The sequence below is a fragment of the Streptomyces sp. NPDC014734 genome, from assembly GCF_043083325.1.
GTDB lineage: Bacteria > Actinomycetota > Actinomycetes > Streptomycetales > Streptomycetaceae > Streptomyces.
Window position 1 is genome coordinate 57,672 of sequence record NZ_JBIBYN010000020.1, and the last position, 112,801, is coordinate 170,472.

Genomic DNA, 112,801 nt, shown 5'->3' on the forward strand with positions numbered 1-112,801 from the left:
GCCCGCCGGGGGCCAGCACGCGGTTCAGGAGCGCGAGATAGCTGACACGGCGGTGCGGCGGAAGGTGGTGGAAGCAGCCGGAGTCGTGGATCAGGTCGTACGGTCCGGCCAGTTCGTCCTCCGCGAGGGCGAACGCGTCGCCGCTGTGGAAGCGGACGTCGGCCCCGGCCCCGTGGGCCCGTTCCCGTGCCCAGGCGATGGCCTTCGGGGACAGGTCCACCGCGTCGACCTCGAAGCCCAGGGAGGCCAGATGGAGGGTGTTGCGGCCCGGACCGCAGCCCAGGTCCAGGGCGCGGCCCGGCGCGATCAGGCCGCGGGCCGCGTACGAGACGAGGTTCTCGTCGGGCTTGGCCACGAAGAACGGGACGGTCCGTGCCCGGTCCGTGTAGAAACCGTCCCACCAGGAGGCGGCGTCGGCCGTCCACCGGTCGGCCTCCGGCGAGACCAGGTCGTCGAGAAGCCTGAGGACGTCGTCCGTCGTGCGCATGTTCCGGTCCATGTGGATCCGATCCCTTCCCCGCCGCGGGATGTCGTGTCGCCCCGTTCCGGACGCCGTTGCCGACAGGGGAAATCGTAGGTTCGTGCGGCGCCCGAGCCCAGTTCCGGAGGTGTGGACGAAGGCCCCCCGGAGGCGTCTGGCGGGCGGGGCGAGCAGGGTGGCAACTCCCTTCCGGACGCCCTCTCCCCGGGCATTGCCGCACTGGTGGGAGGGCATGCGGAGGGATTTCTCGGTTCCGCCGCGGGGTGTTTTTCTCGTCCCCCGCCCGCACCGCTGCGCTGCCGGGCCGGGAACGTGTGCGCCGGGACGGGCCGCACGGTGGAGCCCGGTCGGGCCCCGCCCCGGTGAATATGCGAATTGACCTCCGGCGTGACGCAGAGTGTCGTTAGAGTCACCCTCGTGAAGGCTCGTCGTGCGGATGACGCACACGCCGGAGCAGTGCGGGCGTCCGTGCGGACGAGCCGGTCGTGGCCGGAAGTCGACGCCGTGGCGGCAACGGTTCGCCGGGCGACCGGATGCGACCGGCGTGGAGCCGCCCGCGCGTGCCCCACTGCGTGGCGGAGACCCCACCGGCGGGGCCGAGCATGGAGAGTGGGGGCGCAGCGGTACGGACCGATGAAGGAGAACCGATGGTGGGTGTCGTGGCGAACCAGCGGAACGGGGCGGCAGGGCAGGCGACGGAGGGTCAGGGCGCGCGGGACCGACTCCTGCGCGTCGGACGCCAGTTGTTCGCCGCGTACGGGTACGCGCACACGAGTATCGAGGACCTGTGCGAGCACGCGAGGGTGCCCGTCCATGTCTTCCAGCAGGAGTTCGTCTCGCGGGAGGTGCTCCTGATGGCGATCTACGACGAGGTCGCGACCGAGGGACTGCGTGCCGCCGAGAACGCCCTGATGGCCGAGGGGATGGAGGACTGCACGACCGGGGTCCGGGTCCGGCTCCTCTTCGAGGCCTATGTGAAGGCGGTCACGGAGGACCCGTGCGCGGCCCGGGTCGCGTTCGTCGAGGTCCTCGGAGTGAGCCGAGAGGTGGACAACCACCTCGCCACCTGGCGGGCGATGTGGATCGACCACCTGACGGGCGAGGCCGAGCGTGCCGTACGCCGCGGCGAGGCGGTGCCCCGGGACCACAACGTGACCGTCACGGTGCTGACCCACGCCGTGGACGAGCTCATGGCCCACCACGGCCGCCGCCCCCGGCAGGTCGATGCCGAGTGGCTGACCGACGAACTGACCCGGCTCTCGCTGGCGATGATCCTTTCGTCCTGACCCGGCCGGGTCGGCCGGGCGGACGGGAGCCGCCCGGCGGCCGGGCCGGCGGGCAGGGCGAATAATGGGGAGATGGCGGCAGACGGAGAGCACCGGGAGAGCGAAGAGGCCCGGGACAGCGAGAAGCTCCGGGAGAGCGCTGAGCCCCGGAAGGGCCAGGAGGCCCGGGAGAGCGAAGAGGCCCGGAACGGCGAAGAGGCCCGGGAGGGCGTTGAGCCCCGGGAACGCGGGGCGCGGCCGAAGCGCGGGAGCCGGCCCGGGGGGCACCGCGCGCACGGCGCGCGGGCCGGTCACGCGGCGGACGCGGAGGACGACATCTCGGCGGTCCTGACGGGCGTCGGCGCCCGGTTGCGCGCCCTGCGCCAGGAGCGCGGCACGACCCTGGCCCAGATCGCCGAGACCACCGGGATCTCCCTCAGCACCCTGTCACGCCTGGAGTCGGGCGGTCGCAGACCCACTCTCGAACTGCTGCTGCCGCTGGCCAAGGTCTACGGGGTACAGCTCGACGAACTCGTCGGCGCGCCCGCCACCGGCGACCCGCGCGTTCATTTCCGTCCCTTCACCCGGGACGGCATGACCTTCGTGCCGCTGACCCGGCATCTCGGCGGGCTGCACGCGTACAAGCAGATCCTTCCCGGCAACCGGGGCGCGACGGGGCCACTGGAACAGCGGGTGCACGAGGGATACGAATGGGTGTACGTGCTGGCGGGGCGGCTGCGACTGGTGCTGGGCGAGCATGATCTGGTGCTCGCGGCGGGTGAGGCCGCCGAGTTCGACACGCGGACCCCGCACGCCTGGGCGGGTGCCGGGCCGGAACCCGTCGAGTTCCTCAGCCTGTTCGGGAAGCAGGGCGAGCGGATGCACGTACGGGCCCGTCCGTCGGGCCGCAAGGAGCCGTGACGGGGGATCCCGGCGGCGGGGGAGTGCCCGGAGCGGCGCCGGCCGTCACGGGCGGGGGCCGTAGGGGCCGCCCAGCCCCCACGCCTGGTGCATCGCGTCGGCGAACGCGGCAGCCAGCTTGTGCTCGCCGCCGGGACCGGGATGCGTGCCGTCGTACGTGTCGTGGTGGATGTCGTATCCGGTGGGCCGGGACGCCAGCAGGAGCGGCGACGACGGGGCGTCGAGATCGGCGACGGCCTTGGCCAGGAGTTCGTTGAAGCGCTCGCACTCGGCGGCGAACGGGGCGTCCGACTCGGCCCGCACGTTCGGGATCACGGGCAGGAACACCATCCTCAGGCGCGGGTTCGCCCCGCGGGCGGCGGCGATGAACGCCCGCGCGTTGCGGGCGGTCTGTCCGCTGTCGGTGTAGAACCCGAGGTCGATCAGGCCGAGCGAGACGAGCAGGACGTCCGTGCGGTGCCCGGTGACGGTGTCGGCGATCACCGGGGCCATGTGCAACCACCCCTCGCCCCAGCCGGCCAGGTGGGCGCGGGCCCCGGCGGGGAAGTCCGGTGCGCCGTACGCCTGGCTGACGGCGGCGTCCGCCCCGGGGTCGTACAGCGTGCTGCGCGGGCCGACGATCTCGAACGGGGAGCCGAGGGCCGCGGTGAGGTGCTGCCACATCCGGTAGCGCCAGGTGAAGTCGCCGGCGCGGCCGATCGTCATGGAGTCGCCGACAAACGTGAAACGCATGGGTGCCATCATCGCGGATCACCGCCGATCGCCCCTCCGGCCGTGACGTGACGATGGACACTTGTGGCATGCGTTCGTACCTGACTGTGTCCGCGGCCGCCGCACTGCTCCTCCTCGCCGGGGCGGTCCCCGCCGCGGCGGACGGGGGCGGGGCCGACCGGAGCTTCACGATCGAGGACCCCCGGATCACCGAGTCCAGCGGTCTCGCCGCCAGCCACGCCCACCCCGGCATCTACTGGACGCACAACGACAGCGACGACGGACCGTACGTCTACGCCGTCGACTCCCGGACCGGGAAGACCGTCGCCACGATCACCATGACCGGGGTGGGGCGCCCGCGCGACGTGGAGGCGATCTCGCTCGGCCCCGACGGCAACCTGTACGTGGGGGACATCGGGGACAACCTGAACGGCAGCTGGGACCACGTCTGGATCTACCGGTTCCCGGAGCCGAAGGAACTGAGGGACGCGACGGTCCGGGCCACCCAGTTCGACGTGAAGTACGCGGACGGCCCGCGCAACGCCGAGGCACTGATGGTCCACCCCGTCACCGGGCGCGTCTACATCGCGTCGAAGAACGAGGACGGCGGCGGACTGTACGAGGGCCCGGCCCGGCTCACCACCGGCTCCACCAACGTGTTCCGACGCGTCGGCGAGGTGCCGTGGGTGACGGACGGGGCGTTCTCGCCGGACGGCAGGGAACTGGTGCTGCGCTCGTACTTCAGCGCCCGCGGCTACGCATTCGAGAACGGCGGGCTCGGCGCCGACCACGCCGTCAGGGCACCGCTCCAGCGGCAGGCCGAGTCGGTCACGTACACGGCGGACGGCTCGGCGCTGATGTTCGGCTCGGAGGGGAAGCGGAGCGAGGTGGTGCGGGTGGACATCGGCACGGACACCGGCGGGAAGCAGCCGTCCCGGGGCGGGAGTGCCTCGGAGTCGTCCGGCGGGGACGGCATCGGCGCGAAGGGCGCGAGCGCGACGGGTGTGCTGGTGCTCGTGGGCATCGGCCTCCTGGTGCTCGTGGGACGGCGGAAGAAGGGCTGAGCGCCCATCGGCCCACGCACCGTCATGCGTCCGAGCAGCCGGGGCAGCCGGGGTGTCGGGGGGCGGGCCGTCGGGCGCGGATAGTGTCGGGTGCCATGACGAACCACGATCCCCGGCCCTTCACCACCCTCCGGCTCGACGCGCTGCCGCTGCGGGTCGCGCACGCCGACGAGATGGCGGTCGTGCTCGACGACCCGGCCCTGTACACGTACACCGGCGGCGCCCCGGAGGCCGCCGACGCGCTCCGGGCCCGCTACGCGCGCCAGACCGCCGGTTCCCCGGATCCCGGGGTCCGGTGGTGGAACTGGGTGCTGCGCGTGCGGGACGAGGACCGCCTCGCCGGATACGTCCAGGCGACGGTGGACGTCCGGGAAGCGGAGGCGGAGATCGCCTGGGTCGTCGGAACCCGGTGGCAGGGACGCGGGTACGCGAAGGAGGCGGCGTCGGGGCTGGTGAACCATCTGACCGGAGCGGGAACGGGAACGGGGCCGATGCGTACGGTCGTCGCCCACATCCACCCGGACCACGTCGCTTCCGGCGCGGTGGCCGCGACGGCCGGACTGGTACCCACGGAGGTGTGGTGCGACGGCGAACGGCGCTGGGAGCGGGGACAGGAGCGGTGCCGGGAAGCGCGCCGAGAGCCTGTCGGGTGACCTTCGCCCGGTCAGAGGCCACCCGACAGGCTCTGAGGCGTCGTTGTCAGTGGCGGGTGTGAGGATGGCGTCCGCCGGTGGAGTTCGCCGGTGGACACCCGTCTTCGCGTGGAGAGACATCATGGGCACCTGGGACATCGGTCACTTCGACAACGACACCGCCGCGGACTTCTCGGGGCGCCTGGACGACACCCCCGAGGGCGAGCGGGAAACCGTGATCCGCACTGTTCTGGAACTCGCGCTCGCGGAGGGCTTCCTGGACAGCGACGAGGCGGCGGAAGCGGTGGCGGCTGCGGCACTCGTCGCTTCCCAGTGCCCCGGCGGGGAGGCTGTCACCACGGCCTACGGCCCCGACAAGTCGCTGCCCGTGCTGGCGGCGGAGCTGCGCCCGCTCGCGGTGAAGGCCCTCGACGCGGTGCTCGGCGACGACTCCGAGCTGCGCGAGCTGTGGGAGGACAACGAGGAATGGACGTCGGGCATAGCCCGGCTCCGGGCGGTGCTGGTGGCGGCCGGCTGACCGGGAAGGCCCGGGGCGGGCGTTCGGGTCCCGGGCCGGCCGGCGGATCAGTGCCGGGGGCGTCCGGCCCGGACGAGTTCGGCGACGTCCAGGGTCACGGGGGTGCCGATCGACTCGGGCAGCGTGACGGACTGCCCGGGGGCATAGACCTGGTGGCTGTCGTACCCGCCGCCCATGGGCTCGGTCAGGACGTGCAGCCGGCCGTGCTTGCGGTCGACGATCACGTATACCGGGATCTTGGCCTCGGCATAGGCGGCGACCTTGTTGCGCAGGTCGTTGTTGTAGTTGCCGGAGGTGACCTCCAGCACGAGCCGGAAGACGGCGGGGTCGTAGCAGTTGTTCTCGATCAGGTGCTCGTCACGATCGGCATCGACGATCGCGAGGTCGGGGATGGCGTAGTCCTCGGGACCGCCGGGCAGCCACAGACCGATTCCCTGGATGACCTCCGATTCACCGTCGTTCGGGCCGGTGGTGAGGAAGGGCCGCATGATTTTGGTCAGCACCCGGCCGTGCGGGCCGTCCGGGGTTGGGGCCACGGTGATGACGCCTCCGATGATCTCGACACGGTAGCCCGGGTGCTGCTCCATGAGGCTGTTGGCCGTTTCGAGGAGCGATTCCGGCTCACCGCCACAGGGGTGCTCGACTGCTGCTGCAGACATTGCGGGCCTCCTGAAGGGGTGTGGTCGAGAACATCATCGTAGGACGATCCTGGTGTTCGCGGTGGTAAACACGTTGATCACCCGACCGGGTGAACGGGGAAGGGCTCCGCGCACGGTGGTGTGCGGAGCCCTTCGCGGAACACGGCCGGAGACGGCCGGGCCGGATGCGTAACCGGCCCGGTTCCGGACCGTTTCCGTTACAGCTTCTCGATGACGTAGTCGATGCAGGCGGTGAGCGCCTGGACGTCCGCCGGGTCGATCGCCGGGAACATCGCCACGCGAAGCTGGTTGCGGCCCAGCTTGCGGTACGGCTCGGTGTCGACGATCCCGTTGGCGCGCAGCGCCTTGGCGACGGCGGAGGCGTCGATCTCGTCGGCGAAGTCGATCGTGCCGATGACCTGCGAGCGCTTCGCCGGGTCGGTGACGAACGGGGTCGCGTACTTGGAATCCTCGGCCCAGCCGTACAGGTTCCGTGCCGAGGTGGCGGTGCGGCGGACCGAGAAGTCCAGGCCGCCCTGCGTGTTCAGCCAGTTCAGCTGCTCGTTCAGCAGGAACAGCGTGGCCAGGGCCGGGGTGTTGTACGTCTGGTTCTTGAGGGAGTTGTCGATCGCCGTGGGGAGCGAGAAGAACTCGGGGATGTGACGGCCGGAGGCGTGGACGCGCGCGGCGCGCTCCAGGGCTGCCGGGGAGAAGACACCGATCCACAGGCCGCCGTCGGAGGCGAAGGACTTCTGCGGGGCGAAGTAGTAGACGTCCGACTCGGTGATGTCGACCGGCAGGCCGCCCGCGCCGGAGGTGGCGTCCACCAGGACCAGGGAGCCCTCGTCGGCCCCGGTGACCCGCTCGATCGGCGCGGCGACACCGGTCGAGGTCTCGTTGTGGGTGAACGCGTACACGTCCACGCCCTCCTCGGCCCGCGGCTCCGGGTGGGTGCCCGGATCGGAGGAGATCACGGACGGGTCGGCCAGCCACGGGGCGAGCTTGGCGGCCTTCGCGAACTTCGAGGAGAACTCGCCGAAGGTCAGGTGCTGGGACTTCGTCTCGATGAGCCCGTACGTCGCGATGTCCCAGAAGGCGGTGGAGCCGCCGTTGCCGAGGATCACCTCGTAACCCTCGGGGAGCGAGAAGAGGTCGCGCACGCCCTGACGGACCGCGCCGACCAGGTTCTTGACCGGGGCCTGCCGGTGGGACGTGCCGAGCAGGGACGTGCCGGTGGCGGCCAGGGCGTCGAGCGCCTCCGTCCGCACCTTCGAAGGACCGGCGCCGAAGCGTCCGTCGGCGGGCTTGATGTCAGCGGGAATCTGGATATCGGCCACGAACCGGAGCGTAGTGCCTCGGGGACGGCGCCGAGGGGCGTGTCCGTCGGATGAGACACCCGCTCCGGTGCGTGGACGTGGTGCGCGCGGCGTGGTGGGAGTGGTGCGCGCGGCGTGGTGGGAGTGGTGCGCGCGGCGTGGTGCGGGCGGCTCAGCCCAGGCGTACCGGCAGGTCGTGCAGGTCGTTCTGGGTGACGATCGGCTTGTTCCGCAGCTCGGACGCCGGGACGGCGAGCTCCAGGTCCGGGAACCGCTCGTACAGCGCGGGCAGTGCCACTCCGGCCTCCAGCCGGGAGAGCGCCGCGCCGGGGCAGACGTGCGGGCCGTGGCCGAACGCGATGTGGCGGTTGGGGGAGCGGGTCACGTCGAACTCGCCGGCGCCCGGTCCGTGCTGCGTCTCGTCGCGGCCGAGCGCGCCGAAGGAGACGATCAGGGCCTCGCCCTCGGGCAGCACCTTGTCGCCGACCTCGACGTCCTCGGTGGCGAACCGGATCAGGACGTGGGACGTGGGCGTGTTCCAGCGCAGCGTCTCCTCGATCGCGTTCTCCCACGGCACCTCGCCGCTCAGCACCCGCTTGCGCTGCTCGGGGTGGGTCTGGAGCGCGACGACGGCGTTGACGATCAGGCTGATCGTGGTCTCGTGACCGGCCGCGATGATCAGCTGGAGGGTGTTGACGATCTCCTCGTCGGTGAGGCGGTCGCCGTCCTCGGAGGCCGCGATCAGGGCACTGGTGAGGTCGTCGCCCGGGTTGGTCCGCTTGCCCTCGACGATCTTCGTGAAGTGTGCGCTGAGGTCAGCCATCATCTGCGGAACCTCCTCCGGCGGGGTCTGCGTCGAGAAGAACTTCTCGAAGAGCTCCTTCAGCCGGGGGTGGTCGGCCCTGTCGACGCCCATCAGCTCGCTGATCACGTTCATCGGCAGCGGGTAGGCGAACTCCGCCTTCAGGTCGACCGGTTCGTCCTTCGGCAGCGCGGCCAGCCGGTCCAGGCTCGCGGTCGTCAGCGCCTCGATGCCGTCCCGCAGCCGTTCGACCCGCTTCACGGTCAGCGCCTGCGCGACCAGGGTACGCAGCCTGCGGTGGTCCGCGCCGTCGACGGTGAGCATGGAACGGCCCGGGTTGGCGAGGCCGATCAGCGGCCAGTCCATCGGTATCTCGCCGCGCCGCCAGGCGTTCCAGACATCGATGTCCTTCACGATCCGGCTGTCGGTGAGCAGTTGCCGCGCCTCGGCGTGGTGGGTGACCGCGTAGCAGTGCACCCCGCCCGGCAGTTCCACCTCGGCGAGCGGCCCGGCCGCCCGCAGCCGGGCGCTCTCGCCGTCGAGGTCGGTGACGAAGGGGTCGAGCGCGATCCGGGTCATCTCTGGCCTCCGAGGGCGGATGCGAGGGCGGTGGTGGTGGCGGAGCCGATGGCGGGGGTGGGGGTGAACGTCACCGGCAGGTCGGTCAGGCCGCGCAGCCACGGGGACGGGCGGCGGGTGAGCCGTTCGGCGGGGACGGCGAGGTCGATGTCCGGGAGGCGGTCCAGCAGGACCTCGATGCCGGTGCGGGCGATGACCTCGGCGGTCTCCTGGGCCGGGAACGGGCAGCGGTGCTCGCCGTGGCCGAAGGAGAGGAAGGCGTTGTTGCCGCCGGTCAGGGCGGAACCGTCGGTGCGGATCTGCGGGTCGTAGTTGGCGGCGGCGATGCCCAGCAGCAGCATGTCGCCCGCCTCGATGTGCCGCCCGCCCAGGCGGGTGTCGCGCGAGGCCCAGCGGCCCGCGACGTTCTGGGTCGGGGTGTCCTCCCAGAGCACCTCGTTCATCGCCTCGGCGACGCTGTGCCGACCGCCCGAGAGGGAGGCGGCGAACCGGTCGTCGGTGAGCATCAGCCGCAGCGAGTTGCCGATCCAGTCGGCGGTCGGCTGGTGCCCGGCGGCCATCATGACCATGAGGTCCTGGGCTATCTCCTCGTCGGTGAAGCCGCCGGGGTCGGCGAGCATCCGCGTCGCGACGTCGTCGCCGGGCACGGCGTGCTTGTCGACGAGCAGCTGGACCATGGAGGAGGCGAGGTGCTGCTGTCCGGCCAGCGCCCGTTCCCGGCCGTCGATCATGTCGTTGATCGAGCCGACGAGCGCGGCGGCGACGGAGTCGCCGAAGCCGTAGATCCTCGCCAGGACGAGCGCGGGGAGCAGCATCGCGTAGTCGGCGATGATGTCGGTGCGGCCGGTCGGGCAGAACCGGTCGATGAGGCCGTCGGCGAATTCCTCCGCGTACCGCTTCAGGGCGAACGGGTCGACGCCCTCCAGCGCGTTGCCGATCATCGCGGCACGCTCGGTGTGCCGGGGGCCGACGGTGTAGAGGATCGACGGCTGCTTGCGGCCGATCATCGGCAGCAGCGGCCAGTCGTCGGGGATGTTCTCCCACTGGTTCCACAGGTCGGAGTCGCGGCTGAACAGCACCGGGTCGGCGGTGACCTGGTGCAGTTCGCGGTAGCCGAGGATCAGCCAGGCGGGGATGTCGCCGTCGAGGACGATCGGCGCCACGGCCCCGTGGTCGCGGCGCATCTCCCGGTACAGGTGGGTCGGCTCGGTCTGGAACCGGGGGCCGGAGAGCGGCACGCGGCCCTGGGACACGGGGCAGCCGGCGGACGGCGCCGGGGGCTGGGTCACGGCGTGGGCTCCGGGGTCTTCGCCGGCGTCGTTGCCGGAGGGGCGGACGGGTCGGCGGCGTCGAGCCTGCGCCGCGACAGGGTGTGCAGGTACTCGACCAGCGTGATCAGCACGTACTTGCTGGACGAACGGTCCCGGGCGTCGCACTCCACGAGGGGCACGTCGTCCGAGAGGTCGAGCGCCTCGCGTATCTGCTGCTCGGTGTGGAGCGGGCCGCCGAAGTCGTTGCACGCCACGATGAACGGCGTGCCGTGGTGCTCCAGGCGGTCGATCGCGTACCAGGAGTCGGAGAGCCGACGGGTGTCGACGAGGACGACGGCGCCGAGCGTGCCCGAGAACAGCCGGTCCCACAGGAACCAGAAACGTTCCTGGCCGGGGGCGCCGAAGAGGTACAGCACCGAGCGTTCGTCGAGCGAGATCCGGCCGAAGTCGAAGGCGACGGTCGTGGACGTCTTCGACTGCACACCGTCGAGGTGGTCGACGGTTTCGCCGGCCTGGGTCATGGTCTCTTCGGTGTTCAGCGGACGGATCTCGCTGACGGACCGGACCATGGTGGTCTTGCCCACGCCGAAGCCGCCGACGACGACGATCTTCAGTCCGTTGTCGGCCGTGGCCCGCAGGGCGGCACGGTCAGAGATTGCGGAGTCCAACGAGCACCTGTTCCAGGATGTCGGGGGCCGGAAGGCGGTCCGCGACCCGCGCGGTGCGCGGGTGGCGGGCGCTGATCCGGCCGGTGGCCAGCAGATCGGACAGCAGGATGCGGACGATGCTGACGGGCAGGCCCAGGCCCGCGGAGATCTCCACGACCGCGGTGGGCAGGGTGCACATCCGCAGGATCGTGGCGTGTTCCGACTGCATGCCGGGGGTCGGTTCGCACTCGGAGACCACCAGGGTCACGAGGTCGAACGCGTCCGAGTCGGACCGGCTGCGACCCCCGGTGAGGGTGTACAGCCGGTCCGGGGCGTCGTCCCTGCCGGGGCGGGGGCGGTTCATACGTTCGCGGTCGCGTCGACGGCGGTGGTCCCGGCGCCCTCGTGCGAGCGCGGCGGTGCCACGAGGTGCTCGCCGAGCTGCTCGACGAGTTCACTCATGTTGTGTCCGATGAGGCCGACGTCCGCCTCGTCGGAGGCGACGACGGCGAGGTGGGCACCCGCGCCCGCCTCGACGATGAACAGCACGCCGCCGTAGAACTCGGCCATCGCGGACCGCACGCCGCCGGAGCCGTCGCCGAACTCGATGGACGCGCCGTGCGACAGGCTCTGGATACCGGCCGAGATGGCGGCCAGCTGGTCGGCCTGGTCGACGGAGAGCTCGGGGGTACGGCACAGCTTGAGGCCGTCCCTGGACAGGACAAGGGCGTGGCGGGTGCCGGGGGTGCGCTCCAGGAGCCCCTCCAGCAGCCAGTTGAGCTTCTCGTCGGTGGTCGCGGTCATCGGGTGTTGCCTTCTTCCGGGTGCGGGGGATTGGGCCGGACAGCCTGGCGGAAGCTGCTGAAGCGGGCTGCCTGTTCCTTGGGGTCGGTGGCACGGGGCCGGGTGCTGTCGTCGTCGCCGTGGGCCTGGTGACGGGCCTCGGCGGCGGCGAGGGTGCGCCCGCGGGGGCGCTTGGGGAGTCCGCTCTCGCCGAACCGGGGGAGGTTGCCGGTGGTCTCGGACGTGGTGGAGTCCGCGGACGCGGACGCTTCCGGGAGGCCGGGGGCGGCCGGGGGCTGCGGACGGTGGGTGTCGCCCGGGACGGCCGGGGTGGCCGTGCCGTGCGCGGGCTCCGGTTCGGGAGCCGGTACGGAATCTGTCGTGGACATGGCTTCCGGGATCCGCACGGGCAACGGCTCCGGCGCCGGGGCGGGCGTCGGGGACGAGGCGGCGGGGGCGGGCGTCGGGGACGAGGCGGGTGCCGGGGCCGCGACCGGGGTCCGGGCGAGGATCTCCTGCGGAAGCATCATCAGCGCACCCGTGCCGCCGCGCGCGGACGGCCGGAACGACACGGTCAGGCTGTGCTTGCGGGCCAGTCGGCCGACGACGGCGAGGCCGAGCCGGGTGCCGGAGAGCCCCGTCAGGTCGTGGTCGGTGGCCGAGACGGCGCGCTCGGCACGGCGGAGCTGGACGTCGCTCATCACCAGGCCGCTGTCCTCGACGGTCAGGACGATGCCGGCCGGCACCTCCTCGACGTACACGTGGACCTCCGCCGTCGGCGGCGAGAAGTTCGCGGCGTTGTCGAGGAGTTCGGCGAGCGCGTGCATGACGCCCTCGGCGGCGTGGCCGGCGACCGCGACGTCGCTCGTCGAGTGCAGACGTACGCGCTGGTAGCCGCTGATCCGGCCCATCGCGCCGCGCAGGATCGACTCCATGACGATCGGCTTGGCCCAGCGCCGTCCGGAGCGGGCGCCGGTGAGTACGGCGATGGAGTCGGCGAGGCGGCCTGCCTGGGCGGTGCGGTGGTCCAGGTGGAGCAGGTCGCCGAGCACGTCCTCGGCGGAGTGCCGGTGTTCCATCTCGCGCAGGTCGGCGAGCATGCTGGTGGCGAGGGCCTGCATCCGGCCCGCGGCGTTGGCGCAGGCGGCGACCGCGGCGGAACGCTCGGTCTCGCTGCGGGCCGCGCGGGCCGCGAGCCGCTCGACGTCGCCGTTCAGCCGTTGCGTCTCGGCGGCGGCCCGCTCGGCGATCCGGGCGGTCTCGGCCTCGGCGGTGGCCCTGAGCCGGGCCGTTTCGGCGGTGAAGCGCTGGCCCTCGGCGGCGGAGGCGGACACCAGCCGGCTGATCTCGCCGGTGAACCGCTGGGTCTCCGAGGCGAGCCGGGCACGCAGCCGGTTCGCGGTGACGCGGGCATGGACGGCGGCGGCCACGGCGGCGGACAGCAGCACGGCGGCACCGCCCGCTCCCCAGGCCAGGGGGGCCCGTACCGAGTCGGGGGCAGCGGCGACCGCCCACAGGCACAGGGAACCGGTGACGGCCAGAGATATCAGCAGGGCCAGTGCGGTCGGCCGGGATGAGGCGCTCAAGTGGAGTCCTTGGGGCGGACGGGGCGATTCTGGGCAGTTCGGTAGGGCGAGGGCGAATGCGACAACTGGAGTTGATAATTCCCAGGTAAGTCTGGGTCACTATATGAGAATTGACGCTCTCTTTGGGAAGCTCCTGTGGCGTTCTCTGTTACGTATGTGACTACCTGTCCGACGTATTCCCGAGTATTTGAGGTATTCACGGGAAACGTACGGGGTCCCGGAGCGCCAGAGGCCCGATCAACGGCATGCTGGGCCGATGGCCGTACCTCACGAACCCACGGAACGCACCGAACTCGCACACGCCCTGCGTGCGGCGGTCCGCGGGGAGGTCGGCTTCGACCCTGCCGCACGGGCGTTGACGACCATGGACGCCTCCAACTACCGGCGGGTACCGCTCGGCGTCGTCGCCCCGCGCGACGCCGACGACGTGGCCGCCGCACTCGCCGTCTGCCGCGCCCACGCGGTGCCGGTGGTCCCGCGCGGCGGAGGCACGTCCATCGCCGGGCAGGCCACCGGAACCGGCGTCGTGCTCGACCTCACACGCCACCTGCGCCGGATCACCCGGCTGGACGCCGAGTCCCGCACCGCGGTCGTCCAGCCCGGCGTGGTCCTGGACGACCTGCGGGCCGCCGCGGCCCCGTACGGCCTCACCTTCGGCCCCGACCCCTCCACCCACAGCCGCTGCACGCTGGGCGGCATGATCGGCAACAACTCCTGCGGCGCGCACTCGGTCGCCTGGGGCACCACCGCCGACAACGTGCACACCCTGACCGTGGCCCGCTACGGCGGCGACACCCTCCGGGCGGGCCGGGGCCCGGACCCCCTGCTCCCCGTCGGCCCGGTCCCGCTCGCATCCCCGTCCGGCGGACTCGCCTCCCCGCCGGGCGGCCCGGCCTCCCTCGCGTCCCTGTCCGGCGGACTCGCCGAACTCGTCGGCGGCAGCCTCGCGCTGCTGCGCACCGGGTTCCCGGAACTGCCCCGCCGCATCTCCGGATACGCCCTGGACGCCCTGCTGCCCGAACGCGGCACCGACCTCGCCCGTGCCCTCTGCGGCAGCGAGGGCACCCTCGGGGTGGTGACCGAGGCGACCGTACGGCTCGTCGAGGCACCGGCGGCCCGCGCGCTCGCCGTACTCGGCTACGCCGACGAGTCCGCCGCCGCCGAGGCCGCCGCGGGCCTCCTGCCCCACCACCCGCTGACCGTGGAGGGCATGGCCGCCGACCTCGTCCGGGAGCCGGCCGGGCTGCCGCGCGGCGGCGCCTGGCTCTTCGTCGAGACCGGCGGCGCCACCCCGGCCGAGGCACGGGCGCACGCCGAACGGATTCTGCGGGCGGGCGACGCGCTGGACGGCGCGGTCGTCACCGACCCGGCCGGACAACGCGCCCTGTGGCGCATCCGCGAGGACGCCGCCGGCACCGCCACCCGGATGCCCGACGGTGCCGAGGCGTGGCCCGGCTGGGAGGACTGCGCCGTACCGCCCGCCCGGCTCGGCCCGTACCTCCGCGCCTTCCGCGCCCTGCTCGCCGAGCACGGGCTGCGCGGCACCCCCTACGGGCACTTCGGCGAGGGCTGCGTCCATGTCCGGATCGACTTCGACCTGCTGGACCCCGGCGGCGTCGCCCGCTTCCGCCGCTTCTCCACCGACCTCGCCGACCTTGTCGTCGCGCACGGCGGATCGCTGAGCGGCGAGCACGGCGACGGCCTGGCCCGCGCCGAACTGCTCCCCCGCATGTACGGGGACGAACTCGTCGCCCTCTTCGCCCGGTTCAAGGACCTCTGGGACCCCGACGGCGGCATGAACCCGGGCGTCCTCGCCCGCCCCGCCCGGCTCGACGAGCACCTCCGCTTCGACGTCCTGCCGAGACGCCCGGTGGACGTCGCATTCGGCTACCCGGACGACGGCGGCGACTTCACCGCGGCGGTGCGCCGCTGCGTGGGCGTCGCCAAGTGCCGCACCGCCCGCCCGGCCGGAACCGGCGTGATGTGCCCCTCGTTCCGGGCGACCGGCGAGGAGGCCCACTCCACCCGCGGCCGGGCCCGGCTGCTGCACGAGATGCTCGCGGGCGAGGTGATCACGGACGGCTGGCGGTCGACGGAGGTGCGCGACGCCCTCGACCTCTGCCTGTCCTGCAAGGGCTGCCGCTCCGACTGTCCGGTGGGCGTCGACATGGCCACGTACAAGGCGGAGTTCCTGCACCACCACTACCGGGGACGGCCGCGCCCGGCCGCCCACTACACGATGGGCCGGCTGCCGAGGTGGCTGCGCCGGGCCGCCCCGTTCGCGAGGGTGCTGAACGCCCTGGCCCGGGTGCGTCCCCTGGCCGCCGCGGCCAAGCGGCTCGCCGGGATCGCGCCGGAGCGTGGCATTCCGGTCCTGGCGCGCGAGACGTTCATCCGGTGGTTCACCCGGCGCGGGGAGCGGGCCGCGGAGGCCCTCGCGGACGAGCGGCCGGGCACCGTCCGGCCGGGCACCGTCAAGCCGGGCACTGCTCGGCCGGTCACGATCTGGCCGGACACCTTCACCAATCATTTCGCGCCCGAGGCGGGCCGGGCGGCGGTCCGGGTCCTGGAGTCCGCGGGCCGGACCGTGCGGCTGCCCGGCCCCGGTGTGTGCTGCGGCCTCACCTACGTGTCCACGGGACAGCTCGACCGGGCCCGTACGGTGATGCGCCGGACCCTGGGCCGGATGGGCGGCCTTCTCGGCGAACCGGTCGTCGTCCTCGAACCGAGTTGCGCCGCCACCCTCCGTACCGACCTGCCCGAACTCCTTCCCGACGACCCCAGGGCCGCCGAACTCGCCGCCTCGGTGCGGACGTTGGCGCAGTACCTGGAGGAGTGCGCGCCGGACTGGCTGCCGCCCCGACTGGACCGCCCGGCCGTCGGCCAGACGCACTGCCATCAGCACGCGGTCCTGGGCGACGCGGCCGACCGGCGGCTGCGCGAACGCGCCGGACTGACAGGTGAGTTGACCGGAGGATGCTGCGGGCTCGCCGGGAACTTCGGCTTCGAACGCGGTCACTGGGAGGTGTCGGTGGCGTGTGCGGAGGAGCAACTGCTGCCCGCGGTACGGGCCGCCGCGCCCGGTACGGCGTTCCTCGCGGACGGTTTCTCCTGCCGCACGCAGCTCGGGCAACTCGGCGGGGTGCGTGCGCGGCACCTCGCCGAGCTGCTGGCGGAGGGGCTGGAGGCGGAAGCCCCCGGAGGCGGGGCCGGGGGAACGACCGGGGACGGAGCCGGGGACGGAGTGAGTGGGGACGCGCGGGGCCCGGCCCCGGTCGGGTGAGGACCGGGGCCGGGCGGGTGCGACGCGCGACCGGATCGCCGTCGACGGGGTGCGGCGCGGTCAGCAGTTGCGGATGGACCAGACGGAGTCCCAGTTCTGGTCCCGCCTGCCGCTGAACGGCTTGAAGGACGTGATGGTGTTTCCGCTCTGCCCGTAGAAGAACGAGGTCGGGGTGCCCGTCTGGTGGTCCCAGTAGTTCCCCGCGCCTCCCCAGTAGGAGAGCGAGTACCGGGCGCAGATGGTGAGGGAGAACACCTCCCAACTGCCTGTGGTGGGGTCCCAGGCCGCGGTGCAGAGGGCCCCCGAGTGGCAGGTGAAGGCCGTGTTGGGCGGCAGGTGCTGGGACGGCGCGGACGGCGAGACGGACGGCGATGTGGCCAGGATGCCCTGCGTCGACGCGGCAGCGGCTCCCGAGGGAGCGGCCGGTGTCCGCAGAACCTGCCCGGCTGCCGCGTCCCGGTCGGGCGGAGCGGCGGCCTCGGCGGAGCCGACGGTGAAGCCGGCCGTGAGGACGAGGGCCAGGGCGCTGATGGTGCCGACGAGCGAGCGCTTGTGGCGCATGTGGTGAACCCCCCTGTTGGAACGGTCCGTACGCGAGTTCGCGTACGGCTGTGCGCTGGTGCGTGTGCGGGTGGCGAACCGGACTCCGGTGTCTTCCGCTTCTCCTGCCGTATCCGTTCGCGGGAACAGGCTGTTGTACGCGGCAGTGCGTGCGCCACACGTTGAAGCTGTTGCTTAACGGTCTCCCCAGCGATGGGCCGTGGCGGAGACCGTGGCCGTCCGGCGCCGGACGGGCGCGACCTCCTGCGAAGGGCACCGGGGAGACGAACGGAGCGACGGGGGGGAGAGCGTGCGGAGGGAATGCCGGAGAAGCGCGCTCCTCGTACGCCGCGCGCGCCGCCTTGCCCGCCCCCGTGTCCGGCCCCGATGGTGAGGAGACCGGTCATATCGCGGGGGGATCGCATGGACCACACGCACCGGATCGCACCGGGAGGGCGCGGACCACCCCCGTCGCCTCACGGCGGGCGCCGGCAGCCGCGACGGCCCGGCCCGCCGAACGGAGAGCCGGCCGAACCGACGAGTCGGCGCACCGGGCCGGCGCGTGCACGGACCGACCGACCGTGTCCGGACCGACCGGCCGCGCGTACGGACCGACCGCCCGTGTAGGGACCGGTCGGCTGTACGGGGCCCTGTCGTACGGGTGCCGTCGCGCACCCTCCGAGCGACCACACCGGAGATCGCCTTGCTGCGGGTGCACTTCACCCCCGAGGACATCGGACGCGTCCGCGTCGCCGCCGCGCCCGACCCCTTGTGGGAGATCGTCAACAGTTTCCAGGCCCTGGTCATCGGGTCCAACCCCCTGATGTTCGGCGACTGGCGCCGCCGGGCCCGGCAGCGGCTGACCCCGGCCTGCACGCTGCTGGGGCCGTTGCTGCCGTCAGTCGGCTACTTCCCGGACTTCCTCACCCCCGACCTGAACGGCACGTTCGACCTGGACCACGCCGTGGGGACCGTGCTCGACACCCCCCGCTCCCTGGTGCACGCCCATCTGTCGGAGCTCGCCGCGGCCCGGAGGCGCAGTCGGCCGCTGCCCCCGGTGGTCCGCTCACTGGCCGAGGGCTCGCCGGAGGCACTGCACCGGCTCGGCACCGCCCTGCACACCTACCACCGGAACGCCCTCGCGCCCTTCTGGCCGCGGATCCGGGCGCAACTGGAGGCGGATCTGGCGCTGCGGGTGCGGACGCTGCTCCGGGCGGGCACGGACGGACTGCTGGGAGGCTTCCGTCCGGTGCTGCGGTGGCGACCGCCGGTACTGGAGGCGGACTACCCCGTCGACCGCGAACTGCGGCTCGACGGCAGGGGCCTGCTGCTCCAGCCCTCCTTCTTCTGCGTCCGTACACCGGTCACGCTCGCCTCCGACGAGGCGGCGCCGGTGCTCGTCTACCCGATCCAGCACACACCCGGCTGGGCGCGGGAGCGGGAGTCGGGGCTGGGCTCGCTGATCGGCAGCACCCGCGCCGCGATCCTGGAGGGTGCCGTCACCGGCAGTACAACGGGTGAGCTGGCGTGCCGCCTCGGCATCTCGGCGGCGGCGGTCAGTCAGCACACCGCGATCCTGCGCGGGGCCGGGCTCGTGCTGAGCGTGCGCCGGGGCAAGTACGTCCTCCACACCACCACCTCGGCGGGACTGGCCCTGCTCGACGGCCGGACCCCGTCACCGGCGGACCGGTAGCGGCGGCCGGACGGCACCGCGCCACCTCCGGAGCCGTCCCGGCCGTCGCGCCGAAGACCTCCGCACCGCGTGGCGGCCCCCTCAGCGCGTGACGTCCCGCGCCACGATCTCCCGGGCCAGCGCGACGAGGTCGCCCAGGGCCGGATGGCCCGGCGCGTCGCGGCGGGCGAGCAGGACCGGAACGGTCGGGGCGTCGACCAGCGGACGGTAGACGACGCCCGGGTGCGGGTGCATGCCGGCGGTGGACGCGGCGGAGACCCCGGAGCCGCGCCCCGCCGCGATGGCGGTCAGCCAGTCGTCGGTGTTGGCGACGGTGACGGTCGAGGCGGGCCCGGCGTCCGGCGGCCACAGACCGATGGTGGTGGTGCCGGAGACGGTGTTGAGCACGACGGTGCCGCCCGCCAGATCGGCGAGCCGGAGCACGGCACGGGCGGCGAGCGGGCCGTCCGCCGCCACCGCCGCCACCCGGGCCTCGTCGAACAGCACCTCGGCGCGCAGCCCCGGGGACCCCACCGGCCCCCGCAACAGCGCCGCGTCGACCTCGCCCCGGGCCAGTCCGGCGGTGCGGTCGTCGATCCGCAGCAGTTCGAGCGGGACCCGGGGATGGCGTTCCTGCCAGAGACGGAGCAACGGTGTGGTGTACGGGCCGAACGCGGACCAGGCGTACCCGACCCGCAGGGGGCGGTGGCGCGTCCCGCCGGAGCCGAGGGCCTCGTCGAACGCGGCGACCGCGGCGGCGGCCCGGTCGCGGAAGGCGACGCCCTCCGGGGTGAGGACGAGATGGTGGGTGGACCGGTCGACCAGCCGGATGCCGAGGTGCCGCTCCAGGGCGGCGAGGGTGCGGGAGACCGCGGGCTGCGTGAGGCGGAGCCGGGCGGCGGCGCGGGTGACGTTGCCCTCGTCGGCGACGGCGAGGAAGGCACGCAGGTGGCGGATCTCGACGCCGCGGTTCCGGCTGCTTTCCCGGCCGCTTCCATCGCCGGGGGCACCGCTCGGTCCAGGGCTCATGCGTGCGGAGCATAACCGGTGTCCATCCGGCATTTCACGTGGCACGCGGAGGTACCTACCGTAAGAGGGAGGTACCGCACGACCCGGTGCGTCGAGCGGCGAGCAGTGGGCGACGAGCGGCGGGCGGCAGGCGTCGTCGGCGGGTGCGGGGCGGCAGGCATCGGACCCGGGCACCCGCCCGGACCGGACTCGGGAGGAACACCACAGGTGGGCGACCAGCACAGCACAGCGGCGGCGACGGAGCGGGCAGCGGCCGTCACCGTACCGGAGGCGGCGGGCGCCGTCGGGGCGGCGACCGGGACCGTCCGGACGCCGGGCCGGGCCGCGGCCCTCGCCCCGGTCGGGCTGGTGGTCGGGGGCGCGCTCTCCGTCCAGTTCGGCGCCTCGATCGCGGTCCTGCTGATGCCGCGGGCCGGCGCGCTCGGCGTCGTCTCGTTGCGCCTCGCCGTCGCCGCGCTCGTCATGGTGGTCGTCTGCCGGCCGAGGCTGTGCGGTCACTCCCGCGCCGACTGGGGCACGGTCCTCGCCTTCGGCTGTGCGATGGGCGGCATGAACACGCTCTTCTACCAGGCCGCCGACCGCATCCCGCTGGGCGCGGCCGTCACCCTGGAGGTACTGGGCCCGCTCGCGCTCTCGGTGATCGCGTCCCGCCGCCTGGTCAACGTGGTGTGGGCGGGGCTCGCCCTGGGCGGTGTCGTGCTGCTCGGCGGCGGAGGTTTCGACCGCCTCGATCCGGTGGGCGCGGCGTTCGCCCTGGGCGCGGGCGTCATGTGGGCGACGTACATCGTCTTCAGCGCCCGCACCGGCCGCCGCTTCCCGCAGGCGGACGGCCTGGCCATGGCCATGGTCGTCGCCACCGTTCTCACCCTGCCCCTCGGGATCCTGGAGTCGGGATCGAAGCTGTTCGTCCCGTCCACGCTGGGACTGGGCGCGGCGGTGGCGCTGCTGAGCTCCGTCCTCCCGTACACCCTCGAATTCATGGCGCTGCGCCGCCTGCCCGCGCCCACCTTCGCGATCCTGATGAGCCTGGAACCGGCGATCGCGGCCATGGCCGGTTTCCTCGTCCTCGGTCAGGCCCTGGCCACGACGGACGCCCTGGCCATCGCGCTGGTCATCGGGGCGAGCATGGGCGCGGTGCGGGGCCAGGTACGGCGCGGGGCGGCGCGAGCCGGGAGAGGGCGCGGCGGGAAGGCGAACGCGCGCGTCTGACCGCCGCGATCGGCGCTGAGGCGTCGAGGCCGTGGTGCCATGAGGCTGGTGCTGGTGCTGGTGCTGGTGCTGGTGCTCAGTGGTCGCGGGTCGGGCGCTCCGCGCGCTCCGTGCCTCGATCGGGCCCGTCGGCCCTCACGGCCGTACGTCCGTCAGGAAATCATGCAAGCATGCTTGCTTGTTTATTGCCGCGCTGCCATGCTCCTGGGCACACCGCCACGCCCCGAGGGGAGCGCACCGTGTCCGATGCCGCAGCCGTGATCGACGACCTGCGTGAGGAGAGCGGCGAACTCGACGAGCTGGTCCGAGGGCTGAGGGACGAGCAGTGGGCCGCTCCGACGCCCGCGCCCGGCTGGACCGTCGCCCACCAGATCGCCCATCTCATCTGGACCGACGAGGTGGCGCTGCTCGCCGCGACCGACCCCGAAGGGTTCGGGCCCGAGGTGCGGAAGGCCCTGGACGCGCCCGACACCTTCGTCGACGTGGCCGCGCGGGCGATCGTGGACGAGACCCCGCCGCAGGCGCTGCTCGCTCGGTGGCGGGCGGGGCGGGAACGGATGCAGGAAGTACTGCGGTCGGCGCCGGCCGGGACCCGCATTCCCTGGTACGGGCCGCCCATGAGTGTGCCGTCCATGGCGACCGCCCGGCTCATGGAGACCTGGGCGCACGGCCAGGACATCGCCGACGCGCTCGGGGTCACCCGGGCCCCCACCGCCCGGCTGCGGCATGTGGCCCGGATCGGGACGCGGGCCCGCGACTACGCGTACACGGTGCGCGGCCTTCCCGTTCCCGAGGAGGAGTTCCGGGTGGAGCTCCACGTCCCGGACGGCGGGTCGATCGCCTACGGGCCGCAGGACGCCGCCCAGCGGGTCACCGGGCCGCTCCTCGACTTCTGCCTGCTCGTCACCCGGCGCGCCCACCGCGACGACCTCGCCGTCCGTGCCACCGGGCCCGACGCCGACCGATGGCTCGACATCGCGCAGGCGTTCGCCGGACCCCCGGGAGCCGGACGTGCTTCCCGCGCCGAAGGGCCCGGCGCGCCCGGTGCCGGACCCGCGCCCCGGGCAGGTGGCAGGTGACCGGGACCGTACCTCCGCGTACCGGCCACGATCCGTACGGAGCCAGGTCATGACCGACCCCCTTCGGCCGGACGCCGGCCTTCTCCGGGCGGGCACCGGCCCCGTCCGGCCGGACGACGGCTCCCTCCGGGCGGGCACCGGCCCCTTTCCGACGGGCACCGAACCTCTCCGGATAGGCAACGCCTCCGGTTTCTACGGCGACCGTTTCGACGCCCTGCGCGAGATGCTCACCGGCGGCCCCCTCGATGTCCTCACCGGCGACTACCTCGCCGAACTGACCATGCTCATCCTCGGCCGCAGCCGGCTCAAGGACCCCACGCGCGGGTACGCCACCACCTTCCTGCGCCAACTGGAGGAGGGTCTCGGGCTCGCCCACGAACGCGGGGTGCGGATCGTCACCAACGCCGGGGGACTCAACCCCGCCGGACTTGCGGACGCCGTGCGGGAGCTGGCGGGGAGGACCGGGGTGCCGGTGCGGGTGGCGCATGTGGAGGGGGACGGTCTGCCGGTGCCGGACGGGTTCCTCACCGCCAACGCCTACCTCGGGGGTGCGGGCATCGCCGCCTGCCTGCGGGGCGGGGCCGATGTCGTCGTCACCGGAAGGGTCACCGACGCCGCCCTCGTCACCGGGCCCGCCGCCGCCCACTTCGGCTGGGGGCCGGACGACCACGACGCGCTCGCCGGGGCCGTCGTCGCCGGGCACGTACTGGAGTGCGGAACACAGGCCACCGGCGGCAACTACTCCTTCTTCCGCGACCATTCCATCGGCCGTCCCGGCTTCCCGGTCGCCGAGGTCCACGCCGACGGTTCGTCCGTCATCACCAAGCACGACGGCACCGGCGGCGTCGTCGACATCGGTACCGTCACCGCGCAACTGCTGTACGAGACCGGCGGGGCGCGGTACGCCGGGCCGGACGTCACCGCCCGGCTCGACACCGTACGGCTCACCCGCCAGGGCCCCGACCGGGTACGAATATCGGGGGTGCGGGGGGAGGCCCCGCCGCCCACGCTCAAGATCGGGCTCAACCGGCTCGGCGGCTGGCGCAACGAGGTCGCGTTCGTGCTCACCGGGCTCGACATCGAGGCCAAGGCGAGGCTCGTGCGGGAACAGTTCGCGGACGCGTTCGCCCGTTCCGGAACAGGACAACCCGACGAGGTGCGCTGGGAGTTGGCGCGCACCGACCGGGTGGACGCCGCCACCGAGGAGACGGCGAGCGCCCTGCTCCGGCTCGTCGTCCGCGACCAGGACCCGGAGACCGTCGGGCGGGCCGTGTCCGGGGCCGCGATCGAGCTCGCGCTTGCCAGCTACCCCGGTTTCCACGTCACCGCGCCGCCCGGCAGGGGCAGCCCGTACGGCGTGTTCGAGGCACGGTACGTACCGGCCACCGAGGTCCCGCACATCGCCGTCCTCCCCGACGGGCGGCGCGAGCACCAGCAGCCCCCGGCGCGTACGCGGGCGCTGGACTCCGTCGAGCAGCCGCCGCTTCCGGAGCCGCTGCCCGCCGGGCTCACCCGCATCGCCCCGCTCGGCCGGATCGCGGGCGCCCGCAGCGGGGACAAGGGAGGCGACGCCAACGTCGGCGTCTGGGGGCGTGACGACGACGCCTGGCGGTGGCTGGTCCATGAACTGACCGTCGAACGGTTCGAGGAACTCCTCCCGGAATGCGCCGGGTTGACCGTGGAGCGGCACGTCCTGCCGAACCTGCGCGCGCTGAACTTCGTCGTGCCCGGACTGCTCGGCGAGGGCGTGGCCGCCCAGCACCGGTTCGACCCGCAGGCCAAGGCGGTGGGGGAGTGGCTGCGATCCCGCCACCTCCCGATCCCCGTAGCGCTGCTGGCAGCCGTCCACGCACCGGAGGTGACCGCATGACCGTCCTGCCCACCGGGCTCGACACCACGGGCCCCGAATACGCCGCGAACCGCGCGGCCATGCTCGCGAAGCTCGACGAACTCGCCGGGGAGCACGCCAAGGCGCTGGCGGGCGGCGGCGAGAAGTACGTCGAACGGCACCGGCGGCGGGGCAAGCTCCTGGCCCGGGAACGGATCGAGCTGCTGATCGACCCGGACACCCCGTTCCTGGAGCTGTCGCCGCTCGCCGGGTGGGGCAGCGAGTACACGGTCGGGGCCTCGCTCGTCACCGGGATCGGGGTGGTGGAGGGGGTGGAGTGCCTGATCACCGCCAACGACCCGACCGTGCGCGGCGGCGCCTCCAACCCGTGGACGCTGAAGAAGGCGCTGCGGGCCAACGAGATCGCCTTCGCCAACCGGCTGCCCTGCGTCAGCCTCGTCGAGTCCGGCGGCGCCGACCTGCCCTCGCAGAAGGAGATCTTCATCCCGGGCGGGGCGCTGTTCCGGGACATCACCCGGCTCTCGGCGGCCGGCATCCCGACCGTGGCCGTCGTCTTCGGGAACTCGACCGCCGGAGGCGCGTACGTCCCCGGCATGTCCGACCACACCGTCATGATCAGGGAACGGTCCAAGGTGTTCCTCGGCGGACCGCCCCTGGTGAAGATGGCGACCGGCGAGGAGAGCGACGACGAATCGCTCGGCGGCGCCGAGATGCACGCCCGCACCTCCGGACTCGCCGACCACTTCGCCGTCGACGAGCACGACGCGCTGCGCCAGGCCCGCCGGATCGTCGCCCGCCTCAACCGGCACAAGGCACATCCCGACCCGGGCCCCGCCGAGCCGCCGAAGTACGACGAGGACGAGCTGATCGGCATCGTGCCCGGCGATCTGAAGGTGCCGTTCGACCCGCGCGAGGTCATCGCCCGCCTCGTCGACGGCTCCGACTTCGACGCGTTCAAACCGCTGTACGGGACCAGCCTGGTGACCGGCTGGGCCACCCTGCACGGCTACCCGGTCGGCATCCTCGCCAACGCGCAGGGCGTGCTGTTCAGCGAGGAGTCGCAGAAGGCGGCCCAGTTCATCCAGCTCGCTGACCAGCGCGACATACCGCTGCTCTTCCTGCACAACACCACCGGCTACATGGTCGGCAGGGAGTACGAACAGGGCGGCATCATCAAGCACGGCGCGATGATGATCAACGCGGTGTCGAACTCGAAGGTCCCGCACCTGTCCGTGCTGATGGGCGCCTCCTACGGGGCCGGGCACTACGGCATGTGCGGACGGGCGTACGACCCCCGGTTCCTGTTCGCGTGGCCGAGCAGCAAGTCCGCCGTCATGGGGCCGCAGCAGCTCGCCGGGGTGCTGTCCATCGTGGCCCGCGCCTCCGCCGCCGCGAAGGGACGGCCCTACGACGACGAGGCCGACGCCGCACTGCGCGCCATGGTCGAGCAGCAGATCGAGTCCGAGTCGCTGCCGATGTTCCTGTCCGGGCGGCTGTACGACGACGGGGTCATCGACCCGCGCGACACCCGGACCGTGCTCGGGATGTGCCTGTCGGCGATCCACACCGCGCCGGTCGAAGGCGCTCGTGGCGGCTTCGGAATCTTCCGGATGTGAGGCGAGGGATGAACGGGATGATCTCCACACTGCTGGTCGCCAACCGGGGCGAGATCGCCTGCCGGATCTTCCGCACCTGTCGCGCGCTGGGCATCGCCACCGTCGCCGTGTACTCCGACGCGGACGCCGACGCCCTCCACGTGCGCGAGGCCGACACCGCCGTACGGCTGCCGGGCGCGGCCCCGTCCGCCACCTACCTGCGCGGCGACCTCGTCGTGCGCGCCGCGCTCGCGGCGGGCGCCGACGCCGTGCACCCCGGGTACGGCTTCCTCTCCGAGAACGCCGGATTCGCGCGGGCCGTGCGGGACGCCGGGCTCGTCTGGGTGGGGCCGCCCGCCGAAGCCGTCGAGTCGATGGCGTCCAAGACCCGAGCCAAGGAGCTGATGGCCGCCGCCGGGGTGCCGCTGCTCGCCCCCGTCGACCCGGAGCACGCCACCGCCGCCGATCTGCCGCTGCTGCTGAAGGCGGCGGCGGGCGGCGGCGGACGCGGGATGCGCGTGGTGCGTGAACTCGACGAGCTGCCGGGCGGGTTGAAGGCGGCTGCCGCCGAGGCCGCGTCGGCCTTCGGGGACGGGGAGGTCTTCGCCGAGCCGTACGTGGAGCGCGGCCGGCACGTCGAGGTGCAGATCATGGCCGACGAGCACGGCGGGGTCTGGGCGCTCGGCACCCGGGACTGCTCGCTCCAGCGCCGCCACCAGAAGGTCATCGAGGAGGCCCCCGCGCCCGGACTCGACGACGCGCTGCGGACCCGGCTGCACGAGGCCGCCGTCGCCGCCGCCCGCGCCGTCGGCTACCGGGGCGCGGGCACCGTCGAGTTCCTCCTCGCCCCCGACGGGCGGCCGTATTTCCTGGAGATGAACACCCGCCTCCAGGTCGAACACCCGGTGACGGAAGCGGTGTTCGGGCTCGATCTCGTCGCGCTGCAACTGCGCGTGGCCGAGGGCGAACCGCTGCCCGCACCCGAACCCCCGAAGCCGCGCGGACACGCCGTCGAGGCCCGGCTCTACGCCGAGGACCCCGCCCGCGACTGGCAGCCGCAGACCGGAGCGCTGCGCGCGCTGGACGTGCCGCAGGACATACCGGGACTGCGGCTCGACACCGGATACACCGGCGGCGACACCATCGGGGTGCGTTACGACCCGATGCTCGCCAAGGTCGTCGCCCACGCCCCCACCCGCGACGGGGCCGTACGCCTCCTCGCCCACGCCCTGGAACGCGCCCGCGTCCACGGCCCGGTCACCAACCGGGACCTGCTCGTCCGCTCCCTGCGTCACCCCGACTTCCGGGCCGCCCGCCTCGACACCGGCTTCTACGACCGGCACCTGACCGCCCTCACCGCGCCCCCGGACGAGACGGAACTCCGTCTCGCCGCCCTGGCCGCCGCCCTCGCCGACGCGGCGTCCCGGCAGCAGGGCCCCGGCCACCGGCACCCGTACGGAACCGGCTCGCTGCCCGCCCGCTTCGGCGCCTGGCGCAACAACCCCTCGCAGCCCCAGGTCAAGCGCTACCGCGCCGAACCCGACGGCTCCGTGCACGAGGCCGCCTACCGCACGACCCGCACCGGCAGCCCCGTCCCCGAGACCGGCGAACGGGTCGTCGCCGTCCGCCCGGACCGCGTCACCCTCGAAATCGGCCCGGTCACCCGCCACTTCGCCGTCACCACATACCCCGGCCCCACACACCGGGACGGCCGGGAGGACCGGGATGACCGGAAGTTCCCGGAGGCCCGGAACGGCCGGGAGGACGGGGAGACCCGGGTGTACGTGGACACCGCCACCGGCTCGTACACCCTCACCGCCCTGCCCCGCTTCACCGACCCCGCCGACCGCGCCGAACCCGGCTCCCTGCTCGCCCCCATGCCCGGCACCGTCGTCCGCGTCGCCGACGGACTCGCCCCCGGCGCCCCGGTCGAGGCCGGACAGCCGCTGATCTGGCTGGAGGCGATGAAGATGGAACACCGCATCCTCGCCCCCGCCTCCGGCACCCTCACCGCCCTGCACGCCGCGCCCGGCCTCCAAGTGGAAGTCGGCACCCTGCTCGCCGTCGTGCGGGACGCGGCCCGGGGCGCGCAGACCGCGCAGGACACCGACGTACACGATGTACAGGAGGAACCGCAGCGATGAGCACCGCCCTCGGAACCGAAGAGCACCGCGCCCTGCGCGACGCCGTCGCCGCGCTCGGGAAGCGCTACGGGCGCGACTACACGACGACCGTCATACGCGAGGAATCCCACCCCCGCGAACTGTGGGCGGAGGCCGCAGAGCTCGGCTACCTCGGCGTGAACCTGCCCGAGGAGTACGGCGGCGGAGGCGGCGGCATGGCCGAACTCTCCATCGTGCTGGAGGAGTTGGGGGCGGCGGGCAGCCCGCTGCTGATGATGGTCGTCTCCCCGGCGATCTGCGGCACCGTCATCGCCCGCTTCGGCACCGAAACCCAGAAGCGGACCTGGCTGCCCGGACTCGCCGACGGCAGCCTCACCATGGCCTTCGGCATCACCGAACCCGACGCCGGATCCAACTCCCACCGCATCACCACCACCGCCCGCAGGGACGGCACCGGTGCCGACGCCGACTGGCTGCTCACCGGGCGCAAGGTCTTCGTCTCCGGCGTCGACATCGCCGACGCCACGCTCATCGTCGGCCGCACCGAGGACGCCCGGTCCGGCAGGCTCAAGCCCTGCCTCTTCATCGTCCCGCGCGACACCCCCGGTTTCGGCCGCTCGCGGATCGACATGGAGCTCCAGGCCCCGGAGAAGCAGTTCGAGCTGGTCCTCGACGACGTACGACTGCCCGCCGACGCCCTGGTGGGCGACGAGGACGCCGGACTGCTCCAGCTCTTCGCCGGGCTCAACCCCGAACGCATCATGACGGCCGCGTTCGGCATAGGCATGGGCCGCTACGCGCTCGCCCGCGCCGTCGACTACGCGAAGACGCGGCAGGTGTGGAAGGAACCCATCGGCGCCCACCAGGCCATCGCCCATCCCCTCGCCCAGGCCCACATCGAGCTCGAACTCGCCAGGCTGATGATGCAGAAGGCCGCCCGGCTCTACGACGAGGGCGACGACATCGGCGCCGGCGAGGCCGCCAACATGGCGAAGTACGCGGCGGGCGAGGCCTGTGTGAAGGCCGTCGACCAGGCCGTGCACACCCTCGGCGGCAACGGACTCACCCGCGAGTACGGCCTCGCCTCCCTGATCACGGCGGCCCGGGTCGCCCGGATCGCCCCCGTCAGCCGGGAAATGATCCTCAACTACGTGTCCCACCAGTCCCTGGGGCTCCCCAAGTCGTACTGACGCGGGCCATCCTGTCCCTCCCACCGCGCCGCGCACCCGCACCCGGGGGGCGCGGCCCGCAGCCCGCGTCCGCCGCTCCGAAGGGACCCACCGCCGTGACTCCTCCCCCCGGATGAATCCGGGGGGCTTCTCCTGTCGGTGGCTATGCCATGTCGGGAAGGACCAGCCCGGCCCTTAGTGCGACGTTCCAGGCGCCTACCCGGTCCGCGTGGTCGCGGTGATCACAAGAGGTGCACTGAAACTTTTCGCCGTCGCGGTTCTCGCCGTCCACGTGCCCGCACTTGGGGCACGTGCGGGAGGTGTTGCGGGGGTCCACCGGGATCAGAACACGAGCGGCGCTTTCAGCCTTCTGCGCGAGGACGCCCAGGAACACCCCCCAACCCGCGTCAAGAATACTGCGGTTGAGCCCGGCCTTCGAGGCAGCTCCGTTCGGCAGGAATGCGCCGGGTGCCTCGGGGGCGGGCTTCGGCTTGGGGGCGCGAACCATGTTCGCGATGCGAAGTTGCTCGTGTGCGATCCGGTCGTAGTCGCGGACCAGGGCGCACGCGACCTGGTGCGCGTGGTCGAGGCGCTGACGCCGCACCTTGCGGTGCAGCCCCGCAACCTTCTCCACCGCCCGGCGGTGCCTGGCACTCCGGTTCTCCCGCTTGCGGCGGGGGAACGCCTTGAGAGCACGCTGAGCGTTCGCGAGAGCTTCGGCGTTGCGCTTGCCGTGCCTCGGGTTCTCGACGTGAGCGCCCTCGGAGGTGGTGAGGAAGTGCGTGACGCCCATGTCGATGCCGGTCACCGCGCCCGTGGTGGGCAGCGGCTCGGCAGGGACGTTGTCGCAGGCGAGGATGACGTACCACTTCCGCCCCTCACGCTTGATGCCGACGGTCTTGACGCGGCCCTTGACAGGCCGGTGCTGGTGGACGCGGACCTGCCCGACGCCCTGGAAACGGACCCGGGTCACCGGGTCGTGCGGGGTAGAGTCCCACCGGCAGCCGTCGCCGTCCTTCGGGAAGTCGACGGTGTCGAACCAGTTCACGCCCCGGAACCTGGGGTAGCCCGGCGTCTCACCGGCCTTCGCGCGCCGGAAGAACGCCTGAAACGCCTTATCGAGGCGGCGCAAGGTGGCCTGCTGTGAGCTGAACGACCACCGACCCTGACGCTCTGGGTCGAAGGCTCGGATTTCCTTGAGCTGCGCGGACTGCTGCCCGTACTTGACCGAGGTCTTCGACACATGCCGGTAGGCGTCACGTCGTTCCTGTAACGCCCCGTTGTAGAGGGAACAGTGGTCGCGCAGCATCTCGGACAGGGCCTGCGCCTGGCGCACGGTTGGGCGAAGGAGGAACTTGTAAGCGCGTATCACGCCTGCCCCCTCCTTCTGCTTCTTCGTCCAAGGGCGTTCCTACTGGGTGTTGATGTACTTCTCCACCGTGTCCGCGCTGACCGCGCCCACCGAGGCGACGAAGAACGACGACGACCACAAGGTAGGCATCCGGGACTTGAGGTGCGGGAACTCCTCACGCAGCACGCGGGAGGTGAAACCCTTGAACTGGTTCGCGACGTAGGAGGCGGAAGCCTTCGGCTCGTGCTTGACGATCAGGTGCACGTGGTCGGGCATCACCTCAAGCGCGATGATCTCCCACCCGCGCTCGGCGGCCTTCTGCTCGATCAGCTCACGCAGCCGGACCGCGACACGGCCGCCAAGGACCCGGCGGCGGTACTTCGGGCACCACACCACGTGGAGCCCGAGGTCGTGCACGCCGCCGGAGTACCGGCGAACCTTCCGCGTCACAGTCACGTGAAAACTATACACGCCGCACACATCTAGCCGAGGTCAACAGTGCAGATCCGTGGGAACAATTGAGGTCAGAGCAGCCCTGAGAAGCGATTCCCCCCATGCGTAAACGCACGGGTCCCCTCGCTAGCTATCCGATGGGCTTCTACCAGGTGCGCGGCGTCGGGGTGTGCAGTCGCGTGAGACGTGCGGTCTCATCGTCGCGGAACGCGGCCACCTCGCGGCACCGCCGGCTCATGACGAACTCGCCGGGACTCATGCACAGGTCCATGCGCTGAATACACACTCCGACCATGGTGCCCCCTCTCGGTCCGGCCGAGGCAGGCCGCCCCGGCCGGGATATGCGGCGTCGGCCTACTCGAACCGCAGGTCGACGATGCTTTCGAGGTCGATGCCGTACAAGCTGTAGACCTTCGTGGTGTTGATCGACGTGAGGCCCTCGCGGGCGAGACCGAGGGTGGCTGCCGCTTCCCACACCTGTGCCTCGTCGTCGGCCTCGATCTCCAGATAGGGCGGGATACGCGGCCACTCGTCCACCTCCAGGCGGACCGCACCGAGCTTGTAGGAAGTGCGCCGGTTCTCCTGGTAGCCGCGCGGTGTCAGTCCGGCGAGGCGGAGCAGAGCGGCGGCCTCGGTGAAGTCATCGACAATGACCTCGGTCTCACGGGTTCCGTCGACGGCGTCGGTGCTGATCTCCTTGACGCACAAGGTGACCACGTCGCCCGTGTCGCGCAGGCGCACCCATCGTCCGGGAACCGGAGGGACGGTGTCATAGACGTACCGCCGCATGGCGCGCGTCGGAGCAGCCTCGACCCCACCGGCAGCGGAGATCCGCCGGGCGATGTCTGCGGGGTCGATGTCGAGGGCCTTCACCTCGTACTCGATGTCTGTCACAGGGTTGACTCCTTCGTGTCTTCGGCTGGTGATGGGTCCGCGTTCCACAGTGGGAGGGGCCCGGGGCATCTCCCGCTCCGGGACACCCTGTTCCCGGAACCGTGGAACGGCCGGGTGATTACCCGTTCCACGGGATTTCCGCCCACACGAATTTCCCGAGGGGGCGATCACCGCACCCCCACAGTGAAGGGCACAACGCGTCGAGGATGACCAGGCCGCGCCCGCGATTGCGTTCGGGGTCGCGCTCGGCGGACGCGCACTGGTGGCGGGGCCTGCGGCGCACCGGGTCGTGCACCTCGACGCGGGTTCTCCCGCACTCGGCGTCGAGTACGACACGGATCATGTCGCCCGGCTCGGTGCCGTACCGGTAGGCGTTGGTGACGAGTTCGCTGGTCACCAGGACGACGGAATCGACGTGCTGACCAGCGGCGTCCGGGACATGGTGGCCGATGAACGAGCGCACGAAGTCCCTTGCCTGGCGCACTGATTGAGGCTCGCTAGCCAGTAACAGCGTGGACGGGGGCCCAGCGGTGGGAGTGCTGCACGGGGCCGGAAGTACCTGCGGAAGATCGATCATGCATGTTCCTCGTGGACAAGCGCCGTTCACGACAGGCGGTGTGGGGAAGTCGGCACGGCTGCATGGCGGATTGATCGCTCACGGAGAGTGGTTTCCAGACTGCACAGCGGACGCATGTGGTGCAAGACTTCACATCGTTGTACCGCTATCAAGACGTCGAACTGATGTCTTGCGCTGCGAAGCGAGCGCCGGATTGCTTTCATTGCGAGGGGCGAAAGTCCCTCATACTGGGTTCTGCAGGAGGGGTGAAGATGGCTGAGGGTCCGACTGGCTCGACTGTTCCGCGTCGTCAACTGGGTCGAAATCTCCGGGACTTACGTAATCGGGCTCGACTGACGGTGCGCGCGGCGGCGAGCAAGCTGGAGTGGTCCGAGGCGAAGATGTGGCGCATCGAGACGGGCCAGACTGCGCTGCGGAGCCTGGACGTTCAGGCGATGTGCCTGGTGTACGGCGCGCCGCCGGACCTCACTGAGGCCCTGATGGGTCTGGCGAAGGAGACCAAGGCGCGCGGCTGGTGGCAGGCCTACGGCGACTCGATCCCGGAGGGATTCAACGTCTACGTCGGACTCGAAGAGGCTGCCGAAAACCTGGCGGTGTACGAGACCGACCTCGTTCCCGGGCAACTCCAGACCGAGGGCTACGCACGCGAAATCATCCGTACGCACATCCGAGGGATCAGTGACGCGGACCTCGATGGACGTGCGCGCCTGCGCATCGAGCGACAATCACGTCTGACCCGAGCCATGGACCCGCCGGTGTTGCGTGTCGTGCTGGGCGAGGCGGTGCTACGGCGTCCCGTCGGTGGACCCGAGGTGATGGCGCAGCAGCTTGCCCATCTGGTCTACGTCGCGGGGCTGCCGAACATCGCGATTCGTGTCGTGCCATTCGCTGCTGGTATGCACTCGGGAGTGGTCACCGGCCCGTTCGTGATCCTCCGGTTCCCGCTGACCGGTGACGGGGCTGCCACGGAGCCGCCGACCGTCTACTCGGACGGATATACCGGCGGCCTGTACCTGGACAAGGAACGGGAGGTGCAACAGTACGACGCGGCCTTCGCCGACATCTGGGAAGCATCGCTCGACGAACAGGCGTCGCGACGCCTGATTTCCGAGGTAGCTGGGAGCTATGAAAAGGATTGAGAACGCCGAGTGGTTCAAGTCGAGCCACAGTAACGGAAACGGCCAGTGTGTCGAGGTGGCGTACTTCGGTGATGCGGTCGCCGTGCGAGACAGCAAGCAGCAGACGGGGCCGGTTCTGACCTGTGCCCCCGAGGGGTGGCGAGCTTTCATCGGAAGCGTGGCCGAGGAAGCGTTGTAGGGCCTGCCCGTGTCGACGCGGGCAGAGCAACAGCTCCGCGAAATGCCAACGCGCCTCCGTACAGCCGAAGACGGCCGTGCGGGGGCGTCGCCGTGAGGGGCCGTTGTCGAGGCGCGGCGGGAAGTCGTGCGTCGAAAACATGCAGGCACGCTTGATTGTTCTGTTCTCTGCTGTCACGCTCGGTGACCCGCCCGGCAGAGCAAAGGAGCAAGCGCATGAGCCAGCTCGCCGCCCCCGTCCACGACCGGGGCATCACCACCCTCACCCTGGACTCCCCAACCAACCGCAACGCGCTCTCCGCCGCCCTCGTCGGTGAGTTGTCCGCCGCACTGGACGCGTGCGCCGCCGACGAGGCGACCCGGGCCGTCGTCCTCACCCACACCGGCAACACCTTCTGCGCGGGCGCCGACCTGACCGCGCCGCCCGAACCGACGGCCCTCGTCGCGCTGATGCGGCAGATCGTCGCCCTGCCCAAGCCCGTCGTCGCCCGGGTCGACGGGCACGTCCGGGCGGGCGGTCTCGGACTGCTGGGCGCCTGCGACATCTCCGCCGCCGGACCGGACTCCTCGTTCGCCCTCACCGAGTCCCGGCTCGGCCTCGCCCCCGCCGTCATCTCGCTGGCGCTGCTGCCCCGCACCGACCCGCGCGCCGCCGCCCGCTACTACCTCACCGGTGAACGCTTCGACGCCGCCGAGGCCACCCGCATCGGACTCGTCACGATCGCCGCGGAGAAGGGGGTCGACGAGGCACTCGCCCCCGTGCTCGACGGGTTGCGCAGGGCCTCACCGCAGGGGCTGGCCGCGTCGAAGGAGCTGGTCACGGCTAGTGTGCTGCGGAGTTTCGACACCCACGCCGAAGACCTCGTCGCCCGTTCCGCAGCGCTCTTCGCCTCCGCCGAGGCCCGGGAGGGGATGACGGCCTTCCTCGAACGACGGGACCCCGCATGGGTGCTGTGACACCGCCCACCGACCGCACGCCCAAGCAGGACCGCAGCCGTGCCACCCGTCGGCGGCTCCTCGAAGCGGCGGTCGCCTGCCTCGCCGAACACGGCTGGGCGGGCTCCACGGTCTCCGTCGTCGCCGAACGCGCCGGTGTCTCGCGCGGCGCGGCCCAGCACCACTTCCCGACCCGCGAGGACCTGTTCACCGCGGCCGTCGAGTACGTCGCCGAGGAACGTTCCGCCGCCCTGCGCGCCCTGCCCGTCCAGGGCCGCACGGACGTCGTCGCCGCCCTCGTCGACCTCTACACCGGACCACTGTTCCGGGCCGCGCTCCAGCTCTGGGTCGCCGCGTCCAACGAGGAACAGCTCCGCCCCCGGGTCACCGAACTCGAAGCCCGCGTCGGCCGGGAGACCCACCGCATCGCCGTCGAACTCCTCGCCGCCGACGAGACCCGCCCCGGCGTCCGCGAGACCGTTCAGGGCTTCCTCGACATGGCCCGCGGCCTGGGCCTGGCCAACGTCCTCACCGACGACACCGCCCGCCGCCGGAGGGTCGTGGCGCAGTGGGCGGCCCTGCTGGACGAGGCACTGGGCCAAAAGCCTGCCGGGTGAACTCCGGTCGGGAAGGGACCGCGGCCATGGTGCGCGCGGTCCCGGGGCGCCGACGTGCCCGTCAACGGGACGGGGCCAGCGCCTCGCGCCCGCCGTTGCTCATGAAGGAGACGCGCAGGACGCCGACGTCGGACGGGAAGGCGGAGTTCAGTCCGAGACGGAAGCGATGGTGGCGTTCCGCGCCGTCGGCGAGGGAGCCCCGGGCCAGCTCGGCCGTGTAGACGGTGCCGTCGGTCCTGCCGATCGGCTGCCACGCGCCGGCCCGGTACACGGACAGGCTGATGTCCCCGGTGCGCAGGCCCCCGCCCTCGGGCGTGATGGTGAGGACGTCCCGGGCAAAGACCGTCCGGCCGATGTTGTTGGTGACCATGGCATCGAAGACGCGTCTCGTTCCCCCGGTCCGCAGGGTGAACCTGGTGTCCTGCGGACCGTAGGCCACCCTCACCAGCCGGCTCGTGCCGGGGACGTCCCCGTCCGGCGGGGGAGGCGCGGACGCACCGGCGGTGGGGGAGGCCGTGTCGTCCGACCGGCCGTCGCGGTCGGCAAGGGTCGTGGTGACTCCGCCGACCAGTGCCACCACCGTCACCCCCGCCGCGAGGGCCAGGACGAGCCGCCCACGCCCCCGGCCGGCCCGGGCGGCCGGGGGAGGCTCGCCGGGCCGCAGCGAGTGGCCCGTGATCTGTTCGGCGCGGGCCGCGAGGGCGCGTACGAGCAGATCCTCCGTCCGTGTGGGGACGGAGCCGTCGTCGTGCGGATCGGACACGTTCATTCGCTTCCCTCCTCCTCCCCGCCCTGTTCCTGTGCCCTCATGAGCCGTTCCAGGGCGTCCAGGGCGCGGCTCGCCGTGGACTTCACCGCGCCCCGGGACAGACCCAGGGTCTCGGCTATCTCCGCCTCGCTCAGGTCCGACCAGTACCGCAGCACCAGCACCTCGCGCTGACGGGTGGTTAGCTGCCGCAACGCGTCGAGCACCCTGCGGTGTTCGTCGCCCAGCAGCACGTGGTCCTCGGCCGACGCGGCGTCGGCCTCGTGCGGCGGTACGTACGCGCGAGCCGTCCTGCGGCGCCGCAGCACCGAACGGGCCCTGTTCACCACCGACGTACGCAGATAGGCGAGCGCGTTGTCCACATGGTCCAGACGGTCGCCGTGCCGCCTGTAGAGCGCGATGAACGCGTCCTGCACCACGTCCTCGGCGGATTGCTGGTCGTCGACCAGAAGCACCGCCAGGCGCACCATCGGCAGACGGTGCGCCTGGTACAACCCGGTGATCGTCGGCCGGGGCGGGTCCTGCCGTCGGCCCCGGTCACCCCGCACCCCGAACAGCGGGCGCGCGGGCGTCGCCGCGCGGTCCGGCGACAACGCGAACAGCACGCGCCACCAGGGCGCCCCGGGCAACGGGAACGGCGATGCGAGCGACTGGGTCATCGTGGTGGAACCTCCGGAACCACACGGGTTGTGCCGGCGGAGCCGATCGGCAGGGGCGTCAACGGGTCCTTCTGCTCCGCTCCGGGCCGGTCGACGGAACGTGCGCGGGGGTGTCCTGCCGGGGCTCGGCAAGCCGTTCGCAGGGGTCGATGAAATAGATCAGCATCTGGTCCCGGACGTCCGGGGGACCGGACCGGACCAACGGCACCGACCTGAAACGGAGACGTTCGCCGAGCACGGTGGGGTACAGCAGCCGCCGGTACTCATACCTTTGCCGAACCTGGGAGGAGCGCCGCGTGGCCTTGTTGGACCGAGGACTGTCGAACAGTCGGAAGGACGCCGTCCCGTCGCACGGGGCCGTCCTCTTGTCCTTCGCCGGGTGCGTGGCATCGGGCCGGGGCGCCGGCGTTCCCGCGACGGCCGCCGGGGCGGCGACGGACAGCAGGACCGACGCGGCGACCACCGAGGACGCGAGGGCGGCGGACCGGAACGAGAAGCGCTTCTGCATGGTGAGGATCTCCCTGAGGTGCTCGTGCGGAACATCGCGTGGTGCGGCGGCGTCCGGTCCGGCCTCCCGGTTCCGTCGGCCGTACCGCTGCCTCCATGGGGATAGACGTGCGACCCCCGCCGAGGTTGCGGGTCGGGCCGGGAGTTCTCTCCGTGACGTGTGCGGCGGCTGCCGCCCCGGGCGCTCCCCGGCCCCGTCAGGTGTCACGGCGTGCCGCCTCGTCCACAAGTAGGGCTGGCACCAGGGAGGTTGGGGTGGCAGCCGGAGTGAGTGCGGGTCCTCGTGCCCCTAGCGTCTGGGTGTGTGAGAAACGGAAAGAGCAGAGCCGACAGACTCCCGCCTGCAATGAGCCGTGCGGCCAGGACCGCGACGGTGCTGGCCGCGGCCTCGGCCCTGCTGGCCGTCGCCGTTCCGGCCGCCGACGCGGCGGGGGCGGCGCATCGCCCGTCCCCGACCGACGGCTGCGACACGGCGCGGGGCGCACTCGCCGACCGGCTGGACACCCTCGTCACCGGGGACGGCATCCCCGGAGTGGCCGCGGAGGTCACCGGACGGGACTGCGGCCGGTGGACGGTGGCACGCGGCGTCGCCGACCTGGACACCGGCCGGCCGATGCGCGCCGCCGACCGGCTGCGGATCGGCAGCGTCACCAAGACCTTCACCGCCACCGTCGTCGTGCAACTCGCCGCCGAGGGCCGGATCGGCCTTGACGCCCCCGTCGAGCGCTACCTGCCCGGGCTGATCCGGGGCAACGGCTACGACGGTCGCCGGATCACCGTGCGGCAACTGCTCCAGCACACCAGCGGGCTCCCCGATCACGTCGAGGCCGTCGCAGCCCGCCCGGTGAACGAGTGGCGGATGCGCCACTTCGAGCCCCGGGAACTCGTCGCGACCGCACTCACCCTGCCGCACCCCGACACCGCGTGGTCCTACTCGACCACCAACTACGTCATCGCCGGACTCATCGTCGAGAAGGTCACCGGACACGGCATCGAGGCGGAGGTGGACCGCCGCGTCATCCGGCCGCTCGGCCTGCGCGACACGTACTGGCCCGGCGACCGCACCGGCATCCGGGGCGCGCACTCGCAGAGTTACTTCCCCGACCCCGCCCTGCCGGAGGGCACACCACCCGCCGACGGCACCGAGTGGAACCTCACCGTCGGCGGCGCGGGCGGCGCCCTGATCTCCACGCCCGCCGACGTGAACCGGTTCTTCAGCGGCCTGTTCGGCGGGAAGCTGGTCTCCGCGCGCTGGCTCGCCGAGATGAAACGCACGGTTCCCGCGGACCCGGAGCGGCTGTGGCCCGGTGCCCGGTACGGGCTCGGTCTGATCGCCTCCCCGCTGAAGTGCGGCGGCATGTGGTGGGGCCACGGCGGGACGGTGCCCGGCGGGCACCGCGCACTGGGCGCGATCGGTCCCCGTGGCGGCGTCTCCCTCGCCCTCACCAAGGTGCCCGACAGTCTCCGGGCCGAGGACGACTTCCTCGCCGCCGTGGACACCGCCCTCTGCCCCGCCGCCCCCACCGACCACCCCACCCGTAACGGTCGCACCACCCGCACCGCCCAGCCCAAGGAGACCGCGTGACCCCCTCGACCAGGACCGTGCGCCGCGCCTCGGCGGCCGGCCTCGCCCTCGCCGCCTGCATCACCGCCTCGCCCGCCATGGCCGCGTCCGGCACGGCCCCCATGACGGGCCCCGCACCTGCGGTGGCACCGGCGACAACCGCGGCCGGGCTGTCCGGTCAGGCCCCACGACCCGGGCCCGGCTCCGGCCCCGGGGCCGGACTCGACCGGTACTACCGCCAGCACCTGACCTGGGGCAGTTGCGTCACGGGGCCCGACGACACGACCGGCCAGGACCTGGACAAGGCCGGCGTCCAGTGCGCGGACGTCACCGTGCCGCTCGACTACGCCGACCCCGGCGGACGCACCATCACCGTCGCCATGTCCCGGCTGAGGGCCACCGACACCCGCCACCGCATCGGCGCGATCCTGCTCAACAACGGCGGGCCCGGCGGCACCGCCGTCGAATCCCCGCCGCACATCCGCGAGGCGATGAAGGGCGTCGGCGCGCGCTACGACATCGTCGGCTTCGACCCGCGCTTCGTCGGCCGCAGCACACCGCTGGACTGCGGCTGGCCCACCGGCATGTTCTTCCGCTCGGCCGGCCCCGGCAGGGCGGGCTTCGACCGCCAGGTCGCCTTCCAGAAGGGCCTCGCCGACAAGTGCCGGGCCACCAACGCGTCCGTGCTGCCGCACGTCACCACCCGCAACACCGCCCGTGACATGGACGTCATCCGGGGCACGCTCGGCGAACGGAAGATCTCCTACCTGGGCTACTCGTACGGTACCTATCTGGGCACGGTCTACAGCCAGATGTTCCCCGGCCGCTACGACCGGATGGTGCTCGACGGGGCGATCGCCCCGGACGACTACGGGCCCCTGCTGATGCGGGACTCGTTGCGCGAGAACGAGCGGGCGCTCGCCGACTGGGCCGACTGGGCCGCCGCCCGGCACGGCACCTACCACCTCGGCCGCACCCGCGCCCAGGTCCTCGCCACCGTCGACCGCGTCGCCGGGGCCGCCGCCCGCCGGCCGCTGACCGTCGGCACCGGGGCCGATACGTTCCGGCTCGACGATTCCCACATACCGCTGCTCGCCTTCATGATGCTCTCGGACGACACCGACGCGACGCGGTCGGAGTTCGGCGAGGTGGTCTCCGTGCTGTCCGAGGCCGCGAAGGGGCACTCCACCCGGCTGTCACCCGGTTTCGCCGGGGCGCTGCGGGCCGTGCTGACCGACGAGGGTTCGCAGGTGGGCAGCGTGCAGACCGCGATCCTCTGCGGGGACAGGGCCGCGCCCCGCGACCCCGAGACCTACTGGCGGGACATCGAGCGCGACCGTGCCGCCCACCCGCTGTTCGGCCCCCTCACCGACAACATCCTGCCGTGCGCCTTCTGGGACCGGCCCCGCGAGGAACCGACCCGGGTGAGCCACGACGCCCCGGCCCTGATCGTGGGCGCCACCGGCGACCCGCGCACCACCTACCGCAGCACCCTCAAGCTGCACGGCCAGCTGCCGAGCTCAAAGCTGATCACCCTTGAGGGCGCCAACCGGCACGCACTGTACGGCGAGTACGGCAACACCTGCGTCGACGACCAGGTCAACCGCTACCTGGCCACCGGCAGGCTGCCCGCGAACGACCGGACCTGCGTCAAGCGGACCGGCCGACAGGGCTGACGCGGAGGCCGGCGTGAACCGGTGCGGCGCGGCCGACACGGCCCCGTCGCACCGCCTCATGTCCGCAACCGCCCACCGCACCAACCCACCAACCCACCAACCCACCAACCCACCACACCCGGCCACCTGCCCACCGGCCACGAGAACTCACGATGCCGGGGCCGGTGCTCAGTTCCCCAGATCCGCGAGCTGCTCGTACCCCTCGATCGCGCGCGGATCGCGCGGCCCGGGCCCCACGTACCGCGCCGTCGGCCGCACCAGGCGACCCGTCCGCTTCTGCTCCAGGACGTGTGCCGACCAGCCCGCCGTGCGCGCGCAGGTGAACATCGACGTGAACATGTGCGCCGGAACCTCCGCGAAGTCCAGCACGATCGCCGCCCAGAACTCCACGTTCGTCGCCAGCACCCGGTCCGGGCGCCGCGCGTGCAACTCCGCCAGCGCTGCCTTCTCCAGCGCCTGCGCCACCTCGAAGCGCGGCGCGCCCAACTCCTCGGCGGTGCGCCGCAGCACCCGCGCCCGCGGGTCCTCCGCCCGGTAGACCCGGTGCCCGAAGCCCATCAGCCGCTCGCCCCGGTCCAGGGCCTGCTTCACGTACGCGGTGGCGTCCCCGGTCCGCTCGATCTCCTCGATCATGCCGAGGACCCGGGACGGGGCACCGCCGTGCAGCGGCCCCGACATCGCGCCCACCGCGCCGGACAGCGCGGCCGCCACGTCCGCACCGGTCGACGCGATGACCCGGGCGGTGAACGTGGAGGCGTTCATGCCGTGCTCGGCGGCCGACGTCCAGTACGCGTCGACGGCCTTGACGTGCCGGGGGTCCGGCTCGCCGCGCCAGCGGATCATGAACCGTTCGACCACGGAACCCGCCTTGTCGATCTCGCTCTGCGGGACCATCGGCAGGCCCTGCCCGCGCGCCGACTGGGCGACGTACGACAGCGCCATCACGGCGGCCCGCGCCAGGTCGTCGCGCGCCGTCTCCGCGTCGATGTCGAGCAGCGGTCGCAGCCCCCAGACGGGAGCGAGCATCGCCAGCGCGGCCTGCACGTCGACCCGGATGTCACCGGAGTGCACCGGGATCGGGAACGGCTCGGCCGGCGGCAGACCGGGGCTGAACGCCCCGTCGACCAACAGTCCCCAGACGTTTCCGAACGACACGTGACCGACCAGGTCCTCGATGTCGACACCGCGGTAGCGCAGCGATCCGCCGGCCTTGTCCGGTTCGGCGATCTCCGTCTCGAAGGCGACGACTCCCTCTAGTCCCGGTACGAAGTCGGACATGGCGGCTCCCTCGGTCGACGGCTGTGCGCGGGCCACAATGGCCTGCCTCACGATATTGGCGAGATCCCACGACTCGGGGAAGCGTGACATCCGGCACGGCTTCCCGATTCACCGATGACGGACAGATGCCCCATCTCGTGCTCCCGCATGCCCCTGCGTGCCGGGCGCGGTGGGGCGCTGCGGCAGGATGACCCCCGTGCCCACCGCAGACTCTCCTTCCGATTCCACCACCGATCCGGCCGCGATGCGCGAGCAGTACCGTTCCGAGGTCATCGCCGAGGACACGCTGGCCGCCGACCCGATGCAGCAGTTCGCCCGCTGGTTCCGGCAGGTCGCCGCGGGAGGGCTGCTGTACGAGCCCAACGCCATGGTGGTCTCCACGGCCACCCCGGAGGGCCGGCCGTCCTCGCGCACGGTGCTGCTGAAGAAGTACGACGAGCGGGGCTTCGTCTTCTTCACGAACTACGAGTCCCGCAAGGGCGGCGAACTCGCCGCCAACCCCCGCGTCTCGCTGCTCTTCCCCTGGCACCCCATGGCACGCCAGGTCATCGTCAACGGCACCGCGTCCCGCGTCGCCCGTGAGGAGACCGTGGCGTACTTCCGCACCCGCCCGCACGGCTCCCAGCTCGGCGCCTGGGCGAGTGCCCAGTCCCGTGTGATCGGGTCCCGCGCCGAGCTGACCGCACGCTACGAGGAGCTCGCCGCCCGCTACCCCGAGGGCACCCACGTGCCGGTTCCCCCGCACTGGGGCGGATTCCGCGTCGCCCCCGACACGATCGAGTTCTGGCAGGGCCATGAGAACCGGATGCACGACCGCCTGAGGTACGTGCGCGAGGGCAACGGCAACGGCGAGGGACACGGCTGGCGCGTCGAGCGCCTGTGCCCGTAGCGGTCCGGCCCCGGCACGGATCCGGTCCGGCCCCGGCGCGGACCCGGTCCGGGTCCGGGTCCGGCGCGCCCCGTACACGCCCCGTACACGCAGAAACCCGCAGGCTCTGGTCCCTCCTCACGGAGGAGCCGGCCGGACTTACCGGCGAGCCTGCGGGTCGGTGACTGCTTGGAATTGGCCGATGACCGGCCTGCACTGCAAAGAGCGCGGCAAACGGGCGTCAGCCCGCAGCCACCTCACGAGTCCGAGAAGAAATCACTTCCGGAACACCTCCTTTCTTCGCTGCCCACAGCTTAGGAACCCCGACGCCGACGGCTCAACCCATTTATTTCGCGGGCTGCGTCGGCCGTGGCGCGGGCCTTTCCCGTCACGCCCCGTGGCGGTAGAAGATGCGGTCCCGGTACTCCGTCATGACTCGCCCGTTCCACTCGTGGCCGCCGTCGACGTTGCCGGACCGCAGCATGGGCGGCTCGACCCCGCGCTCCACCAGCCGTTCCGCCGCGGCGGCCATCATCGCCTGCATCACCGCACTGGTCACCACGGTCGACGCGGGTGCGAACGGGGCCTCGATGCCCTCGACGGTCAGTTCGGCGTCGCCGATGGCGATCTTGCTGTCGAGCACGATGTCGCAGTGGTCCCGGAGGAAGCCGCCCGAGGAGTGCCGGGACCGGGTGCCCTCCGTGTATGCCACCGAGGTGACGCCGATGACCTTCAGACCGAGGGCTCGCGCGTTCATCGCCATCTCCACCGGGAGCGCGTTGCGTCCGGAGAGCGAGATGATCACGAGGAGGTCGCCCGACCGGGCGGGGCTGGAGTCGAGCACCGCGCCCGCCAGCCCGTCGACCCGCTCCAGCGCCGAACCGAGGGTCGCCGGCATGACATCGACGCCGAGCGTTCCCGGCACTGCCAGCAGGTTCATCAGGGCGAGCCCGCCCGCCCGGTAGACGACGTCCTGCGCGGGCAGCGAGGAGTGCCCCGCGCCGAAGGCGAAGAGTCTGCCGCCCGCGGCGACGGTGTCGGCGATCGCGGCACCGGCGGCCGCGATGTTGCCGGACTCCTCGTCGCGTACGCGTTCCAGCAGGCCGATCGCTGCGTCGAAGAACTGACCGGCCAGCTTGCTGTCGCTCATCGAGGAGGCCCTTTCGGCGGGAGAGATGTCCGGGCGGTGACCGTGAGGTGACCGTGCCGCGGATCACGTTGCGGTCTGGACCACTGACCTGTCAATACCGGCCCCGTCGCTTCGCCGCACGGTATTGGCCCGGCCCGGCACGGTTGTCGGCGGTATGCGTCAGAATTGGTTCAGGGCCAGCGCACGACGTTTTCTGTCACAGCACCGAGGGGCACGAATGTCCGGACTGATCGACACCACGGAGATGTATCTCCGCACCATCCTCGAACTTGAGGAGGAAGGCGTGGTGCCCATGCGCGCCCGGATCGCCGAACGGCTGGACCAGAGCGGTCCGACGGTCAGCCAGACGGTGGCGCGGATGGAGCGCGACGGCCTGGTCCAGGTGGCGGGCGACCGCCATCTGGAGCTCACCGGGGAGGGACGCCGTCTGGCGACCCGTGTCATGCGCAAGCACCGGCTCGCCGAATGCCTCCTCGTCGACGTCATCGGCCTGGAGTGGGAGCAGGTGCACGCCGAGGCGTGCCGGTGGGAGCACGTCATGAGCGAGGCGGTGGAGCGGCGGGTCCTGGAGCTGCTGCGCCACCCCACGGAGTCCCCGTACGGGAACCCGATCCCGGGTCTGGAGGAGCTGGGCGAGAAGACCGAGGCCGATCCGTTCCTCGACGAGGGCATGGTCAGCCTGTCGGAGCTCGATCCGGGCGCGGAGGGCAAGACGGTGGTCGTGCGCCGGATCGGTGAGCCGATCCAGACGGACGCCCAGCTGATGTACACACTGCGGCGGGCGGGCGTGCAGCCGGGTTCCGTGGTCAGCGTGACCCAGTCGCCCGGCGGGGTGCTGGTCGGCAGCAGCGGTGAGGCGGCGGAGCTGAACTCGGAGGTCGCCTCGCACGTGTTCGTCGGCAAGCGCTGAGACGTTCGGCTCCGTCGCCGTTTCCGCCGGTCGTCGTTTCCGCCGGTCGCCGCTTCCCCGGTTGACGGCCGGGAGGCGGCGGCCGGTCGTCGGCGGGCGCGGGCCGACGGCTCTCGCGCTGATTCCCGGTTTCGTGTTCCCGGTTACGTGTGACGCCCGGCGGCCGTCGCGCCGGGCGGTCGCCGGGGAGCGTCGGCAGGGCGCTGCCGGGCCGTGCGCCGCCACGGCGCCGAAGCGCGAAATCCGCTTCATGTTTTTCCGCTCCGAACCGCAGCGCTCGGACGGGTCACGTGCCAGGCTGTGGCGCAGGCATACCTGAGAGTGCCGGCCACTCGGCCGCGCGGTCGGGGAGGGAGCGGGCACATGTACCCGTCGCACCGGCACATCCGGTCATCCGGCGTGCCCCCGGTGCCTCGTTCCCTCGTCCGCGCCCACGATCCCTCGTCTCCTCGTCGTCGCACGTCGACACGCGTCCGATGGGAGCGCTCCCGGGGGATGCGGGGCTTCCGGGTACGGGTTTCCCGTCACGGGCCGTCGGATGGATTCCGAGCGGTTTCCGAACAGTTCTCGAACGGGGAGGGCCCCGGCACCGATGGGCGCCGGGGCCTGTCCTCCCCTGTTCCGACCCGGAGCCCCGAGCTCTCAAGGTCGGTCCCCACGGGCCCTCATCCCCGAGTGGCCCGCCTCCCGGGGAAGGTCTCCCCTTCGTCGCCGCCGCCAATCCTTCCTGCCGGTCACTCGAACGAGGGGTGTTGGATGGCGGAGCCCAGTTTTCGAATAAATGTTCGATAGTCTGACGTGGCGCGACCGCACGGTGATCGAGCGGGATCGAGCGGTGATCGAGGACCAGAAGGGGGTGCCAGAACCTATGGTGCGGCGCATCGACGTGACCGGGACCGACGGCGTACGCCTGGCGGCCTGGGAATTCGCGGACCCGCCCAAGGGCCGCGCGGAGGGCGAGCGGCCTCCCGGTGTCTTACTGCTCCACGGCCTGATGGGCCGGGCCTCGCACTGGGCCCCCACCATCCGCTGGCTCGCCGAGCGGTACCGCGCGGTCGGCCTCGACCAGCGAGGACACGGCCGCAGCGAGAAGCCCGCCGAGGGCCCGTACACCCGGGACGCCTACGTGGCCGACGTGGAGGCGGCGATCGAGCAGCTCGGCCTCGCCCCCGTGACCCTCGTCGGGCACGCGATGGGAGCGCTCACCGCCTGGCAGCTCGCGGCCAAGCGCCCCGACCTGGTCCGGGCCCTGGTCATCTGCGACATGCGGGCCTCCGCGCTCGGCGCGGCCACGCAACGGGAGTGGGAGGAGTGGTTCGCGTCCTGGCCGGTACCGTTCGCGACGCTCTCCGACGTACGGAAGTGGTTCGGCGAGGACGATCCCCGGGTGGAGCGGCCCAACCCGGCCCGCGGCGACTTCTTCGCCGAGGTGATGGCCGAACGGACCGACGGCTGGCGCCCCGTCTTCTCCCGCCGCCAGATGCTCCGGTCCCGCGCGACCTGGGTGTTCGACGCGCACTGGGAGGAGCTGGCCCAGGTGCGGTGTCCGGCCCTGGTGCTCCGCGGCATCGACGGCGTCCTGGGCCGGGCGGAGGCCCAGGAGATGGTCCGTGTCCTTCCGCGCGGCCAGTACGCGGAGGTGGCCGACGCCGGTCACCTCGTCCACTACGACCAGCCGGAGGGCTGGCGGGCCGCCGTCCAGCCGTTCCTGGAGCAGTTCGCCGAAAAGGCCCATGAGGACCGGGAGCCCGTCTCCCGGTGAACGGCCCGTGGGACCCGTTCCGCAAGGGAACGGGTCCCACGGGAGACCGAAGCACGGACGGCGCCCCTCGGCGCGGAACCGACGGCGCCCCGCGGACGGCGCTCAGAGGCTGCCGGGTGACCTCCCACCCGGCAGCCTCTCAGCCCTTGCTGACCGCCGCCAGGATCTCCGGCAGCCGGTTCGCCGTCCGGGGAGCGGCGACCCGCAGCCCGGCCCAGGCGATCAGCACCCCGTACACCGCCCCCACGGGCAGCAGCGCCCACAGCCACTCGTGCCGGTCCGTGAGGCTCAGCCAGACCGTCGTCGCGATCACGGGTGCGCTGAGCACCATCCCCGAGATCATGCCGCCGAAGATCGAGATCCAGGCGAGCCCGGCCTGTCCGGGCGCCACGTTCTTGAACGCCCCCTCCTGCGGGATCGAGTACGGGAACGTCGCCGACGCCACCGCGCCCGTCGCCAGCATCGCGCCCAGCAGGGCGAACGACACCGCCAGCCCGCCCGGCAGCGCGATCCAGTCGTCGGCCAGCGCCGCCGTCACCACCGTCGTCAGTGCCGTGAACGGCACCGTGATCAGCGCCAGCGCGAAGGCCCGCGCCCGCAGTTCGACATAGGCGTCCCGAGCGGTGGAGATGGTCTGCGCCACCATCCAGAACGCCGAGGTGTCCTGCCCGAACTGGTTGTACATCTGGACGCCGAGCATCCCGGCGGCGAAGCAGGCGAAGTAGACCGTGCCCACACCCTGCAGGGCGTTGAAGACCGGCACGATCAGCCCGACCGCCAGCGCCGTGACCCAGGCGGCCTTGGTCTTCGGATCGCGTGCGACGTACCGCAGACTGCGTTCCATCACCGTCCCGGTGCGCCCGGCGGGCAGCAGCCTGGCGAGCCCCGAGCCCTCCCGGGCCGCCTTGTCGCGGGCCGGCGCGGCGGCGGCCACGGTCGAGCCGTCCGGGGACGTCATCAGCTTCACCAGACTGCGCTGCCACAGCCACAGCAGCAGGACGAGCGCGATCAGGGACAGCAGCAACTGCACGGCCGCCTCCCCGTAGGCGCCGCGCGACGCCGAGTCCACGGACCCGATCGCCGAGGCGGGCGGCAGCCAGCGCACCACGTCCGCCACCGGTTCGAGCGCGGACATCCCGCCCGCCTGGCTCAGCCGCTGCGCACCGAAGTTGACCACCTGGAAGCCCACCGCGATCACGAGCCCGCTCAGTACCGCGAGATCGCGGCCCTTGCGCGAGGTCAGCAGCCGGGTGTTGGCGGTGGCCACGGCACGGGCCAGGGTCACGCACAACAGCAGCGTGAGCGGCGCGGCGATCACGGCGAAGACCGCACCGGCCGCCCCGTACGCCACGGCGAACACCGAACCGGCCACCAGGCACAGCGTGAACAGCGGACCGATCCCGATCAGCGACGAGACCAGCAGCGCCGTGATCAGCGGGCGCGGGCGCAACGGCAGCATCACCAGACGGCTCGGGTCGAGCGTCTCGTCACCGGCGGCGAAGAACAGCGGCATCACCGCCCAGCCGACCGCCAGCAACCCGGCCGTCAGGACGACGACGGAATCCACGTGGGCATAGCCGCGCAGCATGATCAGCGCGAGCAGCTGACCCGCGGCGAACAGCAGGGCGAAGACGATGGAGGTGATGTACGCGGCGCGTCGGCCGGCCGACTGGCGCAGCCCGTTGCGCAGCAGGGCCAGCTTGAGCTGTACGAAGACGGGAACGAGATCGGCCCGCCCGCCGGCGGCGGCCCGCGCGGGTGCGGTTCCCGCAGGGGTGTCGAGCACGCTCATCGGTCGCCGCCCAGCCAGTCCAGGGACTCGCCGGCGGTCCGGGCGCCCGCGCCGACCAGTTCGAGGAAGGCGTTCTGCAACGACGACGCGTCGCCGCGCACCTCGTCCAGGGTGCCCTGGGCCCTGATCCGGCCGGCGGCCATGACGGCCACCCAGTCGCAGAGGGACTCCACGAGTTCCATCACATGACTGGAGAAGACGACGGTCGCGCCCGAGTCGGTGTAGCGGACCAGGACTTCGCGGATGGTCTGCGCCGACACCGGGTCGACGCCCTCGAACGGCTCGTCCAGGAAGAGCACTTCGGGGTTGTGCAGCAGTGCCGCGGCCAGTCCGATCTTCTTCCGCATGCCGGTCGAGTAGTCGACGACCAGTTTGTGCTGGGAGCCCGCCAGGCCGAGTACGTCGAGGAGCTGGGTGGCCCGCTTGTCGACCTCGGCGCCCGGCAGCCCGCGCAGCCGGCCGGTGTAGGCGAGGAGTTCGCGCCCCGAGAGGCGCTCGAAGAGCCGCAGACCCTCCGGCAGCACACCGATCCTGGACTTCACCTCGACCGGGTCGCGCCACACGTCGTGGCCGCTGATCTCTATGCTTCCCCCGTCGGGGCGGAGCAGCCCGGTGACCATCGACAGCGTGGTGGTCTTGCCCGCACCGTTCGGTCCGACGAGGCCGATGAACTTGCCCGCGGGCAGCTCCAGGTCGATCCCGGCGACGGCGGTCTGCTCCCCGAACCGCTTCCACAGCCCCTGGACGCGAACGGCGGGTGGCGCCGTCGGCATTGCACCCGCCGCCGCGCCCGCCGCTTCCGAATCCCCCGGCCGGACGTTTCTGTCGGTCTCTGTCCGGTCCTGCATCTTTTTGCCTTTCGTTGACCCCGTTTGCAGGGCCAGCTTACGAAAGGCGGGCCCGGGCGTCTGCCGTCTCGCGCGCGCAGGCGTAGGCGAGCGGGCTGATCACCTCTTCCACGCCCGGCAACCACCGGTTGGCGGCGGTGGGCCGACGGGCCCACTGGACCGCGCCGCGTCCACCGATCCGGGTCGGCGGGGCGGTCACGCAGTGGCCGTCGCCGTGGCCGACGAGGTCGATCGCGGCGGCCCGCCAGCCCAGCTTCCGCACCAGCTCCTGCGTCCTGGCCGCCGCGCCCGTCAGGACGAAGAAGAACATCCGCCGGTCCGGGGTGCGCGTGACGGGCCCGAGCGGCAGGTTCATCCGTTCCATCCGGGCCAGGGCGAGGAAGCCGGCGGATTCCGGTACGTCGATCGCGTCGAAGGCGCGGCCGGTCGGCAGCAGGATCGACGCCTTCGGCTGCTCGGTCCACATCCGGCGGGCCGCGGCGCCGCTGCCGGTGGCCTGGCCCGCCCAGTCCGGTGCGGTGGGGTGGGCGCCGGGGGAGGCGCAGCCGGTGTCGCCGCACGAGCAGCGCTCGGTGCCGTCCACCGCCTCCAGCCAGGTGCCGGGGCAGACGTCCCAGTGCCGTTCCTCGGCGTACCGCACCGCCGCGTCGAGCAGTTGCTCGCCCCGCTGCACGGGAACCTTCGCGCCCTGCGCGGCGACGCCGGGCACCCCGGTCCCGGTCCCGGCCCCGTTCCCCGTCCCGATCCCCGTCCGTTGCCGGACTCCGACGCGTTCTTCGACTCCGATGGGCTCTTCCACGCCCAGCACAACTGCCGCCGCAATGCGGGGTTACGGGGCGGCGGGTGCGTCCACGGCGTACCGAATCGGCATGCGGGGCGCATGGAGGCATCGGCGGGGGCGCGCACTGGGCGGCTCACGGGCGGGCGCGGTAGCCATGTACGAGTGACCCCGGAACGGTCGGCCTCTGTCATATGCCGACAGGAATGGCAAGGAACACGACGGACGTGACGAACACGATGAATGTGCGCATTTTCCGTGCAATCGACGGGCAGTGATCCGCTCATCGATCACTGCGGCCCAGGGGGAAACATGGCAGCCAGGCCTCTCGTCGCCCGCCAGCCGAACGAACGGCTCCAGGCACTCATTCAGGAAGCCGGATGTTCCAACGCCGGCCTCGCCCGTCGCGTCAACATGGTCGGCGCGGAGCGCGGGCTCGACCTGCGGTACGACAAGACCTCCGTGGCCCGTTGGCTGCGCGGACAGCAACCGCGCGGCAGGGCACCGGGAATCATCGCCGAGGCGCTCGGCCGCAAGCTCGGCCGTACGGTCACGATCGACGAGATCGGCATGGCCAACGGCAAGAATCTGGCGTCCGGCGTCGGCCTCCAGTTCGCCCCGACCGTGATCGGCGCGATCGAGCAGGTCTGTGAGCTGTGGCGCAGCGACGTCGGGCGCCGCGACTTCCTGTCGGGTTCGGCGGTCGCCTCCTCGGCCCTTGTCGAGCCCAGCCGCGACTGGCTGATCACCGGCGCCGATCCGCAGGTGGCGCGGGCCGCCGGGGCCCGGGTCGGGATGTCGGACGTGGAGGCGGTGCGGGCGATGACGTCCGCGCTCGTCGACCTCGACCACCGGTTCGGCAGCGGGCACGTGCGGCCGGTCCTCGTGCACTACCTGAACAGCGTGGTGTCCGGGCTGCTCTCGGGTGCCTACCGGGAGCCGGTGGGGCGGCAGTTGTTCGCCGCCGTCGCCCGGCTCACCGAACTCGGCGGCTACATGGCGGTCGACACGGGCCAGCCCGGGCTCGCCCAGCGGTACTACATCCAGGCACTGCGACTGGCCCAGGCGGCGGGCGACCGGGCGTACGGCGGCTATGTGCTTGCCGCGTCGATGAGCCATCTCGCCGCGCAGCTCGGCAACCCGCGGGAGATCGCCCAGTTGGCGCGGGCCGCGCAGGAGGGCGCGCGCGGCTGTGTCACCCCGCGGGCACAGGCGATGTTCTACGCGGCGGAGGCGCGCGGCCATGCCCTGCTCGGCGACGCCCGCACCTGCCAGGCCGTGGTGGGCCGGGCGTCGGCGGCGATGGAGCAGGCGAAACCCGACACCGGGGACGACCCCGACTGGATCGCCCACTTCGATCACGCCTATCTCGCCGACGAGTTGGCGCACTGCCACCGCGACCTCGGCGAGGCGGAGGCCGCCGCGCGCCGGGCCAAGGAGTCCCTGGACGGGCACCCGGAGTCCCGGGCCCGCCGCCGCGGCATCGGTCTGGTGCTCCTCGCCACCGCCCAGGTCCAGATGCGCGAGGTGGAACTCGCCTGCCACACCGGCACCCGCGCGATGGAGCTGCTGGGGACGGTGCGTTCCAGCAGGGGCGTGGAGTATCTCGACGATCTGCAACAGCGGCTGGTGCCCTACGGGGACGAGGCGGCGGTCCGGGAGTTCGGCGCCCGGCTGGAACTCCAGGCGGCCTGACCCGATTTCCGTCCGGTGGACCGGTTCGTGCCGTCCGGCGGCCCCTTCCGTCCCATCCGTTCGACCCTTAACTGCGTCGTGGGAGCGCCGGGCGTTACAGCTCCTGTGAAGGGGTGGTGAGTGAGCCCACACGCTTGGCGTGCGGCGGCGACCACCCGATAGCGTGAGCCGACGGTTCCGTAGGTTCACACGTAGGAGTCCCGGTGACGCAGAGCGGCGGACAGGGTGACGAGCGGCGGCTTCCCGCCGCACAGCCCCCGCACGAAGGTGTCGTGCTGCCCGCAGGTGGCGGCGAGCCCTGGATACCCGGGGGGCCCGCGGACCAGGCCGCCCCGGCGGGCGGTCAGCCGTGGGGTCAGCCCTGGGGGCCCCAGGGACCGGACCGGGGTGCCCCCTCGCATCCGCAGCCGCCGGTTCCGGGACAGGACCCGTACGGGCAGCTTCCGCAGTCGCACGGGTACGGGCAGCCCCAACCGCCCGCGCAGCACCAGCCGCTGCCCCCGGCACAGCACCAGCCGCAGCATCCGTCGCCGTACGCGCAGCCGCTGCCTCCCGAGGCGGCGCCCGGCGGGGGCGGCGACGCGGACGCCACGCAGTACATCGCACCGGTGCCCTCCGGACCGGTGCCCTCCGGACCGGCGCCGGGCGGACTGCCGCCGGAGAGCGCCGCGGGGGCCACCCAGTACCTGGGCCACGGCGGGCCGCCGCCGTACGGGCACCAGCAGCCGCAGCACCAGCAGCCGTACCCGCCGCAGCAGCCGCCCGCGTACGGCGGTGATGCCGAGGCGACCCAGTACATCCCTCCGGTCCCCGGCGGCGCCCCGTACGGCGTCGGTCCCGGTGACCCCGGCGACCGTCAGCCGCCCGCCGAGTTCGACAACCTGTTCCGCCACGACGAGTCGGCCGGTGCCACCCAGCAGATGCCCGGGCTCGCCCCGCCCGCGCAGCAGTACCCGGGAGCCCAGCAGGCTCCACCGGCACCGCCGTCGGCGCGGCCCGCGTACCAGCCGGTGGACGAGGAACCGCAGGGGCGGGGCGGACGGACCCGGAAGCGCCCGCACGTCACGCTCATCGCGGCGGTCGTGGCGGGCTGCGCGGTCGTGGGGCTCGGCGCGGGAGCGCTCATGAGCGGCGGCGACAACAAGGACGCCGACAACAAGCAGCCGGTGGCGGCCGCGAGTTCACCGGCCGGGGAGCCCTCCCAGCAGGCCCCGGAGGACCCGGCGAAGCCGCAGGCCGAGGCGCTGGACAAGCTGCTGGCGGACAGCAACAACAGCCGTGCCGCGGTCATCGACGCCGTGGAGAAGACCAAGAACTGCAAGGACCTGGACCAGGCGGTGACCGATCTCAAGGACGCCGCCCGGCAGCGCCGTGATCTGGTGACCCGGCTCCAGGGGCTGAGCGTCGACAAGCTGCCGGACCACCAGCAGCTGACCACCGCCCTGACCAAGGCGTGGCAGGCGTCCGCCTCGGCCGACGACCACTACGCCGCGTGGGCCGGGCAGGCCAAGAACAACAAGAAGGTCTGCAAGCACGGCAAGGCCCGCACGACCACCGAGACGCAGCAGGCCACCGCGCGCAGCGGCGAGGCGAGCAAGGAGAAGCAGCAGGCGGCACGGCTGTGGAACGTGATCGCGTCGAAGTGGGAGCTGACCCGGCGGACCGCGGTCGACCTCTGACGCCCGGGGCGGGGGCCACTCCCCGCCCCTCGCCGCGACCGCGCCCCTGCGCGGCGGGGTTCACCCCTTCGCGCTGGCCTCCGACAGGGTCTCGGCGACGTCCACGAAGCCCTTCCGGTCCGCGACGAGCCGTCCGTCGCGGACCACCTGGAACGTCACCTTGCTGTTCACGATGCGCGGGTAGGCGGACGAGCCGAGCACGTCGGCGTACCGCCAGCGCAGTACCGGTGTCAGCCCGCCGGTGTCGGCCGGGGTGCCCCGGTTGAGCGCGATGGTGAGCTTCCCCGGGGTGATCTTCGGGGTGTTCATGGCCTTCACGACCTCGTTCAGCGCGGTGTAGGCGATCCAGGTGGTCTGTACGCCCGTGTCGGCCGGGTCGATCCGGTTGTCGCCGAAGGCGTGCTTGCGGATCACCTCCCGCATCGGGTTCCAGCGGGAGTCGCCCGAGACCGGGTACCAGCCGGTGAGGTAGGCGCCCTCGAACGGGCTCTTCCGGCCGCCGGTGCTGTCGATCAGCGGCTGTGCGACGCTGCCGAGGACGGAGGAGATCCCGACGTCCCCGTAGGACGGTTCGAGCCGCCGGAAGGAGTCGAAGAAGGTCTCCGTGCGGCTCCCGAGCACCGCCGTCACGCAGCCTCCGTCCGGGCCCGCCGCCTTCAGCGCCCGCCGGGCGGCCTCGTCGTACGAGGTCGCCGACTCCGCCGCCCGGACGTCCGTGGGGGCGGCCCGTCCGGCGTCGGTGAGTCCGGTCCGCAGGAGCCAGGCCTGCCCGTCGCCGGCCAGTGTGTCGGGTCGCACCACGGACACCCGGTCGCAGCCCCGGGCCAGCTGACGGGCGTTGCCCGCGAGGAGCGCCGCCTGGCCGCCGTTGACGGGGTAGGAGTTGTAGCTGCTGAACTCCTCGTCGGAGGCCCCGTACCCGCCGATGTAGGGGATGCCCGCGGTCTCCAGCGCCGCCAGGGACGAAGCGCCGTGCCGGCTGTACGAGCCGACGACCGCCACGGCCTTCTTCCGGACGGCCTGCTGGGCGCAGGCGGTCGCACCGGCCGAGGTGTCCGCCTCGTCACAGGTGATGACGCGCAGTTCGTGACCGTCGAGGCCGCCGTTCTCGTTGACCCAGCGGGCATACGTGCGAGCCATGGCGGTCATTCCTGACATGTCCACCGAATCGGGGCCCGACTCGCCGCCGGGAGCCCAGGTCATCACGGTGACCGGCTCCCTGGAGCCCCCCGAAGCCCCAGGGAGCGCACCGCAGCCGGTGACCAGCAACGCCCCGGCCGCCACTGCGCTCGTGAGGAGCCTGAAGGGGCGGGGGGAGGTGAGGCGTCGCCGTCCGGTCATGAACACGGACACTTCCGCCCCCGGGGTAACGCCACAGTGTGCTCCGGGCAACGCCCGGTGACATCCGGGTGAATTGCGGGGGCCCGCGCAAGCGGCCGGAAAGGGAACGTACGATCGACTGCTGTGCAGCAAGCTTCGCAGAACACTTCCCGTCGCGGGCGCCGCTCCTCCACCATGGGCGGCATGCCGCTGAATGACATGCCGTGGTGGCGCTGGCGCAGCAACGTGCGCTCGGCGCTGCACATGCTCTCCGACCCCGTCTTCCACCAGGAGTGCTGGCTGGCCGGACGGGAAGGCTATGGCGACGTCACCGACGCCGTGTACCGCCTGGTCGAGGACACCTGGCTGGACAACTGGTCCGCCGAGAAGTACGTCGGCACGATCTTCCGTGACACCGACGAGGTCGCCCTCGTCGATGTCGCCGTGCTGCGGGTGCTGCGCATCATGCACCAGATAGGCGCGGACGCCCCCGTGTCGGCGTACCTGGAACACCCCGGCTGGCCGGAGGCCGTGAGGGCCGCCCGGGAGGCCCATGTGCTCCTCGCCGGCAACGACGGGGAGGATCCGGACACCCCGCCGCGTTCCCTCGACGTGCTCCGCATCGTGACCGGTTCGGCCTGACTCCCGGCCGATGTGGCACCCTACGGGGATGACCGCGCCACAACCCGCCGAACCCGTCGGGCCCACGTCCGGGGCGACGCCCGGGACGACGCCCGAGCAGTACGTCCTCACACTGTCCTGCCCCGACAAGCAGGGCATCGTGCACGCCGTGTCGAGCTATCTCTTCATGACCGGCTGCAACATCGAGGACAGCCAGCAGTTCGGCGACCACGACACGGGTCTCTTCTTCATGCGGGTCCACTTCTCGGCGGACCACCCGGTGACTGTGGAGAAGCTGCGGGCCAGTTTCGCCGCGATCGGCGACTCGTTCCGGATGGACTGGCAGATCCACCGGTCCTCGGAGCGGATGCGGGTCGTGCTGATGGTCAGCAAGTTCGGCCACTGCCTCAACGACCTGCTGTTCCGTTCCCGGATCGGCGCGCTGCCGATCGAGATCGCCGCGGTCGTCTCCAACCACCGGGACTTCGCGGAACTCGTCGCCTCGTACGACGTCCCCTTCCGGCACATCCCGGTGACGCGGGAGACCAAGGACGCCGCCGAGGCGGAGCTGCTGGAGCTGGTCCGCGAGGAGGGCGTCGAACTCGTCGTCCTCGCCCGCTACATGCAGGTCCTCTCGGACGACCTGTGCAAGCGGCTGAGCGGCCGGATCATCAACATCCACCACTCGTTCCTGCCGAGCTTCAAGGGCGCGAAGCCGTACCACCAGGCGCACGCCCGCGGTGTCAAGCTGATCGGTGCGACCGCGCACTACGTGACGGCCGACCTCGACGAGGGGCCGATCATCGAGCAGGAGGTCGAGCGGGTGGGCCACGGCGTCACGCCGGATCAACTGGTCGCCCTCGGCCGCGACGTGGAATGCCAGGCGCTGGCGCGGGCGGTGAAGTGGCACGCCGAGCGCCGCATCCTGCTCAACGGCCGCCGCACGGTGGTCTTCTCGTAGCCCTTCCCGCGGACCTCAGAGGCGGCTCAACGAGGCCGCGGCGAAGAGCACGTCACGGATCGCCTCGCGGTCGCCCTGCTGACCGGCCGCGGCCTCCACCGGCGGCACGTGCCCGGCCACCAGCCGGCAGAACTCCACACCGTCCAGCGCGACCTGCGCCACCGTGTGCTCGGGGGAGCCGAGTGCGGCCGGTGAGTCCAGTGGGATGTACCAGTCGCCGCCGCCGGAGCCCTCGATCTCCAGGTGCAGCGAACGGCCCGGTGAGCCGGCCGTCACCAGTTGGCGGGCGGGCCCGGCCAGCCCCGTCCTGCGGCGCTCGGCGAGCGCGGCCGGAAGGAGCCGGGCGGCCAGGTCCACCATCCGGTTCAGGTGCGGGGCGGACGGCGCCTCGTACGGGTAGTCCACGGCGTCCGCGACATCCCCACCGTGCACCCAGCACTCGAAGGCGCGGTCGACCAGCGCGTCGTGCATCGGCAGCGCGAAGTCGCCGTACGAGACGGACAGCTCGGAGACCCGGCGGCCCGCGAAGGACACCGAGCGGATGAGGGTGTGGCTCTGCGCGCGCCACGGTTCGTGGATCGCGCGGGTGGGCGGCATCCGGGACGCGGACCAGTATCTCTCCGTGCGCGCGGCGGGCGACAGCGGCAAGTCCTCGCCCCGGCCGGTGGCACCGTCGCCGAGCGGGACGTCGAGACCGAGGGCGGAGGCGATCAGCCCGTCCACGGTCATGAGATGGCCGACGACACCCGCGACCGTCGTCCTGCGGTGCGCCTTCTCCTCGCCCTCGAACCACCTCAGCCGCACCGGGGCGTGCCACTCGGCGCTGCCTATGTCGCGCAGCAGCGCGTCGAGCCGGGCGGTCTCCGCGTCGTACGGGGCGGCCCAGTCCGGCACCGGGATGGCGGCCGGGCGACGGCTCAGGCAGGCGTCGATCACCCGGGACCGCAGCGCCGGGTCGAGATCGAGACTGCGGTCGGTCTGCAGCAGGCCGACCGCGTCGCGCAGTCGCAGTGCCTCGTCCGCGCAGGTGGCGCACTCGGTCAGATGCTCCTCGACGGCCGCGGCCTCCTCCGCCGAGCACGCGGCAAGGGCCCAGGCGCCGAGCAGCGCCTTGAGGACGTGATGGGAGAGCATCAGGGCCGGTGGGCCGGACGGGGCCGATGGAGACCCCTGGTGCGGAAGGGAAGGTTCCCCGGGAGCCGGACGAGGCTCGTCGGGAGCGTCGGGAGCGTCGGGAGTGTCGAGGACGTCCGGAGCGTGCGCAGGGGGTGCAGGGGGTGCAAGGGGTGGCAGGCGGAGGGCGCCGAGATCAAGATCGTCCGCTGCCGCACGCGGCCCCGGTATGCGCGGTGCGCCTCGTACCTCGTCATCACGTCCCTCGCCCTCACGCCCGTCGGTTTCGTCGTCAGCGGTCACATGGACCGTCCGTATCCGGGCGGCGAGGCCCCTTCCAGTGCGTGGGTGTGCGCGGTGGAGAGGAGTTGCAGCCCGAGCCGCAGCCGACGGCGGGCCTCGTCCTCGGTGACCCCGAGGTCGGCGGCCGCCTGCCGGTAGTCACGGCGCTGGACGTACGCGAGCTCCAGCGCGGCCCGCAGCGGGGACGGCATGGACGACACGATGTAGTCGGCGCGGGCCGACGCCGTGGCCCGGCGCACCCGCTCCTCCAGTTCCGCCCCGGCCCGCCTGTCCCCGTCGTCCGCGGGGAAGTACTCCTCACGCAGCCGCCGCACGGAGTGGCGGTGGGTGAGCCGGGCGAGCCAGGAGCGCATCGAGCCCTGTTTCGGGTCGTAGACGTCGGGGTTCTCCCACACGTACGCGAAGACCTCGCGGGTCACCAGGTCCGCGGCGGTCTCGTCGTCGAGCATCCGGTGGGCCTGACTGTGCACGAGCGAGGCGAACCGGTCGTAGAGCTCGCCGAGCGCGGCCGCCTCGCCGCGTGCCAGCCGCTGCTGCATCTTGCGGTCCCAGCGGGGTGGTGTGTTTCTCGCCATGCGACCCCCAGCCGTGTTCCCCTCGTCACTCCGAATGTAGTCGGCGGTGCCGACCTCGTACGCCTCTTTGTGGCAAGTAGGCCCCTTGAGGGCGCCGGAGATGGTAATAGGCGCCGCCGCTCGACGGCGGAATCGGGCCCGAAGCGATCATTTCGGTTCGAACCCGGCTGTGTCCCGTCGTGGCGATCGGTGTTTCATGGGTCTGCGGCGGGGGCACCCGCGAGAAGGAACGGAAACTTCCGGAACGTCGGAATCGAGGTCCGGAGTGTCGGAACCCGCGGAACGAGAGGCCCAGTCGCGTGACACTGAAAGTGGCTGAGACCGTACACGGCGACTGGACCGTGCTGCGCATGCGCGGTGAGCTGGATCTGGTGTCGTCGCCCGCCGTGCGCCAGTCCGTCCACGACGCGGTCGCCGACGGCCGTCACGATGTGGTGCTGGATCTTTCCGAGGTCCTGTTCTGCGATTCCAGCGGGGTCGGCGTGCTGATCGCGTCCCGTCGGCTGATGCGTTCGTGCGGCGGCAGGCTGCGGCTGATCCTCCCGGCCCGCGGCGCGGAGGAGGGATCGCACGTCAACCGGGTGCTCGCCGCGCTCGGGGTGCGCCGTCTCTTCGACGTCTACCCCGACCGGTACGCGGCCGTCGACGACGAAGCCCGGCCGCTCTCGGCCTGACGGCCGTCCCGGCCCCTCCCCGGGCCCGACGGCCGTCCCGGCCCTCCCGAACCGGGCGGCGTCAGGAGAACTGCTCCCGCAGCCGGTACTTCAGCACCTTCCGCAGCGTGTCGTTGCGCGGCAGCGCCGCCACCACCTCCAGCTGTTCCGGCAGCTTGTGCACGGAGAGTCCCTGTTCGCGCAGGTAGCCGGTGAGGTCCGGCAGGGTCAGCGGTCCGGCGCCCGGCGGCTGCTCCACGACCGCGCAGACGCGTTCGCCGCGCTCCGCGTCCGGGAGCCCGATCACCGCCACGTCGCCGACGTCCGGATGTCCGTGCAGCAGGTCCTCTATCTCCTTGGCGGAGACGTTCTCGCCCTTGCGGATGATGATGTCCTTCAGCCGTCCCGTGAGGACCAGGTGGCCGCTCGGCCGGACGTGGCCGATGTCGCCGGTGATCAGGAACCCGTCCGGGTCGAACGCCGCCGCCGTCGCCCCGGGGTCCAGATAGCCCCGGCAGACGGCCTCCCCGCGCAGTCGCACCTCGCCGTCCGTGCCGTGCGGCAACGGCCTGCCGGCCTCGTCGGTGATCCGTATCTCCATCCCCTCCGGCGGGCGTCCCTCCGTACCGGCGAGCTCATCCGCCGTGTCGTCGGGGGACCCCATCGTGATCATCGGGGCCTCCGTCATGCCGTAGCCGTGGGTGAGCCGGACGCCCATCTCCCGCTCCACCGCGTGGTGGAGCTCCGGCGGTTTCGGAGCTCCGCCGCCCGCCAGCAGACGCAGGGTGGGGATCGGTCTCCGGCCGGGCGAGGTGCGCTGCTCGGCCAGGAACATCGCGTAGAAGGCGGTGGAACCCCCCGCGACCGTCACTCCGTGGCGCCGGTACTCCGCCAGCGAGTCCGGCAGCGCGAAGTGCTCGAACAGCACTGCGGGGAATCCGTACAGCAGCAGCATCACCGCGTAGTCCGGCCCGCCGACGTGGGCGAACGGGAAGGCCACCGACCCCACGTCGTCCGCCGACAGGTGCAGCGCGTGGGCCAGGCACGCGCCGCCCGCGATCAGGCTGCGGTCGGTGTGCAGGACCCCCTTCGGATCGGAGGTGGTGCCCGAGGTCCAGTAGATCCAGCGCACCGAGGTCCCCTCGGCGGGCGGCGGCGGGAGCACGGCCGGGTCGCCGTCGGGCAGCGACGCGTACGCCTCGAAGACCAGCGGAGGACGCTGCGCGCCCGCGGCCAGCCGGTGTGCCATCGCCGTGTGGTCGAAGCCGCGCCAGGTGCCCGGAACGGCGAAGAAGGCGGCTTTCGACCCGCGCAGCGCGAACCCCGTCTCACGTTCCCGGTGGAATGGGATGACGGGCGACTGCACGGCCCCGATCCGGGTCAGCGCGAACGACAGCAGCACCGTCTCGATCCGGGTCGGGAGCTGCCAGGCGACCACGCCGCCGGGGCGCACTCCCATGCCCCAGAGCCCGGCCGCGACCCGCTCGCCGCGGTCACGCAGCTCCCCGAAGGTGAGAGTGCGGTCGTCCTGGATCAGGAACGGGCGGTCGGGTGTCAGGGCGGCCCGGCGTTCGACGAGCTCCCAGAAGGTGCCCGACCTGCCCAGCGCGTGTGCGGTCTCGTTCACGGCGAACCCCTCAAAAGCTGACGGATAGTCAGATCGTGCGGAGAGCGTAGAGCGCCGCGCCTTGTCGGTCCAGGGGTGCGGGGCTAGCCTGGGTCCGAACCAGATCTGACGGGTCATCAGAAAAGTGCTCGCCGGGAACGGTCGCCGGAGCCGTCGTCGTGGGAACCACGGCCGTCGAGACGTCAGGACGCGCGACGTCAGGATGTCGCGACGTCGCACGTCGGGATGTCCTGACGTCGAATCGTCGGGTCAACGCAACGTCGGAACCGGACCGGGAGATCTCGGGCGCGCCGAAGGGGACACCATGACGGAACTGCCTCGGATCGTCAGCGTCGACGACCATGTGATCGAGCCCCCGCACCTCTTCTCCACCTGGCTGCCCGCCAAGTACCGCGAACGCGGCCCGCAGCCGCTCACCGCGGGCATCGGCGAGCTGGCGTACACCGGCGGCAAGTACGTCATCACCATGGATCCGGACGGCCCGCCCACCGACTGGTGGATCTACGAGGACCTGAAGTTCCCGTACAAGCGGAACATCGCCGCCGTCGGCTTCGACCGCGACGACATGACGCTGGAGGGCATCACCCGCGCCGAGATGCGGCCCGGCTGCTGGGACCCCGCCGAACGCCTCAAGGACATGGACCTCAACCACGTCGAGGCGAGCCTGTGCTTCCCCACCTTCCCGCGGTTCTGCGGTCAGACCTTCGCCGAGGCGCACGACAAGGAGGTCGCGCTCGCCTGCGTCCGCGCCTACAACGACTGGATGGTGGAGGAGTGGTGCGGCGACAGCGGCGGGCGGCTCATCCCGCTCTGCATCATCCCGCTCTGGGACATCGACCTGGCGGTCGCCGAGATCCACCGCAACGCGGCGCGCGGGGTGCGCGCGGTGACGTTCTCCGAGATCCCCACCCACCTCGGCCTGCCGTCGATCCACACCGGCTACTGGGACCCGTTCTTCGCCGCCTGCCAGGAGACCGGCACCGTCGTCAACATGCACATCGGGTCCAGCTCGCAGATGCCCGCCGCGTCCCCGGACGCCCCGCCCGCCGTGCAGGCCAGCCTCTCCTTCAACAACGCCATGGCCTCGATGATGGACTTCCTGTTCAGCGGGGTGCTGGTGCGCTTCCCCCGGCTGAAGCTCGCCTACAGCGAGGGCCAGATGGGCTGGATCCCGTACGCCCTGGAGCGCGCCGACGACGTCTGGGAGGAGCACCGGGCCTGGGGCGGGGTGCGCGACCTGATCCCCGAGCCGCCGTCCCGGTACTACTACCGGCAGATCTTCTGCTGCTTCTTCCGCGACAAGCACGGGGTCGCCTCGCTCGACGTCGTCGGACGGGACAACGCCACCTTCGAGACCGACTACCCGCACGTCGACTCGACCTTCCCGCACACCAAGGAGGTCGCCCTCGACCACGTCAAGGGACTGGACGACGAGACCGTCTACAAACTGATGCGCGGAAATGCCATCCGGATGCTCGGTCTCGACCTCGACCGGGACCGCCGCCCGGCCCCGAACGGACGTCAGGACCAGGACCGGGGCCCGGAGCGGGGCGGGCGTCCGGGCCGGGGCGAGTAGGCGTCCGCCGTGGACCTCGCGTACACGGAGGCCGAGGAGGAGTTCCGGGCGCGGCTGCGCGCGTGGCTGGCCGCCGTGCTGCCCTCGCTGCCCGCGAAGCCCGCCCCCGACGACTGGCCGGGACGGCGCGCGTACGACACCGCCTGGCAGCGGATGCTGTACGACGCCGGCTACGCGGGTCTGCACTGGCCCGTCGACGCGGGCGGCCGGGGCGCCACCCCGACCCAGCACCTGATCTTCCTGGAGGAGACGGAGAAGGCCGGCGCCCCGTACGTCGGCGCGAACTTCGTCGGCCTGCTGCACGCCGGGCCGACGATCGTGGCCGAGGGCACCGCCGGGCAGCGGGCCCGCTGGCTGCCGCCGGTGCTGCGCGGCGACGAGATCTGGTGTCAGGGGTTCAGCGAGCCAGACGCCGGATCGGACCTCGCCTCCCTGCGGACCCGGGCGGTCCGCGACGGCGACCACTACGTGGTGAGCGGCAGCAAGATCTGGACCTCGCACGCGGAGGTCGCCGACTGGTGCGAACTGCTGGTGCGCACCGATCCGGCGGCCCCCCGGCACCGGGGGATCACCTGGCTCGCCATGGCGATGGACACCCCGGGCGTCACGGTCCGCCCGCTGCGCACCCTCGCCGGGTCCACCGAGTTCGCCGAGGTGTTCCTCGACGAGGTGCGGGTGCCCGTCTCGCACCGGGTCGGCGCGGAGAACGACGGCTGGCGGGTCACCATGGTCACGCTCTCCTTCGAACGCGGCACGGCGTTCGTCGGCGAGGTCGTCGCCTGCCGCCGCACCCTGGAGGCCCTGGCCGCCGGGGCACGGGCCAACGGGCGCTGGGACGATCCGGTGCTGCGCCGCCGGCTGGGCAGACTGAACGCGGAGTTCCGGGCGCTGTGGCGACTCACCCAGTGGAACGTAGGCGAGGCGCAGGCGGCCTCCGGCGCCGGGCGGGGCGCGCGCGGGAGCGCCACCGGTGTCCCCGGCACCGGCGGCTCGGTCTTCAAGCTGCGCTACTCGCACGCCCGCCAGGAGCTGTACGAGACCGCGGCCGAGGTGCTCGGCGCGGACAGCGCGGACCTGGACCGGGAATGGGTCCTGGACCGGCTCTCCTCGCTCTCGTACACCATCGCCGCGGGCACCTCGCAGATCCAGCGGAACATCGTCGCCGAGCGGATACTCGGCCTGCCGAAGGGGCGCTGACCGGCCATGGACTTCCAGCTCTCGGACGACCAGCGGGCGCTGCGCGCGGGGATACGGGACATCCTCGCCGGACGCTTCGGCAGGGACCGGATGCGGGCGGCCCTGGACGGCTGCGCGGTCGTCGACCGTGCCCTGTGGCGGGAACTCGGCGAGGCCGGGTTCTTCGCGCTGCGGCTGCCGGAGACGGAGGGCGGTGCCGGGCTCGGACTGCCGGAGGCGGTCCTCCTCTTCGAGGAGGCCGGCCGGTCGCTGCTGCCCGGACCGCTCATCGCCACCCACCTCGCCGCCGGTGCGGTGAAGGGGGCGGCGGAGGGCGAGGCGGTGGTGACCGTGCTGGACGGCGTCCGTCCGGTCGGACACCTGGGGGACGCGGACGGGCTCCTCGTGCTCGACCCGGACGGGTCACCGGGCCGGGCGCGCGCCGTGGCGGGCGGGGAGCCGCGGGACTCCGTCCCGTCACCGGACAGGGTGCGCGCCGTGACGGGCGAGGAGCTGCGGGACCTCGTCCGGGAGGGCGCCGTTCCTCTTCGCTCGCTCGACCCGTTCACCCCGCTGTGGCGGGTCACCGGCTCCGTCGGGTCCGGCGAGCGGCTGCCCGACGGAGCCCTGCTGCGCGACGAGGGCGCCCTGCTCGCCGCCGCCGAACAACTCGGAAGCGCCGCCCGCACGACCGAGATGGCCGTTCAACACGCCGGTGCTCGCCAACAGTTCGGCGCGCCGATCGGCTCCTTCCAGGCGATCAAACACCTGTGCGCCGGAATGCTGGTCCGGGCCGAGCTGGCCCGCTGCGCCGTCTACGCGGCGGCCGTGACCGCGGACCCCGTCGAGATCGCGGGAGCCAAGCTGCTCGCCGACGACGCGGCGGTGAACAACGCCCGCGACTGCCTCCAGGTGCACGGCGGCATGGGCTTCACCTGGGAGGCGGACGTCCACCTGCACCTCAAACGCGCCTGGCTGCGGTCCGGGCAGTGGATCGAGGGGGCGGTGGCCGAGGAGCGACTCGCGTCGGACCTGTGCTGAAGCCGCCCCGGTCCCACGAAGGAGGCGCGGCGGGCTCACGCCCGCAGGGATGTGCGAATGCGGGGTGCGCGCAGGTGTGAGGCCGACCTCTGAGCCTCACGCTGCGCAGTCGTCCGAGGCCGTCGAGCGGCGTGCGGGCGGGGTCCGACTGCGCTGGGTGACTTCGTCACAGGGTGGAGTCGATGCCCGCCTCGGGTACCCTCCGTGGGGTGCGAGAGGTTCTGGAACCGGATGATCCGGATGTTGCCCGCGCGGCGACTCCGGACCGGAAGGGGTGCCCTGCTCGCATGGAGGACGGGAGCGCGGAGCCTGCCCGGGAAGCGATTCCCGCGGTGCGTACGCGCCTCTGTTCGACTCTCCGCAACGTGCGTCGCACAGTATGCACCACGCGTACTCCTTCGCGCTGGAATATGCCCGAAGCGCTTGTTGCGGTGACTGTACGTCAACCATGCTGTCTCGTAGGGGAGTCACGTTCCGTGACCCCGAGGAGGCGCGAGGCGATGTGTCCGCCGGTTCGGATGGTGTGAGCGGTGCAGGTGCTTCAGGTTCAGCTGGAGGTCGGTCCGGATCCCGCGGAGGTCGGGCGGGCACGCAGATGGGCGCGGTCGAGACTGATCGGGTCCGGGATGAGGGACGACGAGCCACTGGCCGAGACCCTCATCCTGCTGATCTCGGAACTGGTCACCAACGCGGTGGTCCACACCGGGTGCCCGGCCGTGCTGCGCATGCTGTTCGGCTGCGCGGGCGGCGCCGGGACGGTGCGGGTCGAGGTGGCCGACGCGAGCTGTCGCCCCCCTCGGCAGCGTCACGCACAGGGTGAGGACACGGGCGGCCGCGGGCTGGAGCTCGTCGACGGCCTCGCCGACCGCTGGGGCTGGCAGCCGGAGGGCGCCGGCAAGCGCATCTGGTGCGAGATCGACCGCGAGGCCCCGCTGTCCCGGACCCCGCTCGCCCAGACCCCACCCGCCCAGGCCGGGCCGGTCGGCCGGGGCGTGGGGGTCATGGCGGGCACGCCGGGAGGGGTGCGCGGCACGGGCGTCCAGGGCACGCCGGGCGCCCGCGGCATGCAGGACGCCGGGGGCGCGAACCGTAAGGCGTACGAGCCCTCGCGCGCCGTCATCCGTCGTGCATAAAGGTTAAAGCACTTGTTCCGAGGAGGGCGCGGTCCAGGGCGGGCCGGGTCCTCCACGGCGCCACCGCGATGTCACCGCGGCGTGCGGGGCGTGGGCGCCGCGGCTCAGAGCACGGCGACCGGGGCGACCGGGGTGCCGGTGGCACCGACGAACGGCTCCGGGACCGCGGAGAGCAGGAAGGCGTACCGCCGCTCCTGCGCACAGGTTGTGGACAAGGTCTCCAGGTTCCAGTTCTGGCCCTGGAGCATGCCCATCTCCACCAGGTCCAGCGCGTGCACGCCGAGCCACAGGTCGTCGATCTCGGGCGGGAAGATCTCGAAGGTCAGGGTGTCGTTGGCGACCGCCGCCACGTCGCGGGCGCGGAACCACTCGGGCGTGCGGATCGACAGGCCCGGCGACGGGTAGGCGTACGCGTGCTTGTCGCCCGACAGGTAGACCCGCATCTGGCCGGTCCGTACGAGCACGATGTCGCCGGGGCGGACCCGGATCCCGGCCAGGTCCTCGGCCCGGTCCAGGTCCTCGGGGGTGACCGCGTGGTCGCCCGGCAGCCGGTCCACGCCGTGCGCGCGGGCCACGTCGAGGAGCACCCCGCGCGAGACGACGGGCGGGGCCTTGTCGATGCCGCTGAACCGCGCGCCCTCGTGCGCGGTGATCGTGTCGGCCGGACGGCCGTTGTAGATCTTCCCGGAGTGCGAGGCGTGGGTCAGGGCGTCCCAGTGGGTGGCGGTCTGGAGGCTCAGTACTGCTGAGTCGTCGCTGGTGGCGACGGTGCCGGGGCCGAACAGTTCCTGGTTTATCTGGACCATGGTGTGCAGCGGATTGATCCGCCCGGGGACCAGCCCGCTCTGGACGCCGTCCTGCCGGAGGGGGAGGGAGAGCGGGACGCGCAGACCGGTGCGGACGGTGGCGACCGCCTCCCGCACCACGTCGTCGGTGATCAGGTTGAGTGTGCCGATCTCGTCGTCGGTACCCCAGCGGCCCCAGTTGTTCACGCGCTTGGCGATGTCGTGGAACTCGGCCGGCAGTGACATGGGTGCTCCCCGGGGGCTTGTGTTCGCGGACCTGATGGCCCATAAAATCTAACGGTCCGTCAGAAACCGCGGGAAGGGGCCGGGCATGGGGAACTTCTTGGCAGGCAAGGTGGTGGCCGTGACGGGTGCCGGGCGCGGCATCGGGCGGGCGGTCGCGCTCGCGGCGGCGGCCGAGGGCGCGCGGGTCGTGGTCAACGACTACGGCGTCTCGATCGAGGGCGGCACACCGAGCAGCGAGGTGGCCGAGGCGGTCGTCAAGGAGATCGAGGCGGCGGGCGGGCAGGCGGTGGCCGTCGCCGACGACATCTCCACGATGGCGGGCGGCCAGCGGATCGTGGACACCGCGCTGGCACGGTACGGGCGGATCGACGGCGTCGTGTGCGTGGCCGGCATCCTGCGGGAACGCATGCTGTTCAACATGTCGGAGGAGGAGTGGGACCCGGTGGTCGCCACCCACCTCAAGGGCACCTTCACCGTCTTCCGGGCCGCGTCGGCGGTGATGCGGAAGCAGGAGGGCGGCGGCACGCTCATCGGTTTCACCAGCGGCAACCATCAGGGCAGCGTCGCCCAGGCCAACTACAGCGCCGCCAAGGGCGGGATCATCTCGCTGGTGCGGAGCGCGGCACTCGGCCTGCACAAGTACGGCGTCACCGCGAACGCCGTGGCCCCGGTCGCCCGTACCCGGATGTCCGCCAACGTGCCCATGGAACTCAAGGAGATCGGCGAACCCGAGGACGTGGCGGCGCTGGTCGTCTACCTGCTCAGCGAGCGGGCCCGCAAGGAAGGGATCACCGGCCAGGTGTACACGGTCGCCGGCCCCAAGATCGCGGTCTGGGCCCAGCCGAGGGAACTGCGCGCCGGGTACGCGGAAGGCCCCTGGACCCCGGAGCGGATCGCGGACTTCCTGCCGGGGACGGTGGGCACCGACCCGATGCCGATGCTGGCGCAACTGGAGGCGATGGCGGCGGCGGCCGCCACGAAGGCACGGCCGAACGCCTGAGAGCCTGCCCGGTGACCTTCGATCCGACAGGCCCCGGGGGACGGGACGGGGGCGGAACGGGGACGCGGGCGGTCCCGCCTCGCCCCCGGTACGGGCCCCGGCCATCCGCCTTCGGTACGGGCCCCGCGCCGGGGCAGGGCCCCTGGTCGGCGGACCCGGCCCCGTTCCCGGTGCGCACCGACGACCGGACCACCATCCCCGCACGCAGGAGGCAACGTGGACTTCACCTTCGGCCCGGACGACACCGCCTTTCGCGCGGAGGCCCGCGCCTGGCTGGAAGCGCACCTCGTCGGCCCGTACGCGACGGCGGCCGGTGTCGGCGGTCCGGGCAGCGAGCACGAGGGCGCGGAGATCCGCCGTGCCTGGGAACGAGAGCTCGGCAGCGGCGGCTGGATCGGCCTCGGCTGGAACCACGGTGCCGGGCCCGGTGGGGGCCCGGGGCGCCACGGCGACGGCACCGGCGAGGGCACGCGTGACCTCGGCGGCCATGGCAACCACGACGGCCATGGCAACCACGACGGCCGGGGGTGCGGTACCGGCTTCGGCAATCGGCGGGCGACCCTCACCCAGCAGGTCGTCTGGGCCGAGGAGTACGCCCGGGCGCACGCCCCCGCCCGGGTCGGCCACATCGGCGAGAACCTTCTCGCACCGACCCTGATCGCCCATGGCACGCCCGAGCAGCGGCGGCGTTTCCTGCCCGCCGTCGCACGGGGCGAGGAACTCTGGTGCCAGGGCTACAGCGAACCGGGTGCCGGGTCCGACCTCGCCGGGGTGCGGACGACCGCCGTGCCCGACCCCGCGCGCGGCGGTCACCGGGTCACCGGGCAGAAGATCTGGACCTCGCTCGCGCGGGAGGCCGACTGGTGCTTCGTGCTGGCCCGCACCGAGCCCGGCTCCCGACGCCACCGCGGCCTGTCGTTCCTGCTCGTGCCGATGGACCAGCCGGGCCGCATCGAGGTGCGGCCGATCCGTCAGATGTCGGGGACCAGCGAGTTCAACGAGGTCTTCTTCGACGGGGCGCACGCCGAGGAGTGCGTCGGCGGCGAGGGCAACGGCTGGGCGGTCGCCATGAGCCTGTTGTCCCTGGAGCGCGGCGTGTCCACGCTCGTCCAGCAGATCGGCTTCACCGCCGAACTCGACAGGGTGGTGCGCGCCGCCGTCGACGGCGGCGCCGTCACCGACCCGGTCCTGCGCGACCGCCTGGTGCGGCAGTGGGCGGAACTCCGGGTCATGCGCTGGAACGCGCTGCGCACCCTGGGCTCGGCCGGCGACCCGGGCGCGCCCAGCGTGGCGAAACTGCTCTGGGGCGGCTGGCATCAGCGCCTGGGCGAACTCGCCGTGGAGATCCGGGGCGCGGCCGGTGCCGTCGGCCCGCGGGACTGGTCGGCGCGCTCGCCGTACGAACTCGACGAGGCGCAGAGGCTGTTCCTGTTCACCCGGTCCGACACCATCTACGGCGGCTCGGACGAGATCCAGCGGAACATCATCGCCGAGCGGGTGCTCGGCCTACCGAGGGAGACGGGATGAGAGGCGTCGTCTTCGACGGCCGCACGACCGAGGTCGTCGACGACCTGGAGATACGCGATCCGGGGCCCGGCGAGGTACTGGTGGCGGTGGCCGCGGCCGGTCTCTGCCACAGCGACCTGTCGGTGATCGACGGGACGATTCCGTTCCCGTCGCCGGTGGTGCTCGGGCACGAGGGTGCGGGCGTGGTGCAGGCGGTCGGTGCGGGCGTCGGCCATGTGGCGCCCGGCGATCACGTGGCGCTGTCGACGCTCGCCAACTGCGGGACCTGCGCGGAGTGCGACCGGGGCCGTCCGACGATGTGCCGCAAGGCGATCGGGATGCCGGGGCGGCCGTTCACCCGGCGCGGAAGCGGAAAGCGGCTGTACCAGTTCGCGTCCAACTCGGCCTTCGCCGAACGGACCCTGGTCAAGGCGGTGCAGGCGGTGAAGATCCCGGCCGATCTGCCGCTCGCCTCGGCGGCTCTGATCGGCTGCGGGGTGCTCACCGGCGTCGGGGCCGTACTCAACCGGGCGAAGGTCGACCGGGGCGACACCGTCGTGGTGATCGGTACCGGCGGCATCGGGCTCAACGTGATCCAGGGAGCCCGGATCGCGGGCGCCCTGACGATCGTCGCCGTCGACACCAACCCGGCGAAGGAGGCGGTGGCCCGGAGATTCGGCGCCACGCACTTCCTCGCCTCGGCCTCGCCGGACGCGGTACGGGAGATCCTGCCGCACGGCGCCGACCACGCCTTCGAGTGCGTGGGCCGGACGGAGCTGATCCGCAGCGCGATCGACCTGCTGGACCGGCACGGGCAGGCGGTCCTGCTGGGCGTTCCCGCGGCGACGGCCGAGGCGTCGTTCCTCGTCTCGTCGATGTACCTGGACAAGTCGATCCTGGGCTGCCGGTACGGCTCCTCACGGCCGCAGCGGGACATCGCCCTCTACGCGGAGCTGTACCGGCAGGGCCGGCTGCTGCTGGACGAACTCGTCACCGAGACCTATCCGGTGGAGGACTTCGCGAAGGCGGCGGACGACGCGCACCACGGCCGGGTGGCCCGGGGGGTGCTGGTCTTCTGATCCGCCGACCGCCGAACCCTTCGGACGGGCCCGGGCCCCGTGCGGCGGCCCCCGGAACCCCGGGCTCCGGGACGTCGGGACGTCGGCCCCGGGCTCCGGGCTCCGGGACGTCGGGCCCGGATGTCCGGGGCGCAGGTCAGTTTCTCCCCGCCCGGAATGTGCGCCGGTACACGGTGGGGGACACCCCCAGCGCGGCCTGGAAGTGCTGCCGCAGAGAGGTGGACGTCCCGAAGCCCGCGTCCCGCGCCACCTGGTCGACCGACAGGTCCGTCGATTCCAGCAGGTGCCGGGCCCGTTCCACCCGCTGCCGGGTCAGCCACTGGACGGGGCTGACCCCGACCTCCTCGCGGAACCGGCGGGTGAACGTCCGGACGCTCATCGACTCCTGCCGCGCCAGGTCGCGCAGCAGGATCGGGTGTTCCAGCCGGCCGAGCGCCCAGGTGCGGGCGGTGGCGGTGGTCGCGAACCGGGCCTCCGGAACGGGGCGTTGGATGTACTGGGCCTGACCGCCGTCCCGGTGCGGTGGTACGACCGTGCGGCGGGCGACGTCGTTGGCGACCGCGGTGCCGTGGTCGCGGCGCACGATGTGCAGGCAGAGGTCGATTCCGGCGGCGACCCCGGCGGACGTGAGGACGTCCCCGTCGTCGATGAACAGCACGTCCGGGTCGACCCGGACCTCCGGGAAGAGCTGCTGGAAGTGGTCGGCCGACGACCAGTGCGTGGTGGCCGGCCGCCCGTCCAGGTACCCGGCGGCGGCCAGTACGTAACTGCCGGTGCAGATGGAGACCATCCGGGTGCCGGGCCTGATGTGTGCGAACGCGGCGGCCAGTTCGTGGGTGAGCCTGCCCTCCGTGTACACGGGGCCGAGTTCGTAACTGGCGGGGATCACGACGGTGTCCGCGGTGGCCAGGGTCTCCGGGCCGCGTTCGACGGTGATCGTGAAGTCCGCGTCGGTGCGGACCGGGCCCGGCGGGCGGACGGAGCAGGTCACGACTTCATAGAGTTTGCGGCCCCCGTTGAGCGGCTCGGAACCGAGCGATCGGCCGAAAATCCTTTGAGGGATGCCGAGTTCGAAGGGAAGCAGCCCGTCGAGGGCCAGGACGACGACACGGTGCGGCATGGGCGGACTCCTTTCGACCCTAGCTGGTATAGACCTCCAGCTGATACATGTCACTCCCGTGAAGGAAAAGTCAGTTGAGCAGTCGCGCATTCCCGTCCGGGAGCGCGAGGGCGAGTCGCCCGTTTCGCCCCTTACATCCCTTGTCGATGCCCGGTCGGACGGGTTGTGGAACCGCAACTTCCGGCTGTTCTTCGTCGCTCGCACCGCCGCGCTCTTCGGCGACGGCATGATCCCGGTGGCCCTCACCGCCGGCCTGCTGGGGGCCGGCCGGCCGCATTCCTCGGTGGGGTTCGCGCTGGCCGCCTGGATGGGCCCGCTGGCTCTGTTCGTACTCTTCGGCGGAGTGCTGGCGGACCGTTTCACCCCGCGCCGGATGATGATCCTCGCCGATGCGCTGCGGCTGGTCGGCGCCTCGGTGCTGGCCGTCTCCTTCGCCACCGGCAATCCGCCGCTGTGGGCGGTGTACGCGCTGAGCGCGGTGGCCGGTGTGGGTGCCGCGCTGTTCCAGCCGGGGGTGGCCTCGACGGTGCCCCGGGTCGCTTCCGACGTGCAGCGAGCCAATGCCGTGTTGCGGGTTTCCGAGGCGCTGATGACCATGGCCGGTCCGGCCTTCGCGGGCATGCTCGTCGGACTGGCGAGCGCCGGCGCGGTCTACACGGCGAACGCGTCGACGTTCCTGGTCTCCGGTGTCTGCCTGTTCCTGCTCCGGCTGGCCCCGGCCCCCGCCGACGAGATGCGACGGGGCACCCTCTTCGCGGAACTCGTCGACGGATGGCGGGAGTTCCGGGCCCGCAGTTGGCTGTGGGGGGTGATCGCGATCTGGACGGTGTACGGCTTCGCGGTACTCGGCCCGATGCTGCCGCTCACAGCGGTCGAGGTCACCGAGGCGCACGGCTCCGGGACGTACGGCGTGATGATGGCGGTGAACGGCGCGGGCAGCGTCGTCGGCGGGCTGCTCGCGCTCCGTCTGCGACCGCGTCGCCCGCTCGCCGCCGGAGCCGTCGCGCTGACCGCGGTCTGCGTGAACCTGGTGGTGCTGGGCCTGGGCATGCCGGTGGCCGCACTCGGGGCGGGGCAGTTCGTGGCGGGTGCCGCGTTCGCGTTCTGGCTGGTGATGTGGTCGACCACGGTGCAGACCCATGTGCCGCCGGAGGCCCTGAACCGCCTTCACGCGTACGACGTGGCGGGCTCCCTGCTGATGCTGGCGGCGGGCCGGGCACTCGCGGGCCCGGTCGCGGACCGGGTGGGCACCCCGGAGGTGCTGCTGGCCGGAGCGGTGATCAACATGGTGGTGGTGGCGGTACTGCTGCTGGCCCGGCCGATCCGGCGGCTGGAACGGATCGGGTGAGGCGGGCCGAGGACGCGACGGCACCGTGCGAACAGGAACAGGAGCAGGAGCAGGAGCGGGGCAGGGGCGGAAACGGGAACGGGAACGGGAACGAGGAGCGGCTGAGACGTGACACGGATGACGGCCGCGGGTGCGGCGATGGTGACGGTCGCCGCCGGGCTCGGGGTCAGGGCCGTGGCCGGGGGCGATGTCGCCAAGTACGCGGGAGACGCGCTCTACACCGTGCTGATCTGCGCCCTGGTGTTCCTGGCCGCGCCCCGTGCACGCCCGGCCGTGGCGGCAGGGACGGCGCTGGCGGTGAGCTGGGCGGTCGAGTTCCTGCAACTGACCGATCTGCCCGCGGACCTGTCCCGGCACAGCACGGTGGCGCGACTGGTGCTCGGCTCGACCTTCAACGCCCCCGATCTGTTCTGGTACGCGGTCGGCGCGGGGGCTGCCTGGGCCGTGGCCGCATGGGGGCGGCTCGGACCCCGGGCGCGGTGGTCCGCGCGCCGAACGGATCCGGTCACCGCGCCGCGGTACCGCAGACCTTGACCGCGGCCACTTGCCGGAAGCACCTCGGAGGCCAGCCCGGCCGGGCGGACCCACGGACGGGCTGATCCCGGTCGGGCGGACCGCGGTCGGGCTGATCACCGACGGGCGCCGGTCATTCCTTGGCGCGGGCCCGTTCCTCGGACGCCATGAACTCCAGCACCTGGAACACATGGGCACTGGTCTGCTTCCGGGTGTGACCACTGACGACGAGCGCCGTACCGGCGACGGCCGGGGGCACCGACAACGCGAGGATGAGCATCAGTTCGGGCCATTCACGCTCGCGCCCGCACCGTGACCGGTCGTTCGGGGAGGATCCCGCGACCGGCGACTCGCATTCCAGCGTGTTCCCGTAGTGGTGCACGCTGTACGGGGCGAGCAGCAGATAGCCCACCCAGATCAGCAGCCCGGTCGCGACGGCCAGCAGTCCCAGACCCCAGCCGGTGAGCTTTCCCGCGCGGGCGTCGAATGTCTGGCGGGCCGCCCAGCGCATGAAAGGTCCTCATTCCTCTGTCGCGGATACGACGGACAAGATGACGATCCTATGCATCGGCCCATCCCTGCCCGGCAGTTGTCCACGGACGGAACGAACCGAACGGACGGAACAAGCAAAACGGACGGAACGGACGGAACGGACGGAATCGATGGAACGGACAGGGCGGGGTCGGCGGAACGGGTGGACTCGCGATCGCTCCATGGCCCGATCCCTGCGAACCGTGTCTCTTCGGCCAATGGTCCGCCCGACCCGTCGGCCCCGATGCTGAACGACGTGACCCAGACAACCGAAACCGCTGCTGCCCGGGACGGCGACGGCGGAGCAGTCCGTCCTCGGCCCCGCAGGCCCTCCGGGCGCCGCGTGCACCGCGCGTGGATCGTCGCGGCCGTCACCTTCGTGACGATCATCGGCGGCGCCGCGTTCAACGCGCTCCCCGGCCTCCTCATCGACCCGCTCCACACCGAATTCGGCTGGTCGCGCGGGCAGATCGGCTTCGCCGTCTCCGTCGACATGGCGCTGTACGGGCTCACCGCGCCGTTCGCCGCCGCCCTGATGGACCGCTTCGGCATCCGCAGGGTGGTCGTCGTCGCGCTCGGCGCGGTGGCGGCCGGGGCGCTGGCCAGTGTCTGGATGACGGCCGCCTGGCAGCTGGTGCTCTACTGGGGCCTGCTCGTCGGCCTCGGCACCGGGTCCATGGCGCTGGCGTTCTCCGCCACCGTCACCAACCGCTGGTTCGTCGCCCGTCGTGGCCTGGTCACCGGCGTTCTGACCGCGGCCGGTGCCTCCGGCCAGTTGGTCTTCCTGCCACTGTGTGCCTGGATCGTCGCCGAGCACGGCTGGCGCCCGGCCTCGGTGACGGTGGCGCTCGCCGCCCTGGTCGTCGTCCCGTTCGTCTGGCTCCTGCTGCGCGACCACCCGGCCGACGTGGGTCTCGCCCCGTACGGCGGCACGTACACGGTCAAGCCCGCACCCGCCCGCGGGGCGGCCCGGCGCACCGTGCGGGTACTGCTCGACGCGGCGCGCACCGGTCCGTTCTGGCTGCTGGCCGGTACGTTCGCGATCTGCGGGGCCTCGACCAACGGCCTGATCCGCACCCACTTCGTGCCCTCGGCGCACGACCACGGCATGCCCATCACCGCCGCCGCCTCGCTGCTCGCCGTCATCGGGGTCTTCGACGTCATCGGCACCGTCTTCTCCGGCTGGCTCACCGACCGCTTCGACGCCCGACGGCTGCTCGCCGTCTACTACGCGCTGCGCGGTGTCTCGCTGCTCTTCCTGCCGATGCTGCTGGCGCCCGAAGTGCACCCGCCGATGGTGCTGTTCATCGTCTTCTACGGCTTGGACTGGGTCGCCACCGTCCCGCCCACGCTGGCCCTGTGCCGCGAGCAGTACGGGGACGACAGCGCCATCGTCTTCGGCTGGGTCCTCGCCTCCCACCAGGTGGGTGCGGCCCTTGTCGCCTTCCTGGGCGGGGTGGCGCGGGACGTGTTCGGTTCGTACGACGTCGTCTGGTACGCGTCGGGCGCGCTGTGCGCCACGGCGGCACTGATGGCCCTGGTGATCCGGAGGGTCCGGGAACCGTCGAGCGTGGTCACCGAGGGGCCGGGCTGACGGCCACAGGAGTCGTACGGCGCGGCGCGGTGCGCCTTGCGCCACGACACCATCGGCCGAATACCGTCCGCCGGTACGGGGTCACCCGGTGAGGGGCCCGAACCGCCCGAACCGACCGCGGTGGAACAACAGCGGACCGTCCGCGGTCCCACCCCCGTCCGCATCGGCATCCGTATCCGTATCCGTCGGTTCCACCGCCCCCAGCGCCTCCACCCGCCCGACGACGATCAGGTGGTCGCCCCCGGTGTGGACGGCGTGGACATGGCAGTCGATCCAGGCCGGTACGCCGTCCAGCAGCGGCGACCCGGTCGCAGGGGCGGCCGTGTACATCACCCCCGCGAACTTGTCGGCCCCGCTCACCGCGAAGCCCCGGCACAGCTCCCCCTGGCCCGCGCCGAGGACGTTCACGCAGAAGACCCCGGCGCGGGCGATGCGCGGCCAGGTCGTCGAGGTGCGGGCGACCATGAACGCCACCAGGGGCGGATCCAGCGAGAGCGACGCGAACGACTGGCAGGCGAACCCGGCCGGACCGCCCACGTCGTCGGCCGGGTCGTGCGCGGTGACGATGGTGACCCCGCTGGCGAAATGCCCCAGCACACGCCGGAATTCCGCCGGATCGACGGGCGCCCGCTCGTCGTCGGCGACAGCCCGCAGATCCGGGCGCGGCAACGGATCGACCGGGGCCGGTCCGGCAGCGGTGGCGGCGCCGACGGACCTGAGGTACCGGACGGCGGTGGCGGCCATGCCTGCGTGTCCCATCACCCGTTCATTGAAACTGACGCAACGTCAGATGGGAAGTCGCGGACACGTCTTTCCCGGGGGCGCCCTCGCGCGGGCCGGGTCGGCCGGTGGTTCGGCTTTCGGCGGTGATCACGGACGTGGCCGAGGCCCGCAAGGACCTGGCGCTGACGACGCTGGCGGTGATCACGCATGCAGGCGATCCGGACATCGGTACCGTACTGAAGACGCTGTCGACCGCCTTGCGGGACATGCCGGAAACCATTGCCGACCCCATCGTCGAACTCACCGCACAGGGCCTGGGCAATCGTCCGGCCGCACAACAGTGGAGGAATCTGGTGGCCGTGGATCTTTCGTTCTACACGTCGGCTCTTTCGGAGGAGATCCGGGACGAGGGCCGTACGGAAGGCCGTGAGGAAGGCCGTGCGGAGGGATGTGCGGAAGGCATCGCGAGGAGTGTTCTGCTTCTGCTCGGTCAGGTCGGTGTGGAGGTGCCGGAGGAGGCGAGTGAGCGGATCATGGGCTGTGGCGATGCCGAGACGTTGAGCCGTTGGCTGCTGCGGGTTCCCACGGCCTCGTCCATCGAGGACGTTTTCGCCGGGGAGTAGCACCCCGTCCGCCGGGGGGCGGGCTACCGCCCCCGGTACTTCGGCGCGCGTCGTTCCACGAAGCTCGCCACGCCCTCGTTGGCGTCGTGCGTCGTCATGTTGATCTCCTGGGCCGTGGCCTCGGCCGTGAAGGCCGTCGCCCGGTCGGACTCCAGCGACGCGTTCACGAGCTGTTTGGTGAGGGCGATGGACCGGGTCGGGCCGTCGGCGAGGCGCTCGGCCCAGACGCGCGCCGTCGCAGCCAGCTCCCCGTCCGGCACGACCCGGTTGACCAGGCCCAGACGTTCCGCGTCCGACGCGGGGACGGAGTCCCCGAAGAACATCAGCTCCTTGGCGCGCTGCGGGCCGATCAGGCGCGGCAGCAGGTAGGCGCCGCCGCCGTCCGGCACCAGGCCGCGGCGCACGAACACCTCGATGAACTTCGCCGACTCGGCGGCCAGCACCAGATCGCACGCGAACGCGAGGTGGGCGCCGATGCCGGCCGCCGTGCCGTTGACGGCCGCGATCACCGGCTTCTCGCAGTCCAGAACCGCCGCGATCAGGCGTTGCGCGCCGAGCCGGATCGTACGGGCCACATCCCCCGGTACCCGGTCCCCGGGAGCGCGGGTGCCCGTCGCGGAGGGCCCCGGGGCGGGGGCTCCGCGCAGGTCGGCACCGGCGCAGAACCCGCGGCCGGTGGCGGTGAGGACGACCGCCCGGACCGAGGGGTCGGCGGAGGCTTCGGAGAGGAGTGCGATGACGCGTTCCCGCTGGTCCCAGGTGACGGCGTTCATCGCTTCGGGCCGGTTGAGCGTGATCCAGGAGACGCCGTTGTCAGTGGCGTGGAGTACCAATGAGTTGAGCGGGGCGGTCGAGGGGGTGGCCGTTCCGGTGTGCTCGGCGTGACCGGGGTCATCGGTGTGTCCGGTGTCCCCGGCGCGGTGGGTGCGTCCGATGGCGTTCTCGGTGTTTTCGGCGTACGCGGCGTTCTTGGCGTTCTTGGTGTCTTCGGGGGAGGACGGCATGAGGCAACTCCTTGACGGGTGGTGGTGGCCCGGGGCGGCGGGGCGGCCCCGTCCGGTCCGGTCGGCCCGGTGGATCGGCCCGGACGCGTGGATCCGGCGGATGTGGTGCTGTCGTGCCCCGTCAGCGGCAGACGGCCAGCGCGTCCAGTGCCACGGCGCCCTGTCCGCGCCCCAGCACCATCAACGGGTTGATGTCCAGCTCGGCGAGGTCGTCCCCGAGTTCGAGCGCCATCCGCTGCACCCGCAGTACGACCTCGACGAGCGCGTCCACGTCCGCAGGCGGTCCGCCGCGCACCCCTTCCAGCAGGGCCCGGCCACGCAGTTCGCCGAGCATCGCCCGCGCCTGGTCCTCGCCGAACGGCGGCACCCGTACCGCAGCGTCGTGCAGCACCTCGACGAGCACACCGCCGAGCCCGACCGTCACGGTCGGCCCGAACAGCTCGTCCTGCGTGACGCCGACCATCATCTCGACGCCCCGTTCCACCATCTGGCAGACCAGGATCCCGTCCAGTTCGACATCCTCGTACCGGGCGATGTCGGTCAGCTCGCGGTACGCGTCGCGCACCTGGCTGGCGGAGGTGAGCCCGACCTTGACGAGACCCAGCTCCGTCTTGTGGGCGAGCCTGGCCCCCGATGCCTTCATGACGACCGGGTAGCCGACCAGGCCCGCTGCCCGGACGGCCGCCGCCGCGCTGGTCACCAGCTGTTCGCGCGGCACCCGGATGCCGTACGCCCGCAACAGCTGTTTCGCCGCGTGCTCGCTCAGTTGGTGACCCGTGCGCAGCAGGCCCTGAGCCTTGCGGTACGAGGGCGAGGGCACGCGCGGCGCGTCGTCGAAGGGGGAGCGGTAGCGGGCGGTGAAGCGGTGGTGGTCCAGATACGCCTTCACGGCGGTGATGCAGTTGCGGAAGGTCCGGAAGGTGGCGACGCGGGACGAGCCGAGCAGCGTCGTGCGGTACGCGTCCTCGGTGCCGACGGGCGAGCCCCACACCACGCACACCAGCTTCTCCGTGGCCTCCGCCGCGTCCACGAGGTCCTGGGCGAGCTTGTCGCTCATCGGCGGGAAGGGGCCGGTGATGGGACAGATCAGCACCCCGACGTCGGGATCGGCGAGGATCGCGTCGATGATCTTCCGGCCGCGCCAGTCGCCGACCGGATGGCCGCCGTTGTCGACCGGGTTCGCCACGTTCAGGTAGCCGGGTATCCACGTGTGCAGTTCGCGCTGCTTCTCCTCGGACAGGGTGGGGAGGGACAGGCCGGCGGCCGTCGCCAGGTCCGAGAAATGTGCCCCGGTCCCGCCGGAGATCGAGTACACGACGACGCCGTCGGCCTGCGGCTTCCGGGCCCGGGCCAGCAGGGCCGAGGTGTCCTGGAGCTCGTCCAGCCCGTCCACCCGGATCACGCCGAACTGCCGCATCGCCGCGTCCACCACCTGGTCGGTGCCGGTCAGTTTGCCGGTGTGCGACGCGGCGGTCCTGGCACCCGTCTCCGTACGTCCCACCTTGACCGCCACCACCGGAACCCCGGCCCGCGCGGCCCGGTCCGCCGCCAGGAGGAAGGAGCGCCCGTCCTTGAGCCCCTCCACATAACAGGCGATGGCCCCGACCTCCGGGAGCCGGGAGAAGTACGAGATGAAGTCGGCGGTCTCCAGATCCGCCTCGTTGCCGGTGGGTGCCCAGTGGGAGAGCCGTACGCCCAGCTCCTGAAGGGTGTGGACGGGGCGCCCCTGATGGCCCGACTGGGTGATCAGGGCGATCGCCGGACCGTCCAGATCGTCGCGGAACCGCTCGAAGGCGTTGAGGTTGGTGTTCGGCCCGAGGAGCCGCAGCCCGGACCGCTCGACCGCCGCGGCCAGCCGTACCTGGGCGGCGGCGCCCTTCTCCCCGGTCTCGGCGAACCCGGAGGCGAAGGCTACGGCGAACTTGACCTTGGCCTGCGCGAGTTCCTCGATCACCGGGAGCGGATCGCCGACCAGCAGCACGGCCAGATCGACCTGCTCCGGCAGGTCCGCGACGGACGGGTGACAGGGAAGCCCGAACACGGAGTCCCGGGTGGGGTGGACCGGGTGCAGCCGGGCGCCGACCCGTTCCGCCCAGGCCATCAGCTGCCGGGTGATGCCCGTGTTGGGGCGTCCCTCGGTGTCGGAGGCGCCGACGACGGCCACGGACTCCGGCCGGAAGAACCGGTCCAGATCCGGCACGGGTGCGTGCAGTGGACGGCCGCTGACGTCGAGATCGCCCTCCGTGGTGGCGGTCGTCCTGCTGTGGACGGCGGCGCGCGGCTCCTCGCCGCAGGCCACCACCCTGGCGCGGAGGTCGGTGGTGAAGGTGCCGTGAGTCGATCCAAGCATCGTTCCGCCCGCTCCTGCTCGAAGTCCGTCGGGGGGTGTGCGTGCCGGGCCACTTCAATAGCTGACACTCTGTCAGGTTACTGAACTGACGGCTCGTCAGGAATGGTTGTGCAGTCAACGGATGAAGTGGATGTGCGGTACGGGCTCTGGTCGGCCGTTCGTGCCGTTTGCGTACTTCTCGTCATTCTGGCCGTTAGCGCCGTTCTCGTCGTTTCGGCGGTTCGCGCCGTTCCCGTGAAGGGCGATGGGGCGCTGACACGTACAACCTCTCATTGATCTTGAACGTCCAACCAACGGGCCGGAGTTCCGGTCGCCGTTTGTCGTCAGTGCCATATCTCTGGGGGTATTCAATGAGACCCGACTCCGCCCGGCGTGCCGTACGCTTCGGAGCCCGCGTCGCCGCCGCTGCCGGACTGCTGACCGTCGGACTCGCGGTTCCCGCGTCCGCCGAGGAGCAGACCGACCAGCTCTGGATCAACGCGCAGTCCGAACAGAAGCTGCCGCTCGGCGGTGGCTCCGAAGACGGGCCGCAGAGCCGTTCGCTGGACATCGGACTCTCGCACGACAACGACAACTTCACCGTCACGGACGGCCGTCTCACGGTCGACATCTCCGGTGTCGCCGGAGTGGCCGAGGTGACCTGGCCGGACAACTGTGCCCCGAGCGGGACGACCGCCGTGTGCAGTGTCCCCGTGGTGCCGACGATCGGTGACGACTACGGCCCGCAGGTCCACCTCACGGTGCGGGCCGCGGCGGGCGCCGCGGCCGGGGCGCACGGGCGGATCACCTACACGGCCGTGGCCACCGGCGGGCTCACCGGCGGCCCCGCCGAGAGCATGGAGGCCCCGCTCGACTCGTTCGACACCACGCTCACCGTCGCCGGAGGGCCGGACCTCTCCCTCGGGGACATCGCCCCGGTGAAGGGCGCCCAGCCGGGCAGCACGCACACCGTCCCGTTCACGGTCACCAACAAGGGCGACGAGCGTTCCGAGGGCCTCGCCGCCAGGTTCGTCGCGTCGTACGGGCTCGACCTGCTCACCCGGTACCCCGAGTGCACGTACCGGACGATCGGCGACGACGAGTATGCGCCGATGACGGAGGCGACCTGCGCCTTCGACGAGGTGCTCGAACCGGGTGACACCTTCACCCTGCCCGAGCCGTTGCGGGTGACCCTCGCCTCCCACGCTCTCGCCGAGCGGTTCGACATCAGCGTCGACCCGGGCAACGGGGCGGACGACCTCGCCGGCGAGGACAACTACACCATCGCCGGGTTCAACGCGGTGAACACCGCAGACTTCGAGGCGACCGGTGCCCGCGTCACGGGTGGTGCGGGGGAGACCGTCACCGCCGAACTGGGCTTCCGCAACAACGGTCCCGCCTGGCTCGGGAACCTCGGCTCCGGCGACCCCGTCGCGGTCGTCGACTTCACCGTTCCCCAGGGCGTCACCGCCACCGCCGTACCCGACGCCTGCGAGCCGCGCACCCTGAGCGGCAGTTACTACCCGCACCGGACGGGCGCTCCGCGCTATGCCTGCGAACTGCCGTACTGGACCCTGCCGGACACGACGCGCACCTTCCCGTTCCAACTGCGCATCGACCAGGTGGTTCCCGACGCCACCGGTGACGTCGCGCTCAGGCCGGTCTTCGGCGACGCGCCGTTCTCGTTCGACCCGAACCCCGGGAACAACACCGCCCAGGTCGTGGTGAACGCCACGCCGCAGGCGTAACGGGCGGATTCCGCCGAGCGGGGCGCGGCCGGACGCCACCGGCCGCGCCCCGCGTTCGTGCCCGCACGCGGCCCGATTCGTTCCACTGCCGCACCGGCGGGTGCCGGTCCCGCGGATCAGCGGGTGCGCGCCAGCCTTTTGGCGATCTTGCCGGCGTCCAGGGCCAGTTCGCGGAGCATGCCGCTGATCGGGTTGGTGAAGCCGGTGAAGTACAGGCCGGGGGCCTGTTTGGGGGTGCGGCGGCCGTGCACCACCGGGCGTCCCCGTGCGTCCAGTACGCCGAGGTGGCCGACCAGCCCCTCCAGGGATCTGCGGTAGCCGGTCGCCGCGATCACCGCGTCCGGAGTGATCCGTTCGCCGTCGGCAAGCACCACCGTGTCCCCGTCGAACGATTCGACGGCCGCCACGGGCACGACGTGTCCGGCCCGGACCGCGTCGATCAGCCCCACGTCCTGCACCGGAATGGCGCCCTCCCGGACCCGTGAGTACAGGCCGGTGTCCGGGCGCGGGAGCCCGTGGGCGGTGAGGTCGGGCACGGCCAGCCGGGACATCAGGCGTCCGGCCCGGTCGACGAGCCACACCGGCAGCCTGCGCACCAGGATGCCGGTCGCCTGGGCGGGCCAGCCCGCCGTCGAGCGGCGCACGATGTGCGGCACGGTCCGCACCGCGATCCGTACACGCGACGCCCCGCCCTCCACGAGGTCGGCGGCGATCTCCGCGCCCGTGTTGCCGATGCCGACGACCAGGACGTCCCGGCCCGTGTACGGAGTGGGGTCGCGGTAGTCGGCGGCGTGCACGAGATCGCCGGTGAAGGCGTCGCGTCCGGGCCAGTCGGGGACGTGCGGGGTGTGGTTGAAGCCGGTGGCGACGACGACGGCCCGGCCGGTCAGCATCCGGCCCCCGGTCGCGGCGAGTCGCCAACCGGAACCGTCCGGGGCCCGGTCGACGCGGGAGACCTCGACCCCCGTCACCACTTCCAGCTCATGGTGTTCGGCGTACTTCTCCAGATAGCGCACCACGTCGTCCCGGGCCACCCAGCGCCCGAACCGGCGCGGCATGGCGAGCCCCGGCAGCGCGGACCGGCGCCGGGTCGTGTGCAGGTGCAGCCGGTCGTAGTGGCGGCGCCAGGACGCCCCCACCTGCCCGGACTTCTCCAGGACCACGGCCCGGACGCCCTGTTCGCGCAGGGCCGCGGCGGCGGCCAGGCCGCCCGGGCCGCCGCCGATGACGTACACGGGCCGGTGCTCGGTCAGGCCGGTGGGGACCGGGACGGAGCCGTTCGCGGTGCGTGCGCTGTCGGACATGGTTCGGAGCGTAATCGCGCGATCACTTGATGGGTCTCGGTCAAGACCGGAATCGATTGCGAATTGATCACGACCCCTACCCCTTGTGCGCGGAGCCGTCATCGGGTGAACTGACGTACCGTCAGATTCGGTTGGGTGGGCGGTGGGAGGTCTCGTGCAGACGATCTGGCTCGGTGGCGCCGAGTGGCTGGCCGTACTCCGGGTGGGCCTGGGCCTGTGGTGGCTGGAGAGCTGGCGGCACAAGGACAAGAAGGGCTGGTTCGAGCGCGGTACGGGGATCGCGTGGGCCACCGACGTGGCGGGCAAGCACCGGTGGGGGGTCGTGCGTACCGGATTCCGGCGGATCGTCGCCCCGCGCCCCAGGGCGATGGCCTACCTGGTCGTGTACGCCGAACTCGCTCTCGGGCTCGGCCTGGTCGCCGGATTCCTCACCCCCGTCGCGCTGGTCGGCGGGCTCGTCCTCAACCTGCTCTATCTGGTGCTGATGATCCACGACTGGGCCGAGCAGGGGCAGAACGCGATGATGGCGCTCATCTCGCTCGTGGCGCTGTTCGCGATGTCCTGGCAGACCTGGTCCCTCGACCGCGCGATCGGACTCTTCCTGTGACCACCGCCGCCGCACGTTTCGATCTGCCCGAACCCGATGCGTTCACCCGCCCCTACTGGGACGCGGCCGAGCGGGGAGAACTGCTCCTGCGCCGCTGCCGGGCCTGTGGGCGCGCCCACCACTACCCCCGTGAGTTCTGCCCGCACTGCTGGAGCGACGAGGTCGTCTGGGAACGGGCGAGTGGGGAGGCCACGCTGTACACCTGGTCTGTCGTCCACCGCAACGACCTGCCGCCGTTCGGTACCCGTGTCCCGTACACCGCCGCCGTCGTCGACCTCGCCGAGGGGCCCCGGATGATGACGGAGATCGTGGACTGCGCGGAGCCGGATCTGGTGATCGGCATGCCGCTGCGGGTGGCCTTCCGTCGCGAGCCGGGCCAGGAGACCGTTCCGGTCTTCCGGCCCTGAAGGAGGGACCGCGGGGGGCGGTCGGTCGAGGGGCGGGCCGCGGTCGGTCGGCAGAGGGGCTGGCCGCGGGGCCCGGCCGAGGAGCGGCGGGGCGAGGGGAGCGGGGCGAGGGGAGGCGGGGCGAGGGGAGCGGGGCGAGGGGAGGCGGGGCGAGGGGAGGCGGGGCGAGGCTGTGCCTCAGCGATCCGTTTCGGTCTTGCGCAGCTTCCGGCGTTCGAGGAAGTTGGGGTGGCGGACGGTCACGCCCCCCATGCCGCACGATCCGGTCAGCCGGAGTACCGGAGTGCCGGGGATTCTCTCGTCCGTGGTCCTGTTCCTGAAGCCGCCGAGACCGAGGGACAGGTCGTCGGCCTGCACCGTCCAGCCCTGCGGCACGACGATCTTCACACCGGCCATCTCCCCGTACACGTCCAGTTCGATCTCGCGCAGCCGGCACTCGGCGCGGCTGAAGTCGATCCGGACGCCACCGGCACCGGCGTGGGCGCGTATCTGCGGCGGCACCTTCCAGCGTCCCGTTCGGCTCGCGCCGTGCATGCCGCCCTTGAGGACCAGGGGCTCACCCGGGGCCACCACGACGGGAATCAGGTCCTCGGTGAGGGGGGCCAGCTCGGCACAGGTCTTGGCGGACAGGGCGAGTCCGAGCCGGGTGTCCAGTTCGTCGAGGTCGATGCGCCCCTCGGCAGCCGCCTCCCGCAACTGCTCGACCACCGCCTCACGATCGGCATCGGAAGCGCGCAGAGGCTTGGCGGGACGCGAGGGCTCGGCAGTCATGGCAGCGATGATACGGACGGGCGCGGGAACCGGTCCCGGGCCGTCGCGACGGCCCGGGACCGTACGAGGTGCGGCCCGCGGTCCCGGAGCCTGTCGGGTGACCTCTGACCGGGCGAAGGCCACCCGGCAGGCCCTCACAGACCCGGCGCCCCCCACACCGGGAACCACCGCGCCAGGTCCTTCTCCATCCGGAGGTCGTCCCCCAGCACTGCCCTGACCTGCAGCTCAAGCTGGTTGTCGCGCTTCTCCGAGCCTCCGGGTACCGGGGCGAACGGGTAGAACGTGCCGCGCTTGTAGAGGTAGACGAGGGCCAGTGGGCGGCGGTCACGGGGGTCCCGGAAGCCGATCAGCGAGCAGAGCAGCTGCGGCCCGAAGCCGCCGTCCTGGAGCAGCGTGTTGACCGCGTGAAGGTCGTTGACCAGGGATGCCACGTCGTCGGGCGACTGACGGGCGAGCAGCCACGTGTAGCCGTAGGTGTCCTGGCTGAACTCCACCGGGATGCCGCCGCGCTCGGTGTCGGCGTCGAGGAGTTCGCGGACGTCCTGCTGGATGCGGGCGAAGGTGCCGCCCTCGACGCCGGCGAAACAGACCGAGCCGAGCCCGGTGGGCTCGAATCCGGCACCCGCCTGGAGGGTGAGCGCGGCGGACGGGACGGCGAAGAGCTGGTCGAGGTCGGGGCGGACCGGTTTGCTGCGGCCCAGGATGACGTCGAGGAGGCCCATGCGCGTTCCTTCCAGTGGGATTCCCGGGGCGGATTTCTCACGGGCGGGCGAGTTCGGCGGAGATGCGGGCGAGCTGGTCCAGGCGCTTTTCGAGCGTCGGGTGGGAGGAGAGCAGCCGGCTCAGGCTCTCCTTGGAGGAGAACGCGGGAACGAAGTAGAAGGCGTTGTACGGCTCGGCCTTGCGCAGGTCCTCGGTCGGGATGCGGGCCATCTGGCCGCTCACCTTGGTGAGGGCGGAGGCGAGCGCCGAGGGGCGGCCGGTCAGCAGGGCGGCGGCGCGGTCGGCGGAGAGCTCGCGGTAGCGCGAGAGCAGCCGGGTGAGCAGGAAGCTCAGTACGTACACGGCGGCACTGATCAGCGGGATCAGCATGATGGCGATGCCGATGGGGTCGTTGCTCCGGCTGTTGCGGGAGATGCCGCCCCACAGGGCGACGCGGGTGATGATGCCGGCCAGTACGCCGAGGAACGAGGCGATCGTCATGACCGCCACATCGCGATGGGCGACGTGTGACATCTCGTGCGCCAGCACACCCTCCAGTTCCGGGGGATCCAGTCTGCGCAGGAGTCCGGTGGTGGCGCAGACCAGGGCGGTCTTCTCGCTGCGGCCGGTCGCGAAGGCGTTCGGCACGTCGCTCTGGGCGATGGCCACGCGGGGCTTCGGCATGTCGGCCAGGGCGCAGATCCGGTCGATGGCGCCGTGCAACTCGGGCGCCTCCTGGGGAGTGACTTCGCGGGCCCCCATGCTGAACGCCGCGATCCGGTCACTGAACCAGAACTGCGCGATGAACATGCCACCGACGAGAATCAGAATGATCGGCCAGGCGCCGCGCAGCACGGCGAGCAGCACGCCGACCAGCACCACGTACAGCAGACCGATCAGGAACATGGTGCCGACCATGCGCGTGGTCAGGCCGCTGTCCGGGGCATAACGGGAACGGGTCCGGCTCATCGTCGCCTCCAGTCGCCCTATCGCCTTCCATATTGCCCCTTTCGCCCTGAAAACGCCGATAGGGCTGAATGGGGAGGGAGGGGAGGGCGGAAGGGGCGGGGACGGTGGGGGAGGAGCGTTCGGCGTGCTCGTTCGGCGTGCGCGTTCGGTCCGGCAGCGGGAGAGTGGCCGACGGAGGGAGAGTGGCCGACGGGAGGGAGAATGGGACGAGGGGGTCCGAAGGTTGCCGGAGGATATTTGGCCGAACATCACCTGGACCATTTAGGTGCCTGAGGCATCTAGTGGGCAGAGATCGGTAGGACTCCTTCCTTGCTTGCGAGGCCCGCCATGGCAGACGCCGAGACCATTCCATTTCCGCAGAACCGCACCTGCCCCTACCACCCCCCGACGGGATACCTGGACGCGCGCCGCGCAGCGCAGCAGCCGGTGGTGCCCGCCCGGCTCTTCGACGGACGCAGGGTCTGGCTGGTGACGGGGCTCGCCGAGGCGCGTTCGCTCCTGGTGGACCCCAGACTGTCGTCCGACCGCGAGAATCCCGCGTTCCCGTTCTTCGTCGAGCGGCTGGCCAGGTCGAGCGTGCGGCGCGTCGAACTGCTCGGCGTGGACGATCCGGAGCACAACACCCAGCGCCGGATGCTGATCCCGAGCTTCACCGTCAAGCGGACGGCGGCCCTTCGGCCGCAGATCCAGCAGACCGTGGACGGGCTCCTCGACCGGATGATCGAGCAGGGGCCTCCGGCCGAGCTGGTCGGCTCCTTCGCGCTGCCGGTGCCCTCCATGGTCATCTGCGCTCTTCTCGGGGTGCCCTACGCCGACCACGACTTCTTCGAGGGGCAGTCGCGCAAGCTGCTCCGGGGCCCCACGACCACCGATGTCGAGGATGCGCGGGAGGCTCTCGACGCCTACTTCCTCGAACTGATCGAGCAGAAGCGCGCCACCCCCGGTGAGGGGCTGCTCGACGAGTTGATCGCCGGGCAGCTGGAGACCGGGGCCGTGGACCGCGACCAGCTCGTGCGGCTCGCCGAGATCCTGCTCGTCGCCGGGCACGAGACGACGGCGAACATGATCTCGCTCGGCACGTTCACGCTGCTCCAGTACCCCGACCAGCTCGCCCGGATGAGGGAGTCGGAGGACCTGATGCCCTCCGCGGTCGAGGAACTGCTGCGTTTCCTCTCCATCGCGGACGGAATCTCGCGGGTGGCGGTTCAGGACATCGAAGTGGGCGGGGTGACCATTCGGGCGGGGGACGGGGTCGTCCTGTCCACGTCGGCGAGCAACCGCGACGACGCCGTCTACACCGCACCGGACGAACTGGACCTCGGCCGGAACGCGCGCAGCCACGTCGCCTTCGGATTCGGGATCCACCAGTGCCTGGGGCAGAACCTGGCACGGGCCGAGATGGAGATCGCGCTGCGCACCCTGTGCCGACGGCTTCCGGAGCTGCGGCTGGCGGTGCCCGCCGACGAGGTGCCGTTCAAACCGGGCGACACCATTCAGGGGCTGCTGGAACTGCCCGTCACCTGGTGAACGGGCCCGGATCGGAAAGGTCTGCCGAGATGCGGATCAGTATCGACATCGACAAGAACCGGTGCATCGGTGCCGGCCAGTGCGCACTCACCGCGCCGAAGGTGTTCACCCAGGACGACGACGGGTTCAGCGAGCTGCTGCCCGACTACGAGGCCGCCGCCGACGGGCCCACGGTGAAGGAGGCCGCCCGCGTCTGCCCGGTCCAGGCGATCACCGTCACCTGACCGCGGCCGGCCGCCCGACCGTCCGGTCGCCTGACCGCGGCCGGTGGCCCGTTCGGGTCCGGTGGTCCGTCCGGGGCCGGGCGTTCGTCCCGGTCCGGGCGGACCCCGGTCATCCGGTCGGACCCACGCACCCGGCCCGCATCCGGGCCCGGTTCAGGGTTTCCGCGACCGGGCCGGATGCGCGGGCCCTCACGGCCGCGGCCGGAACCGCGGCCGGGGCCGCACGTCCGGTCAGGGCCAGAGCAGTTCCCGTCCCCAGGAACCGGCTCGTCCGGTGTACCGCAGCCGTACGTGCCGACGCCCCGCGTCCCCCTGGAAGAACTCGACCTCCCGCGGCTCGACCACGTACCGCGTCCAGCTCGGGACGTCCGCCTGCGGCTCCGCCCGTGCCCGCTCCCAGGCCGTCTCCGAGGCGCGCCCCAGTTCCTCGTAGGAGTCGAGCACCTCGCTCTGCCGTCCGACCAGCGCCGAGGCCAGTGCCCCGGTCGAGCGGGCGTGCAGGTCGGCCCGGCTCTCGGCGGCGGAGCAGACGAGGACCGGCCCCCGCATACGCACCTGCCGTCCCTGGGCCGGCCAGTAGAAACCGAGCGCGGCATGCGGGTGCGCGGCGAGCTGGCAGCCCTTCGCGCTGGTGCGGTGCGTGGCGAAGTGCCAGCCACGGGTGTCCGCGTCGTGGAGCATCACCGTCCGCACGTCGGGGCGGCCGTCGGCGTCGACGGTGGCCAGTGACATGGTGTGCGGCTCGGTCTGCCCGGCGGCCACGGCCTCGGCGAACCAGGCGTGGAAGAGGGGGAGCGGGGCGTCGGGGGCGGTGGCCGGGTCGAAGGCGGGCAGGTCGATGTCCCAGACCCGCCGGGTGTGAAGCAGGTCCAGGAAGTTCTGCCGCGTGCCCGTCTCCGCCGGGGCGACCGCGCCATCGGGCATGCCGGGGGGCGTCTTCGCGTCACTCATGCCTCCATTGCAGCGCATCGCCGTGCGGGGGACGCCCGGGGACCGGAACCGGCCTGCGTGCCAGGACGTGGCCGCCCGGCCGGAGGCCGGCCGACGGGCTCTCAGCCCCGCCCCAGCACCACCGTCCCCGACGAACAGAACCAGCCGCCCGTCCCCGATGCCACCGCCAGCTCCGGCAGCCCGCCGCCCGGCCTGCGCACCTGGCGCGCACCGGCCTCACCGCGCAACTGCCGTACCGCCTCCACCAGCAGGAACAGTCCGCGCATTCCGGGGTGGCAGGCGGACAGCCCGCCGCCGTCCGTGTTGACCGGAAGCTCGCCCCCCAGCCCGGTCCGGCCCTTCTCCACGAAGGCGCCGCCCTCGCCCTTCGCGCAGAAGCCCAGGTCCTCCAGGGTCACCAGCGTCATGTACGTGAACGCGTCGTAGATCTCGGCGAGGTCGATGTCCGAGGGCCGCACCCCGGCCCGCTCGAACGCCAGCCGGCCCGAGACCGCGGCCGGGGAAACCGTGAAGTCGTCCCATTCGGACATGCTGGAGTGCGAGACGTGTTCGCCGGTGCCGAGCACCCACACCGGCGCCTTCGCCGTGTCCGGTACGCGGTCCTCGGCGGCCAGCAGCACCGCACAGCCGCCGTCGCTGCGGATGCAGCAGTGCAGTTTGGTGAACGGATCCGCGATCATCGGTCCCGAGAGCACGTCGTCCGCGGTGATCGGGTCACGGAACATCGCGTCCGGGTTGGCCGCGGCGTTCGCCCTGGCCCGGACCGCGATCTCGGCGAGCTGCTCCAGCGTCGTCCCGTACTCGTGCATGTGGCGACGGGCCGCCATCGCGTACTTGGAGATCAGGGAGTGCCCGTACGGCACCTCGAACTGGAGCGGTCCGCGCGCCCCGAAGGAGAGATTGGACGTCCGGCGGCCCGCCCGGATGTCCGCACGGGCCGTCGACCCGTACACCAGCAGTACGGCATCGGCGTGACCGGCCGCGATGGCGTCCGCCGCGTGGGCCGCCATCACCTCCCAGGTCGAGCCGCCGACCGCGGTGGAGTCCATCCAGGTCGGTTTCAGCCCCAGGTACTCGGCGATCTCGACCGGGGCGAGCGTGCCGAGCCCGGCCGAGGCGAAACCGTTGACGACGGACCGGTCGAGGCCCGAATCGGCGAGTGCCCGGCGGGCGGCCTGGGCGTGCAGCGCGTACGGCGTGGAGTCGTCGACGCGTCCGCAGTCGGCGAGGGATATGCCGACGACAGCGACCTTGCGGTGGGAAGAGGGCATGAATCTGACGGTACATCAGATTCATGCCGGGCGGGCCGTCGGCGGGCTCGGGGGTGGGTCGCCGGGTGGGTCGCCGGGTGGGTCGCCGGCGGGCTCGGGGCGGGTCGTCGGGCGGGCTGCCGGGTGGGCCGCCGGGGTGTGCGCGGCCCTGGGCATCTCGTCGGCCACCCCCTAACATGACGGACCGTCAGATCAGTGGCCGCAGGCCCCTGAGCGGAAGGAGCCCGATGATGGACGCCGCCTTCACCCCGGAGCAGGACGAGATCCGCCGCACCGTGCGCGAACTGCTCACCGAGCACGCCGGATCCGACGACGTCCGGAGCGCCGTGGGGACCGCCGACGGATACGACACGGCCCTGTGGCACCGGCTCGCCCGGGACCTCGGGCTGCCCGGACTCGCCCTCCCGGAGGAGTACGGGGGCGTCGGCTGCGGCCTCACCGAGCTTGCCGTCGCCTGTGAGGAGACCGGACGCGCGCTGCTGCCGTCACCGCTGATCGCCACCGCCGCCCTTGCCGCCCCCCTGATCTCCGCACTCGGCACCGACGCACAGCGCGGCGCGCTGCTGTCGCGCATCGCCTCCGGGGGCCTGACCGCGACCCTGGCCGTTCCCGGCGCCTCGCTCTCCACCGCGCTCGGCCTCACCGCCGACCCCGCCGACGGTGCCTGGGCGGGGGGCGGCCGGGCGGGTGGCATACAGGCCCGGCCCGATGCCGACGGGACGGGCTGGCGGCTGTACGGGGAGGCCGTTCAGGTCCTCGACGGGCACAGCGCGGAACTCCTTCTGGTCGCCGCCCACGCCGGCGGCTTCCCGCGCAGCCGTACGCTCCTCTTCCTGGTCCGCCCGGACACGGCGTCCGGCCTCGTGCGCGCCCGCCGTACCTCCCTGGACGAGACCCGCCCGCTGGCCCGTGTCGAACTGCGCGACACCGGGGCCGAACTCCTCGGCGCGGACGCGGGCGCGGACGTGACCGGCGCACTCGCCTCGGCGGGCCCCCAGGTCGCCGCGCTGCTCGCGGCGGAGGCGGTGGGGGCGGCGGCGAGCGCGCTGGAACGGACCGTCCGGTACGTCGGGACGCGGGAGCAGTTCGGCCGGGCGATCGGCTCCTTCCAGGCGGTGAAGCACCGTCTCGCGGATCTGTACGTACGGGTGCAGGCGGCCCGCTCCGCCGCCCACTACGCGACCCTGGACCCGGCCGTCGCCGGGGGGCTCGCCCTCGCCCAGGCCCTGGAGGCGCTGCGGATCACCGCCGCCGAGGCCGTCCAGCTGCACGGTGGGATCGGCTTCACCTGGGAGCACGAGGCGCACCTGTACTTCAAACGGGCCGCCGCCGGTGAACTCCTCTTCGGGCCGGTCCACCGGCTCCGCGACCGTGCCGCCCGGCTGGCCGGGCTCTTCGCGCCACCGGAGGGCCCCGGTTCGCAGGGGAGCCCGTCGCCCCGGGCCCGGCGGCAGGCTCCGGGCCCGGCCTCGGCCGGACGGGTGGCCGTCTGATGGCGCCCGGACGCCGACTCGTCGAGAAGGTCTCCGCCACCCGTGCCTTCGCGAGGGTGGCCCCGCACGTCGTCCCCGTCATGGACCGGACGGTGCACCGGATCACGCGCGGCAGGGTACTGCTCAGCGCCCGGATGCTGCCGGGGCTGATCCTCACGGTGCCGGGTGCGAGGAGCGGGCGGCCCAGGACCACTCCGCTGGCCTGTATGCCGGAGGACGGTGCGGGGCGGAGCTGGATCCTGGTCGGCAGCAACTTCGGCCGCCCGGGGCATCCGGCCTGGACCGCGAACCTGCTGGCGGGCCCCGACAGGGCCGTCGTCAACTGGAACGGCAGGGACATTCCGGTGCGCGCCACCCTGCTGAAGGGCGCGGAACGCGAGGAGGTGTGGCGGGCGGCACTGAAATTCTGGCCCCCGTACGCCTCCTATCAGGCGCGGGTCGAGCGGGAGATCCGGCTCTTCCGGTTGGAACGTCTGGAACGGCCGGACGGGATCAAGGGCTGACCGGGGCCGACGGGCCCCGTCCGGAACGGGACGGGCGGGCCGCGAGCGGCAGGAGCGCCGCGAGGATGTGGCGAAGGCGTGGCGGGGAGGGCCGGAAGGGTCCGGGTGCGGGGGCGGGGGGGCCCCCCCCGGGGGGGGGCGCGCCCGGCCGGCGAGGCGGGGGGGGGGGGGGGGCCGCGGGGGGGGGTGGGGGGGGGGGGGGGGGGTGGGGGGGGGGGGGGGGGGGGGGGGGGGGTGTGTGGGGGGGGGGGGGGGGGGGGGGGGGGGGGGGGGGGGGGGGGCGCGCGGGGGGCCCCCCCCGGGGGGGGCCCCCCGGCGCCGAGACAGGACCTGGGGCGCCCGGGAGGACCGGACGGTGCCCAGTGGAGAGTGAGGGAAACCCGGTGCCGGTGCTACCTCGTCGGTTTCTTGCCGGTGATGCCCAGATGCACCAACAGGGCCAGATTCGGCTTGAGTTCCGCCTGCTTCACGCCCCAGGTGGTGAAGCCCTTCTGGTGGGAGGCGACGGCGGCCAGCATGGCGACCAACGAGCCCGCCATCGCGGCGGCGCTGACGTCCTTGTCGACCTTGCCACGCGCCTGGAGTTCCTTCACCGAGTCCGTGAGGGAGTTGGTGACCGAGTTCAGGATCTTCATGCGGATCTTGTAGAAGCGTTTGTCGCCCTCGGCCGCGCCGAGGTCGACCACCCGCAGGATCGCGTCATGATGCCGCCAGAAGTCGAGGAATCCCTCGACGAGTTCTTCGGCGGTCTGCCAGCCGGCCTTGCCGACCCAGGAACGGCCGGCGACCAGTTCGGTCAATCCGGCGCCCTCTTTGGCCATCTCCTCGGCGATTTCGAGGACCGCGCCCTCGACGTCGGGAAAGTATTGGTAGAAGGTCGCGGGTGAAGTCCCCGCCCTACGGGCGACGTCGATGACTTTGACGTCCCGGTACGGCGAGGAACTGAGCATCTCGCTGAGGCAGTCGAGCAGCTTCTGCCGCGTCGCCTGTCCGCGTCGGCCGGCTACGCGGCCGTCGACGGTGCGTACTTGTCCTGTCATGCCGTCAGCTTACCGAGGGGTGATCCGAGCGCGATTCGGCCGACTGCAAATGGGGCGCACCGCAGACCGGACGGGAGAGTGGCCGGATATCGACGCACCAGTCACGCGAAGGCGCGCGGCGCCCCGGGGCCTACGGAGAGATAAGTCTTATCAACAGCCTGTGGATAACTTCCGTGGATAACTTTCCGTGAGGGTGTGGGTATGGGGCCGAAGTGTCGAAGATGCGTTCGAATGCAGCGTTCCGGGTGCGATCGGGGCGCGATATGCCCCACTCCCGGCTACCTTGGCCTCGTGTGACGAATGTCACCGGCCGGGGTCATGGTGCACCGGAGGAGCGAACGGGACGGGCAGCGGGAGACCGCGGGCGTCCCCGCGCACGACTGTTGACGGAAGGATCCGGTCCCATGGCCGCATTCGCGCGATCCGCGCCGTGCTGGGTGGATGTGCAACTGCCCGACCGTGAAGCCGGTAAGCGCTTCTACGGCGAGCTGTTCGGGTGGACCTTCCGGGACGGCGAGGGCCCGTACTCCGACGCGCTGAGCGGCGGGAAGCTGGTCGCCGCCCTCGCCGCCAAGCGGGACGGCCGAATGCCCACCGCCTGGGGCGTCTACTTCGCCACCGACGACATCGTCGCGACCGTCACCCGGATCAGGGAGGCGGACGGCACGGTGATCACCGACCCCGTGCCGGCCGGCCGGCACGGGGTCGTCGCGCAGGCGGCCGACCCCGGCGGTGCCGTGTTCGGGCTCTGGCAGGCGGGTGACCGCGAAGGCTTCCAGAAGCAGAACGAACCCGTCTCGTTCTGCTGGACCGAGGTCTACACCCGGCAGAAGGACCGCGTCGACGCCTTCTACGAGGAGGTCTTCGGTTTCCGGGGCACCGACCTCGCCGCCTCGGGCACGGAAGGGCCGGAAACGGCGGCCGGGTCCGGCCCGGGCGGGCCGGGAGCGGGAGGGGCGGGGGGCGGCGAGTCCGGTCCGGATTTCCGCATGTGGTCCCCGGCGGGCACCGAACCGGGGCCCGACACCGCGATCGGCGGGCGCGCCGTGCTCACCGACGCCTTTCCCGCGGAGATGCCCAGCCACTTCCTGAGCTACTTCGCCGTCGAGGACTGCAACGCCACCGCCGGGCATGCCGTGCGTCTCGGCGGACGCATCACCGCACCGCCCTTCGACATCCCGCACGGGCGGACGGCGGTGCTCCAGGACGATCAGGGTGCCGTGTTCGCCGTACTTCAGCCCCCTGTGTCCGGGAAGCGGCAGGAGTGACCTGTGACACCCCGGTCCGCCCCCGGGTTCGCAACCGGGGGCCCAGCCAGGAACAATCGGGGTGCGCACCGCCGGGTGGTGCCCAGTGGTGAGACGCCGCACAAGGCGGGTTTTCGCGGGCTTCGGTTCCTGAGGTCCGTACGGGGAGGTGGCAGGGCAAGTGGTGGAGCAGCTGACGCAGCACGACCCGAGGCGGATCGGCCCGTTCGAGGTGCTGGGACGGCTCGGGGCCGGCGGCATGGGGCTGGTCTATCTCGCCCGCTCGGCATCGGGCCGGCGAGTGGCGATCAAGACGGTGCGCACGGAGCTCGCCGAGGACCAGCTGTTCCGGGTCCGCTTCACCCGTGAGGTGGAGGCCGCCCGGGCCGTCAGCGGCTTCTACACGGCCGCGGTGGTCGACGCCGACCCGCGGGCCGCCGTGCCGTGGCTGGCCACCGCCTACGTCCCCGCGCCCTCGCTGGAAGAGATAGTGAACGAGTGCGGGCCCATGCCGGTGCAGGCGGTGCGCTGGCTGGCCGCCGGGATCGCCGAGGCGCTCCAGTCGATCCACGGCGCCGGGCTCGTCCACCGGGACATGAAGCCGTCGAACGTGCTCGTCGTCGAGGACGGCCCCCGGGTGATCGACTTCGGGATCGCCTCCGGGGTCTCCAACACCCGGCTGACCATGACGAACGTCGCCGTCGGCACGCCCGCGTACATGTCGCCCGAGCAGGCCCGGGACTCGCGCAGCGTCACCGGCGCCAGCGACGTCTTCTCGCTCGGCTCGACGCTGGTCTTCGCCGCCACCGGCCACGCCCCGTTCCACGGCGGCAACCCGGTGGAGACGGTCTTCATGCTGCTGCGCGAGGGCCCGGACCTGGAGGGGCTGCCCGACGAGCTGCGGCCACTGATCGAGTCCTGCATGCAGATGGACGCCTCGCTGCGGCCCACCCCCGCGGACCTCCAGGCCCAGCTCGCCCCGCACCTGTTCGCCTCCGGTGGCGACGACAGCGGTACCGCCTCGGCCTGGCTGCCGTCCTCCGCCACCGCGATGATCGAGCAGCGCCGGGGCGGCCGCAAGTCCGTCCCGCCCGCGCCGGCTCCGGTGCCCCCGCCGCCCCAGCAGCCGCCGGCCGTCGACCCGCACCGGCAGCCCGACGCGGGCGGCCCGGTGCGGCTGCCCGGCGCGAAGGTACCGATCGGTCCCGGGCCGCGCGCCCAGGACGTCCGGTCCGCCGCCACGGCCGCCCCGGACGCCGGACCCGCGACCGGATGGGTGCGCCCGCCCATGGGGATGAACGCCGCGCCCGCCGGGGCCAACGGCGCCCCGCACGCACCCCTCCCCGCGCCCACGCACACCCCCGAGGCGCCGCCCCCGGACCGCTGGCGGCCCTGGCGGTTCCGGATGTCCAACGATGTCTGGGGCACCCCCGTCGTCGCCGGGGGCCTCCTCTACGTCACCTCGTTCGAGGTGCACGCCCTGGACATCGGCAACGGGCGGCGTCAGTTCAAGACCCGGGACGTGGCCTGGGTGATGGCCGTCGACGACGGACGCATCCACGCCTCCGACGGGCCGTCGCTGTACGCCCTGGACGCCACGACCGGCGCCGAGCGATGGCGGCTGCAGACCGATGCCTGGGTGTACTCCCTCAGGGCGGACCGCGGCACGGTCGTCACCGGCACCCGCGGCGGCGGCGTCCAGGCGTGGGAGGCGTCCACCGGCGAGAAGCTGTGGGAGGCCGGCGGCATACAGACAGATTTCGAGACGCAGGACGCCGGACCCGCGATCCACGACGGCACGGTCTTCCTCTGGCAGGACGCCCGGCTGCGCGCCGTCGACGCCCGTACCGGCATCGAGCGCTGGTCGTACCCCATCGGTGACGCGGCCTCCTGCGGCGGCGTGCCGGTCCGGCTGACCACGGCCCCGGACGGCTTCGTGTACATCAGCGCGGGGGCCCGGGTGCTGGCCGTCGACCTCGTGTCCGGTCACGTCCGCTGGCACTTCGAGTCGCCCGCGGTGTTCCTCTCCCCGCCCGCGTTCGCGCCCGGCCCCGCCGTCGCCGGCGGCGGGGTGTACCTCGCCGACTATCTCGGCACGGTGTACGCGCTCGACGCCTCCACCGGCAAGGACCGCTGGCGGATCGCCACGGAGTCCCGGCAGTCGACCGAACCGGCCCTGGTGACGGCGGGCAACGTGCACGTCGGCAGTGGCAGCGCGCTGTACACGCTCGACGCGGTCACCGGCACCCCGAAGTGGCGGTTCGCGGCGGGCGGCGAGGTGGTGGGCGCCCCGGTGGTCGCCGACGGCCGGGTCCACTTCGGCTCCGCCGACCACGTTCTGTACACCCTGGACGCGGCGGGCGGCCAGCTCCGCTGGAAGCTCGCGACGGGAGGCGAGATCACGGGCTCCCCGGTGGCGCAGGGCGGCGTCGTGTACGCGTGCAGCAAGGACCGTTGTGTGTACGCGCTGGACGCGCTGAAGGGCACGGGCACGGGCACGGGCAACCGGGCAAGGGCGTAGACAGTGTCCGGCGCCCCGGGCCCCTGCGTCAGGGGCGCGGCGGCCGATGCGTGTCCGGGCCCCCGCCGGGTTCCCCGCCCGGGCCGTCGTCCGGTCCCGTGTACGGGTCCGGTTCGGGCTCCGGCAAGGTGCTCGTCTGGACGGACGGCCCCGGCTCCTGCGTCGGCGGCCAGGTGTCCGGGTGCTCCGAGCCCGGCGCCGCGTACGGCCGGTCCTGTCCCTCGTGCGCGGGGTGCAGTTCATCGTGCGCGGGGTGCCGTCCTCTGCCGCGCCACCCTCCGCCGCGCCGCCCCGACATCAGGGCCGCGCCCAGAAGGATCAGTATCCCGCCCGCTGCGGCGCTCGCCACTCCCCACCGCAGCCCCGAACCGTCGCTCGCGATCGCCAGGCTGCCTGTTTCCTGCCCCTGGCGCACCATCCACAGCACGGTGAACCCGAGCACCACCACCCCCGCGACCGTCACCAGCGAGCGCGAGCGCAGCACCACCCCGATCACCGTCAGCACGGCCGTCAGGAGGAAGAGCAGGAAGATCGAGCCCATCAGGTCCGGCCGTCCGGCCGTGATGCCGGTGAACGGGTCGGCGATGCGATAGTCGCGTCCGAGGCGGCCGTCGTACCAGTCACGGAAGGGGCTCAGCACGGCGGCCGCCGCTCCGACGAGGGCGAGGACCGACCCGAGGACGTTGCGGATCATCGTCGGCCTCCTGCGTGCGCGCGGACCGGTGTCACGGAGGGGTGCCATGGTTCGGCACCGTCCCCGGCACCGACGCTACGCCCGCCCTCCGGCCCTCGCCACCGTGCGCTACCGTGACGCGGTCGTTCGAGGAACAACGGAAACAAGGCACGCGACAACACGCGATACGCGATACACAAACGCAGCGGAAACGCGCAAACGGAAACGTGCGACGGACGGCGCCCCATGGACAGCGCCACGGCGCGCGACGGACACGAGCACGAGGACAACAACACAAGGGGGGCTGCATCGATGATGTGGCGACACGTGAAACTCTCCGCGGTGCTGGTCGTGGTGGTGCTCGCACTCACCGGCTTCTCCAGCTCCGGCCACGGAAGCCGCAGCGGCAAGAGCAAGAGCAGGAGCGGGGGATCGAGCGGCAGCAGTGGCGGCGGTTGCTCCAACTCCAAGAAGAGCAACGGCGGTTACCACAGCAGCGTCCGCGACAACGACTACGGATCGTCGAGCGGTTCCTCGGACGGTGACGGCTACGGAACGGACCCGACGCCCGCCGCGTCCGACGGGCCCACCGCGTACGTGTTCCGGTGCGCCCGGCCCGGCAAGGGCAAGCGCAAGGCCGTCACCGCCGCCGCCGTCAGGCTCACCGCGAACGCCCTCGGCTCGCGCACCTACGAGGTCGACGTGACCTTCCTCGACGCCCGCGGCAACACCGTCGACACCGGTGAGGCGGAGGTGCGGGCCCAGGGCGGCGAGACCAGGACCGTCTCCGTGCGGATGGAACACCCGCGCAAGGTCTCCCAGGTGAAGAACTGCCGGGTCGAGGCGGAAGCCAGCCACTGACCCGGGCGGGGGTGCCACTATGCCGTTCGTCAATCCCGCGCTGTCGGTTGGGGGTGTCGGTCCGGTTCATGCGGCGGGGGTGACGGTGGGGGTTCGGGGCTCGTAGAAGGTTCCGTCGCGGAGCATGGCGAACATGAGACGGTCGAGGAGCACGTCGCCAGGCCGCCCTGCCGGCCTCAGCGCATCAGCATCGATCACGGCATCCGCGCCCGCTACCTCGCGGCCGCGGCTGGCGCCTTCGCTTCCTCGCGGTCCGAATGATCCGAGTGGTCTGCATACGTCGGGGTACGGCCGAAGTGGCGGCGCTGTCGGCGAATTCCCAGGTCTACGCAATTTATGCCGACGCGAAGGGCCATTCAGGTCGGGACAGTGTTCCCATGAAACGACGCACAGTGCTCAGGGCCCTCGGGTACGGAGTCGGGGGTTCGGTCGTCCTCGCCGGTGGCGGTTTCGGCGTCTACTACTACGCGGCGAAGGTGGACACGGTCGGCAAGGTTTCCTTCGACAAGGCCCTGTCGATCCCGCCGCTGGCGGAGTCGACGACCAACGCTTCGGGTGCCCGGGTCTTCACGCTCGGCATCCAGGCGGGCGAGACCCGGTTCAAGGCCGGGCAGGCCACCCGCACCTGGGGCGTGAACGGTACGTACCTCGGTCCGACGATTCGTGCGCGGCGCGGCGAACGGGTCGAGTTCGCGGTGAGCAACGGACTGGACCAGGACACCTCGCTCCACTGGCACGGGATGCACCTGCCCGCGGCCATGGACGGCGGACCGCATCAGGTCGTCACGGCCGGAGCGACCTGGCGGCCGCGGTGGACGATCGACCAGTCCGCCGCGACGCTCTGGTACCACCCGCACGTACACGGCTCGACCGCCGATCACATGTACCGGGGCCTCGGTGGGCTGTTCATCGTCGATGCCGAGGACACCGAGGTGTCGCAACTGCCGTCCCAGTACGGCGTCGACGACATCCCGATGATCGTTCAGGACCGGGCGTTCGACGGGGACAACCAGTTCGAGAAGCGGGTGCCGTTGATCGGCGGCGCGCTGGGCGTGATAGGCGACGAGATACTTGTCAACGGCACGATCGGCCCGTATGTCGACGTCACGACCAGGCTCGTACGGCTGCGGCTGCTCAATGGCTCCAACGCCCGCCTGTACAACCTCGGTTTCTCCGACGACCGGACGTTCACGCTCGTCGCCACCGACGGCGGCCTGCTCGCCAGGCCGTGGAACACCGAGCGCCTGTACCTCTCGCCCGGGGAACGCGTCGAGATCGTGGTCGCCTTCAAACCGGAAGACCGGGTCGAACTGCGCTCCTACCCGTCCGAGTACGGCGGCACCCTGGGACGGATCAACGGCTTCGACGACCAGCTCGACATCTGCCAGTTCCGGGCCGCGGCCACCCTGTCCGACAGCGCCGACATCCCTTCCACGCTCGGTGTCGCGCCGGACCTGGCCGGCGAGAAGGCCGCACAGGAACGCTCCTTCGTACTTGAGTCGGACAAGATCAACGGACAGTCAATGGCGATGGACCGCATCGACTTCGGGGCCCGCGTGGACACGGTCGAGGTGTGGGACGTGGTCAACGACAACGGCTTCATGCACAACTTCCACGTCCACGACGTGCAGTTCCAAGTGCTGACGGTCGGTGGCGAGAAGCCGGAACCACACCTGCGAGGCTGGAAGGACACCATCCTGCTGCCACCGGGAAAGCACTTCCGGCTGGCGTTGCGCTTTCGCGACCACACCGATCCGAACATGCCGTACATGTACCACTGCCACCTCTTGCAGCACGAGGACAACGGAATGATGGGCCAGTTCGTGGTTCTGGACGACGGCGAGAAGGTCGGCGTGGTGCCGCAGCAGTCGCACCATCATTCCTGAAGTCGGCCACCACACGCCGGAGGCGCAATCACTGAGGGCGACCGGCTGAGCGACCCCTGGACCGGCCCGATGACTTGATGCGCTGTAACCTCAAGTCTGTGCAGACGTCGGCTCCCACTCCCGGTCCGCTGCTCGGCAGGAAGTACGAGACGCGGCGCCTTCGTGAGCTGATCGACATGGCGCGGGCAGGCCGGGGCGGCGTCCTGGTCCTGCGTGGTGAGGCGGGGATCGGCAAAAGCGCGCTGCTGGCGCACGCGGAAGGGATGGCGTCCGGATTCCGCGTGTTGCGCACGGGTGGGTCCGAGCTGGAGGCGGAGCTGCCCTTCGCCGCGCTGCACCAGCTCTGCCTTCCGGTGCTGGGCCACCTGCCCGAGCTGCCCACCGAGCACCGCCGGGCGCTCCGGAGCGCTTTCGACCTGGCATCCGGGAGGCCGGACGTGTTCCGGGTCGCTCTGGCGGCCCTGGGCCTGCTGACGGCAGCGGGCCAGGAGCAGCCGGTACTCTGCGTGGTCGACGATGCGCACTGGCTCGATGCGGCCTCGTCGAAGGCGCTGGCGTTCCTCGCCCGGCGTGTCTCCGCTGAATCCGTCGCCATGGTGCTCGCTGCCCGGCTGCCGTACGAGGCGGGCGAGCTGGACGGCCTGCCGGGTCTGAGCGTCGCCGGGCTGAGCGACACCGACGCACGAGCACTGCTCAGCGCGCAGAACCACGAGACACTCGACGCACAGGTGCGTGACCGGCTCGTGGCCGAGGCGCGGGGAAACCCACTGGCCCTGCTCGCCCTGCCCAGAGCCGGCGGGTTCGCCCCGCCGCGACCCGCCTCGGTGCCGACCCGGGTCGGACACGAATTCCGGGCCATCTTCTCCCGTCTGCCTGTGCAGGCGAGGCTCCTGCTCACGATCGCCGGGGCCGACCCGACCGGCGACCCCGGACTGCTCTGGCCCGCCGCGCGTGGTCTGGACATCGACCTGCCGACCGCCGGTGCGGCCGCCACCGCGACCGGACTTGTCGAGTTCGGCACCCGCGTGCGCTTCTACCACCCCCTGGCGCGCGCTGCGGCATACGAGGCCGCCGCGACGGAGGAGCGGCTGCTGGCCCATCGAGTGCTCGCCGACGCCACCGACCCGGTCGCCGACCCCGACCGGCGTGCATGGCATCGCGCCCAGGCCACCGCCGTCCCCGACGAGGATGTCGCCGCGGAGCTGGAGCGCTCGGCGGCCCGGGCCCAGGCACGTGGTGGCGCGGTGGCCACGGCGGCCTTCCTCGAACGCGCGGCGGAGCTGTCGCTCGACACCGCACAGCGGATCGAACGGACCCTCGCGGCCACGCGCGCTCACCTCGACGCGGGCACGATCAACAAGGCGGTGGCACTGCTCGGTACTGCCGACAGCTCGAATCTTGACGAGTTCCAGCAGGCGGAGACCGATCTGCTGCGGGGCAGGATCGCCCTGGCACGGGTCGACGACAGCGAGGGGCTGACGTGGATGCTGCGGGCCGCGCGGCGGCTTGCGCCCCTGGCCCCCGGGCGCTCCCGGGAGAGCTACCTGGAAGCACTCGAAACGAGTCTGCTCGTCGGACGCTCGAACGGGGTGACGGACGCGGTCCTCGCCGAGGCGAAGTCCGCTCCGCCGCATCCACCAGACATCCTGGACGCGCTGGACGTCCTGGCCGTGAACGGGCACCGGGCGGCCGTCCCTCTGATCAGGGAGGCCCTCGACGGGCCGGAGGAGCCCCTGTGGATACGGCATCCCGCGCTCGCGATCATCCTCACGGCCGAGCTGTGGGACCCGGAAACCCACGAGCGGATAATCGAGTGGCTGCTGAAGTCGGGCCGTGAGTCGGGATCACCGTTCTTCCTGCGGCTCGGTCTCGCGCAGGCCGCCACCGCCGCCGCGCTGACCGGCGACCTCGACAAGGCCATGGCCATGATCGCCGAGGAGCAGGCGATTGCCGACGCGACCGGTACACCTCCAGTCACCTACCACCGGCTGCAGTTGGCCGCGATGCGCGGACGCCGCGAGGAGGCGTCCGCGCTGTTCGAAGCCGTGCTGACAACGGCCACTGCCACCGGGCAGATGATCTCCAACGTTCACTGGGCGAGCGCCGTGCTCAACAACGGCCTGGCCAGTTACCGGGACGCCCTGGCCGCAGCACGACGTGCCACGGCCGACGGGGAACTCTTCACCGCGGGGTTCGCCCTGCCAGAGCTGGTGGAGGCGGCCGTACGATGCGGCGAGCACGCCGCGGCCGCCTCCGCGCTGGCGTCGCTGACCGAACGCACCGAGGCATGCGCAACCCCCACGGGCCTGGGGATCGCCGCCTACGCGCGAGCGCTGGTGACGGGAGCTGAGAGCGACTACCGGGAAGCGATCACTCATCTCACCGACACCCCGATGCTTCCGTACCGGGCCAGGGCCCACCTCCTGTACGGGGAATGGCTGCGGCGGCAGGGCCGCAGGCAGGACTGCCGACCTCATCTGCGCACCGCGCACGAGCTCTTCTCCGGGGCCGGGCTGGAGGCGTTCGGCCGGCGCGCAGCCGACGAGCTACGTGTCACGGGTGAGACAGCGCGGAGCCGCACCGATCACGCCCGCGATCAACTCACCATGCAGGAGCTGCACATAGCGCGGCTGGTTGCCACCGGCGCGACCTCGAAAGAGGTGGCAGGCAGGCTGTTCCTCAGCCCACGAACCGTGGACGCCCACCTGCGCAACGTCTACCGCAAGCTGGGCATCAACTCCCGCAGGCAGCTCAGGGACCGCACCGACCTGCGGCCTGCCGTCTAGTGCCGCTCCGGGCAAACCTTGCCGGTCACGGCACTAGCAACCTGAGCTCCTCAAGCCCCGTGGACGGCACCCTGCCCTCCGGCCCCGAGCCGCGAGACCGGCCGGTGCCCACTGCCTTTCGACGACGGCGACGGCGACGGCGGTCCAAGGTCCGTGCCCTCCCGTCGCGGGCCTCAGCGCAGCCGGAAACCGCCCGTGCCCCGCCCCCGGAAGAGCCCGGCCTGCCGCTCCGACGGCAGGTTCCCGAGCGCGATCAGGTGCGCGGCGTGGGCCATGGCCGGGGCTCTGGCCGCCTCCTTCGCCGACCACACCGCGCGCACCGTCCCCTGTACCGCCTCCGTCGGGTACCCGGCGATCACCTCCGCCGCGCGCAGGGCCGCCGCCACCGCGCCACCGGGCTCCGTCACCTCGCTCACCAGCCCGGTCTCGTACGCGCGCCGCGCCGTGACCCGTTCGGCCGTGCCCATCAGGGACATCCGGGCCACCTCCCCGAACGGCATCCGCTGCGCCATGGAGATCGCCTCGTAGGCGCTGACCATGCCGTACGTCGTGTGCGGGTCGAAGAACGTCGCCTCCTCGGACGCGATCACGAACTCCGCCTCGCCCAGCAGGTAGAACGCTCCGCCGCAGGCCATCCCCTCCACCGCCGCGATCACCGGTTTCCACAGGTCGTTCGCCTTTGGCCCGATGGTGAGCAGCGGATCGTCGATCGTGTACGGGGACGAGGGCTGCGGCACCCGTGCCGACCTGTCGATCCCGGTGCAGAAGGCCCGGCCGCCCGCGCCGGTGACGACGACCGCCCGCACCCCGTCGTCGTACCGGAACGCCCGCCAGACGGCGGACAGTTCGGCGGCCGTCGCCAGATCGATCGCGTTCAGCCGGTCCGGTCGGTCCAGGGTGACGAGCGCGACCCCGGTCGCCTCGTCCGTCTCCGTCCGCAGAGTCACGGCCGCCTCCCCCTCACCGCTCCAGCAGCCAGCGCACCAGGGTCACCCCGGAGGGGTCCGGGCAGAACACCGCCCGCACCGGCGCCCCGATCCGCAGCCGCCCCGGATCGACCGAGTCCAGCGGCGCCGTCGGCCCGTCCACCACGTTCCCCACCAGCCGGATCCGCGGGGCATCGGCGAGTTCGACGACGACGGCGTTGTACGGGGCCTGCGCGGCGTACGCGGGCAGCAGCGGCGGATGCGGCAGCACGTACGACCAGATCCGGCCGCGCCCGCTCATGGGCCGCCACTCGCTCGCGAACGACCCGCAGTGCGGACAGCACGGCCGCGGCGGGAAGCGGAGTTTTCCGCAGTCCTCGGCGGCGCACGCCTGGACGCGGAGTTCGCCGCGGGCCGCGTACTCCCAGAAGGGCGCGCCGTCGTCGTCCACGACGGGTGTCAGCAGGGCATCCATCCCGGTCAACTCCTCAACTCCTCGACTCGTCGTTCCCATCGGGTTCGGTTCGGGCTCGGGCCCGCGGCCGGTCGCCGGATCCGCGGGGCGCCCGGTGCTCAGCTCCGCAGCAGCAGGGCGGACGTGGGGACGCCCTCACCGGCGGTGACCAGGCACGTCGCGGCGTCCGGGACCTGGGCCGTGGAGCTGCCGCGCAACTGCTTCACGCCCTCGTTGATCAGGTTGAAGCCGTGCACGTACCCCTCGCTGAGCCCGCCGCCCCCGGTGTTGATCGGCAGCCGCCCGCCGCTCTCCAGCGCCCCGCCCTCGGTGAACGCGGCCCCCTCGCCGCGCCCGCAGAAGCCGTAGCCCTCCAGGGAGAGCGGAATGAGCGGGGTGAACGCGTCGTAGATCTGTGCCACGTCCACGTCGTCGGGGCCGAAGTCGGCCTGCTTCCACAGCTGCCGGGCGGCCGTCCACGCCGGCCCCGAGAGCGGGTCGTCGTTCCAGTAGTTGACCATGCCGTGGTGCTGCGCGGGCAGCCCCTGGGCGACGGAGTGGATGTGGACGGGCCGGTGCCGGCAGTCCCGGGCCCGCTCGGCGGAGACGACGACGCAGGCCAGCGCCCCGTCCGTCTCCAGGCAGTTGTCGAACAGGCAGAGCGGCTCGCTGATCCACCGCGAGGTCATATACATGTCCCGGGTCAGCGGGCGCTCGTACATCACGGCGTCCGGGTTCTGGTTGGCGCGGTTGCGGCAGGCGAGGGCGACGTTGAAGAGATGGTCGCGGGTCGCCCCGTACTCGTGCATGTACCGCCGGGCCAGCATTCCGATCTCGTCGGCCGGCCGCAGCAGCCCGTACGGCCGGGTCCACTGGGCCGGGGTGGGCAGTTGCACCGCCGTGTTCTTCCACGGGCGCGGCCCCGACCCCCGCTTCCTGGACCGCCAGGCCACCCCGACGCTCGCCTGCCCGGTGGCCACCGCGGCGGCCAGATGCGCGACCGTGGCGCAGGAACCCCCGCCCCCGTAACCCACCTTGCTGAAGAAGGTCACATCGCCCGCGCCGATCGCCTTGGCGACCTCGACCTCGTCGGTCTCCTCCATCGTGTACGAGGCGAAGGCGTCCACCTCGCAGGCGTCGATCCCGGCGTCGTCGAGTGCCGCGAGGATGGCCCGGCAGGCCAAGGTCTTCTCGGACTCCGGGAGTTGTTTCGCGAACGCCGTCTGCCCGATACCGGCTATCGCCGTGCTGTCCTTGAGCGCCGTCACCGCCACCTCCGAGACCGTCATGACCGCTGACAGCGGCTGAGGCTACAGCTAATCTGACGGATAGTCAGCTACTGCGTCGACCGGCTGCCGCATCGGACGACCACGGCGCCGGTCGACCACTGCGTCAGGAGGCGAGCGATGCGCGACGACGAGGAGCGGGGCCGCGACGACGGGGCGTGGGGCCGCGACGACGGGGCGTGGGGCCGCGGAGACGAGGAGTGGGGCACCGTCCCGGGGCTGATACGCGCGGCGGCGCGTCGGTACGGGGACCGGGAGGCGGTCGTCGAGGGCCGGACCCGGATCTCGTACGCCGAACTCGGCGAGCGCGTCGAACGGGCCGCCGCCGCGTGCATGGCCGTGGGCGTCGAGGCGGGGGACCGGGTCGCAGTGTGGGCCCCGAACACCCTGGACTGGATCGTCTCCGCGCTCGGCGCGGTCACCGCCGGCGCGGTCCTGGTGCCCCTCAACACCCGCTTCAAGGGCACGGAGGCCGCGTACGTCCTGCAACGCAGCCGGGCGAAGCTCCTCTTCGTCACCGGTACCTTCCTCGGCACCTCGTACGTGGCGTCCCTGCGCCGGTCCGACGTGCCGCTGCCGCATCTGGAGCGGGTGGTGGTGCTGGCGGACAGCGCCCCCGACGACTACCTCACCCGCGAGGACTTCCTGGCCGCGGGGGAGGGGGTGTCCGGGGCGGCGGTCCGGTCCCGGGCCGAGGCGATCTCCCCCTGCGACCCCTCCGACATCATCTACACCTCCGGCACCACCGGCAGTCCCAAGGGCGCCGTCATCACCCACGCCCAGACCCTGCGCTGCTACGCGATCTGGAGCGAACTGGCGGGTCTGCGCGAGGGCGACCGCTATCTGATCGTGAACCCCTTCTTCCACACCTTCGGCTACAAGGCGGGTGTGCTCGCCTGCCTGATGCGGGGCGCGACGATGATCCCGCAGCCGGTCTTCAACGCGGACACGGTCCTGGCGAACGTCGCCGCCGAACGCGTCTCGGTGCTGCCCGGTCCGCCCACCCTCCACCAGTCCCTGCTCGACCACCCGGCCAGGGACGCCCATGACCTCTCCGCCCTGCGCCTGGTGGTGACGGGCGCGGCGGTGGTCCCGCTGAGGCTGGTGGAGCGCCTGCGCACGGAGCTCGGCATCGCGACCGTCCTCACGGCGTACGGCCTCTCCGAGGCGAGCGGCATCGCCACCATGTGCCGCCGCGGCGACCCGCCCGGGACGATCGCCTCGACCTCGGGCCGGGCCGTCCCGGGCACCGAGATCCGCGTCCTCGCCGAGCCCGGTTCCCCCGGCGAGATCCTGGTCCGCGGCTTCCACGTGATGGGCGGCTACTTCGAGGACCCCGGGGCCACGGCCGCGGCGATCACCCCGGACGGCTGGCTCCGCACCGGTGACGTGGGCGTCCTCGACGAGAACGGCAACCTCCGGATCACCGACCGGATCAAGGACATGTTCATCGTCGGCGGCTTCAACGCCTACCCCGCAGAGATCGAGCAGCTCCTCGGCCTGCACCCGGACGTCGCCGACGTGGCAGTGATCGGCGTCCCGGACACCCGCCTGGGCGAGGTGGGCAGGGCGTACGTGGTCCGCAGGCCGGGTGCCGCCTCCACCGCCGACGACCTGATCGCCTGGTCCCGCCGCGAGATGGCGAACTTCAAGGTCCCCAGGTCCGTGGAGTTCGTCCCCGTGCTGCCGCGCAACGCGAGCGGGAAGGTGCTGAAGGGGGAGCTCCGGCGGCGCTCGGCGTCCGACGGGTCAGGACGCTCCGGGGCCCCCGGCGGGCAGCCCGGGTGACCGGGCGGCCGCGGTGAGCGGGGCGTCGTCCGCGGGCGCGGCGCACGGTCGTGGACATGCGGCGGCCGCGACGGCTCCCCCTCCGCGCCGCCGCGGCCGTTCCCCCCGTGCAGATGTGGACTAGTTCGGCTTGGGCGCCGAGGCGTGGCTGTCGAGCGTGGTGATCGTCTCGTCCGATGCGTGGCTGTCCTGCACGGTGAGCTTCCCGCCCGATGCGTGGCTGTCCTGCACGGTGAGCTTCCCGCCCGAAGCGTGGCTGTCCAGGACAGTGAGCTCCTCGCCGGAGGCGTGGCTGTCCAGCGGCTTGATGTCGGTCTTCTTGGCGTCGCTCATCGTGGTCAACTCCCATGACGTGTGTGGAGCAAGAGGTCGGGACGCCCGCCCGGTGATTCCCCCGTGGACCGCCGGACGGGCATCTCTGGGCCGTTCACCATAATGGGGCGGCCACTCGTCGATCCGTCTGCCCCCCGACGCGACGGGTCGATGGCAGTAAGAGTGTCGTCAGGCGATAAACGAACGATGAACGTCGGGACGGCGGACTCTCACGCGGCGGTCATGGGCTCCAGCAGGTCGCGGACCTCCTCCGCCTCCACGGCCCCCAGATCCTCGTAGATGGTCAGGGCCTCGCTCCAGCAGGCTCTGGCCCGGTCCGCCTGGCCCATGTGCTTCAACGCCCGCCCCAGGACCGTCAGCACGGTGCCGCGGCGCCACTCGCCCCCGATGCCGCGCAGCGCGATCGCCTGCTCCGCGTGCGCCGCGGACAGCGCGTAGCGCTGCGCGGCGAGGTGCACCTCGGCGAGCCTGAAGTGGGTGACACCCTCCCAGAGCGGCTGACGGTTCTCATGGAATATGCCGAGTGCCTGAGTCAGCTGGTCGAGTGCCTCGGGCAGACGGCGGGCCTGGGTGAGCGCGAGGCCGAGCGCGTACCGTCCGTTGGCGAGACGCAGCGCGAACCCCAACTGGTCGTAGATCTCGATGCCCTGCTCGGCGAGGTCCACGGCGCTGACGGTGCGGGACAGGGCCAGGTGGATCCTGGACAGGTTGCACAGTGCGCTCGCCTCGCCGGGCCGGTTGCCGTCCGCGCGGAAGGCGTCGATGGCCTCCTGGAGGTATGCCTCCCCCTCCGCGTGATGATTGCGGTAGATGGCGAGGATGCCCCGCTCGTTCGGCGCGTTCCCGCTGGTCCACGGGTCCTTGGCCACGGCGGCGAGCGCCATCGCGCGGTGGGCCTCGGCATCCGCCTGCTCGAACAGGCCGGCGTTGCTGTAGACCTGTGTGAGCGTGGTGCGCGCCCGGCCCTCGGTCTGGGGGTCGCCCGCGGCGATGGCGGCGTCGCGCAGCGCGGTGGCCGCGCTCTCGTACCGGCGGGCGTTGGCCCCCGACTCCGCGAGGTCCTTCACGGCCATCAGGAGATCGACGGCCCGCCGCTGGGTTCGCTCGCCGAGGGACTGGAGCACGCAGGCGAGCAGGCAGTTCGCCTCGGAGTACAGCCAGTCGAGTGCCTGGGAACGGCCGGCGAAGACGAGGCCCGGGTGTTCGGTGGGTTCGAGGTGATCCACCGTGCGGTCCCCCGGCCGCTCCAGCGCGTACACCCCCGCCGCCGTCGACAGGTAGAAGTCCAGCAGCCGGGAGAGGGCAGCCTCCCGCTCCCGGGGAGGCTGCTCGTCCCGCTCCGCGCAGGAGCGCGCGTACAGGCGCACCAGGTCGTGGTAGCGGTAGCGCCCCGGGGCCGCCGATTCCAGGAGGCTGGTGTCGACGAGGGTCTCCAGGACGTCCTCCGCCGCGTGCGCCTCCAGGTCCAGCAGCGCCGCCGCGGCGGCCAGGGAGATGTCCGGGCCGTCGGCGAGGCCCAGCAGGCGGAACGCGCGGGCCTGCGCGGGTTCGAGCTGCCCGTAGCCGAGTTCGAAGGTGGCCTTCACCGCCAGGTCGCCGGCCTGGAGCTCGTCCAGACGGCGGCGCTCGTCGGCGAGCTTGGCGGCCAGGGCGGAGACCGTCCAGGTGCGGCGGGCGGCCAGACGCGAGGCGGCGATACGGATGGCCAGCGGGAGGAAACCGCAGGCGGCGACCACGTCGAGGGCGGCCTCGCGCTCCGAACCGACGCGCTCCCGGCCCACGATGCGGGTGAAGAGCTGGAGCGCTTCTTCCGGTGACATCACGTCCAGGTCGACCAGGTGGGCCCCGGCCAGGTCCACCAGCCGCACACGGCTGGTGACCAGCGCCGCGCACCCCGCGGTCCCGGGGAGCAGCGGGCGGATCTGGGCCGCGTCGTGGGCGTTGTCGAGCAGGATCAGGATGCGGCGGCCGTCGAGCGTCGAGCGGTAGAGCGCGGCACGCTCGTCCAGCGAGTCGGGGATCGCCGTGTCCGCCGTGCCCAGGGCGCGCAGGAACGCGCCGAGGACCGTCTCCGGATCCGCGGCCCTCGCCCCCGCGCCCTGGAGGTCCACGTACAGCTGCCCGTCCGGGAAGTGCTGGCGCGCCTGGTGGGCGACGTGCACGGCAAGGGTCGTCTTGCCGACGCCGCCGATTCCGGCCAGCGCCGAGACGGCCATGACCGAGCCCTCCGCGGTCGCCAGCCGGTCTCCCAGATCCCGTACGAAGGCGGCGCGGCCGGTGAAGTCCGGGACGGTGGCCGGGAGCTGGGCGGGACGCACCGGAGCGGGGGCCGGGGAGGGTTCGTCGGCAGGGCGGGCCAGCTCCTCGTCGGCCCGCAGGATGCGCTGCTGGAGCTGGGAGAGCTCGGGGCGCGGGTCGACCCCCAGCTCGTCCGCGAGCAGCCGGCGGGTGTCCGCGTACACCGCGAGCGCCTCCGCCTGCCGGCCGCTGCGGTAGAGGGCGATCATGAGGAGTTCCCGCAGCCGTTCGCGCAACGGGTGCGCGGCGGTGAGCGCGGTCAGCTCGGAGACCGCCTCGGCGTGGCAGCCGAGGTCGAGGTCCAGGTCGAGACGGGTCTCGGTGAGCTGGAGCCGCCACTCCTCCAGCCGGGTGCGCTGGTTCTCCGCGTACGGGCCGGGCACGGAGGCCAGGGCCTCGCCGTCCCACAGACCGAGCGCCTTGCCGAGGAGTGTGCGGGCCTGGGACCGGTCGCCGCCCGCGCGGGCCTTCTCCGCCTCGGCCACGAGCTCCTGGGCCTTGGCCAGGTCGACGGCGTCGTGCCGGGTGCGGATCGCGTATCCGCCGGCGTCGCTGACCAGCGTCCGCGGGTCGAGGACCTTGCGGAGCCGGGAGGCGTACGTGCGCACGGCGGCGAGCGCCTGCGAGGGCGGGTCCTCGCCCCAGATGGCGTCGATGAGCTCGGAGGCGGTGGCCGTGCGTCCGGAGCGCAGGAGCAGTGCGGTCAGCAGGGCGCGCTGCTGCGGTGAACCGGACGGGAGGACCTCGCCGCCGCGCCAGGCCCGGACCGGACCGAGCACGGCGAAGCGCAGATCGGCGTCGTCGGCCGATCCTTGCCCGGGAGCACGTTGCTCCGGAACATGCATGCGCGGCCCGTTGTCACGGTCCATTGCTGCCCCCTGCCCTGCTCGCCCCGCCGGTCCTGCCGATCGTGCCGATGTGTTGTTCGTCCGGAAGGCCCACCGTCCATGTTCCGGCCGCGGAGGGCGTATCCGGATTGTTCCGTACCGCTGGTATCGCGCTCAACAGTCTGCCTTGTCGTGGCCGAAGACGTCAGCAGCGGGTGACCCTCTGCACAAGCCCTCGACAACGATCGCAGAACGGGGACCGGTCCAGGGAGCTGACGGTTCGTCAGATCGGCGCTACCGTGGTGGGCATGGAGACCTTCCCGAAGATCATCTCGGTGGACGACCACACGGTGGAGCCCGCTCATGTCTGGCGGGACCGGCTCCCGTCGAAGTACCTCGACCGCGGCCCCCGGATCGTCCGCGCACCCCTGAAGGAAATGACCTTCATGGGTGGAAAGTTCGCTCCCGTGATGGGGACCAAGGGTGACGAGGGCCCGATCGGCGACTGGTGGGTGTACGAGGATCTGCACCGGCCGCTCACCCGTCTGGACACGGCGGTCGGCTACGACAGGGACGAGATCAAGCTGGAGATCATCACCTACGAGCAGATGCGTCCCGGTTCGTTCTCGGTCCCCGAGCGGCTCGCCGACATGGACGTCAACCACGTTCAGTCCGCCCTCTGTTTCCCGACCTTCCCCCGCTTCTGCGGGCAGACGTTCACCGAAGCGAAGGACCGGGAACTGGGACTGCTCGGGGTGCGTGCCTACAACGACTGGATGGTCGAGGAGTGGTGCGGGCCCGAGTCGCGCGGCAGGCTCATCCCCCTCACCCTGATCCCGCTCTGGGACGCGGAACTTGCCGCGGCCGAGGTCCGGCGCAACGCGGCGCGCGGCGTGCGCGCGGTGGCGTTCTCCGAAATACCTCCCCATCTCGGGCTCCCCTCGATTCATACGGACGAGTGGGATCCGTTCCTGCGGGCCTGTGACGAGACGGGGACGGTGATCGCGATGCACATCGGCTCGTCCTCGAAGATGCCCTCCACCTCGGCCGACGCGCCGCCCGCCGTCGGCTCCACCATCACCTTCGCCAACTGCTGCTTCTCGATGGTCGACTGGCTGATGAGCGGCAAGTTCGAGCGGTTCCCCAACCTCCGGATCATGTACGCGGAGGGGCAGATCGGCTGGATCCCGTACATCCTGGAACGCGCCGACGTGGTCTGGGAGGAGAACCGGGCCTGGGGCGGCGTCGCCGAGAAGGTTCACCGCCCCCCGTCGGAGCTGTTCGCCGGGCACGTCCACGGCTGCTTCTTCGACGACGCGTTCGGGCTCAGGAACCTGGACGCGATCGGCGTCGGCAACGTCCTGTACGAGACGGACTATCCGCACTCGGACTCCACCTGGCCGAAGTCGCGCGAGGTCGGCGAGGCGCAGATGGGGCATCTGGACGCCGACGTGGTGGACCGGATCGTGCGCCGCAACGCCATCGATCTGCTCGGGCTGACCGACGACGGGCTGTGGGCGGGGCCCGGAGGACGGTAGGCGGCGGGGGCGGGGCGGGAGGGAACCGGGCGGGGCGGGAAGGGGGCGGGGTCGTCGGGCCCGGACGGCCGGCTCCGCAGTTTCGGGCTGGGGCGGGCGGAAAGCGCGCGGGAAGATCCCTGGGGAGAAGCGCGGCGGGGCGTTCGGGAGAAGGCGCGCGAACGAAAAAGCACGCGGAAAAGGCAGGAGTCCCGTTCCTCGCTTCCGCCACGGCGGAGGGAGGAACGGGACTCCTTCGGTACTGCTAGTCGGCCGCGATCGGCCGACCCGGGCAACTAGGCCGGGGTGACGTTCTCAGCCTGCGGACCCTTGGGGCCCTGAGTGACGTCGAAGTTCACGACCTGGTTCTCCTCGAGGGAGCGGAACCCGGACGCGTTGATCGCGGAGTAGTGGACGAAGACATCCGGGCCGCCGCCGTCCTGGGCGATGAAGCCGAAGCCCTTTTCAGCGTTGAACCACTTGACGGTTCCGGTAGCCATAAGCCCTCCTTGGGCCAAAGGGT

Annotated in this window: 100 protein-coding genes (1 of these 100 running past the window's edge); 52 read left to right on the forward strand and 48 right to left on the reverse strand. The window is 72.1% G+C overall.

All coding sequences use genetic code 11. The features are described 5' to 3' along the window. On the reverse strand, positions 1–499 hold the 5' portion of the coding sequence (locus ACF1CT_RS27495) for a class I SAM-dependent methyltransferase (protein WP_391786650.1). 236 nt of this gene lie to the left of the window's left edge; the window shows 499 of its 735 coding nt (coding positions 1–499); its start codon is at positions 497–499; the stop codon falls past the left edge of the window. Positions 500–1,128: 629 nt separating this feature from the next. On the opposite strand from ACF1CT_RS27495, the gene ACF1CT_RS27500 reads away from it, so the two are divergent. Then, positions 1,129–1,767: a TetR/AcrR family transcriptional regulator gene (locus tag ACF1CT_RS27500; protein ID WP_391786651.1), complete on the forward strand. Its 639-nt coding sequence runs from the start codon at positions 1,129–1,131 to the stop codon at positions 1,765–1,767. Between the two features lie 315 nt (positions 1,768–2,082). Beyond that, positions 2,083–2,667, forward strand: a complete 585-nt coding sequence (locus ACF1CT_RS27505; protein ID WP_391786750.1) for a helix-turn-helix domain-containing protein — start codon at positions 2,083–2,085, stop codon at positions 2,665–2,667. Positions 2,668–2,712: 45 nt separating this feature from the next. Here ACF1CT_RS27505 and ACF1CT_RS27510 read toward each other — a convergent pair whose 3' ends face one another. Next, the gene (locus ACF1CT_RS27510; RefSeq protein WP_391786652.1) at positions 2,713–3,399 is read right to left on the reverse strand and encodes a GDSL-type esterase/lipase family protein; all 687 of its coding nucleotides are present in this window, start codon (positions 3,397–3,399) and stop codon (positions 2,713–2,715) included. 68 nt (positions 3,400–3,467) lie between these two features. Here ACF1CT_RS27510 and ACF1CT_RS27515 point away from each other — a divergent pair, with 68 nt between their 5' ends. The 3 genes from ACF1CT_RS27515 (at position 3,468) to ACF1CT_RS27525 (ending at position 5,612) form a co-directional block, all read left to right on the forward strand. Next, complete coding sequence (locus tag ACF1CT_RS27515) at positions 3,468–4,442, forward strand: WD40 repeat domain-containing protein (RefSeq protein WP_391786653.1); 975 nt, start codon at positions 3,468–3,470, stop codon at positions 4,440–4,442. Positions 4,443–4,537: 95 nt separating this feature from the next. Further along, positions 4,538–5,095 carry a GNAT family N-acetyltransferase gene (locus ACF1CT_RS27520; protein WP_391786654.1) on the forward strand — a complete coding sequence of 186 codons (558 nt, stop codon included), beginning with the start codon at positions 4,538–4,540 and terminating at the stop codon, positions 5,093–5,095. Between the two features lie 121 nt (positions 5,096–5,216). Continuing rightward, positions 5,217–5,612: a DUF4259 domain-containing protein gene (locus tag ACF1CT_RS27525; protein ID WP_391786655.1), complete on the forward strand. Its 396-nt coding sequence runs from the start codon at positions 5,217–5,219 to the stop codon at positions 5,610–5,612. Between the two features lie 47 nt (positions 5,613–5,659). On the opposite strand, the gene ACF1CT_RS27530 is transcribed toward ACF1CT_RS27525, so the two are convergent. The 8 genes from ACF1CT_RS27530 to ACF1CT_RS27565 all read right to left on the reverse strand — a co-directional run bounded on the left by ACF1CT_RS27530 (position 5,660) and on the right by ACF1CT_RS27565 (position 13,234). After that, positions 5,660–6,271, reverse strand: a complete 612-nt coding sequence (locus tag ACF1CT_RS27530) for a Uma2 family endonuclease (protein ID WP_391786656.1) — start codon at positions 6,269–6,271, stop codon at positions 5,660–5,662. A 197-nt stretch (positions 6,272–6,468) separates the two neighbouring features. Then, a complete protein-coding gene (gene serC, locus ACF1CT_RS27535) occupies positions 6,469–7,587 on the reverse strand; it encodes a phosphoserine transaminase (RefSeq protein WP_391786657.1) in 1,119 nt (372 codons plus the stop codon). A gap of 151 nt (positions 7,588–7,738) precedes the next feature. Then, positions 7,739–8,947, reverse strand: a complete 1,209-nt coding sequence (locus ACF1CT_RS27540) for a cytochrome P450 (protein ID WP_391786658.1) — start codon at positions 8,945–8,947, stop codon at positions 7,739–7,741. Next, a complete protein-coding gene (locus ACF1CT_RS27545) occupies positions 8,944–10,236 on the reverse strand; it encodes a cytochrome P450 (protein WP_391786659.1) in 1,293 nt (430 codons plus the stop codon). Before ACF1CT_RS27545 ends, ACF1CT_RS27540 begins: the two co-directional genes overlap by 4 nt. Further along, the gene (locus ACF1CT_RS27550; RefSeq protein ID WP_391786660.1) at positions 10,233–10,886 is read right to left on the reverse strand and encodes an ATP/GTP-binding protein; all 654 of its coding nucleotides are present in this window, start codon (positions 10,884–10,886) and stop codon (positions 10,233–10,235) included. The genes ACF1CT_RS27545 and ACF1CT_RS27550 overlap by 4 nt, the downstream gene beginning before the upstream one ends. Next, positions 10,867–11,229, reverse strand: a complete 363-nt coding sequence (locus tag ACF1CT_RS27555) for a DUF742 domain-containing protein (protein ID WP_391786661.1) — start codon at positions 11,227–11,229, stop codon at positions 10,867–10,869. Before ACF1CT_RS27555 ends, ACF1CT_RS27550 begins: the two co-directional genes overlap by 20 nt. Next, entirely contained in the window at positions 11,226–11,669 is a 444-nt protein-coding gene (locus ACF1CT_RS27560) for a roadblock/LC7 domain-containing protein (protein ID WP_391786662.1), read from the reverse strand. Before ACF1CT_RS27560 ends, ACF1CT_RS27555 begins: the two co-directional genes overlap by 4 nt. Next, positions 11,666–13,234, reverse strand: a complete 1,569-nt coding sequence (locus tag ACF1CT_RS27565; protein ID WP_391786663.1) for an ATP-binding protein — start codon at positions 13,232–13,234, stop codon at positions 11,666–11,668. Before ACF1CT_RS27565 ends, ACF1CT_RS27560 begins: the two co-directional genes overlap by 4 nt. Before the next feature lie 256 nt (positions 13,235–13,490). Between ACF1CT_RS27565 and ACF1CT_RS27570 the strand changes: the two genes are divergently transcribed. Then, entirely contained in the window at positions 13,491–16,517 is a 3,027-nt protein-coding gene (locus ACF1CT_RS27570; protein WP_391786664.1) for an FAD-binding and (Fe-S)-binding domain-containing protein, read from the forward strand. A gap of 60 nt (positions 16,518–16,577) precedes the next feature. Here the strand turns inward: ACF1CT_RS27570 and ACF1CT_RS27575 are convergent, their stop codons facing one another. Next, a complete protein-coding gene (locus ACF1CT_RS27575) occupies positions 16,578–17,078 on the reverse strand; it encodes a hypothetical protein (protein WP_391786665.1) in 501 nt (166 codons plus the stop codon). Between the two features lie 640 nt (positions 17,079–17,718). On the opposite strand from ACF1CT_RS27575, the gene ACF1CT_RS27580 reads away from it, so the two are divergent. After that, positions 17,719–18,750, forward strand: a complete 1,032-nt coding sequence (locus tag ACF1CT_RS27580; protein ID WP_391786666.1) for an ArsR/SmtB family transcription factor — start codon at positions 17,719–17,721, stop codon at positions 18,748–18,750. An 81-nt stretch (positions 18,751–18,831) separates the two neighbouring features. Here ACF1CT_RS27580 and ACF1CT_RS27585 read toward each other — a convergent pair whose 3' ends face one another. Then, positions 18,832–19,758: a LysR family transcriptional regulator gene (locus ACF1CT_RS27585; protein WP_391786667.1), complete on the reverse strand. Its 927-nt coding sequence runs from the start codon at positions 19,756–19,758 to the stop codon at positions 18,832–18,834. A gap of 207 nt (positions 19,759–19,965) precedes the next feature. On the opposite strand from ACF1CT_RS27585, the gene ACF1CT_RS27590 reads away from it, so the two are divergent. From ACF1CT_RS27590 to ACF1CT_RS27615, 6 genes are all read left to right on the forward strand, one after another. Further along, positions 19,966–20,967 carry a DMT family transporter gene (locus ACF1CT_RS27590; RefSeq protein WP_391786668.1) on the forward strand — a complete coding sequence of 334 codons (1,002 nt, stop codon included), beginning with the start codon at positions 19,966–19,968 and terminating at the stop codon, positions 20,965–20,967. Positions 20,968–21,206: 239 nt separating this feature from the next. Then, positions 21,207–22,046 carry a TIGR03084 family metal-binding protein gene (locus ACF1CT_RS27595; RefSeq protein WP_391786669.1) on the forward strand — a complete coding sequence of 280 codons (840 nt, stop codon included), beginning with the start codon at positions 21,207–21,209 and terminating at the stop codon, positions 22,044–22,046. A gap of 49 nt (positions 22,047–22,095) precedes the next feature. Further along, the gene (locus ACF1CT_RS27600; protein WP_391786670.1) at positions 22,096–23,916 is read left to right on the forward strand and encodes an acyclic terpene utilization AtuA family protein; all 1,821 of its coding nucleotides are present in this window, start codon (positions 22,096–22,098) and stop codon (positions 23,914–23,916) included. Next, positions 23,913–25,511, forward strand: a complete 1,599-nt coding sequence (locus tag ACF1CT_RS27605; protein ID WP_391786671.1) for an acyl-CoA carboxylase subunit beta — start codon at positions 23,913–23,915, stop codon at positions 25,509–25,511. The genes ACF1CT_RS27600 and ACF1CT_RS27605 overlap by 4 nt, the downstream gene beginning before the upstream one ends. Before the next feature lie 17 nt (positions 25,512–25,528). Next, positions 25,529–27,634 carry an acetyl/propionyl/methylcrotonyl-CoA carboxylase subunit alpha gene (locus ACF1CT_RS27610; protein ID WP_391786672.1) on the forward strand — a complete coding sequence of 702 codons (2,106 nt, stop codon included), beginning with the start codon at positions 25,529–25,531 and terminating at the stop codon, positions 27,632–27,634. After that, positions 27,631–28,803 carry an acyl-CoA dehydrogenase family protein gene (locus ACF1CT_RS27615; RefSeq protein WP_391786673.1) on the forward strand — a complete coding sequence of 391 codons (1,173 nt, stop codon included), beginning with the start codon at positions 27,631–27,633 and terminating at the stop codon, positions 28,801–28,803. Before ACF1CT_RS27610 ends, ACF1CT_RS27615 begins: the two co-directional genes overlap by 4 nt. A gap of 142 nt (positions 28,804–28,945) precedes the next feature. Here the strand turns inward: ACF1CT_RS27615 and ACF1CT_RS27620 are convergent, their stop codons facing one another. The 4 genes from ACF1CT_RS27620 to ACF1CT_RS27635 form a co-directional block, all read right to left on the reverse strand. Next, a complete protein-coding gene (locus ACF1CT_RS27620) occupies positions 28,946–30,154 on the reverse strand; it encodes an RNA-guided endonuclease InsQ/TnpB family protein (RefSeq protein WP_391786674.1) in 1,209 nt (402 codons plus the stop codon). 39 nt (positions 30,155–30,193) lie between these two features. Further along, a complete protein-coding gene (gene tnpA / locus ACF1CT_RS27625; protein ID WP_391786751.1) occupies positions 30,194–30,583 on the reverse strand; it encodes an IS200/IS605 family transposase in 390 nt (129 codons plus the stop codon). A 357-nt stretch (positions 30,584–30,940) separates the two neighbouring features. Beyond that, a complete protein-coding gene (locus ACF1CT_RS27630; RefSeq protein WP_391786675.1) occupies positions 30,941–31,480 on the reverse strand; it encodes a CYTH domain-containing protein in 540 nt (179 codons plus the stop codon). A 118-nt stretch (positions 31,481–31,598) separates the two neighbouring features. Next, positions 31,599–32,057, reverse strand: coding sequence for an ATP-binding protein (locus ACF1CT_RS27635; protein ID WP_391786676.1), 459 nt, complete (start codon positions 32,055–32,057; stop codon positions 31,599–31,601). Between the two features lie 251 nt (positions 32,058–32,308). Between ACF1CT_RS27635 and ACF1CT_RS27640 the strand changes: the two genes are divergently transcribed. The 4 genes from ACF1CT_RS27640 to ACF1CT_RS27655 all read left to right on the forward strand — a co-directional run bounded on the left by ACF1CT_RS27640 (position 32,309) and on the right by ACF1CT_RS27655 (position 34,926). Next, positions 32,309–33,196, forward strand: a complete 888-nt coding sequence (locus ACF1CT_RS27640; RefSeq protein WP_391786677.1) for a helix-turn-helix domain-containing protein — start codon at positions 32,309–32,311, stop codon at positions 33,194–33,196. Further along, a complete protein-coding gene (locus tag ACF1CT_RS27645) occupies positions 33,183–33,374 on the forward strand; it encodes a DUF397 domain-containing protein (RefSeq protein ID WP_391786678.1) in 192 nt (63 codons plus the stop codon). Before ACF1CT_RS27640 ends, ACF1CT_RS27645 begins: the two co-directional genes overlap by 14 nt. A gap of 215 nt (positions 33,375–33,589) precedes the next feature. Beyond that, complete coding sequence (locus ACF1CT_RS27650; protein WP_391786679.1) at positions 33,590–34,330, forward strand: enoyl-CoA hydratase family protein; 741 nt, start codon at positions 33,590–33,592, stop codon at positions 34,328–34,330. After that, positions 34,318–34,926 (forward strand): TetR/AcrR family transcriptional regulator, encoded by a 609-nt coding sequence (locus ACF1CT_RS27655; RefSeq protein ID WP_391786680.1) that lies wholly within the window; start codon positions 34,318–34,320, stop codon positions 34,924–34,926. The genes ACF1CT_RS27650 and ACF1CT_RS27655 overlap by 13 nt, the downstream gene beginning before the upstream one ends. A 61-nt stretch (positions 34,927–34,987) precedes the next feature. On the opposite strand, the gene ACF1CT_RS27660 is transcribed toward ACF1CT_RS27655, so the two are convergent. From ACF1CT_RS27660 to ACF1CT_RS27670, 3 genes are read right to left on the reverse strand one after another with little or no spacing between them, the layout of a single operon-like run. Then, positions 34,988–35,695: a hypothetical protein gene (locus tag ACF1CT_RS27660; RefSeq protein WP_391786681.1), complete on the reverse strand. Its 708-nt coding sequence runs from the start codon at positions 35,693–35,695 to the stop codon at positions 34,988–34,990. Then, positions 35,692–36,351 carry an RNA polymerase sigma factor gene (locus ACF1CT_RS27665; RefSeq protein WP_391786682.1) on the reverse strand — a complete coding sequence of 220 codons (660 nt, stop codon included), beginning with the start codon at positions 36,349–36,351 and terminating at the stop codon, positions 35,692–35,694. Before ACF1CT_RS27665 ends, ACF1CT_RS27660 begins: the two co-directional genes overlap by 4 nt. Positions 36,352–36,409: 58 nt before the next feature. Next, positions 36,410–36,859 carry a hypothetical protein gene (locus ACF1CT_RS27670; RefSeq protein ID WP_391786683.1) on the reverse strand — a complete coding sequence of 150 codons (450 nt, stop codon included), beginning with the start codon at positions 36,857–36,859 and terminating at the stop codon, positions 36,410–36,412. 345 nt (positions 36,860–37,204) lie between these two features. Between ACF1CT_RS27670 and ACF1CT_RS27675 the strand changes: the two genes are divergently transcribed. Together ACF1CT_RS27675 and ACF1CT_RS27680 are read left to right on the forward strand one after the other, a co-directional pair. Next, complete coding sequence (locus ACF1CT_RS27675) at positions 37,205–38,443, forward strand: serine hydrolase domain-containing protein (protein ID WP_391786684.1); 1,239 nt, start codon at positions 37,205–37,207, stop codon at positions 38,441–38,443. Then, positions 38,440–40,098, forward strand: a complete 1,659-nt coding sequence (locus tag ACF1CT_RS27680) for an alpha/beta hydrolase (RefSeq protein WP_391786685.1) — start codon at positions 38,440–38,442, stop codon at positions 40,096–40,098. The genes ACF1CT_RS27675 and ACF1CT_RS27680 overlap by 4 nt, the downstream gene beginning before the upstream one ends. Before the next feature lie 168 nt (positions 40,099–40,266). On the opposite strand, the gene ACF1CT_RS27685 is transcribed toward ACF1CT_RS27680, so the two are convergent. Continuing rightward, on the reverse strand, positions 40,267–41,376 hold the full coding sequence (locus tag ACF1CT_RS27685; RefSeq protein WP_391786686.1) for a citrate synthase 2: 1,110 nt from the start codon (positions 41,374–41,376) through the stop codon (positions 40,267–40,269). A 244-nt stretch (positions 41,377–41,620) separates the two neighbouring features. Here ACF1CT_RS27685 and pdxH point away from each other — a divergent pair, with 244 nt between their 5' ends. Then, entirely contained in the window at positions 41,621–42,265 is a 645-nt protein-coding gene (pdxH, locus tag ACF1CT_RS27690; RefSeq protein ID WP_391786752.1) for a pyridoxamine 5'-phosphate oxidase, read from the forward strand. A gap of 367 nt (positions 42,266–42,632) precedes the next feature. Here pdxH and ACF1CT_RS27695 read toward each other — a convergent pair whose 3' ends face one another. Continuing rightward, entirely contained in the window at positions 42,633–43,394 is a 762-nt protein-coding gene (locus tag ACF1CT_RS27695) for an SIS domain-containing protein (protein ID WP_391786687.1), read from the reverse strand. Positions 43,395–43,611: 217 nt separating this feature from the next. Between ACF1CT_RS27695 and ACF1CT_RS27700 the strand changes: the two genes are divergently transcribed. After that, entirely contained in the window at positions 43,612–44,304 is a 693-nt protein-coding gene (locus ACF1CT_RS27700) for a metal-dependent transcriptional regulator (RefSeq protein ID WP_391786688.1), read from the forward strand. Positions 44,305–45,172: 868 nt separating this feature from the next. Next, positions 45,173–46,066, forward strand: a complete 894-nt coding sequence (locus tag ACF1CT_RS27705; RefSeq protein ID WP_391786753.1) for an alpha/beta fold hydrolase — start codon at positions 45,173–45,175, stop codon at positions 46,064–46,066. A 139-nt stretch (positions 46,067–46,205) separates the two neighbouring features. Here ACF1CT_RS27705 and ACF1CT_RS27710 read toward each other — a convergent pair whose 3' ends face one another. Genes ACF1CT_RS27710 through ACF1CT_RS27720 form a run of 3 tightly spaced genes read right to left on the reverse strand, consistent with a single transcriptional unit; the run spans position 46,206 to position 49,451 of the window. After that, complete coding sequence (locus tag ACF1CT_RS27710) at positions 46,206–47,858, reverse strand: transporter (RefSeq protein ID WP_391786689.1); 1,653 nt, start codon at positions 47,856–47,858, stop codon at positions 46,206–46,208. Next, positions 47,855–48,706, reverse strand: coding sequence for an ABC transporter ATP-binding protein (locus ACF1CT_RS27715; RefSeq protein ID WP_391786690.1), 852 nt, complete (start codon positions 48,704–48,706; stop codon positions 47,855–47,857). The genes ACF1CT_RS27710 and ACF1CT_RS27715 overlap by 4 nt, the downstream gene beginning before the upstream one ends. Before the next feature lie 37 nt (positions 48,707–48,743). Next, positions 48,744–49,451 carry a bifunctional DNA primase/polymerase gene (locus ACF1CT_RS27720; RefSeq protein ID WP_391786754.1) on the reverse strand — a complete coding sequence of 236 codons (708 nt, stop codon included), beginning with the start codon at positions 49,449–49,451 and terminating at the stop codon, positions 48,744–48,746. 345 nt (positions 49,452–49,796) lie between these two features. On the opposite strand from ACF1CT_RS27720, the gene ACF1CT_RS27725 reads away from it, so the two are divergent. Both ACF1CT_RS27725 and ACF1CT_RS27730 read left to right on the forward strand, forming a co-directional pair. Then, positions 49,797–51,179: a transcriptional regulator gene (locus ACF1CT_RS27725; RefSeq protein WP_391786691.1), complete on the forward strand. Its 1,383-nt coding sequence runs from the start codon at positions 49,797–49,799 to the stop codon at positions 51,177–51,179. A gap of 203 nt (positions 51,180–51,382) precedes the next feature. Beyond that, the gene (locus ACF1CT_RS27730) at positions 51,383–52,858 is read left to right on the forward strand and encodes a hypothetical protein (RefSeq protein WP_391786692.1); all 1,476 of its coding nucleotides are present in this window, start codon (positions 51,383–51,385) and stop codon (positions 52,856–52,858) included. Positions 52,859–52,918: 60 nt separating this feature from the next. Here the strand turns inward: ACF1CT_RS27730 and ACF1CT_RS27735 are convergent, their stop codons facing one another. Beyond that, complete coding sequence (locus ACF1CT_RS27735; protein WP_391786693.1) at positions 52,919–54,199, reverse strand: ABC transporter substrate-binding protein; 1,281 nt, start codon at positions 54,197–54,199, stop codon at positions 52,919–52,921. 174 nt (positions 54,200–54,373) lie between these two features. Here ACF1CT_RS27735 and ACF1CT_RS27740 point away from each other — a divergent pair, with 174 nt between their 5' ends. Both ACF1CT_RS27740 and purU read left to right on the forward strand, forming a co-directional pair. Next, positions 54,374–54,820: a hypothetical protein gene (locus ACF1CT_RS27740; protein ID WP_391786755.1), complete on the forward strand. Its 447-nt coding sequence runs from the start codon at positions 54,374–54,376 to the stop codon at positions 54,818–54,820. Positions 54,821–54,848: 28 nt separating this feature from the next. After that, positions 54,849–55,760, forward strand: a complete 912-nt coding sequence (purU, locus tag ACF1CT_RS27745; RefSeq protein WP_391786694.1) for a formyltetrahydrofolate deformylase — start codon at positions 54,849–54,851, stop codon at positions 55,758–55,760. A 15-nt stretch (positions 55,761–55,775) separates the two neighbouring features. Here the strand turns inward: purU and ACF1CT_RS27750 are convergent, their stop codons facing one another. Then, positions 55,776–57,176, reverse strand: coding sequence for a zf-HC2 domain-containing protein (locus tag ACF1CT_RS27750; protein WP_391786695.1), 1,401 nt, complete (start codon positions 57,174–57,176; stop codon positions 55,776–55,778). Next, on the reverse strand, positions 57,173–57,751 hold the full coding sequence (locus ACF1CT_RS27755; protein ID WP_391786696.1) for an RNA polymerase sigma factor: 579 nt from the start codon (positions 57,749–57,751) through the stop codon (positions 57,173–57,175). Before ACF1CT_RS27755 ends, ACF1CT_RS27750 begins: the two co-directional genes overlap by 4 nt. 299 nt (positions 57,752–58,050) lie before the next feature. On the opposite strand from ACF1CT_RS27755, the gene ACF1CT_RS27760 reads away from it, so the two are divergent. Further along, the gene (locus tag ACF1CT_RS27760) at positions 58,051–58,425 is read left to right on the forward strand and encodes an STAS domain-containing protein (RefSeq protein WP_391786697.1); all 375 of its coding nucleotides are present in this window, start codon (positions 58,051–58,053) and stop codon (positions 58,423–58,425) included. Positions 58,426–58,486: 61 nt separating this feature from the next. On the opposite strand, the gene ACF1CT_RS27765 is transcribed toward ACF1CT_RS27760, so the two are convergent. Further along, on the reverse strand, positions 58,487–60,031 hold the full coding sequence (locus tag ACF1CT_RS27765) for a class I adenylate-forming enzyme family protein (protein ID WP_391786698.1): 1,545 nt from the start codon (positions 60,029–60,031) through the stop codon (positions 58,487–58,489). Positions 60,032–60,335: 304 nt separating this feature from the next. Between ACF1CT_RS27765 and ACF1CT_RS27770 the strand changes: the two genes are divergently transcribed. From ACF1CT_RS27770 to ACF1CT_RS27785, 4 genes are all read left to right on the forward strand, one after another. Next, complete coding sequence (locus ACF1CT_RS27770) at positions 60,336–61,607, forward strand: amidohydrolase family protein (RefSeq protein WP_391786699.1); 1,272 nt, start codon at positions 60,336–60,338, stop codon at positions 61,605–61,607. Between the two features lie 9 nt (positions 61,608–61,616). Beyond that, positions 61,617–62,804 carry an acyl-CoA dehydrogenase gene (locus ACF1CT_RS27775; RefSeq protein WP_391786700.1) on the forward strand — a complete coding sequence of 396 codons (1,188 nt, stop codon included), beginning with the start codon at positions 61,617–61,619 and terminating at the stop codon, positions 62,802–62,804. 6 nt (positions 62,805–62,810) lie between these two features. Continuing rightward, positions 62,811–63,824 (forward strand): acyl-CoA dehydrogenase family protein, encoded by a 1,014-nt coding sequence (locus ACF1CT_RS27780; RefSeq protein WP_391786701.1) that lies wholly within the window; start codon positions 62,811–62,813, stop codon positions 63,822–63,824. 530 nt (positions 63,825–64,354) lie between these two features. Then, entirely contained in the window at positions 64,355–64,957 is a 603-nt protein-coding gene (locus ACF1CT_RS27785; RefSeq protein WP_391786702.1) for an ATP-binding protein, read from the forward strand. A 104-nt stretch (positions 64,958–65,061) separates the two neighbouring features. On the opposite strand, the gene ACF1CT_RS27790 is transcribed toward ACF1CT_RS27785, so the two are convergent. Beyond that, positions 65,062–65,988, reverse strand: a complete 927-nt coding sequence (locus tag ACF1CT_RS27790) for a cyclase family protein (RefSeq protein WP_391786703.1) — start codon at positions 65,986–65,988, stop codon at positions 65,062–65,064. Between the two features lie 85 nt (positions 65,989–66,073). Here ACF1CT_RS27790 and ACF1CT_RS27795 point away from each other — a divergent pair, with 85 nt between their 5' ends. From ACF1CT_RS27795 to ACF1CT_RS27805, 3 genes are all read left to right on the forward strand, one after another. Further along, the gene (locus ACF1CT_RS27795) at positions 66,074–66,988 is read left to right on the forward strand and encodes an SDR family oxidoreductase (protein ID WP_391786704.1); all 915 of its coding nucleotides are present in this window, start codon (positions 66,074–66,076) and stop codon (positions 66,986–66,988) included. A gap of 216 nt (positions 66,989–67,204) precedes the next feature. Next, complete coding sequence (locus ACF1CT_RS27800; RefSeq protein WP_391786705.1) at positions 67,205–68,515, forward strand: acyl-CoA dehydrogenase family protein; 1,311 nt, start codon at positions 67,205–67,207, stop codon at positions 68,513–68,515. After that, the gene (locus tag ACF1CT_RS27805) at positions 68,512–69,573 is read left to right on the forward strand and encodes a Zn-dependent alcohol dehydrogenase (protein WP_391786706.1); all 1,062 of its coding nucleotides are present in this window, start codon (positions 68,512–68,514) and stop codon (positions 69,571–69,573) included. The genes ACF1CT_RS27800 and ACF1CT_RS27805 overlap by 4 nt, the downstream gene beginning before the upstream one ends. Positions 69,574–69,709: 136 nt before the next feature. On the opposite strand, the gene ACF1CT_RS27810 is transcribed toward ACF1CT_RS27805, so the two are convergent. Beyond that, positions 69,710–70,693 carry a GlxA family transcriptional regulator gene (locus tag ACF1CT_RS27810; RefSeq protein WP_391786707.1) on the reverse strand — a complete coding sequence of 328 codons (984 nt, stop codon included), beginning with the start codon at positions 70,691–70,693 and terminating at the stop codon, positions 69,710–69,712. 58 nt (positions 70,694–70,751) lie between these two features. Here ACF1CT_RS27810 and ACF1CT_RS27815 point away from each other — a divergent pair, with 58 nt between their 5' ends. Next, complete coding sequence (locus ACF1CT_RS27815; protein ID WP_391786708.1) at positions 70,752–72,041, forward strand: MFS transporter; 1,290 nt, start codon at positions 70,752–70,754, stop codon at positions 72,039–72,041. A gap of 117 nt (positions 72,042–72,158) precedes the next feature. After that, positions 72,159–72,575: a DUF2809 domain-containing protein gene (locus tag ACF1CT_RS27820; RefSeq protein WP_391786756.1), complete on the forward strand. Its 417-nt coding sequence runs from the start codon at positions 72,159–72,161 to the stop codon at positions 72,573–72,575. A gap of 112 nt (positions 72,576–72,687) precedes the next feature. Here ACF1CT_RS27820 and ACF1CT_RS27825 read toward each other — a convergent pair whose 3' ends face one another. Further along, on the reverse strand, positions 72,688–73,065 hold the full coding sequence (locus tag ACF1CT_RS27825) for a hypothetical protein (RefSeq protein ID WP_391786709.1): 378 nt from the start codon (positions 73,063–73,065) through the stop codon (positions 72,688–72,690). A gap of 264 nt (positions 73,066–73,329) precedes the next feature. Here ACF1CT_RS27825 and ACF1CT_RS27830 point away from each other — a divergent pair, with 264 nt between their 5' ends. Beyond that, a complete protein-coding gene (locus tag ACF1CT_RS27830) occupies positions 73,330–74,679 on the forward strand; it encodes an MFS transporter (protein WP_391786710.1) in 1,350 nt (449 codons plus the stop codon). A gap of 81 nt (positions 74,680–74,760) precedes the next feature. Here ACF1CT_RS27830 and ACF1CT_RS27835 read toward each other — a convergent pair whose 3' ends face one another. Further along, a complete protein-coding gene (locus tag ACF1CT_RS27835; protein ID WP_391786757.1) occupies positions 74,761–75,423 on the reverse strand; it encodes a flavin reductase family protein in 663 nt (220 codons plus the stop codon). 122 nt (positions 75,424–75,545) lie between these two features. Here ACF1CT_RS27835 and ACF1CT_RS27840 point away from each other — a divergent pair, with 122 nt between their 5' ends. Further along, positions 75,546–76,025, forward strand: coding sequence for a hypothetical protein (locus ACF1CT_RS27840; protein ID WP_391786711.1), 480 nt, complete (start codon positions 75,546–75,548; stop codon positions 76,023–76,025). A 23-nt stretch (positions 76,026–76,048) separates the two neighbouring features. Here ACF1CT_RS27840 and ACF1CT_RS27845 read toward each other — a convergent pair whose 3' ends face one another. Then, positions 76,049–77,029, reverse strand: coding sequence for an enoyl-CoA hydratase/isomerase family protein (locus ACF1CT_RS27845; protein ID WP_391786712.1), 981 nt, complete (start codon positions 77,027–77,029; stop codon positions 76,049–76,051). Positions 77,030–77,150: 121 nt separating this feature from the next. Continuing rightward, positions 77,151–79,379 (reverse strand): acetate--CoA ligase family protein, encoded by a 2,229-nt coding sequence (locus tag ACF1CT_RS27850; RefSeq protein WP_391786713.1) that lies wholly within the window; start codon positions 79,377–79,379, stop codon positions 77,151–77,153. Positions 79,380–79,729: 350 nt separating this feature from the next. On the opposite strand from ACF1CT_RS27850, the gene ACF1CT_RS27855 reads away from it, so the two are divergent. Then, complete coding sequence (locus ACF1CT_RS27855; RefSeq protein ID WP_391786714.1) at positions 79,730–81,106, forward strand: hypothetical protein; 1,377 nt, start codon at positions 79,730–79,732, stop codon at positions 81,104–81,106. A gap of 116 nt (positions 81,107–81,222) precedes the next feature. On the opposite strand, the gene ACF1CT_RS27860 is transcribed toward ACF1CT_RS27855, so the two are convergent. Next, complete coding sequence (locus tag ACF1CT_RS27860) at positions 81,223–82,410, reverse strand: flavin-containing monooxygenase (protein WP_391786715.1); 1,188 nt, start codon at positions 82,408–82,410, stop codon at positions 81,223–81,225. A 154-nt stretch (positions 82,411–82,564) separates the two neighbouring features. On the opposite strand from ACF1CT_RS27860, the gene ACF1CT_RS27865 reads away from it, so the two are divergent. Then, on the forward strand, positions 82,565–83,017 hold the full coding sequence (locus tag ACF1CT_RS27865; RefSeq protein WP_391786716.1) for a DoxX family protein: 453 nt from the start codon (positions 82,565–82,567) through the stop codon (positions 83,015–83,017). Continuing rightward, positions 83,014–83,424 carry a Zn-ribbon domain-containing OB-fold protein gene (locus ACF1CT_RS27870; protein WP_391786717.1) on the forward strand — a complete coding sequence of 137 codons (411 nt, stop codon included), beginning with the start codon at positions 83,014–83,016 and terminating at the stop codon, positions 83,422–83,424. The genes ACF1CT_RS27865 and ACF1CT_RS27870 overlap by 4 nt, the downstream gene beginning before the upstream one ends. 177 nt (positions 83,425–83,601) lie before the next feature. Here ACF1CT_RS27870 and ACF1CT_RS27875 read toward each other — a convergent pair whose 3' ends face one another. From ACF1CT_RS27875 to htpX, 3 genes are all read right to left on the reverse strand, one after another. Continuing rightward, positions 83,602–84,195, reverse strand: coding sequence for a DUF1707 domain-containing protein (locus ACF1CT_RS27875; protein ID WP_391786718.1), 594 nt, complete (start codon positions 84,193–84,195; stop codon positions 83,602–83,604). Positions 84,196–84,329: 134 nt separating this feature from the next. Then, complete coding sequence (locus ACF1CT_RS27880) at positions 84,330–84,917, reverse strand: hypothetical protein (RefSeq protein WP_391786719.1); 588 nt, start codon at positions 84,915–84,917, stop codon at positions 84,330–84,332. Positions 84,918–84,954: 37 nt separating this feature from the next. Further along, positions 84,955–85,866 (reverse strand): zinc metalloprotease HtpX, encoded by a 912-nt coding sequence (gene htpX, locus ACF1CT_RS27885; protein ID WP_391786720.1) that lies wholly within the window; start codon positions 85,864–85,866, stop codon positions 84,955–84,957. 327 nt (positions 85,867–86,193) lie between these two features. Here htpX and ACF1CT_RS27890 point away from each other — a divergent pair, with 327 nt between their 5' ends. Both ACF1CT_RS27890 and ACF1CT_RS27895 read left to right on the forward strand, forming a co-directional pair. Further along, complete coding sequence (locus ACF1CT_RS27890; protein WP_391786721.1) at positions 86,194–87,393, forward strand: cytochrome P450; 1,200 nt, start codon at positions 86,194–86,196, stop codon at positions 87,391–87,393. A gap of 29 nt (positions 87,394–87,422) precedes the next feature. After that, entirely contained in the window at positions 87,423–87,617 is a 195-nt protein-coding gene (locus ACF1CT_RS27895; RefSeq protein ID WP_391786722.1) for a ferredoxin, read from the forward strand. A 231-nt stretch (positions 87,618–87,848) separates the two neighbouring features. Here the strand turns inward: ACF1CT_RS27895 and ACF1CT_RS27900 are convergent, their stop codons facing one another. Both ACF1CT_RS27900 and ACF1CT_RS27905 read right to left on the reverse strand, forming a co-directional pair. Then, positions 87,849–88,541 carry a pyridoxal 5'-phosphate synthase gene (locus tag ACF1CT_RS27900; protein ID WP_391786758.1) on the reverse strand — a complete coding sequence of 231 codons (693 nt, stop codon included), beginning with the start codon at positions 88,539–88,541 and terminating at the stop codon, positions 87,849–87,851. A 128-nt stretch (positions 88,542–88,669) separates the two neighbouring features. Continuing rightward, on the reverse strand, positions 88,670–89,839 hold the full coding sequence (locus ACF1CT_RS27905) for an acetyl-CoA acetyltransferase (RefSeq protein ID WP_391786723.1): 1,170 nt from the start codon (positions 89,837–89,839) through the stop codon (positions 88,670–88,672). A 230-nt stretch (positions 89,840–90,069) separates the two neighbouring features. On the opposite strand from ACF1CT_RS27905, the gene ACF1CT_RS27910 reads away from it, so the two are divergent. Together ACF1CT_RS27910 and ACF1CT_RS27915 are read left to right on the forward strand one after the other, a co-directional pair. Next, the gene (locus tag ACF1CT_RS27910; protein ID WP_391786724.1) at positions 90,070–91,332 is read left to right on the forward strand and encodes an acyl-CoA dehydrogenase family protein; all 1,263 of its coding nucleotides are present in this window, start codon (positions 90,070–90,072) and stop codon (positions 91,330–91,332) included. Continuing rightward, on the forward strand, positions 91,332–91,835 hold the full coding sequence (locus tag ACF1CT_RS27915) for a nitroreductase/quinone reductase family protein (protein WP_391786725.1): 504 nt from the start codon (positions 91,332–91,334) through the stop codon (positions 91,833–91,835). Before ACF1CT_RS27910 ends, ACF1CT_RS27915 begins: the two co-directional genes overlap by 1 nt. A 392-nt stretch (positions 91,836–92,227) precedes the next feature. Here ACF1CT_RS27915 and ACF1CT_RS27920 read toward each other — a convergent pair whose 3' ends face one another. Further along, on the reverse strand, positions 92,228–92,875 hold the full coding sequence (locus ACF1CT_RS27920; RefSeq protein ID WP_391786726.1) for a TetR family transcriptional regulator: 648 nt from the start codon (positions 92,873–92,875) through the stop codon (positions 92,228–92,230). Between the two features lie 404 nt (positions 92,876–93,279). On the opposite strand from ACF1CT_RS27920, the gene ACF1CT_RS27925 reads away from it, so the two are divergent. Together ACF1CT_RS27925 and ACF1CT_RS27930 are read left to right on the forward strand one after the other, a co-directional pair. Then, entirely contained in the window at positions 93,280–94,143 is an 864-nt protein-coding gene (locus ACF1CT_RS27925; RefSeq protein ID WP_391786727.1) for a VOC family protein, read from the forward strand. 160 nt (positions 94,144–94,303) lie between these two features. Continuing rightward, positions 94,304–96,643 carry a serine/threonine-protein kinase gene (locus ACF1CT_RS27930; RefSeq protein ID WP_391786728.1) on the forward strand — a complete coding sequence of 780 codons (2,340 nt, stop codon included), beginning with the start codon at positions 94,304–94,306 and terminating at the stop codon, positions 96,641–96,643. 28 nt (positions 96,644–96,671) lie between these two features. Here the strand turns inward: ACF1CT_RS27930 and ACF1CT_RS27935 are convergent, their stop codons facing one another. Then, entirely contained in the window at positions 96,672–97,337 is a 666-nt protein-coding gene (locus tag ACF1CT_RS27935) for a hypothetical protein (RefSeq protein WP_391786729.1), read from the reverse strand. 291 nt (positions 97,338–97,628) lie between these two features. Between ACF1CT_RS27935 and ACF1CT_RS27940 the strand changes: the two genes are divergently transcribed. The 3 genes from ACF1CT_RS27940 to ACF1CT_RS27950 all read left to right on the forward strand — a co-directional run bounded on the left by ACF1CT_RS27940 (position 97,629) and on the right by ACF1CT_RS27950 (position 102,849). Continuing rightward, positions 97,629–98,177: a hypothetical protein gene (locus ACF1CT_RS27940; protein ID WP_391786759.1), complete on the forward strand. Its 549-nt coding sequence runs from the start codon at positions 97,629–97,631 to the stop codon at positions 98,175–98,177. A 377-nt stretch (positions 98,178–98,554) separates the two neighbouring features. Next, entirely contained in the window at positions 98,555–100,063 is a 1,509-nt protein-coding gene (locus tag ACF1CT_RS27945) for a multicopper oxidase family protein (protein ID WP_391786730.1), read from the forward strand. Positions 100,064–100,161: 98 nt separating this feature from the next. Continuing rightward, the gene (locus ACF1CT_RS27950; protein ID WP_391786731.1) at positions 100,162–102,849 is read left to right on the forward strand and encodes an AAA family ATPase; all 2,688 of its coding nucleotides are present in this window, start codon (positions 100,162–100,164) and stop codon (positions 102,847–102,849) included. Positions 102,850–103,022: 173 nt separating this feature from the next. On the opposite strand, the gene ACF1CT_RS27955 is transcribed toward ACF1CT_RS27950, so the two are convergent. The 3 genes from ACF1CT_RS27955 to ACF1CT_RS27965 form a co-directional block, all read right to left on the reverse strand. Continuing rightward, on the reverse strand, positions 103,023–103,796 hold the full coding sequence (locus ACF1CT_RS27955; protein WP_391786732.1) for an enoyl-CoA hydratase/isomerase family protein: 774 nt from the start codon (positions 103,794–103,796) through the stop codon (positions 103,023–103,025). Positions 103,797–103,809: 13 nt separating this feature from the next. After that, positions 103,810–104,250: a Zn-ribbon domain-containing OB-fold protein gene (locus ACF1CT_RS27960; protein ID WP_391786760.1), complete on the reverse strand. Its 441-nt coding sequence runs from the start codon at positions 104,248–104,250 to the stop codon at positions 103,810–103,812. Between the two features lie 98 nt (positions 104,251–104,348). Further along, entirely contained in the window at positions 104,349–105,518 is a 1,170-nt protein-coding gene (locus tag ACF1CT_RS27965; RefSeq protein ID WP_391786733.1) for a lipid-transfer protein, read from the reverse strand. A gap of 117 nt (positions 105,519–105,635) precedes the next feature. Between ACF1CT_RS27965 and ACF1CT_RS27970 the strand changes: the two genes are divergently transcribed. Next, positions 105,636–107,303, forward strand: a complete 1,668-nt coding sequence (locus tag ACF1CT_RS27970; protein ID WP_391786734.1) for a FadD3 family acyl-CoA ligase — start codon at positions 105,636–105,638, stop codon at positions 107,301–107,303. 120 nt (positions 107,304–107,423) lie between these two features. On the opposite strand, the gene ACF1CT_RS27975 is transcribed toward ACF1CT_RS27970, so the two are convergent. Beyond that, entirely contained in the window at positions 107,424–107,636 is a 213-nt protein-coding gene (locus ACF1CT_RS27975; RefSeq protein ID WP_391786735.1) for a hypothetical protein, read from the reverse strand. 209 nt (positions 107,637–107,845) lie between these two features. Further along, positions 107,846–110,803: a BTAD domain-containing putative transcriptional regulator gene (locus tag ACF1CT_RS27980; protein WP_391786736.1), complete on the reverse strand. Its 2,958-nt coding sequence runs from the start codon at positions 110,801–110,803 to the stop codon at positions 107,846–107,848. A gap of 266 nt (positions 110,804–111,069) precedes the next feature. On the opposite strand from ACF1CT_RS27980, the gene ACF1CT_RS27985 reads away from it, so the two are divergent. Beyond that, complete coding sequence (locus ACF1CT_RS27985; RefSeq protein WP_391786737.1) at positions 111,070–112,299, forward strand: amidohydrolase family protein; 1,230 nt, start codon at positions 111,070–111,072, stop codon at positions 112,297–112,299. Positions 112,300–112,574: 275 nt separating this feature from the next. Here ACF1CT_RS27985 and ACF1CT_RS27990 read toward each other — a convergent pair whose 3' ends face one another. After that, entirely contained in the window at positions 112,575–112,778 is a 204-nt protein-coding gene (locus ACF1CT_RS27990; RefSeq protein WP_003967102.1) for a cold-shock protein, read from the reverse strand. Positions 112,779–112,801: the final 23 nt, after the last annotated feature.

What these genes read in the sequence shown, in the direction of transcription:
- ACF1CT_RS27725 (WP_391786691.1), top strand. Translation starts at nt 49,797, where the DNA reads ATGGCAGCCAGGCCTCTCGTCGCCCGCCAGCCGAACGAACGGCTCCAG.
- ACF1CT_RS27880 (WP_391786719.1), bottom strand. Translation starts at nt 84,917, where the DNA reads ATGGGCCTCCTCGACGTCATCCTGGGCCGCAGCAAACCGGTCCGCCCC.
- ACF1CT_RS27645 (WP_391786678.1), top strand. Translation starts at nt 33,183, where the DNA reads ATGAAAAGGATTGAGAACGCCGAGTGGTTCAAGTCGAGCCACAGTAAC.
- ACF1CT_RS27605 (WP_391786671.1), top strand. Translation starts at nt 23,913, where the DNA reads ATGACCGTCCTGCCCACCGGGCTCGACACCACGGGCCCCGAATACGCC.
- ACF1CT_RS27905 (WP_391786723.1), bottom strand. Translation starts at nt 89,839, where the DNA reads ATGCCCTCTTCCCACCGCAAGGTCGCTGTCGTCGGCATATCCCTCGCC.
- ACF1CT_RS27705 (WP_391786753.1), top strand. Translation starts at nt 45,173, where the DNA reads ATGGTGCGGCGCATCGACGTGACCGGGACCGACGGCGTACGCCTGGCG.
- ACF1CT_RS27755 (WP_391786696.1), bottom strand. Translation starts at nt 57,751, where the DNA reads ATGGCGAGAAACACACCACCCCGCTGGGACCGCAAGATGCAGCAGCGG.
- ACF1CT_RS27805 (WP_391786706.1), top strand. Translation starts at nt 68,512, where the DNA reads ATGAGAGGCGTCGTCTTCGACGGCCGCACGACCGAGGTCGTCGACGAC.
- ACF1CT_RS27560 (WP_391786662.1), bottom strand. Translation starts at nt 11,669, where the DNA reads ATGACCGCGACCACCGACGAGAAGCTCAACTGGCTGCTGGAGGGGCTC.
- ACF1CT_RS27795 (WP_391786704.1), top strand. Translation starts at nt 66,074, where the DNA reads ATGGGGAACTTCTTGGCAGGCAAGGTGGTGGCCGTGACGGGTGCCGGG.
- ACF1CT_RS27820 (WP_391786756.1), top strand. Translation starts at nt 72,159, where the DNA reads ATGACGGCCGCGGGTGCGGCGATGGTGACGGTCGCCGCCGGGCTCGGG.
- ACF1CT_RS27790 (WP_391786703.1), bottom strand. Translation starts at nt 65,988, where the DNA reads ATGTCACTGCCGGCCGAGTTCCACGACATCGCCAAGCGCGTGAACAAC.
- ACF1CT_RS27715 (WP_391786690.1), bottom strand. Translation starts at nt 48,706, where the DNA reads ATGCAGGACCGGACAGAGACCGACAGAAACGTCCGGCCGGGGGATTCG.
- ACF1CT_RS27850 (WP_391786713.1), bottom strand. Translation starts at nt 79,379, where the DNA reads ATGCTTGGATCGACTCACGGCACCTTCACCACCGACCTCCGCGCCAGG.
- ACF1CT_RS27915 (WP_391786725.1), top strand. Translation starts at nt 91,332, where the DNA reads ATGGCGCCCGGACGCCGACTCGTCGAGAAGGTCTCCGCCACCCGTGCC.
- ACF1CT_RS27700 (WP_391786688.1), top strand. Translation starts at nt 43,612, where the DNA reads ATGTCCGGACTGATCGACACCACGGAGATGTATCTCCGCACCATCCTC.
- ACF1CT_RS27910 (WP_391786724.1), top strand. Translation starts at nt 90,070, where the DNA reads ATGGACGCCGCCTTCACCCCGGAGCAGGACGAGATCCGCCGCACCGTG.
- ACF1CT_RS27985 (WP_391786737.1), top strand. Translation starts at nt 111,070, where the DNA reads ATGGAGACCTTCCCGAAGATCATCTCGGTGGACGACCACACGGTGGAG.
- ACF1CT_RS27875 (WP_391786718.1), bottom strand. Translation starts at nt 84,195, where the DNA reads ATGACTGCCGAGCCCTCGCGTCCCGCCAAGCCTCTGCGCGCTTCCGAT.
- ACF1CT_RS27835 (WP_391786757.1), bottom strand. Translation starts at nt 75,423, where the DNA reads ATGGCCGCCACCGCCGTCCGGTACCTCAGGTCCGTCGGCGCCGCCACC.
- ACF1CT_RS27600 (WP_391786670.1), top strand. Translation starts at nt 22,096, where the DNA reads ATGACCGACCCCCTTCGGCCGGACGCCGGCCTTCTCCGGGCGGGCACC.
- ACF1CT_RS27740 (WP_391786755.1), top strand. Translation starts at nt 54,374, where the DNA reads ATGGGCGGCATGCCGCTGAATGACATGCCGTGGTGGCGCTGGCGCAGC.
- ACF1CT_RS27675 (WP_391786684.1), top strand. Translation starts at nt 37,205, where the DNA reads ATGAGCCGTGCGGCCAGGACCGCGACGGTGCTGGCCGCGGCCTCGGCC.
- ACF1CT_RS27670 (WP_391786683.1), bottom strand. Translation starts at nt 36,859, where the DNA reads ATGCAGAAGCGCTTCTCGTTCCGGTCCGCCGCCCTCGCGTCCTCGGTG.
- ACF1CT_RS27735 (WP_391786693.1), bottom strand. Translation starts at nt 54,199, where the DNA reads ATGACCGGACGGCGACGCCTCACCTCCCCCCGCCCCTTCAGGCTCCTC.
- ACF1CT_RS27935 (WP_391786729.1), bottom strand. Translation starts at nt 97,337, where the DNA reads ATGATCCGCAACGTCCTCGGGTCGGTCCTCGCCCTCGTCGGAGCGGCG.
- purU (WP_391786694.1), top strand. Translation starts at nt 54,849, where the DNA reads ATGACCGCGCCACAACCCGCCGAACCCGTCGGGCCCACGTCCGGGGCG.
- ACF1CT_RS27650 (WP_391786679.1), top strand. Translation starts at nt 33,590, where the DNA reads ATGAGCCAGCTCGCCGCCCCCGTCCACGACCGGGGCATCACCACCCTC.
- ACF1CT_RS27845 (WP_391786712.1), bottom strand. Translation starts at nt 77,029, where the DNA reads ATGCCGTCCTCCCCCGAAGACACCAAGAACGCCAAGAACGCCGCGTAC.
- ACF1CT_RS27660 (WP_391786681.1), bottom strand. Translation starts at nt 35,695, where the DNA reads ATGAACGTGTCCGATCCGCACGACGACGGCTCCGTCCCCACACGGACG.
- ACF1CT_RS27655 (WP_391786680.1), top strand. Translation starts at nt 34,318, where the DNA reads ATGGGTGCTGTGACACCGCCCACCGACCGCACGCCCAAGCAGGACCGC.
- ACF1CT_RS27855 (WP_391786714.1), top strand. Translation starts at nt 79,730, where the DNA reads ATGAGACCCGACTCCGCCCGGCGTGCCGTACGCTTCGGAGCCCGCGTC.
- ACF1CT_RS27710 (WP_391786689.1), bottom strand. Translation starts at nt 47,858, where the DNA reads ATGAGCGTGCTCGACACCCCTGCGGGAACCGCACCCGCGCGGGCCGCC.
- ACF1CT_RS27500 (WP_391786651.1), top strand. Translation starts at nt 1,129, where the DNA reads ATGGTGGGTGTCGTGGCGAACCAGCGGAACGGGGCGGCAGGGCAGGCG.
- ACF1CT_RS27635 (WP_391786676.1), bottom strand. Translation starts at nt 32,057, where the DNA reads ATGATCGATCTTCCGCAGGTACTTCCGGCCCCGTGCAGCACTCCCACC.
- ACF1CT_RS27610 (WP_391786672.1), top strand. Translation starts at nt 25,529, where the DNA reads ATGATCTCCACACTGCTGGTCGCCAACCGGGGCGAGATCGCCTGCCGG.
- htpX (WP_391786720.1), bottom strand. Translation starts at nt 85,866, where the DNA reads ATGAGCCGGACCCGTTCCCGTTATGCCCCGGACAGCGGCCTGACCACG.
- ACF1CT_RS27585 (WP_391786667.1), bottom strand. Translation starts at nt 19,758, where the DNA reads ATGAGCCCTGGACCGAGCGGTGCCCCCGGCGATGGAAGCGGCCGGGAA.
- ACF1CT_RS27940 (WP_391786759.1), top strand. Translation starts at nt 97,629, where the DNA reads ATGATGTGGCGACACGTGAAACTCTCCGCGGTGCTGGTCGTGGTGGTG.
- ACF1CT_RS27510 (WP_391786652.1), bottom strand. Translation starts at nt 3,399, where the DNA reads ATGCGTTTCACGTTTGTCGGCGACTCCATGACGATCGGCCGCGCCGGC.
- ACF1CT_RS27665 (WP_391786682.1), bottom strand. Translation starts at nt 36,351, where the DNA reads ATGACCCAGTCGCTCGCATCGCCGTTCCCGTTGCCCGGGGCGCCCTGG.
- ACF1CT_RS27615 (WP_391786673.1), top strand. Translation starts at nt 27,631, where the DNA reads ATGAGCACCGCCCTCGGAACCGAAGAGCACCGCGCCCTGCGCGACGCC.
- pdxH (WP_391786752.1), top strand. Translation starts at nt 41,621, where the DNA reads ATGCGCGAGCAGTACCGTTCCGAGGTCATCGCCGAGGACACGCTGGCC.
- ACF1CT_RS27770 (WP_391786699.1), top strand. Translation starts at nt 60,336, where the DNA reads ATGACGGAACTGCCTCGGATCGTCAGCGTCGACGACCATGTGATCGAG.
- ACF1CT_RS27895 (WP_391786722.1), top strand. Translation starts at nt 87,423, where the DNA reads ATGCGGATCAGTATCGACATCGACAAGAACCGGTGCATCGGTGCCGGC.
- ACF1CT_RS27920 (WP_391786726.1), bottom strand. Translation starts at nt 92,875, where the DNA reads ATGACAGGACAAGTACGCACCGTCGACGGCCGCGTAGCCGGCCGACGC.
- ACF1CT_RS27780 (WP_391786701.1), top strand. Translation starts at nt 62,811, where the DNA reads ATGGACTTCCAGCTCTCGGACGACCAGCGGGCGCTGCGCGCGGGGATA.
- ACF1CT_RS27570 (WP_391786664.1), top strand. Translation starts at nt 13,491, where the DNA reads ATGGCCGTACCTCACGAACCCACGGAACGCACCGAACTCGCACACGCC.
- ACF1CT_RS27860 (WP_391786715.1), bottom strand. Translation starts at nt 82,410, where the DNA reads ATGTCCGACAGCGCACGCACCGCGAACGGCTCCGTCCCGGTCCCCACC.
- ACF1CT_RS27810 (WP_391786707.1), bottom strand. Translation starts at nt 70,693, where the DNA reads ATGCCGCACCGTGTCGTCGTCCTGGCCCTCGACGGGCTGCTTCCCTTC.
- ACF1CT_RS27540 (WP_391786658.1), bottom strand. Translation starts at nt 8,947, where the DNA reads ATGACCCGGATCGCGCTCGACCCCTTCGTCACCGACCTCGACGGCGAG.
- ACF1CT_RS27825 (WP_391786709.1), bottom strand. Translation starts at nt 73,065, where the DNA reads ATGCGCTGGGCGGCCCGCCAGACATTCGACGCCCGCGCGGGAAAGCTC.
- ACF1CT_RS27515 (WP_391786653.1), top strand. Translation starts at nt 3,468, where the DNA reads ATGCGTTCGTACCTGACTGTGTCCGCGGCCGCCGCACTGCTCCTCCTC.
- ACF1CT_RS27520 (WP_391786654.1), top strand. Translation starts at nt 4,538, where the DNA reads ATGACGAACCACGATCCCCGGCCCTTCACCACCCTCCGGCTCGACGCG.
- ACF1CT_RS27555 (WP_391786661.1), bottom strand. Translation starts at nt 11,229, where the DNA reads ATGAACCGCCCCCGCCCCGGCAGGGACGACGCCCCGGACCGGCTGTAC.
- ACF1CT_RS27975 (WP_391786735.1), bottom strand. Translation starts at nt 107,636, where the DNA reads ATGAGCGACGCCAAGAAGACCGACATCAAGCCGCTGGACAGCCACGCC.
- ACF1CT_RS27900 (WP_391786758.1), bottom strand. Translation starts at nt 88,541, where the DNA reads ATGCCCGATGGCGCGGTCGCCCCGGCGGAGACGGGCACGCGGCAGAAC.
- ACF1CT_RS27575 (WP_391786665.1), bottom strand. Translation starts at nt 17,078, where the DNA reads ATGCGCCACAAGCGCTCGCTCGTCGGCACCATCAGCGCCCTGGCCCTC.
- ACF1CT_RS27525 (WP_391786655.1), top strand. Translation starts at nt 5,217, where the DNA reads ATGGGCACCTGGGACATCGGTCACTTCGACAACGACACCGCCGCGGAC.
- ACF1CT_RS27965 (WP_391786733.1), bottom strand. Translation starts at nt 105,518, where the DNA reads ATGACGGTCTCGGAGGTGGCGGTGACGGCGCTCAAGGACAGCACGGCG.
- ACF1CT_RS27960 (WP_391786760.1), bottom strand. Translation starts at nt 104,250, where the DNA reads ATGGATGCCCTGCTGACACCCGTCGTGGACGACGACGGCGCGCCCTTC.
- ACF1CT_RS27530 (WP_391786656.1), bottom strand. Translation starts at nt 6,271, where the DNA reads ATGTCTGCAGCAGCAGTCGAGCACCCCTGTGGCGGTGAGCCGGAATCG.
- ACF1CT_RS27830 (WP_391786710.1), top strand. Translation starts at nt 73,330, where the DNA reads ATGCTGAACGACGTGACCCAGACAACCGAAACCGCTGCTGCCCGGGAC.
- ACF1CT_RS27685 (WP_391786686.1), bottom strand. Translation starts at nt 41,376, where the DNA reads ATGTCCGACTTCGTACCGGGACTAGAGGGAGTCGTCGCCTTCGAGACG.
- ACF1CT_RS27890 (WP_391786721.1), top strand. Translation starts at nt 86,194, where the DNA reads ATGGCAGACGCCGAGACCATTCCATTTCCGCAGAACCGCACCTGCCCC.
- ACF1CT_RS27990 (WP_003967102.1), bottom strand. Translation starts at nt 112,778, where the DNA reads ATGGCTACCGGAACCGTCAAGTGGTTCAACGCTGAAAAGGGCTTCGGC.
- ACF1CT_RS27945 (WP_391786730.1), top strand. Translation starts at nt 98,555, where the DNA reads ATGAAACGACGCACAGTGCTCAGGGCCCTCGGGTACGGAGTCGGGGGT.
- ACF1CT_RS27640 (WP_391786677.1), top strand. Translation starts at nt 32,309, where the DNA reads ATGGCTGAGGGTCCGACTGGCTCGACTGTTCCGCGTCGTCAACTGGGT.
- ACF1CT_RS27925 (WP_391786727.1), top strand. Translation starts at nt 93,280, where the DNA reads ATGGCCGCATTCGCGCGATCCGCGCCGTGCTGGGTGGATGTGCAACTG.
- ACF1CT_RS27970 (WP_391786734.1), top strand. Translation starts at nt 105,636, where the DNA reads ATGCGCGACGACGAGGAGCGGGGCCGCGACGACGGGGCGTGGGGCCGC.
- ACF1CT_RS27980 (WP_391786736.1), bottom strand. Translation starts at nt 110,803, where the DNA reads ATGGACCGTGACAACGGGCCGCGCATGCATGTTCCGGAGCAACGTGCT.
- ACF1CT_RS27695 (WP_391786687.1), bottom strand. Translation starts at nt 43,394, where the DNA reads ATGAGCGACAGCAAGCTGGCCGGTCAGTTCTTCGACGCAGCGATCGGC.